We start from the raw sequence: 115,343 nt of genomic DNA on the forward strand, positions 1-115,343 counted from the left end.
ACTGACGGATTACGAAAAATATAAAGAATTTGTGCCAAAAGCATTTCTTCCACATTGGTATGCCACGGTCCACAACTATCATATTACCCTTGAAGCCAAACGGGAACTGACAAAAACCAATCCGGACATCCATAGATTGGGTAGTTTGATGAATGACCATCAAATAATTCTCCAAGAACAAATCCAGAACACGCCCACGGCCATGATCCGCATGATGGATGCCGCCAGAAAAGCAGGAGCTATCGGTGCAAAAACCATTGGTTCTGGAGGAGGAGGATGCATGGTGGCCATGATACATGGAGGGGATAAGCAAAAAGTTGTGAAAGCTTTTCTTCAAAATGGCGCAAAAGCAGTTTATGAAGTAAAACTAACCGATTAGGAAGTATGGAGAACAAGAGCTTGGTGATTATGGCCGGAGGTGCTTCCTCCCGAATGAAAAAAAGTCTTGAAGAATTATCCGACCACAAAAAAGTACCTGGCGATATTTACCACAAAAGCCTGATTCCCGTTGGTAAAAACGGAACGCCCTTTTTATATTACTTGGTCAAAAATGCCTGGGATGCCGGATACACGCATCTATATTTGATAACAGGTCCAGAAAACCAACCCTTTCGCAATTTTGTAAGGGACAATATGCCCTTTGGGTTCAAAACGTTTTTTGCAATCCAACATATTCCTGCTGGAAGAAAGAAACCTTTGGGTACGGCCGATGCATTGCAACAGTGTATGGACCAGTTTCCTGAGTTGAACGAGACCCTTTTTACCGTTTGCAACGGCGATAACCTATATTCAGTGAGAGCATTGCATGATTTAAGGAAGGATCGAAAAACGCCAAATGCCTTGATAAGCTATGCCAGTTCTGGGTTCGACTACAAGGATGAACGTATCTCCAAATTTGCAGTAATGGAGGTTACAGATGACGGGTTCTTAAAAAGAATAATTGAAAAACCTGAAAAAGAACAGCTTTCCAACTACAAGGATTCTTTGGGGGAAATTAGGGTGAGCATGAATATATTCAGCTTCTATGGAAAGGATATCTATCCTTTTATTAGGGACTGCCCCCTAGACCCTGTCAGGGATGAAAAGGAATTGCCAAAAGCCGTGGCCAATATGGTTCACGAGCTACCGGACAGTGTGTTGTGCATTCCCCGTTCGGAACCTATCCCCGATTTAACAAGTGCCGCCGATATACCCATATTAAAAAAAATGGAGTAAATTAAAGCCAGCTTTGCCCCATATCACTTTTAATGTTTTTAAATTTTAGGAATGGAAACCTATGCGACCGCTTTATTGTATGCAATACCCTTTTTTGTGGCACTGGTGCTTTTTGAAGTAATTTATGGCCATTTTGTTAAGAACCAAAAGCACAATGTAATGGATACCGTGAGCAGTCTTAGCTCCGGTTTGACCAATGTGGTGAAGGATTCGTTGGGATTGGCTTTGGTTTTGGTCACGTATCCCTTTTTGGTCGAAAATTTGGCAATTGTCCAATTAGAGGCTACCTGGGCAGTCTGGTTGGTTGCCTTCATCGCTATTGATTTTGCCGGGTACTGGAACCATAGATTGAGCCATCACATCAACATTTTTTGGAACCAACATGTGATTCATCACAGCAGTGAGGAATTTAATCTGGCCTGTGCGCTGAGGCAGTCCATATCCAATGTGATCGGTTATTTTCCGATACTGTTGCTTCCAGCAGCTTTTCTTGGGATTCCCAATGAGGTAGTCGCCATTTTGGCACCGATTCACCTGTTTGCCCAATTTTGGTACCATACCCAGCATATTGGCAAAATGGGTTGGTTGGAATACATTATTGTTACGCCTAGCCAGCATCGGGTGCACCACGCTATCAATCCGGAGTATATCGACAAAAACTTGGGACAGATACTTTGTATCTGGGACCGCTGGTTTGGTACATTTCAAGAAGAAATGGATGAAGTTCCGCCCCAATACGGTGTATTGAAGCCTGCTGCGACCTGGAATCCCATTTTGATAAATTTCCAGCACTTTTGGCGATTGTGCCAAGATGCTTGGCGTACAAAAAGTTATTGGGACAAACTCCGTATTTGGTTCATGCCCACAGGTTGGCGCCCTGCTGACGTTATTGAAAAATATCCCATTTGCAAAATCGAGGACGTCTATCATTTTTCAAAATACGGCCCCGAAGCAACTTTAAACCTAAAGGTTTATGCTGTTTTCCAACTTCTTTGTAATACAGCCTTATTGCTTTTTATGTTCTACAACTATTCCGAGATTGGTTTCAACAAATTGCTGTTTTTTGGCGGCTTTGTTTTTTTGGGCATTTACGGCTACACAAGTTTGATGGATAGAAAGCGATATGCGGTATGGATTGAGATGTTGAGAGGAATTGGCGGCCTTGTGTTGATTTATTGGACTGGGGATTGGTTCGGTCTCAATGCTTATTTGGCGGCAGGCAGCTATTTGGTGTCCCTGTATTTTCTTGCCACTATTTTGGGAGGAATTTACTTCACATGGTTTGAAAAAAACTATGTTGCTCCCAATTTGGCTTCCTAGCTTCCCTTTATCTCCTTATTGACCAGTTCCACATAGCTTTTCATGGCTTCTTCCATACTGATGTTCTGTGCCTGGATAAGAGCATTGGCCTTAAATGCATTTATCAAAGGAGTCTTACTGCCCGGATTGTTGTAGTTTTTGTTCGCAATTTTATAGTAGGCATAAAGTTTGAGCAAAAGATCGGCGGGCAAAGGTTTGGTGTAGGAACTTATATAGTCCACCGCTTCCCTGAATTTTTTATGTAGCCCTTCGTCAATCATCCTTTCCACGTATTGAGGCGATACATGTTTTTGCTCCCACCACTTTTTGGTTAAGTTTCACGGTAACGTTGCAGTCCAAGGGCAACAATAAATCCACCCTGGAACCAAATTTGATGAAGCCGGCGTCCTGTCCCTGGGTCACCTGTTCGCCCTCTTCGGCATAGTTTACAATACGCCTAGCCATGGCACCTGCAATTTGCCGATAACCAATCTCCCCAAATTTTGGGGTATGTATCACCACCGTGGTCCGTTCGTTTTCCGTACTGGATTTTGGGTGCCAGGCCACCAGATATTTTCCTGGATGGTATTTTGAATAGGTTATCGTACCACTGGCCGCATAGCGGGTAACATGCACATTGATTGGAGACATGAAAATGGATACCTGTCTGCGGCGGTCCTTGAAGTATTCCGGTTCGTCCACTTCCTCTATGGCAACGACCCTGCCATCCACAGGAGCCAAAATATCGTTGAAGTTGGGGGTTACCAACCTTCTTGGATTCCTGAAGAATTGAAGTATCAATATCAATATCAAAAGGGCGACAAGCTGTAGGGACAAGCGTACCCAATCCACCCCAACATAATATTGTGTGGCTATAATGGCCGCTATCACGGCAAAAAAGGTAAATATTATAATTTTTTGGCCCTCTCTATGGAACATAGGAAAATATATTTAATACCAAATATGCAAACGGTGCGGCAAATACCAAACTGTCCAATCGGTCCCAAATCCCTCCGTGACCTGGTAAAATGGCACCACTATCCTTTACACCGGCCACACGCTTGAATTTTGATTCGAGCAAATCTCCAAAATTGCCTGCAATTACAATGACCAGGGCAAGTATCAGCCATTGGGTGACGGTTAACCGAGGTTCATAATTTGACAGTATATAGGCGGCCAGCAATGCAAAAATAAGACCTCCGAAAGAACCTTCAATGGTTTTTTTTGGAGAAACTGCGGGATAAAGTTTGGTGCGACCCAAAGTTCTTCCTACCAAGTAGGCAAATGTGTCGTTTACCCATATCAGAATAAAGATGCCCATGATCAGGAATTTGGCAAAGCTATCTTGATCATAAGGTATCATGGTAAGGAAAATACATCCTCCACCAATGTAGAGCAGGGCAATTATAAATTTTTGTACGTCGTTGAATTTTATGGTCCTTTTTGAGAAAAGGAACGCGAGCAAGGCAAAATTCACACTTAGGGTGAACAACATGAGCAGGGTAATGGGCAAATCGTCTTCCAACAAATAAATATAGGCCCACCACAGCATCAAATAGGCTATGAAAATGTAATATCCCTTTAGACGGACAATTCTTTTAAATTCGTAGAGGCAGGCGAGACCAAAGGCCATGAACAGAAAATCAAATGCGTCGGAACTTAGAAAAACTGTTCCCAACAGGAGCACCACATAGATGACGCCTGTCAGTGAACGCCTAAAAATTTCTTTCATGGGGTCAGTAATCTTCTAGGAGCAAAAGATATACATTTTTTGAGGCACTGCCATAGGAAAGAAAGTCATTTTTATTTTCAGGGCTGGGCTGAAAATGCTTCAAGGTAGTGATGTTGTTCGGTATGTTCTTCTGGTATTTCTCCTTGATCACCTTCAATGCTTCGCTAATGGAATCCACCAATTGGCTGGTGGTGGCAAATACAATGAGATTGGAAGGGAGCTCGTCCAACTTTTTTTCCCTTATCTGGTTAGAACAGACCAGAATTGAGCCGTTGTGCGCAATTAGGTGTTCGCAGGTGGTAAAAAAAATGTTGCTGTCCTGTATTTTGTCGGTGAAAGAAATGTTCTCCGAGGCAAATCTATGCTCCAACCTGGGATCCAGCGAGTAAAAAACATGATTTTGCCAGTCGTTCTCCGAAATAATGTTCTTTAAAGCTTCGGAAACTTCTGAAAAATCCTCGCAGTAGATGAACTTACCGCCATTTTTTTTGAAATAAATCGTGAATTTTTCATCCACGGGAATCTTCAGGTCGGGCATGTGCTCCCCACGGGTCTCCACAGTTTCCTTGGAAACCTTTTTGCCACCTCCGAAAAGCTTACCAAAAATTCCCATTTAAGTGTTTAAGAACATTTTTTTATTAAAGTACGGATTGTTGTTCTATATGATGTGGATTACTCCGCGGTTTCCAATTCTTCTTTTTCAAACGGCCTTTTGCCAAATATTTTTTCAAGGTCATCCTTAAAGATAACTTCTTTTTCCAACAATCTTTCCCCTAATGCGGTAAGCTTGTCTTTATTTTCTTGTAGCAATTTGATGGCTCGCTGGTATTGCTCCTCGATCATCTTTGAAATCTCGGTGTCAATCCTTTGGGCAGTTTCCTCACTGTAGGGTTTGGTGAACCCATATTCGTTCTGTCCGGAGGAGTCATAATAGGTAATATTTCCCAATTCCTCGTTCAATCCATAAATGGTGACCATGGCGCGTGCCTGTTTGGTCACTTTTTCAAGATCGCTCAAGGCACCTGTGGATATTTTGTTGAAAATGACCTTTTCGGCAGCCCTGCCCCCCATGGTGGCACACATTTCGTCCAACATTTGCTCGGGCCGTACAATGAGGCGTTCCTCGGGTAGGTACCAGGCAGCTCCCAGGGATTGTCCACGGGGCACAATGGTTACCTTTACCAATGGTGCAGCATGTTCCAGCATCCAGCTCACGGTGGCGTGCCCAGCTTCGTGATAGGCGATGGTCTTTTTTTCTTCTGGGGTGATGATCTTGTTTTTCTTTTCAAGGCCACCCACAATTCGGTCCACGGCATCCAAAAAGTCTTGTTTGCCAACTGCTTTTTTCTCCTTTCTTGCCGCAATAAGCGCAGCTTCGTTACATACGTTGGCTATATCGGCCCCAGAGAAACCGGGGGTTTGCTTTGCAAGAAAATCCAAATCGAGGGTTTCTGCAGTTTTAATGGGCCTAAGGTGCACTTCAAAAATCTCCTTACGCTCATTTAGATCTGGTAAATCCACATAGATTTGGCGGTCAAAACGACCGGCACGCATCAAGGCCTTGTCCAGTACATCGGCCCGGTTGGTGGCTGCCAAAACAATTACATTGGTATTGGTACCAAAACCATCCATCTCGGTCAACAGCTGGTTCAGGGTATTCTCACGTTCGTCATTTGAGCCAGTGAAGTTGTTTTTTCCCCTGGCGCGTCCAATGGCGTCAATCTCATCAATAAAAATGATGGCCGGGGATTTGTCCTTGGCCTGCTTGAACAGATCTCGCACCCTTGATGCACCTACGCCCACGAACATTTCCACAAAGTCGGATCCCGAAAGGGAAAAGAATGGGACCTTGGCCTCACCGGCCACTGCTTTGGCCAAAAGGGTCTTACCTGTTCCGGGAGGGCCAACAAGTAGGGCACCCTTCGGTATTTTACCTCCCAATGAGGTGTACTTATCTGGATTTTTAAGGAATTCCACGATTTCCTGGACTTCCTCCTTAGCTCCTTCCAGTCCCGCCACATCCTTAAAGGAAGTGCGTGTATCGGTCTTTTCATCAAAAAGCTTTGCCTTTGATTTTCCAATGTTGAAAATTTGGCCTCCGGCGCCACCTCCACCACCTCCTGACATTCTCCGCATCAGGTATATCCAGATCCCGATGATTAGGGCAAACGGCAGTAAGGAAAGCAAAAGTTCTCCCAAAACGTTGGATTCCGTATCGAAATCAACAATGGTATCCAAATTGTTCTCCTTCTTGATGGTATTTATTTCATCCTCAAAATTTTGCAGATCACCATAATCCAGGATATACTGGGGAATTTTTCCGGCTGAAAAATTGAAGGGTTTGTCCGCAACATCCTTATGAACGTCCTTTTGTAAGGCTTCCTCGGTCAAGAATACCTTTGCCTGTCTGGTGTTGGTGATGATCAGTATTTCCGAGATATCCCCATTCCTAAGGAACTCCTGTAGTTCTGAAGTTGTGGTTTTTTCGGTGCTGGACAAACTGCTTCCACCAAAGAATTGGAACCCAATGATCAGGGCAATCACCACACCATAGACCCACCAAGAACTGAAACGGGGTTTTTTTGGGGTATTCGTATTGTTTTCTTTTGCCATTTTTGTTTAAGAATTATAGCTGCTCTCCACCATGGTGACCTTGGCATCTCCCCAAAGTCCTTCAATGTCGTAGAATTCCCTGATATGTTTTTGAAATACATGTACCACCACGTTGACATAATCCATCAAGACCCATTCTGCATTTTCTGAACCTTCAACGTGCCAAGGTTTGTCGTGAATGGCCTTGCTGACCGTTTTTTGGATGGATGATACGATTGCGTTTACATGCGTGTTGGAAGTACCAGTGCAGATTATGAAGTAGTCACAGACCGTGTTTTCAATTTCCCTAAGATCAAGAAGATTTACATCTACTCCTTTAACTTCATCTATCCCGTCTAAAATTAGGGCAATAAGCTCATCTGCGCTAGCTTTCGTTTTCTGCATTCAAAAATTTTAGTTTGTACAAAGTTATATTTTTTTTGTTTTCTTAGCCTTAGATTTTAACATATCAATAAAGCCTACCGCATTGGGAGAACACGTTCAAATAATCAAACTTGATGCCACGGACTCCACAAACCAATATTTAAAGGACTTGGCCCAGATGAAGCCGTTGGAGGATTACACCACGGTGGTTACACGGGAACAACGAAAAGGGCGGGGGCAAATGGGCTCCAATTGGCAGTCCGAATCGGGTAAAAATTTGACATTCAGCTTTTTAAAAAACTTTGATTCCTTGCGGGTTGAGCAACAGTTCAATTTGAACATCTGCATATCCTTGGCTATTTGTGCCGTCTTGGACCAAGCAGGGATACCCGATCTCAGTGTAAAATGGCCTAACGACATTATGTCAGGTTCTTCCAAAATATGCGGCATATTGATTGAAAATATACTTCGTGGCCAGCAATTGGCCCATTCCATAATTGGTATTGGACTCAATGTGAACCAGATTTCGTTCCAGAATCTAGAGAAAGCGTCCTCATTAGAGATGATAACCGGAAGATCTTTTGACCTTGATGCACTCTTGCAGGATATCATGAGCCAATTGAAAGTTCATTTCTTTGGAATTGAGGCAAAAACGGTGAACCAAATGTTGCCTGCTTATGAAAGCCTTTTGTTCAGAAAAGATAAACCGTCTGCATTTAGGGATGGGGAGGGAAGCGCGTTTATGGCACTAATAAAAGGCGTAGCCCCAAATGGTAAATTGGTACTGGAACTTGAAGGTGGGGAAAAGAGACAATTTGACCTCAAAGAGGTCACCCTGCTGTACTGATCTATATTTTATCCATATTGGATGCCAAGGTCTCCATGAAGTTGGTAATAGGCGATTTTATCATCATGGCCATCATGGCGTTGAACTCACCTTCAAAGCTTAGTGCAACCTCACTCTCGTTATCCCCCAGGGCCTTTATGTCGCCTGTCAGTGTAAAGGGCAGCTTATCACTTGCCGCGCCCAACACCACTTTGTCATTTGGGTATTGTTCCTTTAACCGCAATACAATTTCGGGCATTCCCTTTAAGGCAAATTTGAACGTTTTTTCGTCCAACACTTCAAATTTGTCAATATTCTCCGGCATGAGCATCTTAAAATTTTTGATATCGCTCAAAAATTCGAATACTTCTTTGTTACTTTTCGCTACTTTCTTTTTAGAGGCTTCAATGTGCATTGTATTGTTTATTTCCACTCCTGTGGACTCGATTTCCACTGTAAGAGGGTTTGTAATTGTGATTCCTTGATGTAATGGGTTTCGGATGCCTGCTCGATCAAATGGTCATAATCCGAAAGGGTATGGAGTTCTACCTCCTCCTGTTCAAAATTGGCCGTTGCAACTGGAAATCCGTAGGTGAAAATGGCGACCATGCCCTTTACTTTGGCACCTTGGGCTTTTAGCGCCCTAACGGCATTCAAACTGCTCTTGCCCGTACTGATAAGGTCTTCTATGACCACAACACTTTGACCAGGGGGCAAAGACCCTTCAATCTGGTTTTGCCTTCCATGGGATTTTGGCTCGGGCCGCACATAGATAAAAGGTAAACCAAGCGCCTCTGCAACCAGAATGCCTATACCGATTGCCCCAGTGGCCACACCCGCTATAATATCGGGTTTCCCATAGAGTTTTTCTACCTGTTTTGCCATTTCCTCCCTTACAAAATTTCGTATTTCTGGGTAGGAAAGCATTATCCGGTTATCGCAATAAATTGGGGATTTCCATCCAGAGGCCCAAGTAAACGGATTTTCGGGTTCCAACTTAATTGCATTAATTTGCAGCAATAGTGCAGCAGTTTTTTTTGCAGTTTCCTTATCTAAAACCATTGCGCAAATGTATGAAGTTTTTGTTAATGAATCTCCACTGATCTTAACGAACAAGCGGCCTGAAAAATCCAATGGCCACCTTTTTTCGCTGGATGGCGATTCCATTATGAAAGCCATAAATTCCTTGGCAAAGGGAAAGCTGGAGAAAGCCTATATGTACCATCCCGATGAGGAGAAAATGCTGGATATATTCATGCACAAGATACCGTTGGTGGTTGCCGGAGGTGGTTTTGTGACCAACAAAAAGGGAAAGGTACTCTTCATATTCAGAAATGGGAAATGGGACCTGCCCAAGGGCAAGGTGGATAAGGGAGAGTCCATTGAAGAAGCCGCACTGAGGGAAGTCGAGGAAGAAACAGGAGTTAATGGACTTAAGATCGATAAGTTTTTAAGGACCACCTATCACATTTTCAAGAGGAACGGGGAATTTTGGCTCAAACAGACGCATTGGTTTGCCATGTCGACAAAATTTGAGGGAAAATTGGTGGCCGAAAAAGCTGAAGGTATAAAGAGGGTGAAATGGAAAGGCCCCAAAAAAGCAAAAAAAGCCTTGGAAAACTCCTATGCCAACATCAGGATTTTGTTTGAGGATTGGCCCACTTCGTGAAGAAAAATTATTCTCCCGAGCTCTTTTTTGCAATGCGATAAACAGGATAGCTGCGATAGGCATCCTCCAGATATTTGGATTGCTCATAGATCCAATCCAACTGGGCGTACCAATTTTCTGAAAACGCAAAATCTTTTTCTTTTTTTCTCAAAAAGGTGTTTCTCAATACAGAATCACTCTGAAGCATTTTCAAGGCTATATCTTCAAAAACATAAGGGGAAAAACTTTCCTTTCTTTGAAGCACAGTATCAAAAAAGTTCCAATTGAAGAACGAATCCGCTCCCTGCGGTTCCAAAGTTTCCAATAGGTATCGTATGCCGGGCTGTTGTGTTGGAATAATAAGGTCACCGGCCCTGAAGGAAACATTTTTGACTTCCTTTTCAACCTGCGCATCATAATGAAGGTAATGTCCTTCGTAGGGCATCTTTCTGGTTTCAAAATCCAGAATGGTGTAGGCCTCTACGGTGAGCATCGAATCCTTGTCCAAAACCACATAATCAATCTGGTTGGCATCCAGGCGTTCCACAATTTTGTGCCATTCCTTTCCCACAACATAGGCCTCAGGCACCGAAATGGTATCCATGGGAACAAAAATGTTGTAATAATCCGTCTCTTTGGTGAAAGGTTTGGATTGGTCGTACCTCAATCTGGGCCAACCGGTGATGGGACTTTCCAATTGTTCCGCTTCATAGCCCTTGAACGTGAGCGTCGTAGTGCGTGTGGAGTCAACTTGCCAGTTGAAATGGTATTGGGACATGCCAAGAGATTCTTCGAGGGCCTCCTGCCGCAACTTTCTGATATTTTCGTGGTCCTGCTCCACTATATCGATAAGGCCCAACATAAGCTGATAGGTGCCTTCAACCCTTTGTTTATAAGGTTTTAGCATATGTGTTTCCACCATAAGGCCCAGGGTGTTCCAAAGTGTTGTATATCCCGTGGAGTATCTCGGATGGTCCAAAAACTGGCTAAAGCCATATTCCGGTGGCCGGTTGAATACGTTTACATAGGGGGTTATGTCCCAACCCCTGTCCATAAGCGATTTTTCTAGATTGGGCCTAAACTGTTGGTTCAGGTAATGGCCCAATTTTCCGCCCATCTTGTTGTGCTGGGTGAATAAATGGGTGAGGGTGTACTGGTAATCGGCACCATTGCTGACATGGTTTTCCACGAAAACATCCGGCTTTGCACTATGAAAAATTTGGGTGAAGGTCTTCGCATTTTTGGAATCGAGTTTGATGAAATCGCGATTCAGGTCGTAGTTCTGCGCATTTCCCCGAAAACCATATTCCAAAGGACCATTTTGATTTACCCGTGTGGTGGAATTTCGGTTGAGAGCCCCTCCCACATTGTATACCGGTATGGTGACCAACACTGTATTTTTTGGATGTTTCAATATCCGTGTGGCCAGATCTCGGTACAGCATCATGGTGGCATCAATCCCATCACTTTCGCCGGGGTGGATGCCATTATTGATCAAAATGATGGCTTTTGCCTTACGGACATGGTCCAAATTGAAATCACCATCGGGATTGAAGGTGACCAGATGCAGGGGGAGGCCACTATCGGTTTCTCCGATGGTCTGGATATTTACTTCCGGAAAATCGTGCGCCAACTTTTTGTAAAAGGCAATTACATCCTGGTACGTCGCCGTTTCCTTTTTGTTGGAAGCTTCATAATACGTTTGGTACGATGTGGTTTCATCCTGGGTGGTCGTCTCACAGGACAGCATCAACAGTAACACGAGTAAAGGGACAATGTGCTTCAAGATAGTAGGTTGATAACAGGGCAATACTTCAAAATTGACTTGTTCTTCTATAGTAAAAATAGGGAATATTACCGTTCTTGGGACACATTCTTCAATTCTAGATCGGAATCATCGATTTTGCAAATGGGTTTGTTTTTGAAGTTGAGGTGATGCGGAAAGATGGATTTTAGGTCGGACCACCTCTGATAATCCGAAGGATCTATGGATGAAGTGATGATATTGATGATGGCTTTTTCCTTAAATTCGAGCATTCCAAATTCTTCCAAAAAATCCCATCCATCCATAATGGGCATGTTAATGTCCAAAAAAATAATGTTGGGAACGGGCCGCCCCTGGCCGTTTCGTGTTTTGATGGCTTCTATGGCCGTTTTTCCATTCTCAAACACCTGAATATCATCGCAATCCACAACAGGCTTCAACATTTTCCTGATCCCGAACACGGTGATTGGATCATCATCGACAATGTACAGGCTATCTATTTTCTTCATTGAAATATATGTTAAAGGTAGTGCCCACTCCTTCCTCGCTCTGAACGGTTATGGCGCCCCCCATGCCCTCTATTTGGTTTTTGATGATGTAAAGACCAAGGCCCTTGGCATCTTTTTTATCATGAAAGGTTTTGTACATGCCAAAAACTTTACGGCCGTGTTTTTTTAGATCTATTCCCAACCCATTGTCCGATATCTGCACAAGGGTCTTGTCCTTTTCCTTGGCGGCACGAATTTTTATAATGGGGTTTCTTTCGGGGTCTCTGTATTTTATGGCATTGGTGATCAAATTCAATAGAATGCTTTCCAAATATGAGGGTACACTGAGCACCTTTTTGTTTTTCGGAACGGTATTGATGATTTCCACTCGGTTTTTCTTCAACATGGTGGAGAGGTCCTGCAGCACTTTGTCTACCACTTCGTTCAGGTTGAGCAGTTTCTTTTGGAGATTCACATTTGTGTTTATGGTCACCACCTCGTTCAGATCTTCCAGGGTTAGCATTAGATTATCGGAAGCTTGGGCAAGCATTTTCAATAGGTGTTTCTTTTCTGACTCATTGTCTTCTTGCTCAAGGAAATTCAATAACATGGAAAAATTGGCGGAATGGGAGCGTAGGTTATGTGAGACTATATGGGCAAAGTTGATCAACTTCTTATTTTGAACGGCGGTCACATTAATTAGGTTTCGCAATTGATCCTCCTTTTTCTTTAGAGAGGTAATGTCCATGCTTATACCAATGAGGCCGTTCACATTGCCCTCCAAATCCAGGAGTGGAATTTTTGAAGTCAAAAAATTGGTAGTTCTTCCGTCTTTTTTTATGCTGATGGTCTCTTTGCCGATAAGCGGTTTCAATGTGCGCATGACCTCAAGATCTTCCTCCCTGGAAATTTGGGCCGCCTTTGCGTCATAAAGGTCAAAATCGTCTTTGCCGATCAGATCTTCCTGTGATTTTTCCAAATAGTCGCATTCGGACTTGTTCACCAATGTTTTTCTGGAGTCCTTGTCTTTTACGAATACATTTAGGGGAATATTGTTTATGAGCGTTGTTAGCAAGCGTTCGTTTTCCTCGCGCTTGATCTCCAACATAACCTGTTCATGGATATCCTGAAAAGTTCCAAAGAGCTTTACAACGGAGCCGTCTTGGACTATCGGTTTGCCAGAGGCCTTTACCCATTTTTCATTTCCCTTGCTTGTCAGTATCTCCAATCGCTCGCTAAAAGCCTTGCCTTCTTCGAGGGCTTTGTGGAACAGCATGGAAATTTTGTTCCTGCTGTATCCTTTTTTGTAATAGTTGATGCCCTCGTTGACATTTGGAATATAGCCGGGGGACACTTCATGTATCTTCTTGGTCTCCTCGCACCAAAAAAGTTCTTCCGTGGCAATGTCGTACTCCCAACAGCCCACCCTGGCCACTTCCGATTTTTCTTTGAAGAGTGTTTTTATCCGATCAAGTTCGTGCCGTGTTTCAACATGTTCTGTTATATCATCGGTTTGGATAATGGTCCCAAGCACATTCTCCTTGTCGTCGAACCATGGGGAAAATGTGCTTTGAAACCAGCGGGTTGTATTATCCATTGTTGTTTTGTGCCGCAAAAAGCCGGATTCGCCATTGCACAGTAAGTTGTCCAAAGCATTCAAATCTATTTGCTCATGGGAGGCGAACAAGGTTTTCACATCCTGTCCGATCATACTCTTTTTACCTTTGCCGAAAAGGTTCAACCATGAATCCGAAGCACCGGCCAATAGTTGTTTTCTATTGACCAACGCCGTAGCTTTTGGCAGTTGCTTTAGCAGATAATCCGGGGTTATGGTTTGGGCTGCTTTCAATGTTGGGGGTTACTTTTATTTTTGATGCTATAAGAATTTTCATACCAAAATAGAAGTATTGACCTTGCACAAGGATTTAATGTTGTGAATATCCCAAAATATGTTGTTTTTGCTCCGTCCTATGGGGTTTGCCACGTGACTGGAGTCGATTTTTGTGGGTGGTCAGCGCTTTATTACCACGGTATCGGGCACCAAAACAGTGTAGTCGCCCCCATTACGGATAACATCTCTCACGATGGAGGAACTGATATAGGATTTGCCTGAGGATGTCAATAAAAATACCGTTTCGATTTCGGAAAGTTTCCTGTTCGTGTGGGCAATGGCCTTTTCAAACTCAAAATCTCCTGGATTGCGCAATCCCCTCAGGATAAAATCAGCGCCCACCTGTTTGCAAAAATCCACGGTAAGCCCTTCATAGGTGACAACCTTTATTTTGGGTTCATCCTTAAAAGCATCCTCTATAAATTTTTTGCGCTCTTCTAGGGAGAACATGTATTTTTTGTCCGCATTTATCCCGATGGCAATCAATAATTCATCAAACAGGGTGATTCCCCGTGTAATGATATCGTAGTGTCCCAAGGTGAGTGGGTCAAATGAACCGGGAAAAATGGCACGTCTCATTACTTGGCTAGTTTGTCCAAAAATACAGATTTTCTACTGCAATGCCTGCTCAATGGCACTGGAAAACAATTCTTTCAGGGAGATTCCGGCTGCCTTTGCCTGTTTTGGCAGAATACTTTCCTCCGTGAGCCCGGGTACGGTATTGACCTCCAAAAGATAGGGTTCATCCCCAATAAAGATAAACTCGCTGCGGGTATATCCCTCAAACCCAAGAATGGTATAGATAAATTCCGCAAGTTTGCGGACATTGGCTTCTTTGGTCTCCGATATTCTAGCCGGTGTTATTTCCTGGGATTTTCCTAGGTATTTGGCCTCAAAATCAAAAAAATCGTTCTCGGAAACAATCTCCGTGATTGGGAGCACCAATACTTGGCCTTTGTGCGTAATGACTCCGACGGAAACCTCCACCCCATCCAAAAAAGATTCTATCAAGACTTGGTTGTCCTCGGTAAAAGCCTTGTCAATGGCCGCTTTCAATTCCTCTTTTTTATACACTTTGGATATCCCATAACTGCTTCCGGCGCGGTTGGCCTTCACAAAACAGGGTAGGCCCACCTTATTAACAATACTGTCCTCGTCAATCGACTGTCCTTTATCCAAATAATAGGAAGTGGCGCAGGGAACCCCGTGGGGTTTCAGTACACTCAACAAATCCCTTTTATTGAAAGCGAGGGCCGCTTGGTAATGGTCGCACGAAGTCTGCGGAAGGTTCAAAAGTTCAAAATAAGCCTGAAGCAGCCCATCCTCGCCGGGTGTTCCGTGGATGGCATTGAATACGCAGTCAAAATGGATTTTTCCGGAAGAATGGGGTATGCTAAAGTCTGACCTATCAACCGGAAATTCTTGATCGGAATCATCCAGGCACACCCATTTTTCTCTGGAAATGATGATCCGATACGGATTATAAAGGTGTCTGTCCAAATGCTGGTAGACCACATTTCCACTCTTTATTGAAATGTCATACTCACTGGAATAGCCGCCCATTACTATGGCAATGTTCTTTTTCATCCGGTTGTCGAATATCGCTTTGCCAAAGTAAAGAAAAAAGGACTGTCTTTCCTATATTTGTTCCGATAAGGCATTGTGCATGAAACATTTCTTAGGTTTTTTAAAGAGCAAGACTTTTTTGATCCAATTGGGACTGGCCCTGTTGGCATTGGTCGTATTGATTTTTTTGGCCTTGAAATGGCTCAAAAGCTCAACCAATCATGGTGAGTTTGTGGAAGTTCCCGACTTTTCCAAAATGTCCGTAATGGAAATGCGGGATGCAGTGGAGGAAGCTGGCCTGCGGTATCAGATATTGGATTCTTCGAACTACAATCCCGATTATCCCAGGTTTTCCATTTTGGAACAGAACCCTCCAGCAGGCAACAAGGTCAAGTCCAACCGAAAGATTTATTTTACCGTAAACCCTTCGGGCTATAAAAAGGTTACGGTCCCCGATATCATACAGGTGACCCAGCGAAATGCCACTTCCATGCTCAGGGCCGTTGGATTGGATGTTCAGCGCGTTACCTACATTGATGAGTTGGGCAAGGACATGGTATACAATATGAAACATAAGGGCAAATATGTCAAACCCGGGGATAAATTGCCCAAAACTTCCAAAATTGAGCTTATTTGTGGCAACGGCACCATACCCGGGAGCGCCCGGGTTCAGGCAGATTCCAATTGACAATGGATGCATCCGATAGCCAAGAATTAGCACAGGATGAGCTTTTCGAGCACCATAGATTTGTTGCAGCAAAAGGTCAGGAGCCATTGCGTGTCGACAAGTTTTTGATGAACTTCATTGAAAATGCCACCCGAAACAAAATCCAACAGGCTGCGAAACAGGGCCATATTTGGGTGAACGGGACCATTGTGAAGCAAAATTACAGAGTAAAGGCAGGGGATGAGGTAAAGGTGCTATTTGAACACCCACCTTATGAATTTTTGTTGACCCCGGAAGACATACCCCTGGATATTGTTTTTGAGGATGAAATTCTTTTGGTGGTGAACAAACCGCCGGGAATGGTGGTGCATCCCGGACACGGAAATTATTCAGGCACTTTGATCAATGCCTTGGTGTATCATTTTGAAAACCTGCCCAAAAACAGTTCAGAACGGCCAGGCTTGGTTCACCGCATTGATAAGGATACCTCGGGATTGTTGGTCATTGCCAAAACCGAAGCTGCTATGAGCCATTTGGCCCAGCAATTTTTTGAAAAGAGCAGCGAAAGGGAATACATCGCCCTGGTTTGGGGAAACGTGGAAGAGGAGCAGGGAACAGTGGAGGGCCATATCGGCAGAAATCCAAAAAACAGGCTGCAAATGATGGTTTTTCCAGAGGGGAATGAAGGTAAGGAAGCCGTCACCCACTATAGGGTTTTGGAGCGATTTGGCTATGTGACGCTGGTGTCCTGCAAGTTGGAAACGGGGAGAACCCATCAGATTCGGGTGCACATGAAGCATATTGGCCATACCCTGTTCAATGATGAACGATACGGGGGCGACAGGATTTTGAAAGGCACCACTTTTACTAAATACAAACAGTTTGTGCAAAACGCCTTTAAAATACTACCCAGACAGGCTCTGCATGCCAAAACCTTGGGGTTTGAACACCCTTTGACCGGCAAGTTCATGCGGTTCGATTCGGAATTGCCGGAGGATATGGTAAACTGTATCCAGAAATGGCGGGAATATGCCAAGCATCATACGGAATAAGTGTATTCGATTGTAAGATCGAAAAGACCTTTTGCACTTCCTTCCCCAAAAGCAAATTCCTCCTTATTTTTACTTGAAAATAGAGCACATGAAAATTGTTATATCGCCTGCCAAATCACTTGATTTTGAGACGAAGTTGCCCACTTCCCAATACAGTCAGCCCCAGTTTTTGGAGCAATCGACCAAGCTGAATGCGATTCTTGCCAAAAAGAAACCCAGGGCACTGTCCAAACTGATGTCCATTTCGGATAACTTGGCAGAGCTTAACTGGCAACGAAACCAACAATTTTCACCACCATTTACCCCAGAAAATGCCAGGCCTGCCGTGTTCGCTTTCAATGGTGATGTGTATCAAGGACTTGATGCCTATACCATTCCAAAGGAAAAGTTGGACAAGCTTCAGCAACTACTGCGTATTCTTTCTGGCCTGTATGGCATTTTGAGGCCGTTGGACTTGATTCAACCCTACCGTTTGGAGATGGGCACGCAACTAAAAGTTGGTCGGAAAAAGAATCTTTACGATTTCTGGCAAAAAGAACTGACAGATCATTTGAACAGGGAATTGGAAGATGGCGAACTTTTTGTAAATCTTGCGAGCAACGAATATTTTGGGGCCATTGACGAGAGGAAACTCAAAGTTCCGGTGATCACCCCAATTTTTAAGGATTGGAAAAATGATAAGTTAAAGGTCATTAGTTTCTTTGCCAAAAAGGCCAGGGGGTCCATGGTCCGGTATATCCTGGATACGGATGTCAATTCCTTGGAAGATCTACAAGGATTCGATTATGATGGCTATCTTTTTAGTAAGGAGCACACCGTAAAGGAAAATCAACCGGTTTTTGTTCGATGACATTGATTAGGGGCACTTTTGAGCCATTTTCAAAATAGTGTGCCCTTTTGTTACGATTATGGGGTCCATACCCTAAATTGTGATACGCATAAATTTAATCAAGGGTTTTTGCTTTAATCACGACCTTTGGGTAGAAAATAAATAGAACCAAACAGCATTTAGTCCATGCACGAGTCCAAACGTTTAGAAGAGTTTAAGAAATCCGTCACCAACAAGTTCAACATATACAACAGCCTTTTTTTGAGCTTGCCCTACAGGAATGTGGAAAACTTGGGGATGTTGATTCCGTTGCTTCTCCATCAGTGCGAAAAGGGTCTTGAGGCCGGTAAAAACCCCCAGGAGATTCTGGAAGCTTTTTTTACCAACGTGGTGGAGATCAAGGATGAGCGGTCGAGGTTGGACTTTATGTTCCGATTTATCCAATACGTGGAGCGGCAAGTGGTCCTATATGACAGTGTGGAGGATGCAGCCTTTCCCAAACTGCAAAAATATTCAGGATCGTTGTCCATAAAAGATTACTTCGGGTTGGTGAACAGGACAAAGAATTGGGACAAGGTATCCAAAAAATTATCCAGTTTCAGCGCCCGGATCGTATTGACCGCTCACCCGACCCAGTTCTATACCCCGGCAATTTTGGACATTATAGCTGAATTGAGGGCACTGATCGATGAAAACCGAATCCACGAGATCGATCTTACCTTGCAACAGCTTGGACTTACTTCCCTGGTCAATTCCAAAAAACCAACACCGTTGGATGAAGCCAAGAACATCATTTATATTCTTCGGAATACCTATTATGATGCCGTTGGGGAACTGTTTCAATATGTGAAGCGGAACATCCGTAACAAGGATTTTGACAATTACAGGTTGATCAAGTTGGGATTTTGGCCGGGCGGCGATAGGGACGGCAATCCGTTCGTTACGGCCGACATTACCCAAAAAGTGGCGGAAGAACTTCGTCTGACCCTGATGAAGTGCTATTACAATGAATTAAAGGAACTGCGCAAACGGTTGACTTTTAAAGGTTTGCAGGAAGAACTATCGGAACTGAGCAACAAACTCTATGTGGCCATGTTCGACCCCAACGTACCCATTGGTTATGAGGAGATTGTGGAAAGACTTGGCATCATAAGGGAGAAATTGGAGGCCAATTATCATGAACTCTACTTGGATCGTTTGGACAGTTTTATTGACAAAGTCCACATTTTCAAGACCCATTTTGCCACCTTGGATATCCGTCAGGACCACCGAAAACATAAATTGGCCGTGGAGACTATTTTGAAGCAAAAGAATATTATAAAAGAATCACTTGATGAGCTTTCAGAAAAAGAGCTGCAAAAGTGGTTACTGAAAGAACGACTGGAGCTTCAAGCCTCGGATTTTGAGGAAGAAATTGTAAAGGATACCATTGCGAACATAAAACAGCTGAAAGAAATTCAGTCTAAAAATGGGGAGGAAGGCTGCAATAGGTACATTATCAGTAATTCCGAGGATATTTATTCGGTGCTGTTTGTTTTTGGACTTTTCCGATGGTGCGGTTGGAAAGAAGAGGAAATCACATTTGATATCATCCCTCTTTTTGAGACCATGAAAGGTATGGAAGCGGCCGAAGAGGTAATGCAGACCTTGTTCGATACCCCGGTTTACAAAAAGCATTTGGAACGTAGGGACGATACCCACACAATCATGTTGGGTTTCTCCGATGGCACCAAGGACGGTGGCTATCTCAAAGCCAATTGGTCCATTCTCAAAACCAAGGAAACCCTCAGCAGGGTCTGTAAAAAGAATGGTATCAAGGCCATTTTCTTTGATGGCAGGGGTGGCCCACCAGCAAGGGGGGGAGGCAAGACACATCGGTTTTATGCTGCCCAGACCAAGGATGTGGCCAATCACGAAATACAGCTCACCATTCAGGGACAGACCATTACCAGCACCTATGGTACCAAGGAACAGTTTATGCACAATTCCGAACAATTGCTAACAGCAGGGCTTAGCAATAATCTCTTTGGAAAAGAGCATGTAATTTCAGTACCTCACCGAAAACTCATTGAAGAACTCTCCGAGTTGAGTTTCAACAAGTACGATGCGCTGAAACAGCACGAAAAATTTATGCCGTACTTGGAGCATCGGAGCACGTTGAAATACTATACCAGGACCAATATAGGCAGTAGGCCGGGAAAAAGGGGCGATCAAAGCCAATTGACACTTTCGGATCTACGGGCCATCTCGTTCGTTGGCTCTTGGAGTCAGCTCAAACAAAATGTGCCGGGTTACTTTGGATTGGGAACGGCCATAAACGAACTAAAGGAGCAAGGGAGGTTGCAGGAAGTAAAAAAATTGTACAGGCAAGTGCCTTTCTTTAGGGCACTAATGCACAACAGCATGATGTCCTTGGCGAAGACCAACTTCGACCTGACCAGCTACATGAAAGATGACCCGGAGTTTGGAGCTTTTTGGAACATTCTTCATGATGAATACCAATTATCCAAAAAAATGCTTTTACAGATTTCAAAACAAAAAGTGTTGATGGAAGATGAAGAAGTTTCTAGGGAATCCGTGAAGATAAGGGAGAAAATAGTGCTCCCGCTTTTGGTGATCCAACAGAATGCACTGTACCATATCACCCAAAATTCGGAGTACAAAGATTTGTATGAAAAAATAGTGACGCGTTCTCTGTACGGTAACATTAATGCCAGTAGAAATTCGGCATAAAGCAATGGAATCCTATTTTTGGGGTTTTGATCCAAGATTTTGATCCAAAGACCTTTTTTACATACCCATCCCTATGAGCCTTTTTTGTTTCCAGAGGCTACAAAACTGATTGTAGGGACTTTGCCCCCTCCAAGGTTTACCACTGGAGAATTAAAGGAAGCAGATGTCGATTTTTGCTATGGGAGTTGCAATGGTATGCTGTGGCCCATTTTGGATCGGATCTTCGACCTAAACCTTACTTACGAAACTACCGTTGAAGCCGCTGAACAACGTAAAAGGTTTTTATTGAAACAGCGGATTGGTGTCTGCGATATTGTTCAAAGTGCAGAACGGGAAAAGATTGATGCCTCCGATTTGGGTATGCAGCATGTGGTGCTTCGGGATTTGATAGGATACCTTCATGAGTACACCAATGTGGATACGCTCCTGTTCACGGGGGGAAACAGCAAGAATGGCCCAGAATATTTTTTTAGAAGACAATTGAAGAAACATGGGCTACGGTTGGAAGTAATCTCGGATGAGGTGCCCAGGATCCATCAGTTTGAATTACCTGTCACTTCGAGTGCTCCCGGTGGCTATCAGGACGAGAAGCCAAGAACCATCAAAACCGTTTCCTTGACCGCTCCTTCAGGTACCGCAAACCGCGCTGTGGGTAGTTTGCCATTGTACAAGGAGCTTAAAAACAAAAACCCTGAATTCAATACATTTGATTTCAGGGTGATGCAGTATCGGGAGTTTTTTTAATTCATTTCTGAAGACAAAATCCCATAAAATGCCTTGATTCCATAGGCCAACTGGCCGATCTTAAGGTTTTCGTTGGGGCTGTGTTGGTTGTTGTCGGCGTTGACCATAGGAACAATGAAGGCCGGGATTTTCAATTCGTTGATAAAAGCGGCAATGGGAACGGTCCCTCCAGTGGTCCGGATTTGGACGACATCTTTTTCAAAAGTGTTTTTTAGAGTTTCCGTCAAGAATTTTCCATAAGGGTTGTTCAAGTCGGTCCGGAATGCATCCGTTACGGTTCCTTCGGTTACCGTAATTATCTTTTCATGGGCCATGCGCTCCTCTTTGGTGGGAACATGGTCCACAATATGGAATCCTTGCTTTGCAATATGGTCCTTTACCAATTTTTTCAAACGGTTGCCATCACTTTCCACCACCAACCGGAGGTCCAGTTCGGCCGTGGCACTCTCGGGCACGATGGTACGGGCTTTTTCACCTATCCAACCAGAACCTAACCCACGAATGTTCAATGATGGATATTGCAGTGCTTCTTGATAGGACTTCCCAACTTTTTCGGCACTTTTAAATTGAAGTTTGTCTGCAATTTCCGCATCACTGTCTGGAACACTTTTCAACACTTCTTGGACCGAATCATCCAATGTAATGCCATCATAATACCCGGGAATGGCGACCCTGCCATCCGAATCCTTCATACCGGCTAATAATTGGGCCAATTGAAACCCGGGATTTGGGGCATAGTTGCCATAGTGACCACTGTGCTGGGGTTTTATAGGGCCATAGGTGGTTAGTGTGAGTGTGGTAATTCCACGGCATCCATAGAGGATAGTAGGATGTCCTGAAGGATGCACTGGCCCATCAGCAATCACCAAAAAATCAGCTTCCAAAAGTTCCCGGTACTGTTTAACGGCCTTGGGCAATGGTTTGCTGCTTTTCTCTTCCTCCCCATCCAAAATCACCTTGATGTTAAATGGGATTTCCTTATCCTCTTTTTTTAAGATGTCAATAGTGTTCAGCAGCATAATTATGGGTGACTTATCATCAGAAGTTGAGCGACCAAAAAGGCGCCAATCGTAGTTGATGTCATCATCAAGTTCATCGAAAGAAATTGTCTTGTAACCATCCCCATCGGGAGCTTTGAGCACCACTTGATATGGATTTGGCTGGTCCCATTTTGAAGGGTCTACGGATTGGCCATCAAAATGCATATAAATGAGCATGGTCGGTTTGTCGTCCTCAATGGGAAGTGCAGCAAAAAAAAGTGGAAGGTTTTCAGTTTCCAAAACTGCGGTATTGAACCCACGTTCCCCAAATTTCTTTTTGAGCCAAAAGATGTTGTCGTCAATATCGTCGGCATTCAAGGCATCGTTGGGGATTGCGATGAACTCCCGCAACTCGGTAATGGCATGGGCCACTTGGCTCTTGAGGGCCATGTCGTCCTGGGCAGAGACGGAAAACACAAGCAGGTACAATAAGATGGCAGCTTTTTTCATAGTTCTTGGGCTTGATTTTTGAATGTGAAAATTAACGAATTCCCTTTACAAACTCCTCGATTTTTTCAACTCCTTTTTGGGTCAGGTACTTGATAAAGGCCGAACCGATAATCGCCCCCTTTGCATTTTCCGTAGCCTGCGCAAAGGTGGCCGCATTGCTGATGCCGAACCCAACAATTTGGGGATTTTTCAGTTTCATTTGGGCAATTCGCTCAAAATAAGAGGCTTGCTCATTACCAAAACCTGCCTTTGCTCCCGTGGTACTGGCCGAGCTTACCATATAAATGAATCCTTCGGAAGCATCATCAATGGCCTTGATCCGTGCATCACTGGTTTGGGGGGTAATCAAAAAAACATTGATCAATCCATGTTTTTTGAATATGGATTCGTACTCTTCTTGATAAACGTCTAGCGGTAAGTCGGGAAGAATAAGCCCGTCAATCCCAATTTCCTGACATTTTTGACAAAATTCCTCCACGCCGTACTGGAGTACAGGATTAAAATAGCCCATCAAAATGAGCGGAATGGAAACTGTTTTTCGAATATCCTTGAGCTGTTCAAAGAGCAGTTCGGTGTGCATTCCGTTCTTTAGGGCGGCGGTGGAACTTTCTTGAATCGTGGGACCATCCGCCAAAGGATCGCTGAAGGGCAGCCCGATCTCAATGAAGTCTACACCGCTTTTTTCCAAGTCTTGGATGATTTTTACCGTATCGTTAAGCTTTGGATACCCTGCTGTGAAGTATATGGAGAGGAGTTTTTTGTCTTCCTGTAGTTTTTGTTTGATTCTGTTCATATAAAAGATGTGAGATATGAGTATTGAGGTTAGCTTCTGATGTCTAGTATCTGGTATCTATAATTTAAAATAATCAATATAGTTCCTTAGATCCTTGTCGCCTCGACCGGATAGGTTGACCACCACAATGTCGTTTTCCTTAAACTTTCTATCTTCAAAAATGGCCAAGGCATGGGATGATTCAATGGCTGGAATAATGCCCTCCAATTGGCAAAGCCCAAGTCCGGCTGTCATGGCGTCATCATCTGTGATCGAAATAAACTCGCCACGGCCCGAAGTGTACAAATGAGCATGCAAAGGCCCTACCCCGGGGTAATCCAATCCGGCGGAGATGGAATAGGGTTCGGTAATCTGTCCGTCAGGGGTCTGCATCAACAAGGTTTTGCTACCGTGGATGATTCCAACTTTGCCCAAAACAGAAGTAGCCGCGCTTTCTCCAGAATGGATGCCCTTACCGGCTGCTTCCACGGCGATGATTCCAACATTCGGATTGTCCAAAAAGTGATAATAGGCCCCAGCGGCATTACTTCCTCCACCCACACAGGCTACTACGTAGTCGGGGTTTTCCCGACCTTCTTTTTCCAGAAGTTGGGCCTTGATTTCTTCGGAAATGACGGATTGAAACCGTGCAACCATGTCCGGGTAGGGATGGGGACCCACAACCGACCCAATAATGTAATGGGTATCGACCGGATTGTTGATCCAATCGCGGATAGCCTCATTGGTGGCATCTTTTAAAGTTCTACTGCCTGATTTGGCAGGTCTAACTTCGGCACCCAACATTTTCATCCGCGATACATTGGGCGCCTGACGGGCAATATCAATTTCGCCCATGTACACAACACAATCGATGCCCATGAGTGCACAGACGGTGGCGGTGGCCACACCATGTTGACCCGCACCGGTTTCGGCAATGATTCTATTTTTGCCCAATTTTTTAGCCATCAAGATCTGTCCGATGGTGTTATTTACCTTGTGGGCACCCGTATGGCACAAATCTTCCCGTTTCAGGTAGATTTTGGTATTGTACTTTTCGGAAAGCCGTTTGGCAAAATAGAGTGGGGTGGGTCGGCCTACATAATCCTTCAACAATTGATGGAACTCTGCCTTAAAGGAAGGTTCTGCCATGATTTGGAGGTAATTTTGCCGAAGCTCCTCGCAGTTGGGATAGAGCATTTCAGGTATGAACGCCCCTCCAAACCCACCATAATATCCTTTTTCATCAGCATGATATGTCATAATCAGTTCTGTAAGGTGTTTTTGAATTTTTTTAACTGTTCTATGTTTTTAAGGCCAGGCTTGGTCTCAAATCTACTGTTGACATCGATGGCATAACAGTATTTTGATACCGGACTTTTTAGGAATTCTTTTAATTTATCGACAGATTCCAGCCCAATGCCACCACTCAAAAAGAAGGGTTTGGTGGATGGGTATTTTTCCAAAATGGTCCAATCAAAAGTGTAGCCATTGCCCCCCGGAAGTTTTCCTTTGGTGTCGAAAAGGTAATAATTGCAGACATTCTCATAATCTTTCAAAACTGAAAAATCAAAAACATCCTTGATGGGGAAGACTTTGATGATTTCCAATGTTGTCAGGTTGAGCGGAGTCGAGACCTCATTACTTGCGGTAACTTTCTTTTTTCTCGACTGCGCTCGAAATGACAGAAACTTTTCCTTTAATTCACGACAATATTCAGGGGTTTCTGAACCGTGTAATTGTACGGCATCCAAATGGTAGTTTTCCACTTTTTCCAAAACTTCCTCCACGGTGGCATCCACAAAAACTCCCACTTTTTTGATGGATTTTGGCAATTGGGGGATATCTCCCTCAAAATACCGTGAGGAAGGTTCCCAAAAGATAAAACCCAAATAGCCGGGTTGCAGTTGTGCAACCTCCGATGGGTTTTGGTTCATGCCACAAATCTTCAATTTCATTTTTTTGATTTTGTCATTTCGAATGGATGTGAGAAATCTAAACGGAGATTTCCCAATCACTGCGTCTATTTCGAAATGGCATTAGTTTTTTAGTTCATCTATAAATTCTTTTGCACTTAGACCAGGATTATCCGTCTTCATAAAATTCTCACCGATCAAAAAGCCTTGGTAGCCATATTCCCTTAGTTCTTTAATGGCCGCTGTGGAACTGATACCGCTTTCCGAGACTTTTACAAAATCATCTGGAATCCGTTCAGAAAGGGATTTGCTGGTCTCCAGGCTCACCTCAAAGGTCTTTAGGTTGCGGTTGTTCACGCCCAACATATCCAAACTTGGCATGATGGACTTTTGTAATTCTTCTTCATTGTGTACTTCCAAAAGCACGTCCAGTCCCAAACTTTTTGCGGTTTCTGAAAGGGTTTTGATTTCTTCTCGCGACAAAATGGCGGCAATCAACAGAATCACATCGGAACCGTGGGCCTTTGCCTCTACGATTTGGTATTGGTCAATAATAAATTCTTTGCGAAGCAAGGGAATGTCCACAGAAGCCCTTGCCAACACCAAGTCATCCAAAGAGCCACCAAAATATTTGCCATCCGTAAGGACGGATATTCCGCAAACTCCAGCATCTTCATAGCCTTTGGCAACATCCTGTACATTCAAGTTTTGGTTGATGACAGATTTGGATGGGGAACGCCTTTTGTGCTCAGCGATAATGCCGGTTTTGCTATTTCTAAGTGCGGTGGCCAACGAATTGGGAGCCCATTCCATCAACATGGATTGCTCCAATTGCGAAACGGGAATCAGTGATTTTTTCAAATCGACCTCTTTGCGTTTATCGGCCACTATTTTATCTAGTATGTTCATTTGTATTGTTAATTCATTTTAGTGTCATTCCGCACCTGATGCGGAATCCATCAACTGTACCAATCATGGGACAAATCATTCCAGTAAGGGTTTTCTTTTTCAACCAGATCAATTTTCCATTGTCTTTTCCATTTTTTGATTTGTTTTTCCCTTTTAATTGCATCACTAATATTTTGATGGGTTTCAAAATAAACCAATAATTTGAGTCCATACTTTTTGGTGAATCCTTCAATATTTCCGGTTTTATGTTCTAAAATCCTGCGTTCCAAATTATTCGTCACACCAATATATAAAGTCCCGTTACGCGTATTGGCCAAGATGTATACATAATATTGGTGTACGTTTTTATGCATTCTTTTTGGATTCCTGCTTTCGCAGGAATGACAAATTGATAAACTTAGTTCTTACTCAGTTCCTGCAATTTTTTCAATGCCCCCAATCCCTTTCCGGCCAACAAAGATTCCTTGGCTTTTTCAAAACCTGCTTTTGGGGCTATCCCTTGCGCGGTTGCGATGGCCACGCCGGCATTGGCACAGACCACATTGTTCTGGGCTTCGGTTCCCTTTCCCTGGAGAATGCTCATGAAAATCTGGGCGGACTCCGCAACATCGTCTCCGCCGGTAATTTGGACCTGGGAAATGCGCTCCACTCCAAAATCTTGTGGCGTCAATATTCCTTCCGAATTGTTGGAAATGGTCTTGGTATCCCCGGTCAATGAAATTTCATCATAACCATCCAAGGCATGCAGTACGGTAAATTTTTTATCCGTATTCTGATAGAGGTAACCGTACATTCGGGCCAACTCCAAGTTGAACACGCCCACCATCTGGTTTTTTGGGAAGGCAGGGTTCACCATCGGCCCCAACATATTAAAGAAGGTCTTTACGGCCAGTTCTTTTCTGATTGGTCCCACATTTTTCATGGCGGGGTGGAACAGGGGGGCATGCAGCACACAGATTCCCGCTTCATCAATGGATTTTTTCAAAAAATCGGCCTCGTTACTGAATCTTATGCCCAAAAATTCCATTACGTTGCTGCTACCGCATTTGGAGGAAACCCCATAATTACCATGCTTGGTCACCTTTATTCCCGCTCCGGCCGTTACAAAGGATGCCAAAGTGGAAATATTAAAAGTGTCCTTGCCATCTCCACCCGTTCCACAGAGGTCGATGGGGTCGTAATCGGATAAATCCACGGCCATGCAGAGTTCCAACAGCGCGTCACGGAATCCTTCCAGTTCTTCAATGGTGATGCTACGCATCATGTACACCGTAAGAAATGCCGCAATTTGGGAGGTGTTGTAATCACCTTTGGCAATGTTCACCAAAATCTGTTTGGCCTCTTCTTTTGGTAGAATTTCGTGATTGATCAGTTTATTTAATGTCTCTTTCATTTTTTCTTTGTCATTCCGCAGTTGATGCGGAATCTATTTTTGTTGATTATGGATTCCTATTTTCACAGGAATGACACGCGATTCATTTTTCCAACCAATTTTTTAGCATTTGTTTTCCATCTGGTGTGAGTACGGATTCTGGGTGAAACTGAACGGCGGTCACGTCATAGGTTTTGTGCCTAAGCGACATGATCTGGCCATTTTCGTCCAAAGCCGTGGCTTCCAAAACTTCAGGGAGATCTTGGTGCACCACCCAAGAATGGTATCTTCCCACTTGAAGTTTCTTGGGCAGTCCTTTATAAATAGTATCATCCTGGGTAATGGTAATGGTTGTTGCCACACCGTGATAGACTTGGTCCAGGTTGACCAGGCTTCCGCCAAAGACCTCCCCAATGGCCTGTTGCCCCAAGCAGACCCCAAGTATCCGTTTGGTGGGAGCATATTTCTTGATGATTTCCTTGAGCAGTCCCGCTTCATCTGGAATGCCGGGCCCAGGTGATAGTACTATCTCGTTAAAAGGTTCCACATCGTCCAGAGTCAATTGGTCGTTTCGTTTTACCGTGACCTCGCAATCCAAATCTTCCAGATAGTGCACCAAATTGTAGGTGAAGCTATCATAATTGTCGATCATTAATATCCTTCTTCCCATGGCTATATTGTTTCGGCAATTTCCAAGGCTTTGTTCAATGCGCCCAATTTGTTGTAGGTTTCCTGTAATTCATCCTCCGGGCTCGAAGCGGCGACCAATCCCGCACCAGCTTGATAATGGAGTTCATGGTTTTTGCTCAAAAAGGTCCTGATCATGATGGCATGGTTGAAATTTCCCTTGAAATCCATAAAGCCAATCGCTCCGCCATAATAGGAACGGCTTGTTTTCTCGTACTTTTCGATAAGCTGCATGGCCATGTGTTTAGGGGCACCGCTCAATGTTCCCGCAGGGAAGGTGTCCGCCACAATTTTCATGGTGGTGCTGTCCTTTTTCTTTTGTCCGGTTACTTTGGAAACCAAATGGATGACATGGGAGAAATACTGTACCTCCCTATAAGTTTCCACATTCACCGCATTCCCATTGCGGCTGAGGTCGTTTCGGGCCAAATCCACCAACATCACATGCTCGCTGTTTTCCTTATCGTCCTCAGCAAGTTTTTTGGCCAATTCGGCATCTTTTTCATCGTTTCCGGTTCGCTTGTAGGTTCCGGCTATGGGATGGATCTCGGCTTTGCCATCCTTTACGATCAATTGGGCTTCAGGTGAGCTGCCGAATATTTTAAAGTTCCCATAATCAAAATAGAAAAGGTATGGGGAAGGATTAATGGAGCGCAATGCCCTGTATACGTTGAACTCATCACCCTTGAAGCCTTGTGAAAACCTTCGGGAGAGGACCAGTTGGAACACGTCGCCCCTTTGGCAATGTTTTTTGGCCAAGGCCACATGCTCCATATATTCTTCATCTTTCAAATTGGATTTCGGTTCCCCTTCTTTTGAAAAATTATAGGACGCAAAGTTCCGGATGTTGAAAAGCTGTTCCAGTTCCTCCACATTGCTTTCAGAATTGTAACAATGTGCAAAGAGATAGGCCTCGTTCTTAAAGTGGTTGATGGCGATGATGTTTTGATATACCGCATAATAAATGTCCGGAATGTTGATGGAATCCTCTTTTTTGGAAATCTCCACATCTTCAAAATAGCGAACGGCATCGTAGGCCATATAACCAAAAAGCCCATTGTAAATAAACTTGAAGCCGTTTTTTGTGACGGAAAACTTCTGTCCAAAACCATGGATAATTTCGGTAACATCGGTTTTTGGAGTTATGGCCATGACTTCTTTGGCCCCATCTGGAAATTTTTGGGTAATGGTGTCGTTTTCAATCTTGATGTACGCAATTGGATTGCAGCAGATATACGAAAAGCTGTTGTCGTTGGCATGGTAATCGCTACTTTCCAAAAGAATGCTATTCGGGAATTTATCCCGAATTTTCAAATAGACACTTACCGGGGTGATGGTGTCCGCCAGTATTTTTTTAAAGTGCGTCTCTAAGGTATAACTCATCTCAAATTGTATAAATTAAAAAAGGCCTGTCGTGATGACAAGCCTCTTATATGGTTATAATGGGGACTTAGCTCACGACGTTCGACGTAAGTTGGTCCACCACCAAGTATTTACTGTTCTGTTCTTCATTGCTCCAAATATAGAAAGGAATATTTAACCGGCAAACAAAGTTTTGTGCTAAAATTAAAAATCCCGCCCAAAATGTTGAGGGCGGGATTTTCAAACACTAAACTCGGGCCGATTACATCTGCAAGTCAACAACTAGGTCGAACTCATCATAAATGGTCTTGTCCCCAAGATTGTCAAAGAAACTTCCTGAGCCGTATCGCACATCATATTCGGAACGGTCCACTTTCAATGTAGCGGTGGCCTTGCTTCCATACACGGATACGTCAAAAGTCACAGGTTTGGTTATCCCTTTAATGGTAAGGTCTCCGGTTACCTTGTAAGAGTTCTTTCCAGAAGCTTCAACATTGGTGAAAACCAATTTGGAAGTAGGATGGGATGCCGTTGAAAAGAAATCATCAGAATTAAGGTGCCCATCCAGCTTATTTTTGTAATCTCCTTCCAGGTCAGTGGTGTTGATGGAGGCCATGTCCACTACAAATTCTCCACCTACCAATTGGTCACCGTCAAATTCCAAGGCCCCTGACTTTAGGCTTACGGTACCGGTGTGCGAGCCGGTTACCTTATAGGCTTTCCAGGTTACGGTGCTCTCTTCGGTCTTTACTTCTTTGGTTTCCCTGTCAATAGGGTTTGCCATGGCAGAAATTCCAAATACAAGGGAAAGTGCTAAACTTAAATTTCTCTTTTTCATGATTTTGTGATTTTGTTTTAAAAGGTTTATGATTTATATAATGGTAAATAGTTCTTCTTTTGATTTTCTTACTTTGGGCAGATGCTGTGTCTCATCCTCAGCGGATCGGTAACCCACAGCCAGCACAACGGCGGCATTTAGGTTTTTTTCGTTCAATCCCAAAATATCGTTGTATGCCTCAGCCTGGAAACCTTCCATGGGACAGGTGTCTATCTTAAGCTCAGCCGCCGCTTGCATGGTGTTGCTAAAGGCGATGTAAGCTTGTTTTGAGGTCCAATTTTGCTTGGTTTCCGAAGGGAGTTCCAAAAGCTTGGATTTCATGAAATCGGAATAACCTTTCAGTTTATCAACCGAAACTTTTCTCGTCGTTCCCACATTGTCCAGATAGTCATCCACCAGTTCTTCCCCAAAATCGGTGAAGTTGGCAAATACCAGAACATGTGAAGCGTCGGTGACCTGATTTTGTCCCCAAGATGCAGGTTTCAATTTCTCTTTGATTTCCTGATCTGATACGACTATCACATGATAAGGCTGCAATCCGTAGGAAGAAGCGCTCAACCGTGTGGCTTCCAATAGGGTTTTTAAATCTTCATCCGACACTTTTTTGTTGCTGTCGAATTTTTTTGTGGCGTAGCGCCAGTTTCTATGTTCTAAAACACTGTTCATTACAATTCAAAATTTATCTAATAGTTGATTCAATTGTTCCAGTTCCTTATCGGTCAAGTTTTGGACGATATCCTTTTCGGCCTGCGTTACGGCTTTGTCCATCTCAATCAGGGCCTTTTTTCCCTGATCTGTGATTATGATCTCCACCTTCCTGCGATTGGAAGGACAGATTGTCCGGTGCACATAGCCCTTGGCCAAAAGTTTGTCCACCAAGCGCGTGGTATTGCTCATCTTGGTCACCATCCGTTCGTTGAGTGTGGAGAGGTTGGCCGGATTTCCCTTTTGGCCCCTGAGAATCCGCAGCACATTGAACTGTTGCAGGGAAACCTCAAAGGGTTTAAGGGCATTGCCGACAATTTCGTAGATTTTGTTGTGCACAAGACTAACATGAATCAGCGTCCTTGATTCCATGGGCATCTTTTTTGAAGTCTTGATTATTTCCTCTACATTCATGTATAAACAATAATTGTATATACAAATATATAATTGCTTTTTTAATATGCGACATAGGGAAGCCATAAACTTTTGTTAAAAAGAAAGTGAGGGGGAGCACATTATTTAATTTTAATCCAATAACTGGAACAAGATGAGAGACTTTTCGGGATTCGTGCTGCTATCGCTTCTTTTCCTATTCGGATGTAACAGCAAGACCGCAGACAAAAAGGAATCCGACATCACCGAACAAAGCACCCATTTGGAAGCACCAATCCTTCTGAATGACGGCACCTCCAAATTTCCGGTATATGATTTTACCAGTTTTGAACCGCTCTTGAACCGTGAGGATGACAAGACATACATCATCAACTTTTGGGCCACCTGGTGCAAACCCTGTATTGAGGAAATGCCCCATTTTGAACGTATAAATGCCGAGCAACAGGAAAATAACGTTGAGGTCATCCTGGTCAGTCTGGATATGCCAAGCATGTGGAAGACCCGCTTGGAACCCTATGTGGAAAGCAAGGGGATACAATCCAGGGTGGTCATATTGGACGACCCAAAGCAAAACGATTGGATTCCAAAAATATCGGAAGAATGGGGTGGGGGAATTCCCGCTACCTTAATATATAACAAAAACAAAAAGAGCTTCTACGAGCGTAGCTTCACCTACGACGAACTAAATGCGGAACTGCAAAAATTTATAAATTGAAGAAGGCATGAAAACAATCAAAAACATAGGACTACTAGTTTTGTTGGTTGCCCTTGTGGCATTCTCGTCCGAAAAATTCAACTTGGATACAGGGTATGGTATCGGGGATGTGGCTGCGGATTTCTCCCTAAAGAATGTGGATGGGAACACAGTTTCGCTGGCTGATTATGAAGAAGCCAAAGGTTTTTTGGTGATTTTTACCTGCAATACCTGCCCCTATGCCGTGGCGTATGAGGATAGGATCATAGCGCTCGATGCCAAATACAAATCTTTGGGAGTTCCCGTGATTGCCGTCAATCCCAATAACCCTGCCGCCAAACCAGGCGACAGTTTTGAAAAAATGAAGGAAAGGGCAACCGAAAAAGGGTTTACTTTTCCCTATCTACTTGATGAGGGCCAGAAGGTCTATCCACAGTATGGAGCAACCAAGACGCCCCATGTATACCTGTTGGAAAAGACAGATGAGGGCAATATTGTTAGGTATATCGGGGCCATTGACGATAACTATCAAGATGCCTCCCAAGTGGATGAAAGATTTGTTGAAAATGCCGTGGATGCCATGTTGGTCGGTCGGGAAATTGAAGTGAAGACCACGCGGGCCATAGGGTGTGGAATAAAATAGGAACATCAAAAAATAAATGGGAACAATCCGGAGGTAATGCTCCGGATTTTTATTTTTGTGGAATCAAAATTCAAGAAAATGTCAGATTTGTCACAAGAAGAATGGGCGGAACAATTGGAAAACGACAACAACTCCTTCATTTTGGATGTCAGAACCCTAGAAGAGGTGGAGGAAGGTTATATCCCAGGTGCCACCAACATCGATATATATTTGGGACAGGAGTTTTTGGACGCCTTGGAAAAGCTAGACAAGACCAAGAACTACTACGTCTATTGCAGATCTGGCAATCGCAGTGGGCAGGCCTGCGCCATTATGAACAGCATAGGTTTTGAAAACACCTACAATTTGGAGGGAGGCTTCATGAACTGGGAAGGTGAAATAGCGGAATAGAGTTCCAAATTGGCCCGTAACCGTTGAAGTTGATTATCAATTTTTTATATTGGTCCCATGAAGGAAGACTTGCTCCAATTTATTTGGGGGCAAAACAAGCTTCATGGAAGACAACTTACCTCAACTGCCAAGGAAGCCCTATTTGTTAAGGCCCCGGGGACTCCAAACCCCTATGCCGGTCCCGATTTTTTCAATGCACAGGTTGAGATTGGGGGCCAGTTGTGGGCGGGCAACATTGAAATCCATTTAAGATCATCGGATTGGTATGCCCATAACCATGAAAAGGACCCGCATTATGACAATGTCATCCTGCACGTAGTTTGGGAAGATGACGTTTCCGTATTCAGAAAGGATGGCTCGCCAATCCCTACATTGGAGTTGAAGCAGCATGTTCCCGAATCTACGTTGACAAAATATCAGCAACTCCTCCAAAATCCAAGGACCACATTTATAAACTGTGAGAAGAATTTTTCTCAAATAGACGCCTTTTTGGTAAATCAGTGGTTTCATCGTCTGTATGTGGAACGATTGGAAAAGAAATCCCTCGTAATTCAAGACCATTTGAAAAGGACCAATAAGGATTGGGAGGCCGTCTTGTTTGCCATGCTGCTCAAGAATTTTGGATCTACCATAAATGGGGAATTTTTCATGTCCAGGGCCATGCAGCTTGATTTCTCCATTATCAGAAAGACCCGAAATGACCTTAACATGTTGGAAAGCCTCTTATTTGGCTATTTTGGACTATTGCCGGATTTAGACTGCACAGATTCCTATTATTTAATGTTGAAAAAAGAATATAAATATCTATCACAAAAGTTTGATTTGTCCACTGCCATGGAGGTTCCCAAATTCTATGGCCTGCGCCCCTCGGGCTTTCCAACCATTCGCATGTCGCAATTGGCGAATCTTTATCATAAACAAGACGGGCTATTTGCAGCGCTGATGGAACTAAAGGATCTTGATGCCCTTGATGCTTTGTTGGATCAATCGACCACAAACTATTGGCAAAACCATTACACCTTTGGTAAAACCTCTCGCAGGAGCGTGAAAAAAGTTTCGAAAGCGTTTAAAGATCTATTGATCATAAATACTTTGATCCCACTGCGGTTTTGTTACAACAACCATTTGGGAAGACCCCAGAGCGATCAGCTTATCGATTGGATTGAGGAACTGGAGGCAGAACGGAACTCCATTGTGAATGGATTTAAAAATTTGGGAGCCACGGCAAAGAACGCACTCGAGAGTCAGTCCCAAGTGCAACTGTACAATAACTACTGTTCAAAAAATAAATGTTTGCAATGTACTTTGGGCGCACATTTATTGAATAGAAATATATAATTTTAGCCATGGCTTTATTTTACGAAACGCTGTACTACTTTCAAAAAAGGGGCTTTGAGGTCTGCCGGCGCATAGCCGAACGTTTGGGTATTCGGGCAAGGGTGGTGCGCACTACCTTTATCTATTTGACCTTCGTTACCCTGGGCTTTGGTTTTGCCCTATATCTGTTCATCGCCTTTTGGCTGCGTATCAAGGATTTGGTATACACAAAGAGAACTTCAGTTTTTGACCTGTAACTATGATTAGACTTTTACGTTCCAAAATACTGTTGGCCCTATCATTGATGGTCTTGGTGCTCACGTTCGGGGTCCTGGGATACAAATTTATCTCCGGTTTTACCTGGATAGAGGCCATTTACATGACAATCATCACGGTGACCACTGTGGGCTTTGCCGAGGTGAGGCCATTGGATGCGGATGCAAAGATTTTTACCGTATTTTTAATCGTAACCAGTGTTTTTATCTTTGGTTTTGCCATCTCCGTGATCACCGAATATATTTTGGGAAGAAATTCGTTGGAACTTTTAAAAAAGAAAAAAGTGAAAAAGCAGATAGACAGTCTTTCAAACCACGTAGTGGTTTGTGGTTTTGGCAGAAATGGCATGCAGGCCGCCGAAAAATTGATGGCCTACAAGAAACCGTTCGTAGTCGTTGAAAAGGATAGGGAAATTGTGGACCGCTACGGGGAGGATATCTTGTTCGTTGAAGGCGATGCCAATGAAGATGAGACCTTGCTTCAGGCCGGTATTGAACGGGCGCAGTACCTGATTACCGCCGTACCCGACGATGCTGCCAACCTTTTCATAGTCCTGTCCGCCCGTCAGCTCAACAAAGATCTCTTTATTATCAGTAGGGCTTCCCAGATTACCTCCCTCAAGAAATTAGAATTTGCCGGTGCAAACAAGGTCATTATGCCCGATAAAATTGGTGGCGACCACATGGCCTCTTTGGTGGTCATGCCCGATCTGATAACTTTTATGGATAAATTGTCCATGGAGGGGGAGCATACCACCAATTTGGAAGAAGTGGAAATAGAGGATTTTACCGATCAAATAGATTGCAGTTCACTGAGAGATCTGGATCTAAGAAGAAAAACAGGATGTACCATAATTGGATATATTGATCCCAACGGGAAGTATATAATCAATCCCGAAGCTGACCTTAAGCTGGAACCCAAAGGAAAGGTAATTGTCCTTGGAAGGCCGGAACAGATACAAAAACTGAACGATATGTTCCACATTGGATAGGTGGCACCATCGGCTCATCAAGAAAAGGTAATACATAAATTGTATCCATTTATACATCCTCAGTGACCATTTGTGCAAAGACAGTTTTGGAAAAAAATCATAGTCCTAGTTTTGCGCCCTCATATCAAAAAACGGACAGTTTCATTTAAACTATTGCCACGTCTATTTTAAGGTACAATTTGATTGGGTTAATAATTTTTAGGATATTGTCGGGATTATAAAAAAATAATATAACAAAACAACCATTATGAAGCAGCGACTTCTTTTAATTTTCACCTTGTTTTTACCACTGATTGGTTTTACCCAAGAAGCAGCCGAAAAAGGGCTTGATGAACGGGTAAATGATGCATTTATGCCGATAGCGGTATGGTGGGAAGGATTCATTTTGACAGCCATACCCATTGGAGGGTTCAACATACCCATTGTACTTATCCTATTGGTATTCGGCGCAACGTTCTTCACATTTTATTTTAAGTTTCCAAACATTTTAAAGTTTCCATTGGCCATTAGCGTTGTACGCGGAAAATATGAGGAAGTTGAAAAGTATGGTCTGGAAAAAGTAGAGCTCCACATGACAGATGATGGTGACATCCCGGATACCATACGGGATGAGAGTGAGGAAGGAGAGGTAAGCCATTTTCAAGCTTTGGCCACCGCCGTTTCTGGTACCGTGGGTCTTGGAAACATAGCAGGTGTGGCCGTTGCAATTGCCTTGGGCGGACCTGGAGCCACTTTTTGGATGATTGTGTGCGGGTTGATAGGAATGTCCACCAAGTTTGTGGAATGTACCCTGGGTGTGAAATACCGTGATGTTGACAAAAATGGGGTGGTGCATGGTGGTCCCATGTATTATCTCTCAAAAGGACTGGAAACCAAAGGATTAAAAGGCTTAGGGAAGGTGCTGGCCGTATTATTTGCGGTGCTCTGTGTAGGGGCCTCTTTTGGAGGTGGAAATGCATTTCAGTCCAATCAGGCAGCGGTACAGTTGTCCACAATGTTCAATCTTGAAGGTGGTGCCGTAGGTGTCATCATAGGTATTGTTCTTTCCATTTTGGTTGGTATAGTCATTATTGGTGGTATCAAGAAAATAGCAAGTGTTACCGAAAAGATTGTTCCTTTTATGGCGGTAATCTATGTAATAGCCTCGTTGGTGATCATTTTTGCCAATATCAAGTATTTGGGTGATGCCGTTTCAATGATTTTTGCCGGAGCATTCACTCCAGAGGCAGGTTTGGGCGGTATATTGGGTGTTATAATTGTAGGTTTCCAAAGGGCAGCGTTTTCCAATGAGGCCGGAGCTGGTTCCGCATCCATTGCCCACTCTGCGGTTAAGACCAAATATGCAGCTTCAGAAGGACTGGTTGCGCTCATGGAGCCGTTTATAGATACTGTGGTAATCTGCACGATGACTGCATTGGTCATTATTTTCTTCAATATGGATGCTGGTGCCTTTGATTATGGAAATGCCGTTGGAAGCACTGTATTGATAAACGAATCGGGAGCTTATGTAGGCGGTGTTGATTTGACATCGATGGCCTATGACTCGGTTATACCCGGATTCAGATATGTGCTTACCATTGCGATTGTTCTCTTCGCATTTTCCACCATGATTTCTTGGTCTTATTATGGACTCCAGTCATGGAAGTATCTTTTTGGAAGGGGAAAAACAGCGGATATGCTTTACAAAATATTGTTCCTTGTTTTTGTGGTTGTTGGTGCTGCTGCCACTTTGGACGCCGTGATCAAATTTTCCGACGCTATGATTTTGGCCCTCGTGTTTCCTAATATGGTGGGATTATTGATTCTTTTCCCGAAGGTTAAAGAGGAGCTTAAAAGATATACCAAAGCCATTAATAAGGTATACAACTAATCCTTAAAAAGTTCAACAGATTGAAATCCCACTTCAAATTCAATAAACAGGAACGAAGTGGGATTTTCTTTTTATTGTTTATCATCGTCGTTCTGCAAGGGGTATACTATTATGTAAAGACCCAACCCAATCAAAAGGAATCCAATCTGGTGTTGAACACCTTCGAGCAGGCCAAATTGGATAGCCTAAAGAATAATGTTCAAAAGGATACGACAAAGATTTTTCCTTTCAATGCAAATTACCTTACCGATTACCGGGGATATGTATTGGGAATGTCCACAGAACAAATTGACAGGCTTCTTGCCTATAGAAAACAGAACAATTATGTCAACTCTGTGGAAGAGTTTCAGCGCATAACCCAGGTACCCGATTCCACGCTTTCCAAATTGCGTCCCTATCTTAAGTTTCCTCAATGGACTGACCCCCAGCGTTCATGGCAAAAAGGGAAATCATCGTTATCTAAAGCTATTGTGGTGGATAAAAAAGATCTCAATAAGGTTTCGGCCGAGGAACTGACCACAATAAATGGTATCGGAGAGGTACTGTCCCAAAGAATTGTAAAATTTAGGGATAGGTTAGGTGGTTTCATTGTCAACGAGCAATTGTATGATGTTTATGGATTGGAACCAGAGGTGGTACAGCGTGTCCTGCATCATTTTGATGTGATGGAAACCCCGACCGTTGAAAAGATAAACATCAACAAAGCCTCCGAGGGACAACTATCCCGTTTGGTTTACATAAACAAAGAATTGGCACGGCAGATAATCGTCACCAGAGACAGTAAGGGCGGCTTTATTTCGTTGGATGAATTGGGCCAGGTCCCAAATTTTCCAACTGATAGGATTGAGAGAATTAAGTTATATTTGCAGTTGTAAAAAAATTGCGTTGATGATTACCGATACCTTGTCCAAAATGAATTTTGATTATTCGGAAACCCAAAAAATGGTTGCCGAATCCGCGCGTGAGTTTGCCAGGCAATATATTCTTCCCCATGTCATGGAATGGGACGAGTCCCAGACTTTTCCCGTTGAGGTTTTTAAAAAAGCCGGTGAACTTGGTTTTATGGGTGTTTTGGTCCCTGAGGAACTTGGAGGCTCGGGCTTGGGATATCACGAGTACATCGCCATCTTGGAAGAAATCTCCAAGGTGGACCCTGCCATAGGTCTCTCCGTAGCGGCACACAATTCCCTTTGCACCAATCATATTCTTTCATTTGGGAATGAGGATCAAAAACAAAGGTGGATACCAAAATTGGCCTCTGCCGAGTGGTTGGGAGCTTGGGGGCTTACCGAACACAATACCGGTTCCGATGCGGGTGGAATGAATACAACGGCCGTAAAGGATGGGGACTTTTGGATTTTGAACGGCGCAAAAAACTTCATAACACACGGAAAAAGTGGAGATATAGCCGTAGTGATAGCCCGGACTGGTGAGAAAGGCGACAGCCATGGGATGACGGCCTTTGCTGTTGAAAAGGGCACGCCCGGATTCACTAGTGGAAAAAAGGAGGACAAACTGGGCATGCGCGCCAGTGAAACGGCAGAGTTGATATTTTCGGATTGCAGGATTCCCGATGAAAACCGATTGGGTGAAATTGGTGATGGATTTGTCCAATCGATGAAAATATTGGATGGCGGACGGATTTCAATAGGTGCACTATCGCTTGGGGTGGCCAAGGGGGCGTATGAAGCTGCACTAAAGTATTCCAAGGAAAGGGTGCAGTTTGGGAAACCAATAAGCGAGTTCCAGGGCATATCCTTTAAACTGGCGGACATGGCCACAGAGATAGAAGCGTCCGAACTGTTGTTGCACAAGGCCGCCTTCCTAAAAAACGAGGGCAGGCCCATGACCAAATTGAGTGCCATGTGCAAAATGTTCGCTTCCGAAGTGTGCGTGAAAATTGCCAATGATGCCGTCCAGATTCATGGTGGCTATGGATATACCAAGGACTTTCCAGTGGAGAAATTCTACCGGGATGCCAAACTCTGTACTATAGGTGAGGGGACCACAGAGATTCAAAAAGTGGTAATCTCAAGAAAAATTTTAAAGTAATTTGCACCGTAAATATTATTAAATGTATATTTGCGCTCCAAAAATCTAAAAGAAAGGAGGTTGTTGCCCATGTTAATAATACCTGTAAAAGAAGGAGAAAACATCGATAGAGCTTTAAAACGTTTCAAGCGCAAGTTTGACAGAACAGGCACCATGCGTCGATTGAGAAGCAAACAGCAGTTTACCAAACCTTCTGTGGAACGAAGAGCTGAAATTCAAAAAGCTCAGTACATACAAAGTTTGAGGGACAAGGAAGAAATCTAAAAGCTTGTACCTTATGCCATATTTGATCCCATTGTGATTTTCATGATGGGATTTTTCTTTTTATGATCTTGGGACCATCAAATTTGGCTAATTTTGAATTGTGTCCCTGTCCGCTTTCATATCGTACCTGAAGTTCGAGAAAAATTACTCCAAGCATACCATTGCTGCTTACGAAAGGGACATCAATGAGTTTTCAAGCTTTTGCAAAGCCCGGTTTGAAATGGAGTCCATTGAGCAAATGGAGTATGGCATCATTCGAAGTTGGATAGTGGCCCTTGTGGATTCCAAGGTTACCAACAGAACCGTGAACAGAAAAATATCCTCATTGCGGTCATACTATCGTTTTTTGCAGAAGATTGGCCAGATCAAGGCATCACCTTTGGTAAAGCACAGGGCCTTGAAGACCAAAAAAAGGGTTGAGGTACCATTTTCTGAAATGGAGATGGAGCAAGTGTTGTCCGAAATACCCTTTGCAGATGATTTTGAAGGGAAGCGCGATCAGCTGATGATAGAACTGCTATATACCACTGGCATGCGCAGGACGGAATTGGTGAATCTTAAGCTGACTGATTTTGATAGAGCGAACAACACCCTTAAGGTTCTGGGAAAAAGAAACAAGGAAAGAATACTGCCCCTGTTGCCAACCACGATCATAAAACTCAATAACTACCTGGAGCATCGCCGCCAGACAGTGATAGATTCAGATCATGGATTTTTGTTCCTGACCAAGGAAGGATCTAAAATTTATGAAACACTTGTTTATCGCACCATAAATAAGTATTTTAGTTTAGTATCGCCAAAGGTAAAAAGGAGTCCCCATGTGTTAAGGCATACCTTTGCAACGCATTTATTGAACAGGGGTGCGGATTTGAATTCGGTCAAGGAATTACTGGGTCATTCCAGCTTGGCTTCAACCCAGGTGTACACACACAGCAGTATTGCCGAATTGAAAAAAGTGCACTTGAAGGCCCATCCTAGGAACAAGGAATAAAGACTCCTTCTATGTTTAACCAAGCTGTCACTTGGGGGCAGCGCAAAAAAAAACGGTATTTTATGAAAGTAAACGCACAATCGGTCAATTTTGTAGCTGATGGAAAACTTATTGACTTTATCCAAAAAAAGATGGATAAATTGGAACTGTTCTATGACAAGATCATAGGTGCTGACGTTTATTTGAAGGTGGACAACACCAATGCAAAGGAAAATAAGATTGTAGAGATCATGGTTTTGGTGCCCCGTGATAAATTTATGGTGAAGAAACAGTGCAAATCCTTTGAGGAAGCAGTGGATTCAGCATGCAGTTCCTTGGAGCGCCAATTGGTTAAAAAGAAAGAAAAACAAAGGGAGAGTGCTTGATCAAAATTTTTGAAAATTTATTTTGATTCAAAAAATAAATATATACATTTGCAGTCCGTTAGAAATAACGGGCTTTTTTTATGGTCAAAAGGCGGTAAAATGCCGATATAGCTCAGTTGGCTAGAGCAGCTGATTTGTAATCAGCAGGTCGTGGGTTCGAGTCCCTCTATCGGCTCGTAAGTTACTGAAAATTAAGGCTGGGGAGATACTCAAGCGGCCAACGAGGACAGACTGTAAATCTGTTGGTTTTCACCTTCGCAGGTTCGAATCCTGCTCTCCCCACACAATTAGTTGCACACGCAACGGGGATTATGTTTTTTTTGAAATATTGAGAACTTTGGGCTTAGCCCAAAAAAATGCGGGAGTAGCTCAGTTGGTAGAGCGTCAGCCTTCCAAGCTGAATGTCGCCGGTTCGAACCCGGTCTCCCGCTCTAAGACAATGCCATTCCTGCGAAGGCAGGAGTCGCGACCGTTTCAGGTTGTAGATTCAACACTTTACGCCGGTGTAGCTCAGGGGTAGAGCGTTTCCTTGGTAAGGAAGAGGTCACGGGTTCAAATCCCGTCATTGGCTCAAAACGATTTGTACACTAATATAAACTAAGATTAAAATTATTTTAAAATGGCAAAGGAAACTTTCAATCGTTCCAAACCGCACTTAAATATTGGTACCATTGGACACGTGGATCACGGTAAAACTACATTGACTGCCGCTATTACAACTGTATTGGCGAATGCAGGTCTATCTGAGGTAAGAAGCTTTGATTCTATTGACAATGCACCAGAGGAAAAGGAAAGAGGAATTACAATCAATACTTCACACGTTGAGTATCAAACAGCTGCTCGTCACTATGCACACGTTGACTGTCCAGGTCACGCGGATTATGTGAAAAACATGGTTACCGGTGCCGCACAGATGGACGGTGCCATTTTGGTGGTTGCTGCTACAGATGGTCCAATGCCACAGACTCGTGAGCACATCCTATTGGGACGTCAGGTTGGTATTCCAAGAATCGTTGTTTTCTTGAACAAAGTTGACATGGTTGACGATGAGGAGCTTTTGGAACTTGTTGAAATGGAAGTAAGGGAATTGCTTTCTTTCTATGAGTACGATGGCGACAATGGACCTGTTATTGCCGGATCAGCGCTTGGTGCATTGAACGGAGAGCAAAAGTGGGTTGACACCGTAATGGAGTTGATGAATGCCGTTGATGAATGGATTGAGCTTCCGCAAAGGGATGTTGACAAGCCTTTCTTGATGCCTGTTGAAGATGTATTCACCATTACTGGTCGTGGTACCGTTGCCACTGGCCGTATCGAAACTGGAGTTGCCAACACTGGTGATCCTGTTGAGATCATTGGTATGGGAGCTGAGAAATTGACTTCTACCATTACTGGTGTTGAGATGTTCCGTAAAATTTTGGACAGGGGTGAAGCAGGTGATAACGTAGGTATCCTTTTGAGAGGTATTGAAAAATCCGATATCAAAAGAGGTATGGTAATCTGTAAGCCAGGTTCCGTTAAGCCACATGCCAAGTTCAAGGCGGAGGTCTATATCCTTAAGAAAGAAGAAGGTGGCCGTCACACGCCATTCCATAACAACTACCGTCCACAGTTCTACGTTCGTACAACTGACGTAACAGGAAATATCGTACTTCCTGACGGTGTTGAAATGGTGATGCCAGGTGACAACTTGACCATCACTGTTGATTTGATCCAGCCAATCGCGTTGAACGTGGGTCTACGTTTCGCCATCCGTGAAGGTGGTAGAACAGTAGGTGCTGGTCAGGTCACTGAGATTTTGGATTAAATCATTTTACAATAAATATTGAACCAAGGTGTCCCGTCCCGATAGCTATCGGGACGGAATACCTTTCAGTGTAAATATAAACGGGTGTAGCTCAGTTGGTAGAGCACTGGTCTCCAAAACCAGGTGTCGGGAGTTCGAGTCTCTCCTCCCGTGCGAAGAAAATACGAAACGTTATGATCACTTACATAAAGGAATCATTTGAGGAACTGAGAAACAATGTCACATGGCTGGATCGTGAACGTGCATCCAACCTAATGGTCGTGGTTGCTGTATTTTCCATATTGTTCGCATTGGCCACATGGGGCGTGGACAGTCTTTTCAGTAAGTTGATCAGTCTGTATTTTGAAAAAATAATAGGGTAGATGGGTATGTCTGAGGTTCTGGAGAAAAAATGGTATGTGGTACGGGCAGTCAGTGGCCAAGAGAATAAGATCAAGGGCTACATTGAGAGTGAGGTGGAACGAAATGGATTTGGAGACTACCTAGAGGAAGTATTGGTCCCCACGGAAAAGGTGGTGCAGATCAGAAATGGAAAAAAGATAAGCAAGGAACGGGTGTATTTCCCGGGTTATATAATGATCAAGGCTAACTTGGGAGGGGAAATGGTGCACATCATCAAATCCATCACTAATGTTATCGGCTTTTTGGGAGAGACCAAGGGAGGTGATCCAGTACCCTTGAGAAAATCCGAGGTAAACCGAATGTTAGGTAAAGTGGATGAGCTTGCGGTCAATACAGACAATGTGGCCATTCCATTTGTGTTGGGTGAAACTGTAAAGGTTATTGATGGACCTTTCAACGGATTCAACGGGACCGTGGAGAAAATCAATGAAGAAAAGCGTAAGCTTGAGGTAATGGTAAAGATTTTCGGAAGAAAAACGCCATTGGAACTCAGCTATATGCAGGTAGAGAAAGTGTAAGAATCAGAAATCAGAGGTCTGAATTCTGACATCTGTAAAAATAATAGAGCTGTTACATATATAAAGTTGTGTTGCTTCCAATTGACACACTTTCATTTTAACTAAAAACAATGGCAAAAGAAGTAGATAAGGTAGTTAAATTACAAGTTAGGGGAGGTGCTGCGAATCCATCGCCACCGGTTGGACCCGCCTTAGGTGCTGCCGGTGTCAACATCATGGAGTTCTGCAAGCAGTTCAATGCACGTACGCAGGACAAACCAGGCAAGGTATTGCCCGTTGTGATCACCGTTTACAAAGACAAATCTTTCGAGTTTGTCGTAAAAACACCACCAGCGGCAGTTCAATTGATGGAAGCAGCTAAGATTAAAAAAGGATCTGGCGAACCTAACAGGGTAAAAAACGGTTCAGTGAGCTGGGATCAGGTAAAGACCATAGCGGAGGACAAAATGGTGGACTTAAATGCGTTCACTGTTGAATCTGCAATGAGTATGGTTGCCGGTACCGCGCGCTCCATGGGTCTCAAAGTATCCGGTAAAAGACCTTTTTAAAATCTTAAAGCAATTTATAAATGGCAAGATTGACGAAAAAGCAGAAAGAAGCCCAAGCCAAGATAGATAGGAACAAACTCTATTCGCTGCAAGAGGCATCAGCTTTGATAAAAGAAATTACCAATGTAAAGTTTGACGCTTCCGTTGACATTGCAGTTCGTTTGGGCGTAGATCCACGAAAAGCAAATCAAATGGTGCGTGGCGTTGTTACCCTTCCTCACGGAACAGGTAAGGACGTAAAGGTTTTGGCATTGGTGACCCCGGACAAGGAAGCAGAAGCCAAAGAGGCTGGTGCAGACTTTGTAGGGTTGGATGAATATTTGGATAAGATAAAAGGCGGTTGGACCGATGTTGATGTAATCATCACCATGCCAAGCGTTATGGGTAAATTAGGACCATTGGGCCGTATTCTTGGACCAAGGGGATTGATGCCCAATCCAAAGACGGGAACCGTTACCATGGACGTGGCCAAGGCCGTGTCCGATGTAAAGGCCGGTAAAATAGATTTTAAAGTGGACAAAACGGGAATCGTTCATGCTGCCATAGGCAAGGCATCCTTTTCCGCAGATAAAATTGCAGGCAATGCCAAGGAATTGATAGATACCTTGGTAAAACTGAAGCCTACAGCTGCCAAAGGGGTGTATATGAAGAGCATCTACATGTCCAGCACCATGAGTCCCAGTGTTCAACTAGATCCAAAAGCAGTTTAATAACTGGTAGTTCAATATTTTAGTTATGACAAGAGAAGAAAAAGCAATCGTAATAGAAGATTTGACTGCACAGTTGGCCGATAACGCTAATATTTATTTGGCGGACATATCAGGTTTGGATGCCGTTGCCACTTCTAACTTAAGAAGGGCATGCTTCAAGGCAAACATTAAGCTTGCAGTTGTAAAGAACACCTTGCTTGCAAAAGCAATGGAAGCTTCAGATAAGGAATTCGGCGAACTTCCCACCGTGTTGAAGGGCAATACTTCATTGATGTTGTCCGAAACAGGGAACGCACCCGCTAAACTTATCAAAACCTTTAGAAAAAAATCAGATAAGCCATTACTCAAGGGAGCTTTTATAGCAGAAGCTATCTACTTGGGGGATGAGAACCTCGACGCACTTGTTAACATCAAGTCCAAAGAGGAAGTCATCGGGGACATCATTGGATTGTTGCAGTCCCCTGCTAAGAACGTTATTTCTGGACTTAAGTCCGGAGGTGGAAAATTGGCGGGTATCCTTAAGACCTTATCTGAGAAATAATTCGCGCACAATAAACTAAGTATATTTTAAAATTTTTATTAAACGATAGAAAAATGGCAGATTTAAAAGATTTTGCAGAACAGTTGGTTAACCTTACCGTAAAGGAAGTAAATGAATTGGCCAACATATTGAAAGAAGAGTACGGTATTGAGCCTGCAGCCGCCGCAGTAGCTGTTGCCGCTGGCGGTGCCGCTGGTGGTGGAGAGGCTGAGGCCGCTGAGGAAAAATCAGAATTTGATGTAATCCTTAAGGCCGCTGGTGCTTCCAAATTGGCAGTTGTAAAACTGGTTAAGGAATTGACCGGTCTAGGATTGAAAGATGCTAAGGACATCGTTGACAGCGCTCCTAAAGCTGTTAAAGAAGGTGTTTCCAAAGATGAGGCAGAGGGCATCAAAAAATCATTGGAAGAAGCAGGAGCAGAAGTTGAGCTTAAATAATAGCTTTTACCATACAAATTTGGTTAAGGTCTTTCCATAAAAATGGTTAGGCCTTAGCCTATTTAATAAGGAGTGTATGAAGCCATGCACCGACCCATAGAATATTCACGATCAAAATTTGTCCATTGATGTTCACAAACACTACTGAAAGAGTAAATTTCGCATCCGCTAAGAACATACCGGAATACCCGGATTTCTTGGACATTCAGATAAAGTCCTTTCAAGACTTTTTTCAGCTTGAAACCAAATCTGACGAAAGAGGAAACGAAGGTCTCTACAACACCTTCATGGAAAATTTTCCAATCACCGATACCAGAAACCAGTTTGTACTGGAGTTTTTGGATTATTTCGTAGATCCACCCAGATATTCCATCCAAGAATGTATAGAACGTGGACTTACCTACAGCGTGCCACTCAAGGCTCGTTTAAAACTTTATTGTACCGATCCAGAGCACGAGGATTTTGAGACCATCGTCCAAGACGTGTATTTGGGTACCATCCCATACATGACACCCAGCGGCACATTTGTGATCAACGGTGCGGAACGTGTTGTGGTTTCGCAATTGCACAGATCCCCAGGGGTGTTCTTTGGACAGTCCTTCCATGCCAATGGAACAAAACTATATTCTGCAAGGGTAATCCCCTTCAAAGGTTCCTGGATCGAATTTGCTACCGATATCAACAGCGTTATGTACGCCTATATCGATAGAAAGAAAAAATTACCTGTAACCACCCTTTTCCGTGCCATTGGATTTGAGCGCGACAAAGATATTTTGGAAATTTTTGACCTCTCGGAGGAAGTAAAAGTTTCCAAAGCGGGACTTAAAAAGGTATTGGGCCGCAAGCTGGCCGCTAGGGTGTTGAACACATGGCACGAAGATTTCGTGGATGAGGATACAGGAGAGGTAGTTTCCATTGAACGAAACGAGATTATCCTAGATCGTGACACCGTGTTGGAAAAGGAGCATTTGGACCAGATCATTGAGGCCGATGTAAAGACCATCCTTCTTCACAAGGAGAACAATGCGCAGTCTGACTATGCCATTATCCACAATACCTTGCAAAAAGACCCTACCAACTCCGAAAAGGAAGCGGTAGAGCACATCTACAGACAGCTACGTAACGCCGAACCGCCAGATGAGGAAACCGCACGTGGAATCATCGATAAGTTGTTCTTCTCCGAACAGCGATATAGCCTTGGAGAAGTTGGCCGTTACCGAATGAACAAGAAATTGGGCTTGGATATCGGTATGGACAAAGAAGTCCTTACCAAAGAAGATATCATCACCATTATCAAATACTTGATCGAGTTGATCAACTCCAAAGCGGAGATTGATGACATCGACCACTTGTCCAACCGACGGGTAAGAACCGTAGGCGAGCAGTTGTCCCAACAGTTCGGTGTAGGTTTGGCGCGTATGGCCCGTACCATTCGTGAGCGAATGAACGTTCGGGACAACGAAGTCTTTACCCCGATTGATTTGATCAATGCCAAGACTTTGTCTTCCGTGATCAACTCATTCTTCGGAACCAACCAGTTGTCCCAGTTCATGGACCAGACCAACCCGTTGGCCGAGATTACTCATAAAAGAAGATTGTCCGCACTTGGACCAGGAGGTCTTTCCCGTGAAAGAGCCGGATTCGAGGTACGTGACGTTCACTATACACACTATGGAAGACTGTGTCCCATTGAAACACCGGAAGGACCGAATATCGGTTTGATTTCTTCACTTTCGGTATTTGCCAAGGTGAACAACATGGGCTTCCTGGAAACACCCTACCGAAAGGTGGAAAGTGGAAAAGTGGATGTAAAGAACCATATTTATCTAAGTGCCGAGGAAGAAGAAGGCATGAAGATTGCCCAGGCCAACATCCCATTAAAGGATGATGGGACCATAGATCGTGAAAAGGTTATTGCACGTGATGAGGGGGATTTCCCGGTGGTTGATCCATCCGAGGTAAATTATACCGATGTGGCACCCAACCAGATTGCATCGATTTCCGCATCATTGATTCCCTTCTTGGAGCATGATGATGCGAACCGTGCGTTGATGGGATCAAACATGATGCGCCAGGCAGTTCCTTTGTTGCGACCAGAATCGCCTATTGTTGGTACTGGTCTTGAAAGACAAGTGGCTACCGATTCGCGTGTATTGATCAATGCTGAGGGAGATGGTGTCGTTGAATATGTGGATGCACACAAGATTACCATCAAATATAGCAGAACCGAGGAGGAACGTCTGGTAAGTTTTGAAGAAGACTCCAAAACATACGAACTCGTAAAATTCAGAAAGACCAACCAAGGGACCAGCATCAACCTAAAACCAATCGTTAGAAAAGGCGACAAGGTGAAAAAAGGTCAGGTACTTTGCGAAGGCTATGCCACCGAAAAAGGCGAATTGGCCTTGGGTAGAAATATGAAGGTAGCCTTCATGCCTTGGAAAGGATATAACTTTGAGGATGCCATCGTAATCTCTGAAAAAGCGGTTCGGGAGGACATCTTTACTTCCATCCACATTGATGAGTATGCCCTTGAGGTAAGGGATACCAAGCTGGGTGCGGAGGAGTTGACGAATGATATTCCAAACGTATCCGAAGAGGCAACCAAAGACCTTGACGAGTATGGTATGATCCGTATCGGGGCCGAGGTTAAGCCTGGGGATATTCTGATTGGTAAGATTACTCCAAAAGGAGAATCAGACCCAACACCGGAAGAAAAACTGTTGCGTGCCATCTTTGGTGACAAGGCCGGTGACGTGAAAGATGCCTCTTTGAAAGCTTCACCTTCATTGCGCGGGGTGGTCATCGATAAGAAATTATTCTCACGCTCCATCAAGGACAAGAGAAAACGTTCCGAGGACAAGGAAGCCATCGCAAGATTGGAAATGGATTATGAGGTGAAGTTCCAACAGCTGAAAGACGTTTTGATCGATAAACTGTTCGGTCTTGTTAATGGAAAGACATCACAAGGCGTCATGAACGATTTGGGCGAGGAAGTGTTGCCAAAAGGAAAGAAGTACACCATCAAAATGCTGAATGCGGTCGATGATTTCGCCCATTTGGTAGGTGGAAGCTGGACCACGGATGATGCAACCAATACGCTGGTGGCCGATTTGTTGCACAACTATAAGATTAAGTTGAACGATATTCAAGGTAACCTTAGAAGGGACAAGTTCACCATCTCCGTAGGGGATGAACTCCCAGCGGGTATCATGAAACTGGCCAAAGTATACATCGCCAAAAAGCGCAAGCTGAAAGTGGGTGATAAAATGGCCGGTCGCCACGGTAACAAAGGTATTGTTGCACGGATCGTTCGTCAGGAAGACATGCCGTTCTTGGAGGACGGAACCCCTGTTGATATCGTTTTGAACCCATTGGGTGTGCCTTCGAGGATGAACATTGGTCAGATTTACGAAACCGTTTTGGGTTGGGCCGGACTTAAATTGGGCGAGAAATATGGAACCCCAATTTTTGATGGTGCTACATTGGATCAAATCAACGAACTCACCGACAAGGCCGGAGTTCCACGATTTGGACATACCTATCTATATGATGGTGGAACGGGACAACGTTTTGATCAAGCTGCGACCGTAGGGGTTATCTACATGCTGAAATTAGGACACATGGTAGATGATAAGATGCACGCAAGATCCATTGGACCATACTCCCTGATTACACAACAACCTTTGGGTGGTAAGGCCCAGTTCGGTGGTCAGCGATTTGGAGAGATGGAAGTTTGGGCTCTCGAGGCTTATGGCGCTTCATCAACCCTTAGGGAAATATTGACTGTTAAGTCCGATGATGTTATCGGTAGGGCCAAGACCTATGAATCCATTGTGAAGGGCGAGACCATGCCGGAACCTGGATTACCAGAATCTTTCAACGTATTGATGCACGAGCTCAAAGGCTTGGGCTTGGATATCAGATTGGAGGAGTAGAATACTATACTTATTAATTATATCATCACCATATTGTTATGGCTAGAATAAAAGACAATAACGCACCAAAAAGGTTCAATAAAATTTCAATAGGATTGGCATCTCCGGAGGCCATCTTGGCGGAATCCCGAGGAGAGGTATTGAAACCGGAAACCATTAACTACAGAACGCACAAGCCCGAGCGCGATGGATTGTTCTGCGAGCGTATTTTTGGTCCTGTCAAGGATTATGAGTGTGCCTGTGGTAAGTACAAGCGTATCCGGTACCGAGGTATTGTTTGTGACCGTTGTGGTGTTGAGGTAACCGAGAAGAAGGTTCGTAGGGATCGGGTCGGGCACATCAACCTTGTTGTGCCAGTGGCACACATTTGGTATTTCCGCTCGTTGCCGAACAAGATAGGTTACCTTTTGGGACTGCCTTCCAAAAAACTGGATATGATCATCTATTATGAAAGATATGTGGTCATCCAACCAGGTATTGCAAAAGGCCCGGAAGGCGAGGAGATCCAGAAAATGGATTTCCTAACCGAAGAGGAATACCTGAACATCTTGGAATCCCTTCCATCGGAAAACCAATATTTGGAGGATAGTGATCCCAATAAGTTCATTGCTAAAATGGGAGCGGAATGTTTGATTGACCTATTGTCCAGAATCGATTTGGAACAATTGTCGTACGAACTGCGCCACAAAGCCAATACCGAGACTTCCAAGCAGCGAAAAACAGAAGCGCTCAAGCGACTTCAAGTGGTGGAGGCACTTCGTGAGTCCCAAGATAATAGGGAAAACAAAGCAGAGTGGATGATCATGAAGGTAATCCCTGTGATCCCACCAGAGTTGCGACCATTGGTTCCCTTGGATGGAGGCCGTTTTGCCACTTCGGATTTGAACGATCTATACCGCAGGGTAATCATCCGTAACAACCGTTTGAAACGATTGATGGAGATCAAGGCCCCAGAGGTAATCTTGAGGAACGAGAAACGTATGCTCCAAGAAGCTGTGGATTCCCTTTTCGACAATACAAGAAAAGCTTCCGCGGTTAAAACAGAATCCAATAGGCCGTTGAAGTCCCTTTCCGATTCGTTGAAAGGAAAACAAGGTCGTTTCCGTCAAAACTTGCTCGGTAAGCGTGTGGATTATTCTGCCCGTTCCGTGATTGTTGTTGGACCGGAAATGAAATTGTACGAATGCGGTCTTCCAAAAGACATGGCAGCGGAGCTTTACAAACCTTTTGTAATCCGTAAGTTGATTGAAAGAGGTATCGTAAAGACCGTAAAATCGGCCAAAAAGATAATTGATAAAAAAGAGCCTGTTGTTTGGGATATTTTGGACAACGTGATCAAAGGGCACCCAGTACTATTGAACCGGGCCCCCACATTGCACCGTTTGGGTATCCAGGCATTTCAGCCCAAATTGATAGAGGGTAAAGCCATTCGTTTGCACCCATTGGCCTGTACCGCATTCAATGCGGATTTTGATGGGGACCAAATGGCGGTGCACCTTCCATTGGGTCCAGAGGCCATTTTGGAAGCACAGCTTTTGATGTTGGCCTCCCAGAATATATTGAACCCAGCAAACGGTTCTCCGATTACTGTACCCTCCCAGGATATGGTATTGGGACTGTACTACATGACCAAGGAGAGAAAATCGACCCCAGAAGTGCCTGTGAAAGGGGAAGGCCTTACTTTCTACTCAGATGAGGAAGTTGTAATTGCCTTCAACGAAGGAAAGGTTGAGTTAAATGCCGGAATCAAGGTTAGGGTAAAGGACTTTAACAAAGAAGGTGAACTGGTCAACCAGATCATCGAGACTACCGTAGGTAGAGTATTGTTCAACAGCGTGGTCCCTGAAAAGGCTGGATATATCAACACCGTATTGAACAAAAAAGCCTTGAGAAATATCATCGGCGATATTTTGGCGGTGACCGATGTTCCCACCACTGCGGAGTTTTTGGACAAGATCAAGACCATGGGATATGAGTTCGCTTTTAAAGGCGGTCTGTCCTTCAGTTTGGGAGATATTATTATCCCGGAGGAGAAAAATGAAATGATTGCCGACGCCAACGAGCAGGTTGATGGCATCATGATGAACTATAACATGGGATTGATAACCAACAACGAGCGATACAACCAGGTAATCGACGTTTGGACATCAACCAATGCCATGTTGACCGAGCTGGCCATGAAGCGAATTCGGGAAGATCAGCAAGGATTCAACTCTGTGTACATGATGTTGGATTCCGGTGCGAGGGGTTCCAAGGAGCAGATTCGCCAGTTGACCGGTATGCGTGGACTGATGGCCAAGCCCAAAAAATCGACAGCCGGAGGCGGAGAGATCATTGAAAACCCGATTCTTTCCAACTTTAAGGAAGGACTTTCCATTTTGGAATACTTTATCTCTACCCACGGTGCACGTAAAGGACTTGCGGATACCGCATTGAAAACAGCGGATGCCGGATACCTTACCCGTCGTTTGGTGGATGTTTCTCAAGATGTGATCATCAACATAGAGGATTGTGGCACACTCAGGGGAATAGAGGTAGAAGCCTTGAAGAAGAATGAAGAAGTGGTGGAGACACTGGGAGAAAGAATCCTGGGACGTGTTTCATTGCATGATGTATACAACCCGCTAACGGAAGAATTGGTGTTGAGGGCCGGACAGGAAATTTCCGAGGCCGATGTGAAGAAAATTGAGGACACACCCATTGAAAAAGTAGAGGTTCGTTCAGCATTGACCTGCGAAGCAGCAAAAGGAATCTGTTCCAAGTGCTATGGACGTAACCTGGCCACCAATAAGATGGTTCAGCGAGGTGAGGCCGTTGGTGTAATAGCTGCACAATCCATTGGGGAACCAGGAACGCAGTTGACCTTGCGTACGTTCCACGTGGGAGGTATCGCAGGTAACATTTCCGAGGAAAGCAAATTGGAATCCAAGTTTGGTGGAATCGCGGAAATAGAAGACTTGAGGGTAGTGGAAGGAGAGAACAGTGAAGGCAAAAAAGCGGACATTGTGATTTCCAGAACCTCTGAAATCAAGATCATTGATGCCAAAACAGGCATAACCCTGAGCACCAACAACATTCCTTACGGATCTCAGTTGTTCGTAAAAAATGGCGCAACGGTGAAAAAGGGCGAGGTAATTTGCCAATGGGATCCCTATAATGGTGTTATTGTTTCCGAGTTCACGGGTGAGATTGCCTATGAAAATATTGAGCAGGGTGTTACCTACCAAGTGGAAATCGATGAGCAAACAGGTTTCCAGGAGAAGGTTATTTCTGAATCCAGAAACAAGAAGCTTATCCCAACGCTATTGATCAAAGATGGTAAGGGAGAAACATTGCGTTCATACAACTTGCCGGTAGGTTCCCACTTGATGGTGGACAACGGCGAGAAAATCAAGGAAGGAAAGATTTTGGTCAAGATACCACGTAAATCCGCCAAAGCTGGTGACATTACAGGTGGTCTTCCACGGGTTACGGAGTTGTTCGAAGCTCGAAACCCTTCCAATCCAGCAGTGGTTTCAGAAATCGATGGTGTGGTTTCCTTCGGAAAAATCAAGCGAGGTAACCGGGAAATCGTCATCGAGTCCAAAACAGGTGAGATCAAAAAGTATCTGGTAAAACTCTCCAATCAAATTTTGGTACAGGAGAACGATTATGTACGGGCAGGAATGGCGCTTTCAGATGGTTCCATCACTCCTGAGGATATTTTGGCCATCAAAGGACCATCCGCGGTTCAACAGTACCTGGTGAACGAGGTTCAGGAAGTGTACCGTTTGCAAGGGGTGAAAATCAACGACAAGCACTTTGAAGTTGTTGTGAGACAGATGATGAGAAAGGTACGGATTGAAGATTCCGGGGACACTACGTTCTTGGAGAACCAATTGGTGCACAAAGACGATTTCATCCAAGAGAATGACGAGATTTTCGGAATGAAAGTGGTAGAGGATGCAGGCGATTCCGAAAGATTGAAGCCAGGCCAGATCATCTCGGCCAGGGAGCTTCGTGATGAAAACTCCATTTTGAAAAGAGAGGACAAGACCTTGGTTACGGCCAGGGATGCTGTTGCGGCCACCGCAACCCCGATCTTGCAGGGTATCACACGGGCTTCATTGCAAACCAAGTCATTTATCTCTGCGGCATCGTTCCAGGAGACCACCAAGGTGTTGAACGAAGCTGCCGTAAGCGGTAAGATCGATGACCTAGAAGGGTTGAAGGAAAATGTAATCGTAGGACATAAAATTCCAGCCGGTACCGGTATGCGGGATTATGACAGCATCATCGTAGGATCTAAGGAGGAATACGATGAGATCATGGCCCGAAAAGAGGAATTCAAATTTTAAAATGCAAACCCTGGCCTTGGTCAGGGTTTTCTTTTTTAATTTATAAAATGAAATTATGGCAGAAAAAAAACAGCACCAAAAACAACTCAATATTGAACTGGATGAAAAAACGGCAGAGGGAATCTATTCCAATTTGGCCATTATCAATCATTCGGCCTCCGAATTTGTTGTTGATTTCATAAGCATGATGCCCGGTGCACCAAAGGCAAAAGTGAAGAGCCGTATAGTTCTAACACCACAACATGCCAAAAAATTCTTGAAGGCCTTGAATGACAATGTTGCCCGATTTGAAAAAGCACATGGTCCCATTCAGGACTATGAGCAACCCCACATCCCATTGAATTTTGGGCCCACTGGGGAAGCATAGCATAAAAAAACCTGACTTCTTGGTCAGGTTTTTTTTATGTTTTTTTAAAAATGCATCAGCTTAGCCATCCCTTTTGAATGCCCTTTTTGGACAAAAGGACCAACAAAACACCAACCACGACCACAACAATGGGCATAAAAATTGCCTGGTTTCCATAAACTTCAATCGCATTGCTTAGGAAAAGGTTGTAGATGAACTGGCCAACAATACCCAATAGGGAAATGATAAACACAGTTTTGGCCCATTTTTTTCTTAGCAAAAGGGCTATGCATCCCAAGGTGCCCCCGAAAACCGCAATGGCAAATGCAGCGGTAACCCAAGCCGGTTGTCCTTCAAAAAGTTCACGTTGGGCCTGTGTCATCTTTTCAAGGTCCTCAATGCTCATATAGGCCTGGCCCAAATAGGCCATCACACCCATAATGTTCCATACTAGGGCAAGAACGCCCACCACCCAGAACCAAACGGGCGGTTTATTGGTAGAATCAGTACTCATAATAATGGTTATTTAGTGATTAACGAGGTAGAAAGTACAAAAAAAGTTGACACACAGGTACTTTTCCTCAAAAGTGGAGGGCTTTGATTGCCATTAATAACTTTTCTTTTATACTGTGGTTTCAGAAGTAAACCGAAGCTTTACCGAAGGATATTTTTGTTGCGTCATTTGCAAGGAAAAGGCAGAATCCGCCAAAAAAACAAGCTGCCCCCGTTTGTCCGTCGCCAAGAATTTTTGTTTAACCCGTTTGAACTCCTTGAATTCCTCATTTTGCTCATTTTCTGGATCTACCCAACAGGCTTTATGTACCGGGAAGTTCTCATAAGTGCATTTTGCCCCATATTCGTGCTCCAAACGGTATTGGATAACCTCATATTGCAATGCCCCAACCGTTCCAATGACCTTCCTGCCATTCATTTCCAAGGTGAAAAGCTGTGCCACCCCCTCATCCATGAGCTGGTCAATGCCCTTGTTCAATTGCTTGGCCTTCATGGGGTCGGCATTGTTTATATACCTAAAGTGCTCTGGGGAAAAGCTAGGGATTCCTTTATAATGCAGGTGCTCGCCACTGGTCAAGGTGTCGCCGATCTTGAAGTTGCCAGTATCGTGCAAGCCTACAATGTCCCCGGGATAGGATACATCCACAATCTCTTTTTTCTCAGCAAAGAAGGCATTGGGACTTGAAAATTTCAGTTTTTTGTCATGCCGTACATGCAAATAGGGCGTGTTTCTTTCAAAAGTACCGGAAACCACCTTGATAAAGGCAAGCCGGTCACGATGCTTGGGATCCATGTTGGCATGGATCTTAAAAACAAAACCGGAAAAATCCTTCTCATTGGCCTTAACCAATCGCTCTTCTGCCATCTTGGGTCTAGGTGGGGGAGCAATGTCCACAAAACAATCAAGAAGCTCACGCACGCCAAAATTATTGAGCGCTGAACCAAAAAACACCGGTTGCAATTCACCCTTCAAATAGGCCTCCTTGTCAAATTCGGGATAAACACCGTCTACCAACTCTAGGTTATCCCTCAGGCTTTCAGCAGCCGAAGTTCCAATGATTTTTTCCAATTCCCGACTATCAATGTCGTCAAAAGCGATGGTTTCCTCAATGTTCTTTTTACTATTACCACTGAACAGATTGATGTTTTTTTCATAAATGTTGTAAATGCCTTTAAAGTCATAGCCCATGCCAATGGGAAAACTCAAGGGAGTTACGGTAAGGCCCAACTTTTGTTCCACTTCGTCCAAGAGGTCAAAAGCGTCCTTGCCCTCGCGGTCCAGCTTGTTGATGAAAACGATCATGGGGATGTTCCGCATGCGACAGACCTCCACCAATTTTTCGGTCTGTTCTTCCACACCTTTGGCCACATCGATCACCACGATCACACTATCCACAGCGGTTAGCGTTCTAAAGGTATCCTCTGCAAAATCTTTGTGCCCAGGGGTGTCCAAAATATTGATTTTCTTGTTTTTGTAGTTAAACGCCAATACCGAGGTGGCAACGGAGATACCTCTTTGCCGTTCAATTTCCATAAAATCACTTGTGGCGGACTTCTTTATCTTATTGCTTTTTACGGCACCAGCCTCCTGAATGGCCCCCCCGAAGAGAAGCAACTTTTCGGTCAAGGTGGTTTTTCCGGCATCCGGGTGCGAAATAATGCCAAAAGTGCGACGTCTCGCTATTTCCTTTTCAAAATCCATCAACAAAAATTTCGGCAAAAATAGCGTAATTAAAACTTTTACAAGGCTTGGACATAAATGATTGATGACTGTTGATAGTTAAGAGAAAAAAAGAAGCGGCCACAATCATAAAAACACAAAAAAGAGATGTATTTTCATTGCTTGTTTTGGTTGACAGCATGGGAGGGCAAACGAAGCTTTCCCAATGGAGTCCATCCAAGGAAATTTTTGGCAGCTAATGATGATGAATAAGCTTTTTGTCGATAATAATAGGCGATTAAGTATAAATGCATTAATTATGTAGCCATTTTGGACTTGGTGTGCACGTATTGCTCAAATCAAGACAAAATATTACTGAGAACCCCAATTTTCTTACACTTACGAGAACTACAGGCCATGGTGATTAGTTGACCAAAACTTATCATTTATGGAGAACATTACTTTCACGGATTTTGGGAAAAGAAGCCTGAATATAATTTTCCTTGTCCTTGTACTCACCTTATACCCAACCATTGTTTCTTTCAATGGCTCATCTAACAACGCTTTGGTGCCTCCTTCAAACTATGTGGATACCGATGGCGATGGAATATCTGATGACAAAGATTTGGATGACGATGGCGATGGCATCATTGACACTGTGGAGGATTCCAATAAAGATGGGGACGGCAGTTGCACGACCCAACCTTCAGATCAGGACAATGATGGTATTCCCGATTATTTGGATATCGACTCGGACAATGATGGGATAATAGACAATGTGGAGGCACAGACCACAGAAGGATACATCCCGCCATCTTGCGAGGATAAAAACCACAATGGCCTGGATGATGCTTATGAAGTTCCCTACGGGAATTGTGAAGGATTGACCCCTGTGGACACCGATGGGGATGGAGTGCCAGATTATAAAGATGTCGATTCCGACAATGACGGCATCATTGACAATGTGGAGGCGCAGTCATCAGCAGACTTTATCGCCCTCTCTGGTAAGGACTATAACCAAAATGGCTTGGATGACGCCTATGAACCCCAAGGTGATGGCACCTGTGACTTCAACGGCAAGAATTCAAATTACAAAGGAGCCGACAAAGTGGAACTTTGTCATAAAGAAGATAAGAGTTATAAAAATCCACGACAAGGATACCATACCATAAGTGTTGCTCCAGCGGCGGTCCAGGCACACCTGAATCATGGAGATACGTTGGGCGCCTGCGAGGAATCCTGTCCTTTTATAGGAGGCCTTCAACCTGTGGACACCGATTCGGATGGCATAGCCGACTACAGGGATATCGATTCTGACGATGATGGAATAGTGGACAATATAGAGGCCCAACATGTGGATAACTATATTCCACCCAGCGGCATGGATACGGATGGAAATGGGCTGGATGATCAATACGAAGAGTACCCTGGTTCTTGTGGGGGAATTGTACCCATCAATTCAGATCAGGACCCGCTTCCTAATTTTAGGGATATTGATAGCGATGATGATGGTATTCCAGACAATGTGGAAGGCCAAACAACCGCGGGATATATTCCACCCTCTGGAAATGACACCGATCAAGATGGCTTGGATGATGCTTATGAAAATGATGGTATAATTCCGGTCGATACAGACGGGGATGGTACACCTGACTACTTGGATGATGACACCGATAATGACCTTGTCGCTGATAACAATGAAGGGAATGACTTCAATTTTGATGGTATTCCGGATCAGACCTACACAGGAACCGATACGGATAACGACGGTCTGGATGATGGTTATGAGGGTAGTGATATAAATGACGGCTATGATGTTAATGATGAAATTGATGACCCAGCGAACGATTTACCCGACACCGATGGTACAGAAGACGTAAACTATCGTGATATTGACGACGACGGTGATGGAATAGACACCCCAGATGAGGATGCTGACGGTGACGGTGACCCCACCAACGATGATACGGACGAAGATGGCACACCCGATTATCTTGATCCTGACATGGGCAACGTGATCGATGCGGTGGACGACACCTTTGTCACGGATGGTTCCGGCGGCACGGTACCGGATGCCAACATGCTGGACAACGACACCCTGGACGGTGGTCCCGTGACCTTGGAGGATGTCATCCTGACCTCGACCCCCACGGACGAGCTGACCATCAATGAAGATGGCAGTGTTACCGTTGCCGAGGGCACCCCGGAGGGCACCTATACCATAGAATATACCATCTGCGAGATCGCGGACCCCGACAACTGCGACACGGCCACGGTGACCGTGACGGTGGACCCCGGCATGGGCAACGTGATCGATGCGGTGGACGACACCTTTGCCACGGATGGTTCCGGTGGCACGGTACCGGATGCCAACGTGCTGGACAACGACACCCTGGACGGCGGCCCCGTGACCCTGGAGGACGTCATCCTGACCTCGACCCCCACGGACGAGCTGACCATCAACCCCGACGGCAGTGTTACCGTTGCCGAGGGCACCCCTGAGGGCACCTATACCATAGAATATACCATCTGCGAGATCGCGGACCCCGACAACTGTGACACGGGCACGGTGACCGTGACGGTTGACCCCGGCATGGGCAATGTGATCGATGCTGTGGACGACACCTTTGTCACGGACGGTTCCGGTGGCACGGTACCGGATGCCAACGTGCTGGACAACGACACCCTGGACGGCGGCCCCGTGACCCTGGAGGACGTCATCCTGACCTCGACCCCGACGGACGAGCTGACCATCAACCCCGACGGCAGTGTTACAGTTGCCGAGGGCACCCCTGAGGGCACCTACACCATAGAGTACACCATCTGCGAGATCGCGGACCCCGACAACTGCGACACGGCCACGGTGACCGTGACGGTTGACCCCGGCATGGGCAATGTGATCGATGCTGTGGACGACACCTTTGTCACGGATGGTTCCGGCGGCACGGTACCGGATGCCAACGTGCTGGACAACGACACCCTGGACGGCGGCCCCGTGACCCTGGAGGACGTCATCCTGACCTCGACCCCGACGGACGAGCTGACCATCAACCCCGACGGCAGTGTTACCGTTGCCGAGGGCACCCCTGAGGGCACCTACACCATAGAGTACACCATCTGCGAGATAGCGGACCCCGACAACTGCGACACGGGCACGGTGACCGTGATGGTGGACCCCGGCATGGGCAATGTGATCGATGCGGTGGACGACACCTTTGCCACGGATGGTTCCGGTGGCACGGTACCGGATGCCAACGTGCTGGACAACGACACCCTGGACGGCGGCCCCGTGACCCTGGAGGACGTCATCCTGACCTCGACCCCCACGGACGAGCTGACCATCAACCCCGACGGCAGTGTTACCGTTGCCGAGGGCACCCCCGAGGGCACCTACACCATAGAATACACCATCTGCGAGATAGCGGACCCCGACAACTGTGACACGGGCACGGTGACCGTGACGGTTGACCCCGGCATGGGCAACGTGATCGATGCGGTGGACGACACCTTTGTGACGGACGGTACCGGCGGCACGGTACCGGATGCCAACGTGCTGGACAACGACACCCTGGACGGCGGCCCCGTGACCCTGGAGGACGTCATCCTGACCTCGACCCCCACGGACGAGCTGACCATCAACCCCGACGGCAGTGTTACCGTTGCCGAGGGTACCCCCGAGGGCACCTATACCATAGAATATACCATCTGCGAGATAGCGGACCCCGACAACTGCGACACGGGCACGGTGACCGTGACGGTGGACCCCGGCATGGGCAATGTTATCGATGCGGTGGACGACACCTTTGTGACGGATGGTTCCGGCGGCACGGTACCGGATGCCAACGTGCTGGACAACGACACCCTGGACGGCGGCCCCGTGACCCTGGAGGACGTCATCCTGACCTCGACCCCCACGGACGAGCTGACCATCAACGCGGACGGCAGCGTGAGCGTTGCCGAGGGCACCCCCGAGGGCACCTACACCATAGAGTACACCATCTGCGAGATCGCGGACCCCGACAACTGCGACACGGGCACGGTGACGGTTCTTGTCGAGGAAGTTCCAGAGGACGAAGAAATAGAGGTAAATCAGATGTTGACCCCAAACGGGGATTTAAAGAACGACTTTTTATTCATAAGGGGAGTCAGTAAAATTAAATCAAGCACACTTCGGATTTTCAATCGTTGGGGCGTAGCCGTTTATGAGGGTGAAGACTATGACAATGTAAGAAACGTTTTTGACGGACGTTCCCGTGGCAGGTCTTCCTTGAGTGTAAACGACTACCTTCCTGCAGGGGTATATTTTTATATATTTGACTACGAAACGGATAAGGGAAGTTTCACGGACTCCGAATACATTTATATCAGCAGGTAACACATAGCATCATAATGATTAAAAGACATTTTTTAATTTCATTTTTATTTTTAGGAGCTGTTTTCCAAAGTCTTTTGGCCCAACAGGATGCACAATATACCCAGTATATGTTCAATACCTTGAGTGTAAACCCTGCCTATGCGGGTTCCAGGGGGCAGTTGAGCTTTGCCGGTCTATATAGATCCCAATGGGTGGGCTTGGACGGCGCACCGGAAACGTTTACCATAAACCTGCACTCGCCAATTCGGAACAGCAGGTTGGGGTATGGTGTTTCAATAGTGAATGATAATATTGGGGATGGTGTTGTCCAAGAAACGTATTTGGATGCGGTGATTTCGTATACCTTGGAGTTTGCGGGGGATGCCAAGCTCTCTTTTGGATTGAAGGCGGGCGGAAATATGATCAGTTTGGATTTCAACGGCCTTCGGAATTTTGACCAGGAAGTAGTGCAGCAGGACAACATCGACAACCAGTTCAACCCCAATTTTGGTTTGGGACTGTATTATCATACGGACAGGTTTTATGCTGGGATTTCAGCGCCGAATATCTTGGAAACGGAATATTTTGACAATGACAATTCCGATGAGTCCGTCAACTTTTTGTCGGCCGAGCGAATCAACTTTTATTTTATAACAGGGTACGTCTTTGATTTTGGAGCCGATCTTAAATTTAAACCAGCACTTTTGACCAAAGCCGTTGGTGGAGCACCATTACAGGTTGATGTATCGGCCAATTTCCTCTTTGCGGACAAGTTCAATTTTGGGGCTGCCTACAGATGGGATGCCGCAGTGAGCGCATTGGCAGGATTCCAGATCACGGACCAGATTATGATTGGATTGGCCTATGACCGGGAAACTACTGATTTGGGAGGGACGCAGTTCAATGATGGTTCATTTGAGATTTTTCTGAGGCTGGAGCTGTTGAAATCATTTCAAAGGACCGTTTCACCTAGATTCTTTTAATACGGGTACAGCATGCTAAAAAGAATACACTTCGTCTTTATTTTGCTTTTGGGCGGTGTCCTCGTTGCCAAGGCACAGGACAGCATTCCAGACCGGCAGCAGGCCAAAGTAAAGGAAAAGGCGGACGAGCGATACAAAGAATACTCCTTTAGCCCCGCCATCGATATCTACAAGAAAGTGTTGGACAAGGGATTTGTATCTTCAGATCTGTTGAAGCGCTTGGGCAATTCATACTATTTCACGGGCAACTATGAAGAAGCGGCCGCGATTTACAAAAAATTGATTGAGACCTACCCCGGAGAAATGGAACCCGAATACCTGTTCCGGTATGCCCAAAGTTTAAAGACATTGGAACAGTACGAAGAATCAACTAGGATAATGGCCAGGTTTAAGGAAGTGACCTCATCATTGGAAGGTTTTGATGAGGATTATCTTTCCAAGATTGAAGAGAACTCAGGAAGGTACGATGTGAAGCTGTTTAAGTACAATAGCAAATATTCAGACTTTGCCGCTTCCTTTTATAAGGAGGGACTTATTTTTTCTTCAGATCGCGATACAGGGAATCTGGCGCGGTATAGGCATACTTGGAATTCAAAGGATTTTCTCGATTTGTACAAGGTTGACGCGGATGCGATTTCAGATAGTACTGTGGTCAAATTGGAGGGCGATGTGAACACGAGGCTGCATGAATCGACTTCTGCTGTAACCAAAGATGGAACGACCATCTACTTCACCCGGAACAACTTTCTGGATGGTAAAAAATATAAGGATCAAGAAGGCGTGATTCGCCTGAAGATTTATAGTGCGGAGCTGATTGATGGCGAGTGGACGAACGTCTTGGAACTTCCGTTCAACAATGATTCGTATTCAGTCGCGCACCCAGTGCTGAGCCCAGATGAAAAAAGACTTTATTTTGTTTCCGATATGCCGGGAAGCCTTGGGGAATCGGATATTTTCATGACGAACATCATTGGTGATGGCACCTATGGCCCCATAATCAATTTGGGGAAAAATATAAATACAACGGCGAGGGAGACCTTTCCTTTCATCAGTTCGTCCGGGGTGCTTTATTTTTCTTCTGATGGACATCAAGGTCTGGGGGGATTGGATGTTTTTGCCACAAAAATTGCCTTTGACGACTTTGATCAACCCATAGTGAACGTGGGAAGGCCCATAAACGGCCCAAAAGATGATTTTGCATACATCATTGACGACGAAACCAATACAGGCTACTTCTCATCCAATAGGGAAGGGGGCATGGGAGAGGATGATATCTACACCTTTGCGCAAACGGAGCCTTTGGTACTGGATTGTATCCAGGATGTGACAGGAACCGTCCGTGACCGCATATCGAATGAAGTACTGGCGGGCGCTACGGTAATGGTCATTGATGAGGAGAACAACGAGGTTTCATCCACTATCACAGATGCTGAAGGGAACTATGTCCTGCAATTGGATTGTTCCAAGGGAAATTTTGTTAGGGCTTCACGTGATGGCTATGTCCCAGCGGAGGAGTATTTGAACAAATCCTACGGAAAACCCCGAATTATTGATTTCTATTTGGAACGCGATGTAGTGACTGGTGGTTTTGGTGATGACCTTGCAAAATTACTACAGCTTAGCACCATTTACTTTGATTTGAACAAGTTCAATATCCGCCCTGATGCCGAGATCGAGATACAGAAAGTGATTGTGGCGATGGAAAAATATCCAAGCCTAAAAATAAAGGTGAATTCCCATACCGATAGCCGTGGCAACGACGCCTATAACAAATGGTTGTCGCAGAAAAGAGCGGAATCCACGGTGAATTATATGGTCTCCAAAGGAATTTCACCAGACAGGTTGCGTGGGGAAGGATTCGGTGAAACCAGATTGGTGAATGACTGCGCAAACGGTATACCATGCTCCAAAGAAAAACATCAGCTCAATCGTAGGTCTGAATTTATCATCTTTGAATAGCATTTGAGCTATCATCAGTAAAAAGCGGCCCATCTGGCCGCTTTTTTTATTGGTTCCATAGTAGATATTGATTTGGCTAACAGCACAAATATGGATATACACTTTATCGATAACCCCTTTCACAACAAATATTTAGCAGTGATGACAGGCCATATTACATTTGAAAAATTAGCAATTTGCCAGATCCATGTGGAAATCAAAACCAGTCTTAAAAACACGAAACTTTTTTGTATTGATGGTCCTGAGTACAATCCTAGCCATACCCATGAAGGCTCAGGAGACGTTTCGTGACCAATTTGCATCAGCCTCTTATGGCAATAATAACGGAACTCAAAACTTTTCCGGCAACTGGGTTGAAAGTGGTGACGATAACAGTGCGACATCAGGCCGGATAGAAATCGTTGGAGGAGAATTGGAATTTAACAATTTGGATGGTAGGACCATTAGTCGAGATTTGAACCTTTCTACCGCAATCAGTGCAACGCTTACTCTGGATTATGATGCTACCTCAAGAGGAAATGAGTCACTATTGGTAGAATTGTATAACAGCACAACTGCGTCGTACCAGACCATTGCGACAATCAATAGCTCCATCTCCAGTTCCATAACCCACAACTTATCGGCAGATCAGATGTCCTCTTCATCTTCCATACGGTTTGTTGGGGGAGACTCTAGTTGGGGCGGGGGTGAGACCGTTTATGTGGACAATGTTTTGTTTACAGTCACCTTTAGCCCAGCGGTCAATGTAGGGGATCTTGCCTTTGATGAAGGAACGGGGAATGCCATTTTTACCGTTACCCATACAGGCCCCAGCACCGCAGGAGCCTTTACGGTAAGTTTCCAAACGGTAGATGGTACAGCAAATGCAGGTAGTGATTATACATTTACCTCGGGGACTTTGAATTTCAATGGAACAAGTGGAGATACGGACACCATTTCAATACCTATTATAGATGATGGGACCTTGGAAAATTCAGAAACTTTTACAATTGAATTTACCGCAACTTCCAATGGATCAGTCAATATTACAGATACCGGCACAGGTACCATCAATGATAATGATGCGTTGGTAATAACGGATGGCGCCACGGTGAATACGTGTAGCGGCGTTTTTTTGGATTCAGGAGGAGCATCATCAACCTATACCAACAACGAGGATATTACCTATACAATTTGCCCAGATACCCCGGGCAGTTTTACCAGGGTAAATTTTACCAGTTTTGATGTTGAGAGTGGTTTTGATTTTTTGTTTGTGTACGAAGGAACCACCACGGGAGGTACTTTGATAGGACAATTTCATAATGGAAACTTGCCGGGGATAATAACATCAACAGATATTTCAGGATGTTTGACCTTTAGGTTTACCTCAGATTTTAGCATCACAGACAATGGATGGGAGGGAACGGTTTCATGTTTTACCCCAGGGCCAACCCTTAGCATTGCAGATGTTTCCGTTGACGAAACAGCCGGAACAGCAGTTTTTACGGTTACACATACCGGTGCAAGCGCTTCAGGTCCGTTTACGGCAAATTTTCAAACAGTGGATGGAACTGCCTTGGCAGGAAGCGATTATACGAGTACAACAGGAACATTGAATTTTAACGGTTCACTTGGTGACACCCAAATAATAGCGGTGCCGATAACCAGTGATGCCATTTTGGAATCAGATGAAACTTTTACGATACAGTTTACCAGTGCTTCAGATGGAACTGTAGATATTACGGATACGGCAATCGGAACAATAAATACCCAAATCTCGTCGGATGCCCCTTTGACGCTATATGAAGAGATTTATGGAAACGTAGATTATGTGGTTACCGGAAACACCCTTCGTACCGCAGATAATGGAACAGATCCCTGTGCAGTGGCAAACTCCAGTTCAGCTACATTGATAGCACCAATTCCGGGAACAGCCACTATCAGAAAGGCATATCTATATTGGGCACATTCAAGTTCGACGATGGATACCGATGTAACTTTTGAAGGACAGGCGGTTACTGCCGACATTGCCTATAATGCCTTTTCAGCAACTTATTGGAGTTATTTGAGCGATGTAACCTCCATTGTAACGGGAGTTGTTGATCCTTCCACCAATTCCTATGATTTCGCCGATTTGACCATAGATAACGTCACTACCTGCGGTAGTCAGGGAGTATTGGGCGGTTGGGCGTTGATTGTTTTTTATGACGACCCCACACTTCCAGCGGCGAGTATCAATTTATATCAAGGATTCCAGCGTCTTAGAAATGACAGTGATTCATTTACCTTGGATTCCTTCTACGCCATAGCAGGCTCGGGTGCTAAGGCGACATTCCTATCCTGGGAAGGTGATAGCACATTGTCTGGGGCAGCGGAGTCTCTTTCGATCACAAATCAATCCGGAACAAACTTTGTGCTTAGCGGCGATGGAGGTCAAACGGGGAACAATGCATACAATTCCACTATCTATGATGACACTCAAAGCCCGGCATATGATGACTCCACACCCTATGGCTTGGATTTGGATACCTACAATATATCTACATTTATTACCCCGGGAGATTCCCAAGTAACGGCCAATGTTTCTGTAGCCAATGATGCGGTTTTTTTCAATGCGGTTTTGATTCGGGTACAATCCAACTTGATTACCGGTACTGTTTTTGAGGATACAAATTATCCGGGAGGTGCAGGTAGGGATATGGCCACAGCTTCAGGCATTGGGGTGAACAATGCCACTTTGGAACTATACAATTCAACCAATACGCTGGTTCAAACTACAACCACAGATAACAATGGGGATTATATATTTGGGGGAATGGTGGATGGAAACTACAACATAAGGGTTGTAAACGCTACTGTAAGATCAAATAGGGGAGGCGGAATAGGTTGCACTACCTGCCTACCCGTTCAAACGTATAGAAACTATAATACTTCAGGATCATTTGTTGACGTAACCGATGAAGTTGGTGGAGCATCACCGGCTTCGGAAGATGTGGCAGCGGGCACGTTGGCTGGGGCGCAGACTACCTCTGCAGTTGCCATTTCAGGAAATGGGGTAGTGGGCTTGGATTTTGGTTTCAACTTCAATACCATTGTAAACACAAATGAGGATGGACAGGGCTCCTTGGAACAGTTCATTGTAAACTCCAACAACCTTGATGAAACAGGCCTGGATATCGAAGGCAACAGTATTTTTGACCCAGCAGCAGGAGAGGACACATCCATCTTTATGATACCCAATTCCACAGATCCCCTGGGAAGGACCGCAGATGCCAATTTTTCGGGCAATTTTGCAGATATTTCAATCTCCAATGGCAACCCGCTGTCCAGCATTACTTCGGCTAATACCATCATAGATGGAAGGACCCAAACGGCATATTCCGGCGATACGAATGCGGGAACTGTTGGTTCAGGTGCAACGGCGGTTGGAATTTCCGGAACTTTACTCCCAATATATAATTTGCCAGAAATACAAGTACATAGAAATTCTGGGGATGTTTTTGTAGTGGAAGGAAGCAATACGACAATACGAAATCTGGCCGTATATGCGAGCAACAATTCGGGAATCCGAATTGACAACGGTTCCGCAAACCTAATTGGCAACCTGTTGGGCGTTAATGCCTCTGGCACCAATGCCGGTAACATAGACTATGGCGTAGAAAACCTAGCAGGAAATATGCTTGTTGATGGCAATTATATTGCAACTAACACCAGCTCGGGAATTTTAGTTGCGGGAGGGACATCCAACATCATACAGAACAATCACATTTTCAATAATGGGAATGCAGCCTGCGATGACAACATAACTATAAGTGCGGGAAGCGGAATAGTCATCCAACAAAATCTTATTGAAAGTGCGGCTTCCTTGGGTATTGATGCAGCTGCGAGCTCGGGAAGCATTACAATTAATGAAAATACCATTACCTCCTCCGGTCAGGATGGGGGAAACTGTTCTGGAACCGTAAAGAATATGGGTTTGGAACTTGGGGGAAGCAACTCGCAGATTACCAATAATATAATCCACTCGAATGGAGGAGCAGGCCTCATCGTAACGGGTTCAGGAGCTGGTAATTTGATTAGCCAAAACTCCTTTTATGCGAATGGTACATCTGCACCAGCCTTGGGAATAGACTTAAATGGTGATGGGGTAACCGTGAATGACAATGGAGACATTGACTCAGGACCAAATAATCTCAGCAATTTCCCTATAATCAACTTTGTTACCATATCAGGAACCAATTTGGTGGTAAAAGGCTGGGCTAGACCCGGTACAACAATCGAGTTCTTTTTCACAGACATTAACGAAGGAACGGCCACAGAAGGAGATAATACCTTGGGCCAATCAACCGATTATGGAGAGGGTCAGATTTATCTAGCCACGGCAACTGAAGGAAGCATTGCGGATTTGGATGCAACCACCGGACCATACTCGGATGTGGATGGAAACACAGATACTACCAACAGATTTGAATTTTTACTGGTACTTCCAGGCGGAACCACTATTGGAAACAAAATAACGGCAACCGGAACACTTTCAAACTCAACCTCAGAGTTTTCACCTTTTAGTACGATTAAAGTGGCCTCAGTAATTACCAATCGAAGGATTACGTACCGAGTCAATAAAAATTAGAATTCCCAATTCCCTATTTATTGCCTTTTTTTGATGCGAATCGCTGTCAAATAATGTCAAAATCATAGTGTTTTGGTTAAGGAAATACGGCTGGGAAAACTAATCCAAAGTTACCTCTCAATAGAGAACAAAAAACATTCATCAAGTTCCAAACACCTTGAAAACGTTGCTTTTATCGATGAATTACAATTGGAAAATCTACATTATGGAATATGGTAACCTCAAAATTCAACCCCTATACAGTGGGTTTTTGGAGGTACACAACAAATATTTTCCTTCCCTGTAGGTAAAAGTAATTTTGTAAGGTGTAGATTTTATTTGGTGTTGAATCCAAACTTGCAAAACACAAATTGAATAAAGAAAGAAGACCCTCAACTAATAATGACCTCATGAAAAAGAGCATAATTGCTATTGCCTTACTTTTCATTTCGGGAATAGCCTATTCTCAAACCACAGTTACCCTCCAAGACCAATGCAACTGTGAAGTTTTAAAAGGAACAGCAGTTTCAAGCCCGGGAGCCACCACACCAAGTGGGGCAGATGCTGGTGATATTTATGTCAACACCAGTACAGGGACCATTTATTTCTGGAATGGTATTTCATGGGAACTAACCTCCTCGGATGACCAGCAGTTGACGGGATTTACCTTGGATGGAATCTCAAACATTTTAACACTCACACTGGAAAATGGAGGAAGTGTGAATGTTGATTTAAGTGGTCTTAGCGATACACTTACGGATACCAATACTACAATTACATCATTTGGGATAGATGGCACCAATACCAACTTGGTGATTACCGATTCGGATACCAATACCTTCTCCGTAGCGTTGGCAGATTTAGCCGCTGTTATTAACACGGATAGTCAAACATTAAGCACGGATAGTAGTCCAGGAAACATAAGTATTTCAGGCGGTAATGCTATCACGTTGAATATTAATGACGCGGATCCCGACCCGACCAACGAGCTCTCGGACGTACAGCTCACGGGCACCACTTTGGAACTGACCAACGCCGCCGCTGGTGCCACCGGGGTTGACCTTGACGCCACCTTCGCCACGGATGCCGAACTGGCCGCCGCCGCTGACGACGACATCAGTGCCGCGAGCTTCGACTCCCCGACGAACACCCTGAGGATCGACGAGGGCACGAGCTTCGTGACGGCCGACCTGAGCGACCTTGACGACAGTGCCGGTGTTGCCGCGAACGCCGCGGACATTGCCACCAACACGGCCGACATCGCGACGAACACGGCGGACATTGCAACAAATACTGCCGATATAGCGACCAACACGGCCAACATCGCCACCAACACGGCGGACATTGCAACGAATACCGCCGATATAGCGACCAACACTGCGGACATTGCGACCAACGCTGCCGACATTGCGAACCATATCGCCAACGACCTTGACACGGACGCGACCAACGAGCTCTCCGACGTGCAATTGACGGGGACCACTTTGGAACTGACCAACGCCGCCGCCGGTGCCACCGGGGTTGACCTTGACGCCACCTTCGCCACGGACGCCGAACTGGCCGCCGCCGCTGACGACGACATCAGCGCTGCGAGCTTCGACTCCCCGACGAACACCCTGAGGATCGACGAGGGCACGAGCTTCGTGACGGCCGACCTTAGCGACCTTGACGACAGTGCGGGCGTTGCCGCGAATGCCGCTGCCATTGCCACCAACACGGCGGACATCGCGACGAATACCTCGGGCATTGCGACGAATACCGCCGATATAGCGACCAACGCTTCGAACATTGCGACCAACACTGCTGATATTGCGACGAACACAGCGGACATCGCCACCAACACAGCGGACATCGCCACCAACACGGCCGACATCTCGACCAACGCTGCCGGCATCGCGAACCATATCGCCAACGATCTCGACACGGACGCGACCAACGAGCTCTCGGACGTGCAATTGACGGGGACCACCTTGGAGCTGACCAACGCCGCCGCCGGTGCAACGGGCGTGGACCTTGACGCCACCTTCGCCACGGACGCCGAACTGGCCGCCGCCGCTGACGACGACATCAGTGCTGCGAGCTTCGACTCCCCGACGAACACCCTGAGGATCGACGAGGGCACGAGCTTCGTGACCGCTGACCTGAGCGACCTGGACGACAGTGCGGGCGTTGCCGCGAACGCCGCGGACATCGCCACCAACACTGCGGACATCGCGACGAACACAGCGGACATCGCCACCAACACGGCCGACATCGCCACCAACACGGCGGACATTGCAACGAACACAGCGGACATCGCAACGAATACCGCCAACATCGCAACGAACACTACCGATATCGGGACCAACGCGACTGACATTGCGAACCACATTGCCAACGACCTTGACACGGACGCGACCAACGAGCTCTCGGACGTGCAATTAACGGGGACCACTTTGGAACTGACCAACGCCGCTGCCGGCGCCACCGGGGTGGACCTTGACGCCACCTTTGCCACGGATGCCGAACTGGCCGCCGCGGCCGATGACGACATCAGTGCAGCGAGCTTCGACTCCCCGACGAACACCCTGAGGATTGACGAGGGCACGAGCTTTGTGACGGCAGACCTGAGCGCCCTTGACGACAGTGCGGGCGTTGCCGCGAACGCCGCGGACATCGCCACCAACACTGCCGACATCGCAACGAATACGACGGACATTGCAACGAACACAGCGGACATCGCAACGAACACTACCGATATAGCGACCAACGCGACCGACATTGCGAACCACATCGCCAACGACCTTGACACGGACGCGACCAACGAGCTCTCGGACGTACAGCTCACGGGCACCACTTTGGAACTGACCAATGCCGCCGCTGGTGCCACCGGGGTTGACCTTGACGCCACCTTTGCCACGGACGCCGAACTGGCCGCCGCCGCTGACGACGACGTATCGGTAACTAATACCGTGGCCGGTAATCGAATTGCAACAATCTCTGAGGCGGGAATAGCCTCAGTGGATATTAATGAAACCGTAACATCATTGTCCCAAAACACAACAACAGGTGTTATAAGCTATGCGGATGAAGATGGTGGGCCTGCACAAACCGCCAATGTAGTGAGTACTGATGCAAGTAACGAACTTACTGTGGGAGCAGATGGGGGAGCTTCTTTTGCAATGGCAGATATAGATGTTGATGGGGATGGAGCTTCAGAAACCACGGTAGATGAGGCTATGACTGACATTACCAAAATAACGGCAACAGCTGGACGAATCTTCTACCCTCCTTCCATTGCTATTGATGCTTCGACCAATGGAACTGGCTTCACCGTGAATCTTTATACGCAATATACCGCACAATATGGTTCTCCGACAGTTGCAAGTTCCGGTGCACCAGCTACGGTACCTATTTATGCTGCTTCTGATTTATATTATTACGTAACCTATGCAGATCCTACAGTTTTTGACAATATGAGCATCAGTGCTACTGGTGTGTTGACTTATGACATCATCGGTCAACCAGCGGATTATAATGCATTGATCAACGTAGTATTTGTAGTAAAATAAGAAAATAAAGACTGGAAAGAATTGAAATCAACCATCTCATATAAGTCTTTATTTTTCGGACTGGCAATCTTCTTTTTTGGATTGAACTTGACCAGCGCCCAATTCCTGCTTCAAGCTCCCAATAGCGGGGACGAAACCAACTATCAATGGTATGAGGCAACTGATTTGGGAACTGTGCTTGGAACAAATTCATTTTATGAGGCCACCCAACCCGGTGTTTATTTTGCGACTTACGATGGCACATTATGTGGGTCCAATGCAACAGGATATTTTATTTTAACAGATTGTACCGCTCCAAATAATCAGGTCACTTTGGATATTTCTGCCAGTATTCCGTCAGGGGCAACTGTTAGTTGGAATCCTGCGGTAAGTGGAGATCAAACCCGGCCTATGGTAACAAGTACTACCACGGTGGAGCGCTATACGGCAACTATCACAAAAGCTGGTAACAGCAGTGACCTTCCTCGTTTTACCGTAGTTTGTATGGGCATGGCAGGCAATTTGGTTGACGATCTTATCACAGTTAACGAAGATGAATCTGTTGTGGTTCCCGTATTCGTCAACGATTCCAATTTACCCACGGATGGTACATTGATCACCACCGACCCAGCAAATGGTTCTGTGTCCATTAATGGTAATGGAACCCCAAATGACCCATCCGACGATATTGTGACCTATATACCTGATCCGGATTTCAATGGAGCGGACACCTTTGATTATACGGTATGCGACACCTTCGGCGCTTGTAGTACTGCTACAGTTACGGTGGATGTACTGCCAATTGTCGACACATTTGATGATTCGGCTTCGACCGAAGAAAACATTCAAGTGATTGTGGCTTGGAGAGGAAATGACAATGACATTCCTTTCTCGGGTACCATAACCACCACTAGCCCCTCAAATGGTACGGTTGTATTAAATGAAAATGGTACTCCGAACAATCCTTCCGATGACGATATCACCTACATACCGAATCCTGGTTTCTTGGGCACGGATATGTTTGACTATACGGTTTGTGATTCCAACGGAAACTGTGACACAGCGACCATAACCATTTTGGTAAATCCACCTGGGGTAAATCTTGATACGGACAACGATGGTATTGTTGATGCCTTTGAGGATTTGAATTCCGATGGTGACGATGACCCGGATACAAACCCAACCGATACGGATGGCGATGGAATCCCGGATTATTTGGACATAGATAGTGACAATGATGGGCTTCCAGACAATATTGAGGCGCAAGATGCGCTGTCCTATATTCCACCAAGTGGCGTAGATGCCAATGACAACGGTTTGGATGATGCCTATGAAAATGGGGGTAATGTTGGGTTGATTCCTTTGGATACAGATGGTGACGGAATACCTGATTACGTGGATGAAGACAGTGACGATGATAACGTACCTGATGCCATCGAAGGAAATGATTTTGACCAAGACGGAATTCCAGATGTGGTATTCATTGGTTCCGACAAGGACAATGATGGTTTGGATGATGCTTTTGAAGGTTCAACGGTAATTGACCTGGATGTAAACGACGAGTTGGACAATCCTGCTACAGATTTGTTGGATACCGATTCAGATGGTATTCCTGATTTCAGGGATTCCGATGATGATGACGATGGCATTGAGACAATTGATGAAGACCTTGATCTAGATGGCAATTACGCCAACGACGATTCGGATGGAGATGGCAGGCCCAATTATTTAGATTCCGATCTGGGTGAATCGCAGGTGGATCCTGTGGATGTCATTAATGTGATAACACCAAACGGAGATGGGGTGCACGATGTACTGACCATCAATGGCCTGGAGAATTACCCGAACAACACGGTTAAAATTTATAACCGATGGGGTGTAATGGTCTATGTGACCAAGGCATACAACACTAACGGCAATGTGTTTGACGGCACCTCCGAAGGAAGGGTTACTGTGGACAAGGACAACAAACTGCCCGTTGGCACGTATTTCTATATCATAGACTACGAAGACCTAAACGGAAACATGAAACAACTTTCGGGCTACCTATACATTAATAGATAAAGAATCGGCACTGCTGTAATGAACAACCTAGTTAAAAAGAAATATCAACCCCTTGTTTTTGTATTTGTCCTGTTCTGGGGCACTACTCTGTTTGGTCAGCAAGATGCCCAGTACACACAATATATGTACAATACGGTAAGCGTCAATCCGGCCTACGCTGGTTCCAGGGGACACTTGAGCATTGCCGCCCTATATCGTAACCAATGGTTGGGGTTGGATGGAGCACCCGAAACCCAAACGCTCAACTTGCACACCCCAATGGGATACCGTGGTGTAGGTTTGGGTATTTCCATCGTCAATGACAAGATTGGACCCACCTCGGAGACCTATTTTGATGTGGACTTTTCATATACGATCCAGACCTCTTTTGAAGGAAAACTGAGTTTTGGCCTAAAGGCCAGTGCCCATATGCTGGATATCCGTTATTCCGAATTGGATGAATTCAATATAGACCCACAACTGCAAGCACAGCAGGATATTCAAAACAAATTCTCACCCAATATTGGCGCAGGGGTTTATTACCATACAGAGCGCTTCTATGCCGGACTTTCAGCACCACGGATCTTGGAAACCACCCATTTTGATGAATCCTCAATATCCACCGCAAAGGAGCAAATCAACTTTTATGCAATTACGGGCTACGTCTGGGATTTGAATCCATTCTTAAAGTTCAAGCCCACCTTATTGACCAAAATGGTCCAAGGGGCTCCCTTACAAGTGGATCTGTCCGCAAACTTCATGCTCAACGAAAAATTCGTTGGGGGACTTGCCTATCGCTGGGACGCCGCTTTCAGTGGTCTGTTTGGTTTTCATATCTCAGATTCCATGTTTATAGGGCTTGCCTATGATCGTGAGATTACCGAGTTGGGTGCTGCAACCTTCAACGATGGCTCTTTTGAGGTCATCTTTAGGTACGATTTCATTAGAAATGTTGGTAATTTAAAGTCTCCCCGGTTCTTTTAAGGCAATTTAGAAACCTCCTTTCCCATTAATTCGGGCAAACATCATATTTTTACTTCATGAAAGAAGAAAATGTGATATTGGTCAATGAGACTGATGAGCCCATTGGACTGATGCCCAAAATGGAAGCCCATGAAAAAGCCGTTTTGCATCGCGCTTTTTCCGTGTTTATAATGAACGACAAAGGCGAGACCATGCTACAGCAACGCGCTAGCGAAAAATATCACTCCCCCCTTTTATGGACCAATACCTGTTGCAGCCACCAAAGGGAGGGTGAGGACAATATAACCGCTGGCAAACGTAGGTTACAGGAGGAAATGGGCTTTACGGCCGAACTTCGGGAACTTTTTTCCTTTATCTATAAAGCTCCTTTTGACAATGGCCTTACGGAACACGAACTGGACCATGTGATGATGGGTGTTTACAACGGAGTCCCAGATATCAATCCCAGTGAGGTAGCCGATTGGAAATGGATGGCCTTGGAGGACATCAAGGCCGATATCTCGAACAATCCTGACCAGTACACCGCATGGTTCAAGATCATTTTTGAAAAATTCTATGAGCACCTCACCCTAAAATCCGATAGCAAATGAAGGTCAAAGTAAGCCGGAAGGCCAACTTCAATGCGGCGCACCGATTGTATAGACCGGATTGGAGCGATGAAAAGAACGACCATGTATTTGGAAAATGTAACAATCCCAGATTTCATGGACATAATTACGATTTAATTGTGAGCGTCACGGGTGAAATAGATCAAGAGACTGGATTTGTGATGGATCTGAAGGTGTTGAAAGATTTGATAAAAGAGCACGTTGAAGATGCGCTGGATCACAAAAACCTTAATTTGGATGTGCCCGATTTCAAAGATTTGAACCCAACGGCGGAGAACATTGCAGTGGTCATTTGGAACAAATTGAGGCCCCATATTGCAGATACCAAGGAATTGGAGGTAACACTGTACGAGACCCCGCGAAATTATGTCACTTATTCAGGATAATATGGACCTGTATCCCATAAAGTTTAAACCCATCCTCAAGGAACGCCTGTGGGGGGGCACGAAGCTCAAAAAAGTATTGGGCAAACCCATTGTAAGTGAAATAACCGGTGAAAGTTGGGAGATTTCCGGAGTGGAAGGCGACATTTCCGAAGTTTCCAACGGACCGTTAGAAGGAAAAACATTGCAAGAATTGATTGCCATCGAGGGCGAAAGACTTCTCGGGCAAAGTGTTGTTGAACGCTTTGGCCATGATTTCCCCATCCTTATAAAGTTCATTGATGCCAAACAAGACCTCTCAATTCAGTTGCATCCCAATGACGCATTGGCCAAAAAAAGACACAATTCCTTCGGAAAGACTGAAATGTGGTACATCATGGATGCGGATCCAGGGGCCAAGCTCATTGTGGGTTTCAATAGGGACGTGGATAAAAAGGAATATATTCAAAGCTTGGAGGACAATACCCTTACCGACCTGCTGCATTATGAAACGGTGGCGGAGGGCGATACATTTTTCATTAATACCGGAAAAATCCATGCCATTGGTGCGGGGGTGTTATTGGCCGAGATACAGCAAACTTCGGACATAACCTATAGGGTGTTCGATTTCCATAGAAAGGACAAGGACGGCAACTATCGGGAGTTGCACACCGAACTGGCCCTAGATGCCATTGATTATGCCAAGAAGGATGATTTTAAGGTTGAATATGAACGCGAGCAGGACAAAGTAAACACCATGGTTGATTGTCCGTATTTCAGGACCAAATTTCTGAAGTTGACCCGAAACCTGCATCAAGATGTCGTGGACAGGGATTCTTTTACCATTTACATGTGCGTGGATGGAAGCGCTGAAATAACCAACGATTTTGGGACTGTAAAGGTCAAAAAGGGAGAAACCGTTTTGGTGGCGGCATCAAGCAAAACAATTGATATTGTCACTGCCAATGCCAAGCTTTTGGAAGTGACCATTTAATAGTACATTTGAAAAAATTCTGAGATGGCAAGTATACGAGATTTAAAAAAGGACATCAACTTTGCACTTGGCGACATTATTGAGGCCGTTTACATTTGGGAAGCCGGTTCAGGGAACAAGAATTCCAAAGAAGGATCATTGATCATTGACGAGGCCATTGCTGTTTTTGATGACCTTATGGGGATGATCCACAATAAAGAAGTGAAAAACGCCAAGGAACACTTCAAAGAAATCCGGACAAAACTGGAGCAAAAGACTTCGAACCTTTTGGAACAGTTCAACAAGATGGCAGGCTAAGGCCGTGCTTCCAGATACGCTTTAAGGGCCTTGCCGTATTTTGATGCGGCGACATTGGGATCCAAAGAATTGTACACGGAATCCAGATAATTTGGATTGGCCTCAAGCGCCGAGGTCATTATTGCATAGGGCGTTACATAGGAATCCCCATTGTTTATTCCAAAGTTTATTACGTAGCGATACCGGTTAATGATGTTTTGGTCGATTTTCTTTTGGATGGAATCCAAGGCCAAAGAATCTTCCCGCAGTTCCGAAGCCAGGGTCAATTGGGCAAGCTCCAAATCCCTAAGGTTGAATTTAGACAACATTTCATTGAACTCCACGAACTTGTCATGTTCACTTGAACCAAATATTTCTGGATTTTTATCAAAGGTGTTCCAAGTGGTGTTGATTATTATTTCACCAGGCTCACCAAAAAATATGATACGATCGTTGATATCGTTGTTGTCCTCTTTTTCAAGATATAGATAGAATACATCGGGTTCCTCGATTTCATGCGAAAAACTGAACTGCCCGGTTCCTTTGATGACCAAAGAATCCACATTGACAAGGGAGGAATCCCTAAATTGTTGCAGGAACAGGGTTCCTTTTTTCAATCCCTTGATATTCCCAGAAACAGTCATGGTCTGCTCCGTATTCTTTTCGCAGGAAAGTATGGCCACCCCCACTAGTACTACAAATAAAATCCGCTTCATCATTTAAAATTTGCAGGGCAAATATGCACAATCTTGGGGAATATTTAAACTTTGGAAGCGACTTCCATCAATAAAGCACAAATATAGGCGCCCGCCGTGCCCACCACGTAGCCAAAAACTGCCAACAAAATGCCAACAGAGGTCAAAGACGGATGAAATTCGGCAGCGACAACAGGGGCCGAGGCAGCACCGCCGACATTGGCCTGACTTCCAACAGCCAAGAAAAAGTAGGGAGCCTTGATCAGTTTGGCGACCAAGATCAACAAGCCGGCGTGGATACAGATCCAAATTAAACCAATTAGGATAAGACCGGGATTTTCCAGAACCCGTCCTAAATCCATCTTCATGCCAATAGTGGCAACCAGAATGTAAATGAAAACACCTCCAATTTTACTGGCACCCGCGCCTTCGTAATTTTTGGCCTTGGTAAACGAAAGCCCTATACCGATTGCCGTTGCGAAAACTACCATCCACAGAAATTCAGAGCCCAAGGAAGAGAGTATCTTTTCCTTGTTTCGGATCACTTCAAAGTTATTTTCTAGAAATCCGGCAAAATGGTGCCCTAAAATATGTGCAATGCCAACACCGACAAATGCGTAGGAGAGCATCATAATGAAATCCTTCAATGAAGTGACCCTGGCTATTTTTTCGGTGTACGCGGATACTTTCTGTTTGAGGTTTTCTATGGATGAGGTATCCGCCTTTAGCCAAGTATCGATTTTCTTGGATTTTCCGATGCCGAACAGCAGTACGGCCATCCATACGTTAGCTATGACGATGTCCACAAGCACCATTTTGGAAAATTCCTTCGGATTGTATTGGAAGACCTCCAGCATGGCGGCTTGATTGGCACCGCCCCCGATCCAACTTCCAGCTATGGTCGCCAAACCCCTCCAGACCGCATCAAAACCATTGCCGCCCACGGTTTCTGGAGAAAATATGGAAACGATCAAGATGGCTATCGGTCCACCGATTATGATTCCAAAAGTACCGGTAAGAAACATGATCAAAGCCTTGGAACCCAAATTGGCAATTGCTTTTAGGTCAATGCTCAAGGTCATGAGGATAAGGGCCGCCGGTAAAAGATACCTGCTGGCCATATAATAGGTTTGGGAAGAAGACTCATCAACAATGCCCACACTGGCCAAAATAGCGGGCAGCAGATAGCACATGAGCACCGTGGGTACCACGGAATAGAATTTCTTCCAAAACTTGGTCTCCGATGAAGAGGTGTAGAAAACAAAACCCAAACAAAGGCATAGCAGTGCAAATATGATTTTGTCGTCAGTAAAAGGTATTTGGTCCATAGGTATAGATCGGCTTTGGAACCAAATATAGGAAAATAGGTTCGGCAGGATTTAAAAAGTTGCCACTATGCAAACTAAATATTGAGCCAATAGGAAAGTTTCAGGTTTATGGACCGGGTTCTTGGCATAAAGGTATTGACAAAATAATTGTCATTATAAACAATGAACAGGTCCGAAAGGGGGGCAAAACGCCATTGCAGTCTGGAATTAAAACCAAGATTGTCCCTTTGGTTACTGTACTGTACCAACGTGGACCAAAAAATGGATTTGCTGAAGGTAACGTTGATCCGTGGGCTTATGAGCAAAATATCCTCACTTTCAAAGGGTTCTGGGAGTTTGATGCTATCGTAATTCAATCCTACGGAAAGAAAAACCTTAGGTTGCAAGCGCAGGCTCACATCCCCCTCAAAACCAAAACGTGTACCGTTATAAAAATCTCCATAACCCGGTTCCAGGGAATAGGAGAATATTTTGCGGCGATCACTTTGGAACTCTACCTCAAAACTGGTGAAATAATAACCTTCGCCTTCTGGAAGTTCCGTACCGCCATCTGTTCCCGTAGGGTCGAAAGGGTCTGTTAAAAAAACAAATTGATTGAACATTCTTGCAGAAAGCTCTTCTTGCGTCTTGAACTGGGCACTCCAGCCGGTAAAAATGAAATAATCCGTGTTTTGATAATCCAAGGTGGGCCGCCAAATGACATTGGGACTGAACCGGAATCCATGAAAGTTCAACTTTCCCTTGCTCGGCCAAAAGTTGATTTCGGCAAAAGGTCTGGCCGCCACGATATCATTTCTCAAAACAAAGCCAAGGTCTGAGCGGAAATCATTTCCCACAAAGTTTCCGCGGATCCCATAATTAAAATATCGGGAGTTATACTGTAGGTCGACCCCTCCTGCATCGTTCCTGTTGCCAATTTGATTGGCAAAAGATCTGTGGTAGAAGAATTTCCCTGTCCAACTATTGTCTTTGGAGGCCAAATTGTAATCCAGACCCACTACGCGATTGTAGCGGTCGGTATCTTCAACAAAATCATAATCTTCAAAGGTTTGTCGGTTCACAAAAATGAAACTCAGGTTGGACCTTGAGAACATTTTCTTTTGGAGCGCAAAGACCGTATTGTTATTGCTAGGAATTTCGTTTTCCTCATCTGCTTCGGTCTGAATGTTCAGCAAGCCAAGACGCCAGTCGTCGTTGAGCTTTCCGCTGAGCCTAACACCACCCACAATACCATTTTCGATGGTTTCGTCCTCCAGATTTTCCGCGATACCTATCCTTCGGGAAAAGAAGGGGTTGGAGTCCCTTTCGTTTCCAAAGGAACCAAAAAGGTCACTGTTGTCAATAAAAAACTGACGTCTTTCAGGCAGTGTTACCTCAAAACGCGTGAGGTTGGTAAAAAAATTGTCCACTTCCACATTGGAAAAATCTGGATTGATGGTCACATCCAGGTTCATTCCATTGCCAATCGATATCTTCGCATCGCCCCCAAAACTGAAATTGCTAAGATCTTCGTTGTTCTCGTAGTCCTTTCCCACAATACCGTTTATATAGGGTATCAGTGCCATAGGGGTTCTTGATTTGCCCAGTGGTTTTTCAAAGATCATATCACCCATAAAAGCAAGGCCAAAAATGAACTGGTTCTGGGGAATCTTCATCCAAGTGGTCTGCTCATTGGTTTGCATATCAAATCGATAGCTATTAAAACGCCATTTGGTGGTGCCTTCGGAAAATTTAAAGGACGTTAGGGGAATGGCCATTTCGCAGACGTAATAGCCATCATATATTTTGGCTTCCCCCTGCCATTTTACATCCCAAGAGGTGGTGAAACCACTAAGGCCGATACCCCCGTTTGAAATAAGGGCCTCCCTCCTCACGCCATACGGATTCATACCAAAGAGAAATGCATTGGTGCCATCGTTGAAGGTGTCGAACAGTAAGCTAATGTTGTCGTTTCCCCCGGCCCTGTAATCACGTTCCAGCGAGGGTATGATGTAGTCACTGCCTTCTGTGTCCAACTTTATCCCGATATAGAGGGTAGTGGCATCATAAAGCATCTTGATATCGGTCTGCTTGAGGGCCAAAATGGAATCGGATGGGAAATACTGTTGAAAATCGTGGGCACTCTCGGCAATTTCCCAGACGGATTCGTCCAAAATACCATCAACCACAATGGGCTGCTCTATGTATTTTACCGTAAACTGTTTGGGAGTGGATTGGGCAAGGGAAAAAAGGGGAAGTAGTGCCGTTACGAGCACAAATCGTACTATGAGCATTGGTCCATTTGAATTAGTCGTTCAAATTTAAGGCTAAGGCCCGTTAAAAAAATCCCAAAAGTTGCATATGGTCCACAATTGAATGCCAATACATCAAAAACTTTAGGTGAACTTCCCTGTTTTTAATTGCAGTTTTCTACTTTTGGGCAAATCATCAATCATGAAAAAAACCATCTTGGTCATTTTGTTATTGCCCCTGCTGTCCTATGCAAATTACTGGGGAAAAACCGGCCATCGTGTCACGGGCGACATTGCCGAGCAGCATTTAACGGGGAAGGCCAAAAGGGCTCTCAAGGATTTGCTGGATGGACATAGTCTTGCTTTTGTTTCCACATATGCCGATGAGATAAAGGCCGATCATTCTTTTTCCAAATATTCCGCTTGGCACTATGTTAACTATCCCTTGGGGATGCGCTATGAAGATGCTGAAAAAAGCGAACACGGGGACATTGTAATGGGCATTGAACAATGTAAGCAGATAATAAAGGATGTGAACAGAAGCAGGGAAGACCGGATATTTTACCTAAAGATGCTCATACATTTGATTGGCGACCTTCACCAACCCATGCACACCAGCAGGGCAGAGGACAAGGGAGGCAACGATATACAAGTACAATGGTTCGGGGAAGGTACAAACCTGCACCAGGTTTGGGACAAAAATTTGATTGAATCTTACGGGATGACCTACACGGAACTGGCCGCCGAGCTCAATCGGGTTTCCCGAAAGGAAAAGAAGAGTATCCAAGAGGGAACTCTATATGATTGGGTGGATGAATCGCATCGTATTTGTGCGAAACTTTATGAATCCGCAGAAGTTGGGGAAAAGTTAGGATATCAATACACATATCAATATAATGACTTGCTATTTGCCCAACTACAAAAGGGTGGCCTAAGATTGGCCAAGGTACTGAATGACCTTTTTGGTTGATGTCAACGCTTGGAAATCTTATTGTTGGAGATATTTCTTGGCCGGGAAGATTTAAAAGGGTCAATTTTCTTACCTCTTAGCTTTTCATGTTTGGTTTTTCTGCCGTTGACCCTTTTTCGCTATATTTTAAAACTACGGAGCTTCATTTCTGCACGCATCAACCCTATCACTTCTTGTTCGGAAATCCCAAATTGATATGCTATGGCTTCAAAGGGAGTCCTGTCCTCCCAGGCCATTTCTATACTACGGTCCAATTCCCTTTCTGAAAATTGCTGCGTCATGGCTTTCAAGGATAATGTTATACAATTACTCGAAAGGTAAGATTTATGCGTTCCCCAATTTTTTTTGAGGTTTTTGGTATCTGATGTTGCCAAAAATGCTGTGTTTTTCCGGACATCACCAGAAGGCTTCCATGCTCTAGGCGCATCTTGTATTTCAGTGACCTATCGTGCTTATGCCGTAAGTGAAAGAAACGTGGGGCACCAAGGCTTACCGATGCGATAATTGGGTTTTGTCCCAATTCCTTTTCATCATCGGCGTGCCAGCCGTTGCTATCCCTGCCATCGCGATATAAATTCAAAAGACATGTGGTAAAGTTTGCCTGAGTCTCTTTCTCAATGGCGGTCTTTATATGGAGCAGATCTGGGGTAAACCCATGTGGATTCATGGTAATGTTGGAGTAGGAATAACTTTTTCCGTTATTTCCGAAAAGAGCCGTTAACCGAGGTTGTGGATGTGTTTTACCGAAAAGGGTTATGTGGTCCTGTTGCCATGGAACCTCTTTTCTCAATTTTTCAAAAAGGATAAGGGCCTTTTTCGCCTGAAAGAAATTGGGATAGTACACAATATCACAATCAGGTAGGTCAAGAACCGTCCTTTTCAAATCCAAGTCCGTCATTAAGTCAACACGGCTTTTAGTTGATTTCGATATTCCGAAGGATTTTGACCCGTAAAGGCCTTGAAGGATTTATTAAAATGTGAAAAGTTGTTGAAACCGCTGTCATAACAAACCTGCGTGATGCTAATGGGCTGCTCGGCCAGAAGTTTGGAAGCATGAACTAAGCGGTACTCGTTCACAAATTGGGTAAAGGTCTTGTTCGTTATTTTTTTAAAGTACCTGCAAAACGAAGGTACGGTCATGCTCACCATATCGGCAATTTCACCCAAGGTGATTTCTTCCTTGAAATTGGCCTTTACATGATTGAACACAATATTGATGCGGTCGTTGTCTTTCACTTCCGTTTCCATCGAGAAGCCCTCGGCATTCAGCACCTTCATTTCATTGGAATTAGCGAGAATGTTAAGGATGTTGAGAATGGATAGCAGGCGTTGAAAATCGGTCTGGTATTCCAGAACTTCCATTTTTTCTCCCACTTTGGTCTTGGTCTTTCCAAAAAAGGCGATTCCTCCCTTGGCCACCTCAAACAACTTCTGGATGTTCTTCATTTCGGGAATGTTGAAAAAATCACTGCCCAAAAAGTCGGCTTTCATTTGCACGAGGGTCTCACTTTTATTTCCGGTAAGCTTATCTGTGAACCCGCAGTGGGGAAGATTGGAGCCGATGAGGATGAGGTCACCATCCCTAAAATAGGAAACATGGCTGCCTATTTGGCGTTTGCCCGATCCTCCGTTCACGTAGACCAGTTCCAACTCAGGATGATAATGCCAGCCAATGTTGTTGTTTCCATTACGCTCATTGAATTTTTGATAGGTAAAGGAATGACCAAAATTGGGGGCAATTGATTCAAAAGCAGGTTTTTGGGTCATGAATGTACGTATTAACTCTATTACACAAAGTTAGGCAGGCCGTGGCCGTCCAATCTGTGCAAAATTAACAAAAAAATATGGTATATTAACCTTAACACCTTCTTAACAAGAACAACAGGTTAAAATTCCATATAAACTGGAAAAAATGGTAGTGTCCTACGAGGCGTTGCGGTGCTACATTTGTAGTGTAATCTTAAAAAACGAAAAGTTATGAAATCAGTTTTGAAACACATTACAGTAGCAGCTTTCCTAATGATGACTGCATTGGGAATTGCCAACGGACCCGCCAAAAGCGAGGTGGAAAAAAGGTTGATCAAGGTGGAATTGGATCCCGTGTTTGTAAAGAAAGGCAACACCTTGTTGATGAACCTCTTGAATCTTTCACAAGAGAAGGTGACCCTAAAGGTATACGATAGTGAGAACAGACTTATATTTATTGAATCTGTTGAAGGAAAACTGGTAGTGGAAAAGGCTTTCAATTTTGAAAAAGCCTACGAGGACAAGTATAAAGTTGTCGTTTCCGACAAATCGGGCACCTATTCAGAAACCGTATTGGTAAAGTAGTTGTTTAGTTAATTTTGATTCCAGGGGGCCATTTGGCCCCTTTTTTATTGATACTTTCTGAGTTTTTCCCTTTTTCCAACCGGAATGGATTCGTTTTTTATGGCAAGTTTCAAAACCTCGGGGTCTTTTTTCTTATCAAAAAGTAACCGATAGAACCGTTGTATGGTCAAAGGATTTTCTGATTCCTCAACCAGTTCCATACTATCACCGGCAGAGACCTCGCCTTCCTTTAAAACTTTAACATAGGTCCCAGGAAACCCATGGTCGATAAATTCTCTCAATATTTTTTGGTCCCCAAAACGTATCCCAAGCTTATAGCAGGGTTCCCTTGGTTGCGTGATCTGTACCAATGCATCGCCCAATTTATAAATGTTCCCAATCCGAATTTGGGATTCATCCAGCCCGGTAATGGTCAAGTTTTCCCCAAACATGCCCCAATTCCAATCCAGATTCGGATATTTTTCCTTCCAATAGGGGTAGTGTTCCGAAGCAAAAAGATAACATGCCTTGAAAATGCCCCCATGTACCCTGCGGTCGGCGATGGTGTCATGGGCAACTGCCTCCAGTTTCAAATGTATGGCAGTATCCACGGGGTATTTGTAAATACCGGTGTATTGTTCCTCACCGTTCCACATAATTTTTGTGGGTTTTGCCAGATTGGCCGAAATGACTTTCATGGATGTAAGATAGAAAGAGTTGAATTATGAACCTTATTTTTGAGCCATTTTCTGGCATATGTTTCGAATTTCAATCCAAATACCAAAAGGCCCAATACATCAATCCAAATTGAAGCGGAATTCTAAGCACTAAAACCCATTTGGGAATACCCGCTGAGGCCTTTTCCCCAGAAAACATATAAAAGTGCACCATCAGAAAAACCAACAACATTAAAATAATGCCATAAATGCTAATGTTCTTAGTAAAGGGAAAACACAACCCTATTCCCAACAAAATTTCTGCCATCCCACTTAGGAAGACAAGAAGTTTATGCGCCGGAAGGTATCGGGGCATGATGCGCATATAGGCCTTTGGAAAAACAAAGTGGGCCAATCCCGCCACGATGTACATTCCTGCCATAAGGTAAAGGTGCCAAGGAGTTTCCATGGTATAAAAATAAGAAAGGCAGGCCAATTGGCCTGCCTTTCCCATATTTTGGAACAGTTTATTTTATCATCTCATAACTGCGGGCAATGAACTTGGTCAGTTCCTCACCTTTTAGCAATCCTTTGGACAAGCGTGCCAAATCCAAGGACTGATTTATGAGCCTGGTGCGTTTTTTGGCAGTTTTAGTGTTCAAGATCTCACCGACGAGTTCGTGATTGGTATTCACGATCAAATTGAACATGTCCGGCATATTGCCCATACCGAACATACCGCCTCCACCAGTTTGCTGCATTTCCTTCATACGACGTATAAATTCGGGTTCGGTAATTATAAATGGGGAAGCCGAACTATCCATTGCTTCCAGTTGAATGGTATATCCTTTATCCTGGACAACGGCCTCAATTTCTGATTTCAGTTGCTCTTTTTCCTCATCCGATAATTTGGATATGGTGGTGTCCTCTTTTTTGATGAGATTATCGATGTGGTCCGCATCAACCCTGGTGAAGGAGAGTTTTTCCTTGGAAGTCTCCAACTTTTGCATCAAATGGGCCACGATGGGGGAATCCATCAACAATACCTCGTATCCTTTGGCCTTCGTAGCTTCTATATAACTGTGCTGTGCTTCCTTGTCCGAAGCATATAGCACCACCAACTTGCCATCCTTGTCCGTTTGATTGTCCTTTATTTTGGCTTCCAGTTCCTCAAAAGTGAAGTAGGAGCCATCCACAGTGGGATAAAGGGCAAATTTGTCTGCTTTCTCAAAGAATTTTTCTTCGGAAAGCATACCATATTCAATTACGACCTTGATGTCGTTCCATTTCTTCTCAAAATCTTCCCTGTTGCTTTTGAAGAGCGAGCTCAGTTTGTCCGCCACTTTTCTGGTGATGTAGGAAGAAATCTTCTTCACGGCCCCATCTGCCTGCAGATACGACCTGGAGACGTTCAATGGAATGTCCGGCGAATCGATGACCCCGCGGAGCATGGTCAAAAATTCGGGAACAATTCCTTCCACATTGTCCGTTACAAATACCTGGTTTTGATACAATTGGATCCTATCCTTTTGAATGTTGAGGTCATTGGTCAGTTTTGGAAAATAGAGAATCCCGGTGAGGTTGAATGGATAATCCACGTTCAGATGAATGTGGAACAAGGGCTCCTCAAACTGCATGGGGTATAGTTCCCTGTAAAAACTCTTATAATCTTCATCTTTAAGGTCTGTAGGTTGTTTGGTCCAGGCAGGATTGGGGTTGTTGATGATGTCATCGACCTCCTTTGTTGGTGCAGGCTCATCTTCCTTGGCCCCTTCAGGTTTGGGCAGGGTCTCGGTCCTCGTCCCAAATTTGATGGGAATAGGCATGAACTTGTTGTATTTTTTCAGGAGTTCACGAATCCTGAAATCTTCCAAAAACTCGGTGGAGTCCTCTGCGATATGCAAGATAATTTCCGTACCCCTTTCCTTTTTCTTTGCTTCCTTGATGGTGAATTTCGGTGAACCGTCACAGGTCCAATGCACCGCTGGAGCGTCGGTAAAGCTTTTGGAGATGATCTCTACCTTGCTAGCCACCATAAAGGCCGAGTAGAAACCAAGCCCAAAGTGACCGATAATACCGGCATCCTTGCCCGCATCCTTATATTTATCCAAGAATTCCTCGGCCCCGGAAAAGGCAACCTCGTTGATATACTTCTTCACTTCCTCTTCCGTCATCCCAATGCCTTGGTCCATTATGTGGATTTTTTTCTTTTCCTTGTCCACTTTCACCTCTATAATGGGATTGCCATACTCCACCTTCGCCTCACCGATGGAAGTCAGGTGTTTTAGTTTTAGGGTTGCGTCCGTAGCGTTGGAGATCAACTCTCTCAGAAAAATCTCGTGATCGCTGTATAAAAATTTCTTGATTAAGGGAAAAATGTTTTCTACCGAAACATTGATTTTACCTGTAGCCATGATTATAGTTTTTCATTTCTCCATTGATGTGGCAAAAAAAATACCATACGTCGTGAATATGACAAACTGACATTAAATGCGTGCAATACAGAAGAATTAAATTTTTAACATAATTTTGTTTATATATTTTGTATTTGTATTAGACAAAAAGTTTATATTTGTATTGTTATGGAGAAGTTGCTATGAAATAGTTTTGTTCTATAACAAATTTGTTTATTTATTGGTTAGGTTGTCGAAAACGCACTTTTGCCAGAAAGTGCGTTTTCTTTTTATTGATATTTTATGATTTTATACACATAAATATTGTTTAATTAAGAGTATTTTTGTTTAAACAAATTATGTAATGGCAAAAACTACCAATCGTGACAAAATGCAAAATGACATCATTGAATTTTACATGGAACATGTTCTTGAAAACGAAACGGAACCAAAGTCAATTTTCAAATTCTGCAAGGAGGGAAACTTCAAGGAAGAGGATTTCTACAATAACTTTGGTTCTTTTGAAGCTTTACAACAAACTATATGGGAAAAATTCTTTGATAATAGCCTTTCGCTAGTCAAAAAGAATAAGGATTACACTTCAATGACGAATGAGGAGAAGATGCTTTCGTTTTTCTTCACATTCTTTGAAAACCTGAACTTGAACAGAAGTTATGTGCTCTTTGTTTTGGAGGGTAAGCAGGGCATGATGGATAAAATCAATCAATTGAAGGGGTTGCGAAAAAAGGTCAAATCCTTTGCTTCAGAGCTTATCCAAGAAGGCAATCAAGAGAAACAGCTTAAGCTGTTGCAGCACAATGAAAAGCTGTTTTCCGAAGGTGCCTGGCTGCAACTGATGTTTCTACTTAAATTTTGGATGAAGGACAGTTCGCCCGGTTTTGAAAAAACAGACATCGCCATAGAAAAATCCGTGACCACCATTTTCCAGGTATTTGAGAACGCCCCTTTGGAAAAACTCCTGGATTTCGGGAAGTTCCTTTACAAAGAAAGTTTTGCATAGCCATTTATGAAGACATTGGACAGTATACCCACCGGAAAGCTGGAACGGGCAGGAAAATTGGTGAGAACAGGGGTGAAGATTGGGGGAAACTATGTAAAATATTACGGCAAAAAGTTGGTCAATCCCGATATTTCCAAGGAAGAATTGGACCAAGACAATGCCGAGGATATTTATGATGGCCTTAAAACCCTCAAGGGTAGTGCCCTAAAGGTGGCCCAGATGCTCAGTATGGAAAAAAACCTACTGCCCAGAGCCTATGTGGACAAATTTTCGCTCTCCCAGTTCTCCGTTCCTCCATTGTCGGCCCCGCTGGTCCGGAAAACCTTCAAGAAATATTTGGGACAGTATCCGGAGGATATTTTTGACAGTTTTGACAAAGATTCCATAAATGCTGCCAGTATTGGGCAAGTGCACAAGGCAACAAAAAATGGAAAACAATTGGCCGTCAAAATACAGTATCCGGGGGTCGCGGAGAGCATTAGCAGCGATTTGGCCCTGGTGAGGCCCATTGCGATGAAAATGTTCAATCTTAACAGTAAGGATTCAGATAAATATTTCAAGGAAGTTGAACATAAACTTGTTGAGGAGACCAATTATATACTGGAACTGGAGCAGAGCAAGAACATCACCGAAGCTTGCTCCGTGATACCCAACATGCAATTTCCCGATTACTATCCCGGACTGTCCAGCGAACGTATTTTGACCATGGACTGGATGAAAGGGCAACACTTGGGCGATTTTACCAAAACTGATTTTAAACCTGAGGTTGGGAATATGCTCGGACAGGCACTTTGGGATTTTTATATGTTCCAGATACACCATCTTAGAAAAGTGCATGCCGACCCGCATCCGGGTAATTTTTTGGTGAGCGAAAGGAGTACGTTGATAGCCATTGATTTTGGATGCATCAAGGAAATTCCGAAGGAGTTCTATGTTCCATACTTTGAATTGGCCAAGGAGGAAAACATCAACAACGATTTGGTGTTTATGGAAAAATTGTACCAATTGGAAATTTTGACCCCAACGGATTCTTTGGAAGAGATAACATTTTTCAAAGCACTTTTTAAGGAAATGCTCCAGATTTTTACCGCTCCTTTCAATCAAGAGGAGTTTGATTTTGGTTCTGATGATTTCTGGGCACGCATCGCCGATTTGAGTGAGCGTTATTCCAAGGATGGGCAAATAAGAAAGATGAACGGGAATCGCGGGTCAAAGCACTTCCTATATATCAACCGTACATTTTTTGGTCTTTATAACCTCCTTCACGACCTAAAGGCCAAGGTAAAAGTGAACAACTTCAAAAACTATATCGATTAATTTTGCCCATAAATTGGCAGTTCATTGAATATATTTTTTACTTTTCCACTAATTAGCCCCTTGTTTTTTTGATTAATTCATAATTAAAACCGACAACAATGTACAACTCCAAAATATCGGGACTCGGGTTTTTTGTACCCGAAAATGTGGTCACCAATGATGATTTGTCCAAAATGATGGATACTTCCGACGAGTGGATTCAGGAACGAACGGGGATCAAGGAACGTAGACATGTGATCAAGGGTGAGGATACCACCACCTCCATGGGGGTGAAGGCGGCCAAAAAGGCCATCGAGCGTGCAGGAATCGACAAAGATGAGATTGATTTTATTGTTTTTGCCACATTGAGTCCGGATTACTATTTTCCAGGGCCGGGGGTGTTGGTCCAGCGCGATTTGGATATCAAAACCGTGGGCGCACTGGATATCCGAAATCAATGTTCGGGTTTTGTGTATGGCATTTCCGTAGCGGACCAGTACGTAAAGAGCGGGATGTACAAAAATGTCCTGGTGATAGGTTCCGAGCTGCATTCCCACGGTTTGGACATGACCACTAGGGGAAGGGGAGTTTCCGTAATTTTTGGTGATGGTGCCGGCGCCGCTGTGGTCAGTAGGGAAGAAGACACTTCCAAAGGCATCCTTTCCACGCACCTACATTCTGAGGGACAGCATGCTGAAGAACTTTCGCTGATAGCCCCTGGAATGGGAAAACGGTGGGTAACGGATATTTTGGATGAAAACGACCCTGAGGACACCTCATACTTTCCATATATGAATGGGCAATTTGTGTTCAAAAATGCAGTGGTACGCTTCAGCGAAGTAATTATGGAAGGTTTGAAGGCCAATGGATTGGGTCCACAGGATATTGATATGTTGATTCCACATCAAGCGAATCTTCGGATCTCGCAATTTGTTCAAAAGAAGTTCGGCCTATCCGATGACCAGGTTTTCAACAACATAATGCAGTATGGCAATACCACGGCGGCTTCCATTCCCATTGCATTGACCGAAGCATGGGAATCAGGAAAGGTCAAAGAAGGCGATTTGGTGGTGTTGGCCGCATTTGGAAGTGGATTTACCTGGGGCAGTGCCATAATAAAATGGTAGTTCATCCATACTAGCGGGAACGGCCTTCAAGGTGAGCAAATAGGTATTTTAACAAAGTTAAAACCCCAACTTCAAATGAAATTGGGGTTTTTTATTGATAAACCCTGAAAGATTAACCAACCAACACTCTGGCAAGGAATATCAATAGCTTTTATAATATGCCACCACCAGTTTGCTTGGTGTTGTCGTCCCTTCGCTTACGCTGCTTTGCACGGTATTTTCCGCTACCAAAATTATAGGAAAGTCCAATATAGACATTATTGCTCTCCCAGTTGAACCCACCCTCTTGCTCGTAAGGTCGGTCCCCATCAAAGCCGAAACGCATCGTATTGAACATATCGTTGTAGTTTACGCTGATGGTACCCTTGCCCTCCGCAAAATTGTATCGGGCACCCAGATTTACAAAATACATGGGCTCTGCCAAAAACTGGATTGTTCTGTTTTGGCCCCGGTAAAATGCAAATGCCTGAAGCGTCAGTTTTTTGGTCACCGTAAAGCTATTGTTCAACCGGAGGTTCCAAGCCGTATTGTCCACCTCTACATCTTCAATCACAATGTCATTTTCAGTAGGGTTTGGACTGTCACCGCTTAAGCTCTCCGTGATTCCCCGCTGTGTTTGGGAAAAGAAGTCAAAACTACCATTGATGCTCCACCACTTTGTGGGCCTGTAGTTGGATGAAAGTTCAAAACCATAAGCCGAAGTATTGTCGAAATTATCGAACGTGAGTATCAACCGGTTAAAATCCAAGCGGTCCACATAAACGGCCCTGTTGATCTCGTCGGATATTGCCCTGTAAAATACGCCCGTGGTTATGCTTCCTCCCTTAAATCTCCTTGTGTAGTTCGCTTCATAGGAATCCGTAAACTGAGGTTCCAAACTTGGATTACCGAAGGAAGATATCAATGGCGTGGCCCATTCCCTAATGGGGTTTACCTGCTGAAGCCCCGGTCTGTCCACCCTGCGACTGTAGCTTACCTGATATTGATTCTTTTCGCTAGGGCTGTACGTCAAAAAGGCGGAGGGATAAATCTGTGTATATTCATCCGTAAAGGCACGGACCCTATTGGTATCGGCCTGAACTTCCACATCCTCAATCCGCACTCCCACCTGATAGGACCATTTTTCCCATCGTTGCGAAAAAGTGGCATAGGCCGAATAAATATCCATATCATAAACAAAGTCAGTATTTGGTGTAGGAATAAGTTCCCCACTGGAATTGAATGAAAGTCCTGTGGATGAGTAATCCACTTCCGTCTTGAAACCTCTGGATTCCAAACCAAGTTCCAATTTGGAGATGCTGTCTAAAGGATTTACATAATCCAAATTGATAAAAGTTTGGTCCCGCTCCGTATCCACGAAGTCCATATAGTCTGGAAACGGCGTGTTGCCCACTGACCTGAACGTTGCATCCTGACCGCTCTCGAATGCGTTATGGTCCACTTCGAGCTCAATGTTGTGACCTTCCTTGGCAAAATTCAGTTTGTAGTCAAAATTGTACTGTTGGCTCGTATTGTCGCTCACGTCGTTGAAAAATTGGGCCACGTTTCGTGAGGTATCATCAAAATAGGTCACATCGGTAATTCCGTTCCCTTTTCCATCAAAAATGTTCTGATTGGTGAAAACCGAGATCGTGTTTTTGTCATTTAGGTAAAAATCCACCCCAACTTTATATAAATGGGATTTGTTATTGTTGAAAAAGTCAAAATCCTGCAAGGAATTCTCATCCAACCGCAATATGGTCCCATCGTTCACATACTTGCCGATGTTGTTACCATAATTTCCATAAATATTGAATTTTCCATTTCTATAGTTCAAATCGATGGAACTATTGAACTTGGCCTCAATCGCTTGGGTAAGACCAATATTGAAACTCCCATTGAAACCAACATTGGCATTTTTGTGCAGTACAATATTGATGATTCCACTCATCCCCTCGGGATTGTATTTGGCCGAAGGATTGGTGATCAATTCAATCGATTTAATTGATGTGGAAGGTATTTGCCGAAGCAGCTGGGCAACCGGAACGTTGGATAACTTGCCATCCACCATTACCCTTACATTGGAATTGCCCCGTAGGGTTATATCGCCTGTTTGGGCATCCACGTTCACGGATGGTATATTGTTCATGATATCCGAGGCTGTGGCCCCTGCCGTGGTCAAATCCTTGCCCACATTGATCACCTTTCGGTCCACCCGCTGTTCTATTGTGGTCCGTTCGGCAACAACCTCCACCTCTTCCAAGTTTCGGGCAGCTTCGCTCAAGGTGATTGTTCCGAGATTCAAATTCCTGTTGGATTTGTTGATTTCCAATTTTTGGGAATGGGTTTCATATCCTATAAATTGAACCTCAAAAATATAAGTCCCGTCTTCCAGTTTTTTAATTTCAAAATTACCATTCTCCTCGGTGATGCTTCCCGTAATGGTCTTGGTGCCGTCTGCAGATTTAATGACCACGGCGGCATACGCTATGGGTTGCTTTAGCGTATTGTCCACCACGGTTCCAGAGATGGACCCAAGCGCTGTATCGGGATTGTTGGCAAAAATGTTGTTTGGATACACACTACAGAACAGCAGTGTGAATAGTGCTAGTACACTTCTCATGATTTTGTTCGTTTTTTGATTAGCTTGATGTTGCTTACTAGACTAAACTGGTACCAATATGTTACAAGAAATATTGGTTTTAACATTTTTTTCTGGAATCGAAATGGGATCAGCTTGGAAAAAATAAAGGTGTAGGCGGTACATTTTAAAAGAAGAAGCCCTGGCAATAAGCAGATTGCAATACCAGGGCCTTGCATTGATAAGCTATACTAAACACTAACCATTAACTATAAAAATACAGCCTTATCAATGATAATTCTTTGAACAATAGACGAGTTTTTTTCGAAATAGTTACAATCTTTGAACCAGTTTAACAGTTAAATTAACATATGGTCAAGACACTTGTTTTTGGAGCATCATTAAAACCCAATCGATACAGCAATTTGGCGATTCAACGTCTGGTTGAAAGCGGAATTGCCGTTGAAGCATTTGGTATACATGAAGGGGAGGCCCATGGAGTTCCAATAAAAAGCAATCTGGATGAATTTGGGCATATTGATACCATCACCCTGTATCTCAATCCACAGCGACAACAGGATTACTATGAAGCGATAATGGATTTATCCCCCAGAAGAGTCATTTTTAATCCGGGAACAGAAAATCCTGAGTTCCAACATAAGTTAAAAGAAGCCGGAATATCCGTAGAGGTCGCCTGCACCTTGGTTTTGCTGGCCACGGGACAGTATTAGTCCAGTTTCACCTTTCGCTCTTTGATCAACCACAGACCGATAAAGGTCAATAACCCGTTCAGGGGCAGCAATTCGTATCCCATCACGTAGCCACCTAAATATTCCGTTGGAATGTTGGCAATCAATGCGATCAGTACCACGGCCATAAGAGATACCAGCCAAACATACTTGTCCATAATCTGGTGCTTGGTAAAAATACCGAAGGCAAAAAGTCCCAAAAGGGGACCGTAGGTATATCCAGCTACAGTCAATAAGCTATCGATCACATTACTGCTCAAAATATATTTAAAGGCGATGATCACCATGACCAGCATAACACTCATCCCAATATGAGTTTGTTTGCGTACCTTTTTTTGTTCCTCTTCCTTCTTCTTGCCAATATTTAAAAAATCCACACAAAATGAAGTGGTCAACGAAGTCAATGCACTGTCCGCACTACTGTAGGCGGCAGCAATCAATCCTAGCATAAAGGTGATGGCAAGCGTAATGCCCAGACCACTGTTAAGGGCAATCTCTGGAAAAAGAAGGTCTGTCTTTGGCTGACCGTCCATCAAGGGTATGGCCACACCATTTCTTTTGGCAAAAATAAACAGCAGCGCACCCAAAAGCATGAACAAAAAGGTGACCCCTACCAAAACAAAACTGAAGGATACCATATTTTTCTGGGCATCTTTCAAGGATTTACAAGTGAGGTTCTTCTGCATCATGTCTTGATCCAATCCGGTCATGCAAATGGTGACAAACATGCCACCCACGAAAGATTTGAGAAAATGATTTCGGTCCAACAGACTATCCGTGAACAGAAATTTGTTGTACTCACTCAATTCGTCGGAGGCCAAAAACTCCCCAAAACTCCAATCGAGCTCCCTATTTATGAAAATGATCGATAACACTACGGCCAAGATCATGAAGAACGTTTGCAGGGTATCGGTCCAAACAATGGTTTTTATCCCCCCTTTATTGGTATAAACCCAGATCAGGAGAATGGAAATTATAACGGTGAACTCAAACCGAATACCTAGATCATCAAAAACAAATTGTTGCAACACAATAGCTACCAAGTACAATCGAAAAGCAGCCCCCAACACCCGGGAGATAAAAAAGAAAAAGGCCCCGGTTTTATGACTGACCGTACCAAAGCGTTCGAGCAGGTACTCGTAAATTGAGGTAAGATTGAGCCGATAGTAAAGGGGCAACAATACAAAAGCAACCACAAGATAACCCAAAAGATACCCCAGGACCACCTGCATATAACTGAATTGGGAATCCGCCACCCATCCCGGAACCGAGATAAAGGTAACCCCTGACAGGGAAGCACCCACCATGCCAAAAGCCACCAAATACCATGGGGACGTTTTGCCTGCCTTAAAAAAATCGTCATTGGAATCGTTTTTTCCAGTAAAGTGGGAAATGATTATCAGCATCAAGAAATAGGCACCGATCAATAATAGAATCTGGGTAGAGGACATAGTTGGAATTTGAATTGCAAAATACAAAAGTAAATTGGTAACCGTAAAATTGTAATTTTGGCAAATATTCAATGGTATGGAGTTTTCATCAAAGCTTTTGGAAAATGCGGTCTATGAAATGTCCCAATTGCCCGGGATTGGCAAGCGCACCGCATTGCGTTTGGTGCTCCATCTATTGAAACAGCCCGAGGAAAGAACCAATCTGTTGTCCACAGCATTGACGAAACTCAAAAGCCAGGTCAATTTCTGTAAATGCTGCAACAATATCTCGGACACTGAGCTGTGTGAGATATGTGCCAATACAAAGCGGGATGGGACCCTGGTCTGCGTGGTGGAGGACATCCGCGACGTTATGGCCATTGAGAATACTTCGCAGTATAATGGTCTTTACCATGTTTTGGGCGGAAAAATATCCCCGATGGAAGGAGTGGGTCCACAGGACCTAACCATCCAATCCCTGATTGAAAGGGTAAAAAAAGGAACCATCAAGGAGCTGATCTTTGCTTTGAGTTCCACCATGGAGGGTGACACGACCAATTTTTACATATACCGGCAATTGGAAGGATTGGAAATCACCACGTCCACAATAGCCCGGGGCATCTCCGTAGGAGATGAGCTGGAATATACCGATGAGGTGACCTTGGGCAGGAGCATCCTGCACAGGGTCCCGTTCGAGAGTTCCATTAAAGCAGGGTAGGAAGATATTATTTTTACGGTAAATTTAATAACAAGCAAATTTCTTTATTATTTTTGCAAAACCTAAGTCAATATTAGTACGCTAAATAAGAATATGTCAAAATTTGAGCTCAAATTACCGCAGATGGGAGAAAGTGTTGCCGAGGCAACATTGACCAATTGGCTAAAAGAAGTTGGCGACACCATAGAAATGGACGAAGCCGTATTTGAGATTGCCACGGATAAGGTGGATTCCGAAGTGCCGAGTGAGGTGGAAGGCGTATTGCTTGAAAAGCGGTTTGGTATTGATGATGTCATCAAAGTAGGTGAAGTGGTTGCAGTTATCCAAATGGGGGGAGAGATATCTGAAAGTGTTGTTCAGCAGCAAGAAGAACCTGTGTTTGAAAGTACTGCAGAGGAACCCGTAGCGGTCCTAGAAAGTCAAATGGCCCACGCCAAGGAAACAGTTACAATGTCGTCCCCTGATTATTCCAAATCGGAGCGGTTTTATTCACCGTTGGTTAAAAATATCGCCAAGGAAGAAGGTGTTTCCATGGACGAACTGGAGGCCATCGTGGGAACGGGAAAGGAAGGCAGGGTGACCAAAAATGATATAAAGGCCTATCTTGAAAGTCGTTCTGCCAATGGAAATAAACCCGTTACCGCCCCTGTCGAGACTGAAAAGATACAGCCGAAACAGGAGCCCGTTGAAACCCCTAAGCCCATAGCCAAAACGCAACCCGTACCTATTTCGGTTGCCGAGGGCGATGAAATAATCCCATTGACCCGAATGGGCAAGCTAATTGCTCAGCATATGGTGGATAGTGTGTCCACTTCGGCCCATGTGCAGAGTTTTGTGGAGGTCGATGTCACCAATGTGGTCAACTGGAGGAACAAGGTCAAAAAAGCTTTTGAGGAAAGAGAAGGGGAGAAGCTGACGTTTACACCCATTTTTATGGAAGCAGTGGCCATGGCCCTTAAAAAATACCCCATGATGAACATTTCCTTGGATGGCGATAAGGTCATCAAAAAGAAAAACATCAATTTGGGTATGGCGGCCGCCCTGCCGGATGGCAATCTAATTGTTCCTGTCATCAAAAAGGCGGATCAGCTTAATTTGGTCGGCATGGCCAAAACGATCAATGACTTGGCCCATAGGGCCAGAACCAATCAATTGAAACCTGACGAAATCAAAGATGGGACCTATACCGTCACAAACGTAGGTTCCTTCGGAAGTGTATTTGGCACCCCCATCATCAATCAGCCCCAAGTAGGTATTTTGGCCCTGGGAGCCATTAGAAAAATGCCCTCAGTGATAGAGACCGATCAGGGAGAATATATCGGGATCCGGAGCAAAATGTTCCTTTCCCACAGCTATGACCACCGGGTGGTAAACGGTGCCCTGGGCGGTATGTTCGTGAAGACCGTTGCGGATTACCTGGAAGCGTGGGATATTAACAGGGAAATCTAAGGTGTAATAGCGGTTTTTCCCTAGACTATTGTTAATTTGGGGTTTCTAACGAATTTTTCTGTTGTGAAGTCCATTATTACCCTCTTTCTTTCGCTCTTGCTTTTGTACGGGAACATGATTATGGCCCAGGATTTATCAAAATACGAGCAAAAGGAATTCAAGGTGGATGGAAAAACGCTTCCATACAGGATCTTGCTGCCAGACAATTTGGAAAAAGGAGTAAAATATCCATTGATAATCTTTCTTCACGGTTCTGGGGAAAGGGGTAACGACAATGAGGTGCAGTTGACCCACGGAGCCAGTTTGTTTTTACAGGATGAAGTCAGAAAAAAATATCCTGCCATTGTGGTATTTCCCCAGTGCTCGGCCAATAGTAGCTGGGCCAAATTGGATATCAAAGGTGAATTTCCCAATAGGGAGTTTATTTTTCATGAAGATGCAGCGCCCACTTCAGACATGGTTTTGCTCGAGGGACTTTTAAAACAAATTCGAAAAACCTATCAGGTTGATAAAAGAAGAATGTATGTTGGGGGTCTTTCCATGGGTGGTTTTGGCACTTTTGAATTGGTCCGGAGGAATCCGAAACTGTTCGCAGCGGCCTTTCCCATTTGTGGAGGAGCAAATCCCAAAATAAGCGATCAACTCAAAAAGTTGGATTGGTGGGTGTTTCATGGCGAGGCGGACCAAGTGGTTTCCGAAAAATATTCCGCCCAAATGGTACATGCCATGAAAGAACAGGGCATCAATGTAAAATATACAGTTTACCCAGGTGTGGGACACAATAGTTGGGACAATGCCTTTGCAGAGCCCGATTTACTCCCATGGCTTTTTTCCAAATCTAGATAAATCTATGCTATGCAGTTAAAATTGACCAAGCCCATTTGCTTCTTTGACTTGGAGACCACTGGAACCAACGTGGCCAAGGATCGGATTGTTGAGATTTCGATACTGAAAATACATCCCAATGGAAACAAGGAAAGCAAAACATGGCTGGTGAACCCTGAAATGCCCATTCCACCCGAAGTTGTTGCCGTACATGGCATTTCCAACGAAAAAGTTGCCAACGAACCCACTTTTAAGGATCTCTCCCGGGAAATCTATACCATGATCAAGGACAGTGATCTGGCAGGATACAATTCAGATCGGTTTGATATTCCCCTTTTGGTTGAGGAAATGCTACGGGTGGGCGTCGATTTCGACATGAAAAATATGGTGTCGGTGGATGTGCAGACCATTTTCCATAAAATGGAGCAACGTACCCTCCAAGCAGCCTACAAATTTTATTGTGATAAAGACTTGGACAATGCCCACAGTGCCGAGGCAGACACAGTGGCAACCTATGAGGTGTTGCTTTCCCAGTTGGAACGTTACCCAGAATTGGAGAACAACATAAAAAAACTATCCGAGTTCACCACCCGGAAGCAATCGCTGGACTTTGCTGGTTTTATTGGATTGAATGAGGAGGAAGAGCCCATATTCGCCTTTGGAAAACATAAGGGCAAGACCGTGGACGAAGTAATGGAGCAGGAACCCGGGTATTTTGGCTGGATTTTGAACGCCGATTTTCCCTTGTATACCAAAAAAGTGCTCACCCAGATAAAGTTGAGCAAGCTCAATAACAAATTGTCCTAAAAAAATCCATTGTCACCCATGAAACTGATTTGCATCGGCAGGAACTATGCCGCACATATTGATGAGCTTAAGAACGAAAGGCCAACCGAGCCTGTGGTTTTTATCAAGCCCGATTCCGCCATCTTGCCGAAGGAACAGGATTTCTACATTCCGGAGTTTTCAAAAGACGTGCACTACGAAGTGGAAGTGTTGGTAAAAATAAAAAAGGTGGGAAAACATATCGCCAAGGAGTTTGCCCATAAATATTATGACGAGATTGGCCTTGGGATAGATTTCACGGCCCGGGACCTTCAATCCCAATTAAAGGCGAAGGGATTGCCCTGGGAAAAAGCCAAGGGATTTGATGGTGCGGCGGTAGTGGGTAAGTGGAAGCCCAAATCAATGTACGAAAGTGTTGACAACCTCAATTTTTCTTTGAAAAAAAATGGGGAAACTGTGCAGGAGGGCAATACCTCCTTGATGTTGTGGAAGATAGATGAACTCATTGCCCACGTATCTACCTATTTTATGCTCAAAAAAGGGGATATTTTGTTCACGGGCACACCTGCGGGTGTTGGTAAAGTTGACCCAAATGACTACCTTTCTGGTATGCTTGAGGGGGAGCAGTTTTTTGAAATAATGGTAAAATAATGATTTACAACCTCGACAAAATCAATGAAATGGCAGAAGGAGACCAAGACTTTGTGATTTCCGTCATTTCTGTTTTTTTGGATGAAGTCCCTGCCGACTTGGCCAGTCTTGAAAACGCCATAGAGGCGGAAGACTACGAAAACATATACAAGATGGCGCACAAAATAAAACCCAATGTGGATTTATTGGGCATGGAACAGACCAGGGCCACCGCCTTGGAAATTGAGACCATGGGCAAAACAGAGGCCAGTATGGACGAGATCAAGGGTCATTTTCCCTTGTTGAAAACCGATGTGCACCAGGTTATTTCAGAGCTCAGAAAAGATTTCGATTTATAGATGCAGGCAGAGATCATAACCATTGGGGATGAAATTCTCATTGGTCAAATCGTGGATTCCAACTCTGCATTCATAGCCAAGGAATTGAACAAAATTGGTGTTTCGGTCTACCAGATAACCTCCATTCAAGATGACCGAGAACATATTTTGGATGCCTTGGAGACGGCAAAGAACAGGTCTTCCCTGGTCATCATCACCGGTGGGCTCGGACCAACAAAGGACGATGTCACCAAACCCACACTCTGTGAATACTTTGATGATGAACTGATCCAGAACGGGACCATTCTTGCCCATATCGAGGAACTTTTTCAAAAATATATCTCCACGCCAATTTCCGATTTGAACAGAAAACAGGCCCTCGTACCTTCAAAAGCACAGCTACTGCACAACGGATTTGGAACGGCCCCGGGGCTTTGGATGGAGAAAGAGCAGACAGCCTTTGTCTTTCTTCCCGGAGTACCCTACGAGATGAAACATCTGTTGACCGGTCACGTGCTTCCCAAGATCATCAAGGAATATGAACGTCCCTATATTTTGCACAAAACGATCATGACCTACGGGTTGGGAGAAAGTGCCATTGCCAATAAGATAGCGGAATGGGAGGACAACTTACCCTCCTATATAAAATTGGCCTATTTGCCCAATCTGGGGCGGGTACGGTTGCGATTGACGGCACGAGGGACCGATAAAGACCTTTTGTTGAAGGGTTTGGCAAGCGAGACCAAAAAATTGCATCCGTTGATTGGGGATATCATCTATGGAGAAGAAGAGGACGAATCCTTGGAGCACCAGATTGGAAAACTATTGACCCAAAAACAGATGACCTTGGCCACCGCGGAGAGTTTCACTGGGGGAAGAATTGCAGAGCAGCTGACTTCAATCCCCGGTGCTTCAAAATACTTCAAGGGCAGCGTGGTAAGCTATGCAACGGAGACCAAGATTAAACTGCTGGGGGTTCCTGAAGAATTGATCTCGAAACATTCGGTTGTGAGCAGCGAAGTGGCCGTGGCCATGGCGAAAAATGCCAGGCAAATCCTGGAAACGGACTTTGCTATTGCCACGACGGGCAATGCAGGGCCCACAAAAGGGGATTCGGACGAGGAAATTGGCACTGTTTTTCTTGCCATTAGTACGCCGGAACGCACTTTTGCCCAACATTTTACCATGGGAAACCACAGGGAACGCATTGTACAAAAATCCGTGAACAAAGCGTTGGAACTATTGTTCAGGGAAATTTTAAATTTCTGAAAAAGAATTTTGTCCATCCAGCCAAAAAGGTATAAATTTGCAGCCTCAATAAAATCACTCAAAAGTTAGGGAGATGTCTAAAGTTTGTGAAGTAACAGGAAAAAAGGTGATGTTCGGCAACAACGTTTCCTTCTCCATCAACAAAACCAGGAGAAGATTCGATGCCAATATCTCCAAAAAACGATTCTTCGTGCCCGAAGAAGACCGATGGGTAACCTTGAACGTTTCCGCTAGGGGGTTGAAGATCATCAATAAAAAAGGAATCTCTGCTGTATTGAAGGAAATCAGTTCCAAAAAATAAGTAGTTTAAGCACGATACAATGGCAAAGAAAGGAAATAGAATTCAGGTCATTTTGGAATGTACGGAGCACAAGGAATCCGGTATGCCCGGAACTTCAAGGTACATCACCACAAAGAACAAGAAAAACACGCCAGATAGGATGGAGATCAAAAAATTCAACCCGATCCTAAAGCGTATGACCATTCACAAAGAAATCAAGTAATAGGGATTTCACCTCTGGTAGCATCCCAACAAAAATATAAGCCATGGCAAAGAAAACGGTAGCAACACTTCAGTCATCATCAAAAAGATTGACCAAGGCCATTAAAATGGTCAAGTCTCCCAAAACAGGCGCATACACTTTTGTAGAGTCCGTAATGGCGCCAGAAATGGTCAACGATTGGCTGAACAAGCAATAAGGATCTAGTCCCCAGTACGAAATTGAAAGTCGCTGTTTAGCGGCTTTTTTTATTCCCAAAGGTCATTTCGAGGGAGTGCCGATGGGTATCTGGACGACTGGTTAATCTCTGGTTGGATTTTATGCTCCGCTCGAAATGACCGGGTAACTTTAACAAAACTCCCCTTACTTTCCTATCTTTGGATTTCGTTTCAAGCAGACCCAATGAGTTTATTCAAGAATATATTTTCAAAGGACAAAAAAGAGACCTTGGACAAGGGATTGGAAAAATCCAAGACCAGTTTTTTTGGCAAGTTGAGCAAGGCCGTTGCAGGAAAATCCAAGGTGGATGATGAGGTGCTGGACAACCTGGAAGAGGTATTGGTCACTTCCGATGTTGGCGTGAACACCACACTCAAGATCATTGAACGCATCGAAGAGCGTGTTTCTAGGGACAAATACATGGGCACCGAGGAGCTGAATACGATCCTACGGGAGGAAATAGCAGGACTTTTGTCGGAAACCCATACTGGTGAAGCAGACGAATTCTCAGTGCCCACGGATAAAAAACCGTATGTGATCATGGTAGTGGGGGTCAATGGCGTAGGCAAGACCACAACCATTGGCAAGTTGGCCTACCAATTTAAAAAACAGGGGCTAAAGGTGGTCCTGGGTGCAGCGGATACCTTCCGTGCTGCGGCCATAGACCAGTTGCAGGTGTGGGCGGGACGTGTAGGCGTGCCCATCATCAAACAAAAAATGGGCAGTGATCCTGCCTCCGTGGCTTTCGATACACTAAATGCTGCCGTGGCAGAAAATGCCGATGTGGTTTTGGTGGATACCGCTGGGCGCTTGCACAATAAGGTCAATCTGATGAACGAACTGGCCAAGGTAAAGCGTGTGATGCAAAAAGTGGTGCCCGATGCCCCGCACGATGTATTGCTGGTATTGGATGGCTCCACAGGACAAAATGCCTTTGAACAGGCCAAGCAGTTTACCAAAGCCACCGAGGTGACCAGTTTGGCCGTTACCAAATTGGACGGAACTGCCAAAGGCGGGGTGGTCATCGGTATTTCGGACCAATTTCAAATCCCTGTAAAATATATTGGGGTAGGCGAGGGCCTGGAAGACCTTCAGGTTTTTAATAAATACGAGTTTGTGGATTCGTTTTTTAAGCTTAATTAGAAAATAGGCTTTCAGTTTAACTTGGAGAAAAACCTAGACTATGTGTAGTTGTGTGCCGATAGCTGTCGGGATAGCACTAAACTTTGCAAGTCCGCATGCCGTCAGGTGGGTACACACCATACCAAAAATCCGTTAGGATTTTCGTGATTAGGCGAGCACTAGGAGCGAATTATACACTTTGTTAGCAATCGGCTCTTCCTTGAGATTACATTCGGATTGAACAAATATAAGTCCAAAAGATAAAAAGAATTTGTAAAGGAATTCTAAACCACAAATAGGCAAGGCCATTTCCGTCAAATGTTCCTTTTTGATAATTCACATTGTGTATTGAAGCATAAATATTAGCTGGTAACATTAGCAGAAGAAAAATAATCAGTGCCCACCCAGCTGGATATTTAAATCTAGGAATTAGAAGTCCTAGTGCAATTAAGATTTCAAGTAATCCCGTTAGGAGGACAAAACTTTCTTTGAAGGGAATAAATTTGGGTATCATCATTGACATTCCTTTTGTAAACACAAAATGCCCAATAGCCGTAAACACGAGCATTGTTGACATAGCAATTCTAGCAGATAAGGCAAAATCATATTCTTTTTTGATGATTTTAATGGTAATAATGGAGATCGTAAAACTTAATAACAGTACTAGTAGCGGTTTCATTTTTTTCGGAATTGTTGAGGTGTAAAGGTCAGAAAACACCAAAGTAAAAACAATGAACCCAAGTTAAGTAATACGTCTTCTTATTCGGCTTAATGCTTGTGGAGTTACACCAATGTAAGATGCAAGATATTTCAATGGAATTTGTTGTAACAATTTAGGTCTGTCAGAGAACAAGTCCAAATATCGTTCCTCAGCAGTTTTACTCAATAAGGAAAGTTCCCTCTTTGATTTTATTAAGAACATATTTTCAGCCATCTTTCGTCCGATAATGTTTCCGCTGACCGTTCTTTCATAAACTTCTTCTAAATCTTTGTGTGAAATTTTCCATAAAATGGTATCTGTCAACGTTTCAATTTGGTATTCGGAAGGGGTTTGAGTTAAAAATGAATCATATCCCGTGACAAACTCATTTTCAAATAAAAAACCAAAAGTTACATCGGCTTCTTCCCTTGGAACATAAAATCTTACGATTCCCTTTGTTATAAAAGACAAATGGTTCTCAATCGTTCCAAATTTTAATAAAGGAGTATTTTTTTTGAGCGTTACCTCTTGCAATTTTGAAGAGAAAAACAGCCAATCAGAATCGGTCATTGGAGAGATATTTTCAATAAACTTTCTGATTTCCTTCATGTAAGGATTTTTTAGATTGTGGCTAAGGGTCTCGGCTATTTATAGTTGAGTAGTTTAGCAGTTAGTTTTACAAGTATACAACAAACTGAAAATCGGGAGGATTCTCGTGAGTTAGCGATTTCTAGGAACGAATTATTCACCTTGTTAGCCACTGGCCTTTTTTCTTATGGTTTTGGTATTGCTTCAACAGTCAATTTATATCCCTTTTTGTCTAGATAAGTTACTGTCATTTCAATCATATGGGTTGTCCATTTTTCAACACCAGCTTCTGCAGCTTGTTTGCAGAATGTTGGATAATCTGTTTGTCCTTGTTGGTGAATTAAGATAGCGTGTTTCAGTTTGTCAGCTAAACTTATGCTATTTACTTCCATTTTCGGATATTTTGATTCTCCGTCAAGAGTAAAGTCATTTATTCCATAATATTTTGTTCGTCCGTCTGATACAAAATTGTCATAATGTGTTACTCCAATTTCTTTTAAGTCTTGAACAAATTGAGGGAAATCCGCTCCGCTTTTAACTTTTCCAAATGCTTGGTGTATTTGTTCTATTGTGAACATATTTATTAATCCTTCTTTTATTTCAAGTTCCAGTTTTGTTACTTTCAGGTAACTTATTTATAGAATTTTAGAATACATCGCTATACACCTAAAATATAATATAATCCATGTTAAAGATATTCATTTATTGAAATCCTTACATAAAGAATTATGTCCATTCGAAAGAACAAAGTGACTTAGAAACCTTAAATTTAACAAGAAGTGTTCACGTGCAAGGTAGGATTGGACCATATCATATTTGAGTTAAAAGCATGCTTCAGAATTTTCTAAAATACTGCATCCACTTTGTTTTTTGTGGAACCTTTCTGGTGTCACAAGCCCAAATCACCCATCCCAAGGCCAGCCCTTATTCGGAGGTGAAGCAAGAAGTGGGCCTGTCCAAAATAACGGTACACTATTCCCGTCCCGCTACGCAGGGTAGGGATATTTTTGGCCATTTGGTGCCCTATGGCCGTATTTGGCGGGTTGGGGCCAATGAATCCACTAAAATCACGGTCAGTTCGGAGATGGAAGTCGATAGCAATACACTGCCGGCAGGCACCTATGCACTCTATGCTTTTCCCGAGGCTGATACCTGGCAAATTGTATTCCATACCAATACCACCCATTGGGGCGATGGCCGAAAAAACTATGACCCCAAAGAAGATTTGTTCAGGATAACCGTGGTACCGGAAAAAATTGCCCATCACCAAGAAAACTTTTTGATTGCCTTCGATTCCATTACCCACAACAGTGCCAATATGCAATTGGTTTGGGCCAATACCCAAGTGATCATTCCTTTTATCGTAGACACGCACGCCCAAATGGAAGCCGAGATTGCCAAACAATTGACCGAAAACCCCACTGCACAGACCTATTACGAAGCGGCCCGTTACCTACAGGAACAAGGAAAGGACTTTGAAAGGGCGTTGGTCTATCTCAACAAAGCTCTGGAGTTGGGTGGCGACACCTATTATTTCCATAGAGTGAAATCGTTGGTGGAAGCAGAACTTGGGGATTATGTAGCGGCCATTGCATCTGCCCAAAAATCCAAGAAGATAGCCACGGAGCAGGAAAAGGATGAGTTTGTGCGGATGAATGAGGCCAATATCGAAAAGTGGAAGCGCATCACGGACAAACACTAGTCCAAAATTTAAGTCTGGCAGATAAAATTCCCTTCGGGAACCAACTTTCTCGTACTTTTGCATTCCATTTTCAAAACCATGCGCACAAAATCGCTGAAGAAGAATAAAATCAATGTGGTAACCCTGGGTTGTAGCAAAAATGTCTACGATTCCGAAGTGCTGATGGGACAACTGCGTGCCAACAACAAGGAGGTGGCCCATGAAGAGGAAGGCAATGTGGTGGTCATAAACACTTGCGGGTTCATCGCCAATGCCAAGGAAGAAAGCGTGAACACCATTCTGGAGTATGTGCAAAAGAAAGAAATGGGCGCTGTGGACAAGGTTTTTGTGACCGGATGTCTCAGCGAACGCTACAAACCCGACTTGGAAAAGGAAATACCCAATGTGGATGCCTATTTTGGCACCAGCGACCTGCCCAACCTGCTAAAGGCATTGGGTGCGGACTACAAGCACGAACTGATTGGGGAGCGACTTACCACCACACCGAAAAACTATGCGTATTTGAAGATTGCCGAAGGTTGCGACCGACCTTGCTCGTTTTGTGCCATTCCCTTGATGCGGGGCAAGCATAAAAGCAAGCCCATTGAAGAATTGGTTGCAGAGTCGGAAAAATTGGCCACGAAAGGCGTGAAGGAGTTGATATTGATTGCGCAAGACCTCACGTATTACGGATTGGATCTGTACAAAAAGCGGAATTTGGCCGAATTGCTCCAGGCGTTGGTAAAGGTTGAGGGCATTGAGTGGATTCGTTTGCATTATGCCTTCCCGACCGGATTTCCCATGGATGTCTTGGAAGTGATGCGCAACGAGCCCAAAGTCTGCAATTACATCGACATTCCCTTACAGCATATTTCCGATGCCATTCTAAAAAGTATGCGACGCGGCACCACCCAGGCCAAAACCACAAAATTGCTTCAGGATTTTAGGGCCGCTGTACCCGAAATGGCCATCCGTACCACCTTGATCGTGGGCTATCCGGGAGAAACCGAAGCGGATTTTCAAACACTAAAGAACTGGGTAAGGGAGATGCGGTTTGAGCGTTTGGGCTGTTTTACCTATAGCCATGAGGAAAATACCCATGCCTATTCCTTGGAGGATGATGTTCCCGAAGAGATAAAACAGCAAAGGGCCAACGAGATCATGGAAATCCAATCACAGATTTCCTGGGAACTCAACCAAGAAAAAATTGGAAAAACGTTCCGTTGCATCATCGATAGGAAAGAGGGCAACTACTTTGTGGGCAGGACTGAATTTGATTCCCCCGACGTGGACAATGAGGTGTTGATTGATGCATCAAAATACTATGTCAAGGTAGGGGACTTTACCCAAATCGAGATTACAGAGGCTTCCGATTTTGACCTGTATGGCATACCACTTGCCTCTCAAAAACAATGATTTGGGAAAATCATCCTGATATATATCATAGCACATTTCTTTGGTTGGATATACATTTGATTTGTAAATTGTAAATCAAACCAATTAATTCAATCATGACCGACACAATCGATAATAGGAAGGTAAGTATCAGCATTACCCTCCTTCGAATTCTTGTGGGGTGGCATTTTTTGTATGAGGGAATCATCAAAATGTACAATCCCGAATGGACCTCTTTTGGCTATCTGGCTTCTGCCCAGGGACCCTTAAAGCCCATATTTACGGCACTCACTGATGCTTCAATCATCGGTTGGGTAGACACTTTGAACATTACTGCCCTTATTGTGGTGGGCATTACGTTGATTTTGGGCTTTTTTGAAAGAAAAGGGGCATTGGTGGGCATAGGACTGCTCACATTATATTATCTGGCGCACCCTGCACTTCCATGGGTCACACAACTCAACACAGAGGGGAGCTACTGGATCGTGAACAAAAACCTGATAGAATTGGTTGTTTGCATTTTACTTTACAACTACCCCACAGGGCATTTTTTTGGGCTTTCCTATTTCAAACAAACAAAAACAACTGACCAAAATTTAGCAAGATGAAATGGACTAGAAGGGATTTATTAAAAGGATTGGGCGGTCTTCCCATTTTGGGAGCCGTTTGGTGGGCCGGTGCGGGCAGCACTGTGCACAATCGCAGGGAACGAAATGAAATTTTGGAACAGTTGAACATAAGACCTTCCCTACCACCTACGGTACCAGAAATTGGGGGCGAAGCTGTACGCGTGGGGATTATCGGTTTTGGAATTCGGGGAGAACAACTTTGTAGGGCGTTGGGTTATGCCACGGAAGAATGGAAGGAAGAAACACGGCTTGAAAAAGAAGAGGACCCCAACAACACGGCTATGGAGGATTTTATGAAGCAGGATAAGCTCAATGTAAAAATTGTGGGCGTTTGCGATGTTTTCGACGTCAGGGCCGAAAGGGCCATCAATTCCTTTTCAACACCGGAAAACAAAGTCAAGAGATATACCACATATAAGGAAATGATCCATAGCGGTGATGTGGATGCCGTGGTCATTGCCACTCCGGACCACTGGCACGCTCCCATGTCCATTGAGGCTTTGAACAACAACGTTCATGTGTACGTGGAAAAACCAATGACCCATACCGTGGAGGAAACCTATGCCCTTCGTGAAGCGGCCAATCAATCCAAAGCTGTTTTTCAGGTAGGGCACCAGCATAGGCAAACGTTAAGTTTTAGCACTGCCCGTGACATTGTTGAAAAAGGGACTTTGGGCCATGTTTCATTAATACAGACGAATACCAACCGGAATGATGACAACGGAGCCTGGAACTACGACATCCACGAAAAAGCGAGCCCCCAGACGATTGATTGGGACCAATTTTTGGGCAATGCCCCAAAAGTACCGTTCAATAAGAACCATTTTTTCAGATGGCGCAAATGGTGGGCCTACGGCTCTGGACTTTCCGGTGACCTATTGACCCATGACTATGACCGCCTGAACTGTGTTTTGAATATGGGCATACCGGCTTCGGTGAGTGCCTCAGGGGGCATCTATACGCATAACGATGGTCGTAATGTGCCCGACGTGATTCAGGTGAACATGGAATTTCCCAATTATTCCACAGGAAGCAGCCAAGTAAAGGGTAAGGAGAAGGGCATGACCTTCTGCTACAGTGCCACCTTGGGCAATGGATTCAATCGACCAACCATATTGATGGGCCATGACGCCACCATGGAGCTGGGCAATAATTTGACCATTTGGCCCGATTCGGCATCCACCCGCTATGCGGAAATGTTGGAAAATGAAAAAATGAAGCCACATATACCCATTTATCAATACAACCCTGCGGCCAATGTACCGGATGCGATTTCTTCTGCAACATCACAATATTTTGCCGACAAAGGACTCATGTGGACTTACATTGATGGGGTCCGTGTGGATTCAACCTTTCTGCACATGCGTGAGTGGTTGAGTATTATCAAAAATGGAGGTCAGGTAAGCTGTGGAATCAAAGAAGGATTTGAAGAGGCCATTTCGGCACACATGGCAGGGCTTTCCTGGAAATTGGGCAGAAAAATTGAGTGGGATGCGGAAGCGGAAAAATTGGTCCCCATGGAGGGCATCGATTTTGACCAAGTTTTATTGGCCAATGAAAATTGGGAGATGCAAAATGAGATAATATCCACTGGATAGGGAATCGCTATTTGAATACGGTCCGTGATTCTATAAAAAAAGAATTGGTTTTTGGTTTGCCCCGGGCAATCACCAATCTTTTTTCCTTTGGGATGTAATCCATATCACCAAAATAGTAGCTATCCGAAGCCAATTTGGTCGCTTTAAGGGCACTGTTTATATGCCAAAGGGTGCTGTTTTCCACAGTGGTCGCATAGTAGCCTCCTATACCGTCAGCAACAAGTCCATCAAAATCAAACACCTTGGGAGATGTGGACAACGGATCAATATTTTTGGATTGGATGTTGATTTTTATCAGATTTGTTCCTCCCACGACAAGACTTTCCCCATCGAACATGATGCCATTGGCCCATTCTAGGTTTTTGTCGTCTTTTAGAAAAGCTATGAGCTTGCCATCGACCAATTCAAAAATGGAATGGACAAACGATGCAGTAACGAATACCCTGCCAGTTGCGCTAATGGCAACATCATTTAGTCCAGAGTTTTTTATGGGTTCGGGAACACTGTCCAATAGTTTGCCGCTATTCACATCAATGATTACAATACGGTCCACATCGGCTACGTACAACTTTGTATCATACAAGGCCATTCCCGTTGGTCTGTTCAGATTTTTTATCCATTTAGATTCCAAAAGATTGCCCGTAGGGGACATTTTGGCAATGAAACCTTCAGTCCCCACCTTATATTCCTTACCGCATGAGGCATAGAACAAATTGTTCGTGGAATCGTACAGCACACTTTCCACATGCTGTAAGTGATTGCCCAAAGCCCATTGATGAACCTCGGGAATTGTTTCGCTTATTACTTTGGAAGGACTGTGCTTGGGTTCCGTTTTGCAGGAAAGGGCAAAAAAAATACTAAAGGATACCGAAAGGAAGGTCCTCATGACTTAAGGAAATAAGTTTTGATCAGACATTTACAAACTCAAAACCGGATAAAGGGATGTCCCTAAGGTCAAACTCCGTCTCATTCAATAGAATTCCATGTTCCAAATAGGCCTTCAAGTTGGCCAGCCAAAATGTCCAGCCGTTGCTGCAACCATAATGCACATTTAACTTGCTTTCATCGTCGGTGGCAATATTGTATTGGTGCAGAGTTACAAGAACGGCACTTTTATGATCTTCAAGAGTGACGGATACCTCACTACCCTCAAAAGTGATCACCAGATGATCTGTTCCGTTCGCTTCGATCACCTCCCCTGTGGCTTGTCCATCCCAGTTATGCCATTTCCAAACGTAGGAGTCCCCAGGTTGTATTTTTTCATCGGGTTTTCTTTCGCCACCTGAAGTTGAGGTGTATTTGGCCCCGCTCAAAAACCAAGAGCAAATACCTTCTGAGGTGCCCCAACACCAGTAAAGTTTATCCATAGAGGCCTTAATGAATATTTTTTTGGTGAAACTGTCAAAGGAGAGTTTTTTCATTGCTTCCGTTTTAGTTCATATTCGTAAAGTTCCCTTCCCAGCTGAGCCAAAAAGGGGATGCCCACTTCATCATATTCGTAGGCATCATCGTTAAAAACCCCATCACTATTGACCAAAATAGTGGCGGTAATCATGAAATCCACATCGTTCTTTGTGTCCTTGATATAGGCGCAGTCCGTTAAGGTTCCGTAGGCATAGCCTACCTTATTATAGATTTTAATATGGTCCGGCATGGGGTCTGTGCTATCCCCAAACAGGAAAAACTTTACATAGCTATCATAAAACTCCTCCGTATCATAGCCTAAGTCTTTTGGAAGGGTGTACATAGTTTTCAATAGAAAATCACGTTGCACATCATTTATGGCAAATCGTTGGTCTTCCGGAAAGGCTTCGGGAAAAATAATACGCTTGAGCAAAGCATGCTGAGCCGTAATCGGGTAGTAATTTTTTAGGGAGAAATCGAAAGGTTCCTCATGTAGGGAATCATCGGCATAAAAGCCCCTTCCTTTTTTCACTTTTTTGATTTTCAGCGGAGTGAATGGCGTATTGATAATGGGACTGCTCATGGCCGTAGTGGAATCGTTCAGATAAACCACAAGCGGCTTGGTGGTCACATTGTCCGCGTCGGGAACGGACAATCTGTGCACGATGCGAACCGGTTCAACACCCCTGCTATGGATCCTTTTGTTCAGATCATCCTGGCCCAAAAACTCCACTAATCTATTGTTTGCGGCATTGTCAGAAACTGCAAAAATCTCAGAAATGGCCTTGGCAAAGGTGGTTTCCACGGTATCACCTTCAATATAAAAGCGGGTATTAATGTCCAGGGAATCAATTTCATTGAGTTTTTCAAGCGTGGCTACGGCAATTGGAAATTTGACAGTGCTCGCCGGATAAAAATAATGGGAGGGATCTACTTGAAAATCAAAATCGGTAAAAAGAATACTGTCATTCCTGCGATCTATTTGGGTATAGCGTATTTGGACCTCATGTGCCTTTAAATTATCCATGACCCTTTGTATCAAGGGATTGTCAGCACTAAGTGCGGTTTGCAGGGGATTTGGATCAGAATCCTGTGCGCAGGATACTGTTAAAAGCATCATGACAGGCAGGATAAACTTGATTTTCATGTCCATTGTGTTAGGTTCCTGAAAGGAATTCGCCTCTATGGGGTTTCAAAATATCCCGGACTTCCTTCATTTCAAATTCGGCCACGACCAAAAAGGCTATGCTATGCATTTCGGTAATGTGCTGTACGCCAGTATCATCAAACTTTAGTTCTTCTATCTGCGCAAATTCTTCCAAATGCTTTTGGTAGTGTATGGCCATTTGGGATGCTGCGGCGCCCCGAAAATCCCATATCATTTTTACCTTTCGTTCCAAGATTTTTTCCATTGTGTTAGGTGTCTAAAACGGAAGTTCCATTTTCCGCAAATGCCTTGAAATCTTCCAAGTATTTCATGGTCTGTTTTTTAAAGGCTCCTGGCATCAAAACTCCTATAAGTTTCATCATAAAACCTGAAAACTGAAAAATATTGTCGGATTTCCACAAGGTTTTGCCATCCACTTCCTCAAAATAGTTTTTCTGGATGTTTTGGACACCCTTTGTGTCGTAGGAGGAGAACAGTTCATCGGGAAGGTTACGTTTAATGATGGTTTCCACCATATCTATGTTACGGTTGCCCATGGTGTAGCTGAGACTCATTTGCGCCCCCTCCTGCCCAGGATTTCCAGAAATATGTTCATATTTAAGCAATCCCCGTTGCCAATGTTTCATGTTGTCCGGGTTGTCCAATTTTTTGATGAACTCATCTCGGGGAAGATCAACAAGTATTTCGGCGGTGTATTGCATTTGGTCGGGTTTTCCACTAATGTAGCAAATTATCTTTTTGTCCGGCTACTAAAAATCTGTTAATGAGGGGGCCGCCTTGTTGTATGGCTTTAAGTAATTGTTATTTTTGCGAAATGTTTTCGCTCCAAAAAAATAACCTATACCTGCTTTGTGCCATTGTGATTTCCACGTTTGTCTCGTGTAATTCCCTTTTTAGGGAAACCCCGGAAAAAGAACCTTTGGCCCGTGTTGGGGATGCTTACCTGTACAAAGAGGATGTGGTTTCACTGATAGGCGAGGATATGTTGCCCCAGGACAGCAGCCTTTTTGTGACCAATTACATTAACAAATGGGCTTCAAAGCAACTGCTGCTGTCCAAATCAAAAATTAATCTCCCAGAGGAAAAGTTGGCCGAGTTCGATCGCCTGGTGTCAGACTACCGAATGGATCTGTATACCAGGGCCTATATTGAAGCTTTGGTGCTTCAATCCAAGGATACGGCCGTTACCCAAGAGGAGCTTAGGGGGTATTACGAAAAGGAAAAGGAGAACTTCAAGCTCAGTGAAAAATTGGTGCAGTTGAGGTTCGTGGGGTTGCCTTCACAGTTTTTGGATAAAGACGCTGTGGTGGCCAAGTTGAAAAATTGGAAAGAAGAAGACAAAGAATATTTGGATTCCATTGCCGTCCAGTTCAAAAAGATACACTTTAACGATTC

110 protein-coding genes, 5 tRNA genes and 1 pseudogene (2 of these 116 running past the window's edge) are annotated in these 115,343 nt (G+C 44.3%); 70 read left to right on the forward strand and 46 right to left on the reverse strand.

What is annotated here, in order from left to right:
* The 3 genes in view from K7G75_RS07110 to K7G75_RS07120 are tightly spaced (at most 51 nt apart) and all read left to right on the forward strand, a layout consistent with a single transcriptional unit that may run on beyond the window.
* Positions 1-379, forward strand: partial view of a mevalonate kinase family protein gene (locus K7G75_RS07110; protein ID WP_222983562.1) — the final stretch only. Its footprint begins 674 nt before the window's first position; the window shows 379 of its 1,053 coding nt (coding positions 675-1,053); its start codon lies beyond the left edge, outside the window; the stop codon is at positions 377-379.
* A 5-nt stretch (positions 380-384) separates the two neighbouring features.
* Positions 385-1,215 carry a sugar phosphate nucleotidyltransferase gene (locus tag K7G75_RS07115; protein WP_222983563.1) on the forward strand — a complete coding sequence of 277 codons (831 nt, stop codon included), beginning with the start codon at positions 385-387 and terminating at the stop codon, positions 1,213-1,215.
* Between the two features lie 51 nt (positions 1,216-1,266).
* On the forward strand, positions 1,267-2,535 hold the full coding sequence (locus K7G75_RS07120; protein ID WP_222983564.1) for a sterol desaturase family protein: 1,269 nt from the start codon (positions 1,267-1,269) through the stop codon (positions 2,533-2,535).
* Here the strand turns inward: K7G75_RS07120 and K7G75_RS07125 are convergent.
* The 6 genes from K7G75_RS07125 to rsfS are packed head-to-tail and all read right to left on the reverse strand — an operon-like array spanning position 2,532 to position 7,243.
* A complete protein-coding gene (locus tag K7G75_RS07125; RefSeq protein WP_222983565.1) occupies positions 2,532-2,795 on the reverse strand; it encodes an acyl-CoA-binding protein in 264 nt (87 codons plus the stop codon). The two genes, K7G75_RS07120 and K7G75_RS07125, sit on opposite strands and share 4 nt — an antisense overlap.
* The gene (locus tag K7G75_RS07130; protein ID WP_222983566.1) at positions 2,788-3,453 is read right to left on the reverse strand and encodes a phosphatidylserine decarboxylase family protein; all 666 of its coding nucleotides are present in this window, start codon (positions 3,451-3,453) and stop codon (positions 2,788-2,790) included. The genes K7G75_RS07125 and K7G75_RS07130 overlap by 8 nt, the downstream gene beginning before the upstream one ends.
* The gene (locus K7G75_RS07135; RefSeq protein ID WP_222983567.1) at positions 3,443-4,246 is read right to left on the reverse strand and encodes a phosphatidate cytidylyltransferase; all 804 of its coding nucleotides are present in this window, start codon (positions 4,244-4,246) and stop codon (positions 3,443-3,445) included. Before K7G75_RS07135 ends, K7G75_RS07130 begins: the two co-directional genes overlap by 11 nt.
* Before the next feature lie 4 nt (positions 4,247-4,250).
* Positions 4,251-4,859 carry an LUD domain-containing protein gene (locus K7G75_RS07140; protein ID WP_222983568.1) on the reverse strand — a complete coding sequence of 203 codons (609 nt, stop codon included), beginning with the start codon at positions 4,857-4,859 and terminating at the stop codon, positions 4,251-4,253.
* A 59-nt stretch (positions 4,860-4,918) separates the two neighbouring features.
* Positions 4,919-6,859 (reverse strand): ATP-dependent zinc metalloprotease FtsH, encoded by a 1,941-nt coding sequence (gene ftsH / locus K7G75_RS07145; protein ID WP_222983569.1) that lies wholly within the window; start codon positions 6,857-6,859, stop codon positions 4,919-4,921.
* Between the two features lie 6 nt (positions 6,860-6,865).
* Positions 6,866-7,243: a ribosome silencing factor gene (gene rsfS, locus K7G75_RS07150; protein WP_222983570.1), complete on the reverse strand. Its 378-nt coding sequence runs from the start codon at positions 7,241-7,243 to the stop codon at positions 6,866-6,868.
* 82 nt (positions 7,244-7,325) lie between these two features.
* Here rsfS and K7G75_RS07155 point away from each other — a divergent pair, with 82 nt between their 5' ends.
* Positions 7,326-8,069 carry a biotin--[acetyl-CoA-carboxylase] ligase gene (locus K7G75_RS07155; RefSeq protein ID WP_222983571.1) on the forward strand — a complete coding sequence of 248 codons (744 nt, stop codon included), beginning with the start codon at positions 7,326-7,328 and terminating at the stop codon, positions 8,067-8,069.
* 1 nt (position 8,070) lies between these two features.
* On the opposite strand, the gene K7G75_RS07160 is transcribed toward K7G75_RS07155, so the two are convergent.
* Together K7G75_RS07160 and pyrE are read right to left on the reverse strand one after the other, a co-directional pair.
* Positions 8,071-8,463, reverse strand: a complete 393-nt coding sequence (locus K7G75_RS07160) for an SRPBCC family protein (RefSeq protein WP_222983710.1) — start codon at positions 8,461-8,463, stop codon at positions 8,071-8,073.
* Positions 8,464-8,471: 8 nt separating this feature from the next.
* Positions 8,472-9,110, reverse strand: a complete 639-nt coding sequence (gene pyrE / locus K7G75_RS07165; RefSeq protein WP_222983572.1) for an orotate phosphoribosyltransferase — start codon at positions 9,108-9,110, stop codon at positions 8,472-8,474.
* Positions 9,111-9,117: 7 nt separating this feature from the next.
* Between pyrE and K7G75_RS07170 the strand changes: the two genes are divergently transcribed.
* On the forward strand, positions 9,118-9,717 hold the full coding sequence (locus tag K7G75_RS07170; RefSeq protein ID WP_222983573.1) for an NUDIX hydrolase: 600 nt from the start codon (positions 9,118-9,120) through the stop codon (positions 9,715-9,717).
* A gap of 7 nt (positions 9,718-9,724) precedes the next feature.
* On the opposite strand, the gene K7G75_RS07175 is transcribed toward K7G75_RS07170, so the two are convergent.
* The 5 genes from K7G75_RS07175 to K7G75_RS07195 all read right to left on the reverse strand — a co-directional run bounded on the left by K7G75_RS07175 (position 9,725) and on the right by K7G75_RS07195 (position 15,427).
* The gene (locus K7G75_RS07175; protein ID WP_222983574.1) at positions 9,725-11,482 is read right to left on the reverse strand and encodes a M14 family metallopeptidase; all 1,758 of its coding nucleotides are present in this window, start codon (positions 11,480-11,482) and stop codon (positions 9,725-9,727) included.
* 68 nt (positions 11,483-11,550) lie between these two features.
* Positions 11,551-11,970 carry a response regulator gene (locus K7G75_RS07180; protein WP_222983575.1) on the reverse strand — a complete coding sequence of 140 codons (420 nt, stop codon included), beginning with the start codon at positions 11,968-11,970 and terminating at the stop codon, positions 11,551-11,553.
* Positions 11,954-13,798, reverse strand: coding sequence for a PAS domain-containing sensor histidine kinase (locus K7G75_RS07185; protein ID WP_222983576.1), 1,845 nt, complete (start codon positions 13,796-13,798; stop codon positions 11,954-11,956). The genes K7G75_RS07180 and K7G75_RS07185 overlap by 17 nt, the downstream gene beginning before the upstream one ends.
* 162 nt (positions 13,799-13,960) lie before the next feature.
* Entirely contained in the window at positions 13,961-14,419 is a 459-nt protein-coding gene (coaD, locus tag K7G75_RS07190) for a pantetheine-phosphate adenylyltransferase (RefSeq protein WP_222983577.1), read from the reverse strand.
* Positions 14,420-14,452: 33 nt separating this feature from the next.
* Positions 14,453-15,427 (reverse strand): D-alanine--D-alanine ligase, encoded by a 975-nt coding sequence (locus K7G75_RS07195; protein WP_222983578.1) that lies wholly within the window; start codon positions 15,425-15,427, stop codon positions 14,453-14,455.
* 79 nt (positions 15,428-15,506) lie between these two features.
* Between K7G75_RS07195 and K7G75_RS07200 the strand changes: the two genes are divergently transcribed.
* The 5 genes from K7G75_RS07200 to K7G75_RS07220 all read left to right on the forward strand — a co-directional run bounded on the left by K7G75_RS07200 (position 15,507) and on the right by K7G75_RS07220 (position 21,431).
* Positions 15,507-16,094, forward strand: coding sequence for a PASTA domain-containing protein (locus K7G75_RS07200; RefSeq protein WP_222983579.1), 588 nt, complete (start codon positions 15,507-15,509; stop codon positions 16,092-16,094).
* A 2-nt stretch (positions 16,095-16,096) separates the two neighbouring features.
* Positions 16,097-17,125: an RluA family pseudouridine synthase gene (locus K7G75_RS07205; RefSeq protein WP_222983580.1), complete on the forward strand. Its 1,029-nt coding sequence runs from the start codon at positions 16,097-16,099 to the stop codon at positions 17,123-17,125.
* 88 nt (positions 17,126-17,213) lie between these two features.
* The gene (gene yaaA, locus K7G75_RS07210) at positions 17,214-17,975 is read left to right on the forward strand and encodes a peroxide stress protein YaaA (RefSeq protein ID WP_222983581.1); all 762 of its coding nucleotides are present in this window, start codon (positions 17,214-17,216) and stop codon (positions 17,973-17,975) included.
* Positions 17,976-18,140: 165 nt separating this feature from the next.
* Entirely contained in the window at positions 18,141-20,687 is a 2,547-nt protein-coding gene (locus K7G75_RS07215) for a phosphoenolpyruvate carboxylase (protein WP_222983582.1), read from the forward strand.
* Between the two features lie 39 nt (positions 20,688-20,726).
* Entirely contained in the window at positions 20,727-21,431 is a 705-nt protein-coding gene (locus tag K7G75_RS07220) for a uracil-DNA glycosylase family protein (RefSeq protein ID WP_222983583.1), read from the forward strand.
* Here the strand turns inward: K7G75_RS07220 and K7G75_RS07225 are convergent.
* The 12 genes from K7G75_RS07225 to K7G75_RS07280 form a co-directional block, all read right to left on the reverse strand.
* Positions 21,428-22,921, reverse strand: a complete 1,494-nt coding sequence (locus K7G75_RS07225; RefSeq protein ID WP_222983584.1) for a M20/M25/M40 family metallo-hydrolase — start codon at positions 22,919-22,921, stop codon at positions 21,428-21,430. The two genes, K7G75_RS07220 and K7G75_RS07225, sit on opposite strands and share 4 nt — an antisense overlap.
* 31 nt (positions 22,922-22,952) lie before the next feature.
* Positions 22,953-23,714 (reverse strand): tryptophan synthase subunit alpha, encoded by a 762-nt coding sequence (trpA, locus tag K7G75_RS07230; RefSeq protein WP_222983585.1) that lies wholly within the window; start codon positions 23,712-23,714, stop codon positions 22,953-22,955.
* 57 nt (positions 23,715-23,771) lie between these two features.
* Entirely contained in the window at positions 23,772-24,953 is a 1,182-nt protein-coding gene (trpB, locus tag K7G75_RS07235) for a tryptophan synthase subunit beta (protein ID WP_222983586.1), read from the reverse strand.
* A 2-nt stretch (positions 24,954-24,955) separates the two neighbouring features.
* Complete coding sequence (locus tag K7G75_RS07240) at positions 24,956-25,648, reverse strand: phosphoribosylanthranilate isomerase (RefSeq protein ID WP_222983587.1); 693 nt, start codon at positions 25,646-25,648, stop codon at positions 24,956-24,958.
* An 81-nt stretch (positions 25,649-25,729) separates the two neighbouring features.
* Positions 25,730-26,515: an indole-3-glycerol phosphate synthase TrpC gene (gene trpC, locus K7G75_RS07245; protein WP_222983588.1), complete on the reverse strand. Its 786-nt coding sequence runs from the start codon at positions 26,513-26,515 to the stop codon at positions 25,730-25,732.
* A 50-nt stretch (positions 26,516-26,565) separates the two neighbouring features.
* Complete coding sequence (locus K7G75_RS07250) at positions 26,566-26,868, reverse strand: GIY-YIG nuclease family protein (protein WP_222983589.1); 303 nt, start codon at positions 26,866-26,868, stop codon at positions 26,566-26,568.
* A gap of 44 nt (positions 26,869-26,912) precedes the next feature.
* Complete coding sequence (trpD, locus tag K7G75_RS07255; protein ID WP_222983590.1) at positions 26,913-27,908, reverse strand: anthranilate phosphoribosyltransferase; 996 nt, start codon at positions 27,906-27,908, stop codon at positions 26,913-26,915.
* An 82-nt stretch (positions 27,909-27,990) separates the two neighbouring features.
* Positions 27,991-28,557, reverse strand: coding sequence for an anthranilate synthase component II (locus K7G75_RS07260; protein ID WP_222983591.1), 567 nt, complete (start codon positions 28,555-28,557; stop codon positions 27,991-27,993).
* A gap of 2 nt (positions 28,558-28,559) precedes the next feature.
* Positions 28,560-29,957, reverse strand: a complete 1,398-nt coding sequence (locus K7G75_RS07265) for an anthranilate synthase component I family protein (protein WP_222983592.1) — start codon at positions 29,955-29,957, stop codon at positions 28,560-28,562.
* Positions 29,958-30,198: 241 nt separating this feature from the next.
* Positions 30,199-30,774, reverse strand: coding sequence for a YceI family protein (locus K7G75_RS07270; RefSeq protein ID WP_222983593.1), 576 nt, complete (start codon positions 30,772-30,774; stop codon positions 30,199-30,201).
* A 33-nt stretch (positions 30,775-30,807) separates the two neighbouring features.
* Positions 30,808-31,440, reverse strand: a complete 633-nt coding sequence (locus K7G75_RS07275; protein WP_222983594.1) for an NAD(P)H-dependent oxidoreductase — start codon at positions 31,438-31,440, stop codon at positions 30,808-30,810.
* Between the two features lie 6 nt (positions 31,441-31,446).
* Complete coding sequence (locus tag K7G75_RS07280) at positions 31,447-31,893, reverse strand: MarR family winged helix-turn-helix transcriptional regulator (RefSeq protein WP_222983595.1); 447 nt, start codon at positions 31,891-31,893, stop codon at positions 31,447-31,449.
* A 133-nt stretch (positions 31,894-32,026) separates the two neighbouring features.
* Here K7G75_RS07280 and K7G75_RS07285 point away from each other — a divergent pair, with 133 nt between their 5' ends.
* From K7G75_RS07285 to K7G75_RS07415, 27 genes are all read left to right on the forward strand, one after another.
* The gene (locus K7G75_RS07285; RefSeq protein ID WP_222983596.1) at positions 32,027-32,587 is read left to right on the forward strand and encodes a TlpA family protein disulfide reductase; all 561 of its coding nucleotides are present in this window, start codon (positions 32,027-32,029) and stop codon (positions 32,585-32,587) included.
* Positions 32,588-32,594: 7 nt separating this feature from the next.
* Complete coding sequence (locus tag K7G75_RS07290; RefSeq protein ID WP_222983597.1) at positions 32,595-33,209, forward strand: thioredoxin family protein; 615 nt, start codon at positions 32,595-32,597, stop codon at positions 33,207-33,209.
* 78 nt (positions 33,210-33,287) lie between these two features.
* Positions 33,288-33,599 carry a rhodanese-like domain-containing protein gene (locus K7G75_RS07295; RefSeq protein WP_222983598.1) on the forward strand — a complete coding sequence of 104 codons (312 nt, stop codon included), beginning with the start codon at positions 33,288-33,290 and terminating at the stop codon, positions 33,597-33,599.
* Between the two features lie 57 nt (positions 33,600-33,656).
* Positions 33,657-34,937 (forward strand): DUF2851 family protein, encoded by a 1,281-nt coding sequence (locus tag K7G75_RS07300; RefSeq protein WP_222983599.1) that lies wholly within the window; start codon positions 33,657-33,659, stop codon positions 34,935-34,937.
* 8 nt (positions 34,938-34,945) lie between these two features.
* Entirely contained in the window at positions 34,946-35,173 is a 228-nt protein-coding gene (locus K7G75_RS07305; RefSeq protein WP_222983600.1) for a PspC domain-containing protein, read from the forward strand.
* A gap of 2 nt (positions 35,174-35,175) precedes the next feature.
* Positions 35,176-36,183, forward strand: coding sequence for a potassium channel family protein (locus tag K7G75_RS07310; RefSeq protein ID WP_222983601.1), 1,008 nt, complete (start codon positions 35,176-35,178; stop codon positions 36,181-36,183).
* A gap of 247 nt (positions 36,184-36,430) precedes the next feature.
* Positions 36,431-38,053: an alanine/glycine:cation symporter family protein gene (locus K7G75_RS07315; RefSeq protein WP_222983602.1), complete on the forward strand. Its 1,623-nt coding sequence runs from the start codon at positions 36,431-36,433 to the stop codon at positions 38,051-38,053.
* 20 nt (positions 38,054-38,073) lie between these two features.
* Entirely contained in the window at positions 38,074-38,928 is an 855-nt protein-coding gene (locus tag K7G75_RS07320) for a helix-hairpin-helix domain-containing protein (RefSeq protein ID WP_262420281.1), read from the forward strand.
* A 37-nt stretch (positions 38,929-38,965) separates the two neighbouring features.
* Positions 38,966-40,105, forward strand: a complete 1,140-nt coding sequence (locus tag K7G75_RS07325) for an acyl-CoA dehydrogenase family protein (protein ID WP_222983712.1) — start codon at positions 38,966-38,968, stop codon at positions 40,103-40,105.
* Positions 40,106-40,174: 69 nt separating this feature from the next.
* A complete protein-coding gene (rpsU, locus tag K7G75_RS07330) occupies positions 40,175-40,369 on the forward strand; it encodes a 30S ribosomal protein S21 (protein WP_222983603.1) in 195 nt (64 codons plus the stop codon).
* A 100-nt stretch (positions 40,370-40,469) separates the two neighbouring features.
* Positions 40,470-41,360 (forward strand): tyrosine-type recombinase/integrase, encoded by an 891-nt coding sequence (locus tag K7G75_RS07335; protein ID WP_222983604.1) that lies wholly within the window; start codon positions 40,470-40,472, stop codon positions 41,358-41,360.
* Between the two features lie 62 nt (positions 41,361-41,422).
* Complete coding sequence (gene hpf, locus K7G75_RS07340; RefSeq protein WP_222983605.1) at positions 41,423-41,725, forward strand: ribosome hibernation-promoting factor, HPF/YfiA family; 303 nt, start codon at positions 41,423-41,425, stop codon at positions 41,723-41,725.
* A 101-nt stretch (positions 41,726-41,826) separates the two neighbouring features.
* Positions 41,827-41,900, forward strand: a tRNA-Thr gene (locus K7G75_RS07345).
* Positions 41,901-41,924: 24 nt separating this feature from the next.
* A tRNA-Tyr gene (locus K7G75_RS07350) sits at positions 41,925-42,007 on the forward strand.
* Between the two features lie 76 nt (positions 42,008-42,083).
* Positions 42,084-42,156, forward strand: a tRNA-Gly gene (locus K7G75_RS07355).
* Positions 42,157-42,224: 68 nt separating this feature from the next.
* Positions 42,225-42,296 (forward strand) — tRNA-Thr (locus K7G75_RS07360).
* Positions 42,297-42,344: 48 nt separating this feature from the next.
* Entirely contained in the window at positions 42,345-43,532 is a 1,188-nt protein-coding gene (tuf, locus tag K7G75_RS07365; RefSeq protein ID WP_222983606.1) for an elongation factor Tu, read from the forward strand.
* A gap of 80 nt (positions 43,533-43,612) precedes the next feature.
* Positions 43,613-43,685 (forward strand) — tRNA-Trp (locus K7G75_RS07370).
* Positions 43,686-43,705: 20 nt separating this feature from the next.
* Positions 43,706-43,894 carry a preprotein translocase subunit SecE gene (gene secE / locus K7G75_RS07375; RefSeq protein ID WP_222983607.1) on the forward strand — a complete coding sequence of 63 codons (189 nt, stop codon included), beginning with the start codon at positions 43,706-43,708 and terminating at the stop codon, positions 43,892-43,894.
* 6 nt (positions 43,895-43,900) lie between these two features.
* Positions 43,901-44,452: a transcription termination/antitermination protein NusG gene (gene nusG / locus K7G75_RS07380; RefSeq protein ID WP_222983608.1), complete on the forward strand. Its 552-nt coding sequence runs from the start codon at positions 43,901-43,903 to the stop codon at positions 44,450-44,452.
* A gap of 110 nt (positions 44,453-44,562) precedes the next feature.
* The gene (gene rplK / locus K7G75_RS07385; protein ID WP_222983609.1) at positions 44,563-45,000 is read left to right on the forward strand and encodes a 50S ribosomal protein L11; all 438 of its coding nucleotides are present in this window, start codon (positions 44,563-44,565) and stop codon (positions 44,998-45,000) included.
* 20 nt (positions 45,001-45,020) lie between these two features.
* Positions 45,021-45,710, forward strand: a complete 690-nt coding sequence (rplA, locus tag K7G75_RS07390; protein ID WP_222983610.1) for a 50S ribosomal protein L1 — start codon at positions 45,021-45,023, stop codon at positions 45,708-45,710.
* A gap of 25 nt (positions 45,711-45,735) precedes the next feature.
* On the forward strand, positions 45,736-46,251 hold the full coding sequence (rplJ, locus tag K7G75_RS07395) for a 50S ribosomal protein L10 (protein WP_222983611.1): 516 nt from the start codon (positions 45,736-45,738) through the stop codon (positions 46,249-46,251).
* Between the two features lie 53 nt (positions 46,252-46,304).
* Complete coding sequence (gene rplL, locus K7G75_RS07400) at positions 46,305-46,688, forward strand: 50S ribosomal protein L7/L12 (RefSeq protein ID WP_222983612.1); 384 nt, start codon at positions 46,305-46,307, stop codon at positions 46,686-46,688.
* Between the two features lie 128 nt (positions 46,689-46,816).
* On the forward strand, positions 46,817-50,626 hold the full coding sequence (gene rpoB, locus K7G75_RS07405) for a DNA-directed RNA polymerase subunit beta (RefSeq protein ID WP_222983613.1): 3,810 nt from the start codon (positions 46,817-46,819) through the stop codon (positions 50,624-50,626).
* A 38-nt stretch (positions 50,627-50,664) separates the two neighbouring features.
* Complete coding sequence (gene rpoC / locus K7G75_RS07410) at positions 50,665-54,963, forward strand: DNA-directed RNA polymerase subunit beta' (RefSeq protein WP_222983614.1); 4,299 nt, start codon at positions 50,665-50,667, stop codon at positions 54,961-54,963.
* A gap of 55 nt (positions 54,964-55,018) precedes the next feature.
* Positions 55,019-55,330: a DUF3467 domain-containing protein gene (locus K7G75_RS07415; protein WP_222983615.1), complete on the forward strand. Its 312-nt coding sequence runs from the start codon at positions 55,019-55,021 to the stop codon at positions 55,328-55,330.
* 55 nt (positions 55,331-55,385) lie between these two features.
* Here K7G75_RS07415 and K7G75_RS07420 read toward each other — a convergent pair whose 3' ends face one another.
* Positions 55,386-55,823, reverse strand: a complete 438-nt coding sequence (locus tag K7G75_RS07420; protein WP_222983616.1) for a hypothetical protein — start codon at positions 55,821-55,823, stop codon at positions 55,386-55,388.
* 108 nt (positions 55,824-55,931) lie between these two features.
* Positions 55,932-57,524, reverse strand: a complete 1,593-nt coding sequence (locus tag K7G75_RS07425; RefSeq protein ID WP_222983617.1) for a peptide chain release factor 3 — start codon at positions 57,522-57,524, stop codon at positions 55,932-55,934.
* A 406-nt stretch (positions 57,525-57,930) separates the two neighbouring features.
* On the opposite strand from K7G75_RS07425, the gene K7G75_RS07430 reads away from it, so the two are divergent.
* The 11 genes from K7G75_RS07430 to K7G75_RS07480 all read left to right on the forward strand — a co-directional run bounded on the left by K7G75_RS07430 (position 57,931) and on the right by K7G75_RS07480 (position 78,184).
* Positions 57,931-61,857, forward strand: coding sequence for a T9SS type B sorting domain-containing protein (locus tag K7G75_RS07430; protein ID WP_222983618.1), 3,927 nt, complete (start codon positions 57,931-57,933; stop codon positions 61,855-61,857).
* Positions 61,858-61,871: 14 nt separating this feature from the next.
* Entirely contained in the window at positions 61,872-62,819 is a 948-nt protein-coding gene (locus K7G75_RS07435; RefSeq protein ID WP_222983619.1) for a PorP/SprF family type IX secretion system membrane protein, read from the forward strand.
* Between the two features lie 12 nt (positions 62,820-62,831).
* The gene (locus tag K7G75_RS07440) at positions 62,832-64,778 is read left to right on the forward strand and encodes an OmpA family protein (protein ID WP_222983620.1); all 1,947 of its coding nucleotides are present in this window, start codon (positions 62,832-62,834) and stop codon (positions 64,776-64,778) included.
* A 235-nt stretch (positions 64,779-65,013) separates the two neighbouring features.
* Positions 65,014-69,387 (forward strand): beta strand repeat-containing protein, encoded by a 4,374-nt coding sequence (locus K7G75_RS07445; RefSeq protein WP_262420282.1) that lies wholly within the window; start codon positions 65,014-65,016, stop codon positions 69,385-69,387.
* Positions 69,388-69,776: 389 nt separating this feature from the next.
* Complete coding sequence (locus K7G75_RS07450; protein WP_222983622.1) at positions 69,777-72,917, forward strand: beta strand repeat-containing protein; 3,141 nt, start codon at positions 69,777-69,779, stop codon at positions 72,915-72,917.
* 21 nt (positions 72,918-72,938) lie between these two features.
* The gene (locus K7G75_RS07455; RefSeq protein WP_222983623.1) at positions 72,939-74,960 is read left to right on the forward strand and encodes an Ig-like domain-containing protein; all 2,022 of its coding nucleotides are present in this window, start codon (positions 72,939-72,941) and stop codon (positions 74,958-74,960) included.
* Between the two features lie 18 nt (positions 74,961-74,978).
* Positions 74,979-75,923 (forward strand): PorP/SprF family type IX secretion system membrane protein, encoded by a 945-nt coding sequence (locus tag K7G75_RS07460; RefSeq protein ID WP_222983624.1) that lies wholly within the window; start codon positions 74,979-74,981, stop codon positions 75,921-75,923.
* A 56-nt stretch (positions 75,924-75,979) separates the two neighbouring features.
* Positions 75,980-76,513, forward strand: a complete 534-nt coding sequence (idi, locus tag K7G75_RS07465; RefSeq protein ID WP_222983625.1) for an isopentenyl-diphosphate Delta-isomerase — start codon at positions 75,980-75,982, stop codon at positions 76,511-76,513.
* Entirely contained in the window at positions 76,510-76,917 is a 408-nt protein-coding gene (locus tag K7G75_RS07470; RefSeq protein ID WP_222983626.1) for a 6-pyruvoyl trahydropterin synthase family protein, read from the forward strand. The genes idi and K7G75_RS07470 overlap by 4 nt, the downstream gene beginning before the upstream one ends.
* Position 76,918: 1 nt before the next feature.
* Complete coding sequence (locus tag K7G75_RS07475) at positions 76,919-77,887, forward strand: type I phosphomannose isomerase catalytic subunit (RefSeq protein WP_222983713.1); 969 nt, start codon at positions 76,919-76,921, stop codon at positions 77,885-77,887.
* A gap of 24 nt (positions 77,888-77,911) precedes the next feature.
* Positions 77,912-78,184 carry a hypothetical protein gene (locus K7G75_RS07480; protein ID WP_222983627.1) on the forward strand — a complete coding sequence of 91 codons (273 nt, stop codon included), beginning with the start codon at positions 77,912-77,914 and terminating at the stop codon, positions 78,182-78,184.
* Here the strand turns inward: K7G75_RS07480 and K7G75_RS07485 are convergent.
* From K7G75_RS07485 to K7G75_RS07495, 3 genes are all read right to left on the reverse strand, one after another.
* The gene (locus K7G75_RS07485; protein ID WP_262420283.1) at positions 78,181-78,879 is read right to left on the reverse strand and encodes a DUF4369 domain-containing protein; all 699 of its coding nucleotides are present in this window, start codon (positions 78,877-78,879) and stop codon (positions 78,181-78,183) included. The two genes, K7G75_RS07480 and K7G75_RS07485, sit on opposite strands and share 4 nt — an antisense overlap.
* A 44-nt stretch (positions 78,880-78,923) precedes the next feature.
* Positions 78,924-80,186 (reverse strand): DUF819 family protein, encoded by a 1,263-nt coding sequence (locus tag K7G75_RS07490; RefSeq protein ID WP_222983629.1) that lies wholly within the window; start codon positions 80,184-80,186, stop codon positions 78,924-78,926.
* Between the two features lie 74 nt (positions 80,187-80,260).
* Positions 80,261-82,459 carry a DUF5916 domain-containing protein gene (locus tag K7G75_RS07495; RefSeq protein ID WP_222983630.1) on the reverse strand — a complete coding sequence of 733 codons (2,199 nt, stop codon included), beginning with the start codon at positions 82,457-82,459 and terminating at the stop codon, positions 80,261-80,263.
* A 160-nt stretch (positions 82,460-82,619) separates the two neighbouring features.
* Here K7G75_RS07495 and K7G75_RS07500 point away from each other — a divergent pair, with 160 nt between their 5' ends.
* On the forward strand, positions 82,620-83,387 hold the full coding sequence (locus tag K7G75_RS07500) for a S1/P1 nuclease (protein WP_222983631.1): 768 nt from the start codon (positions 82,620-82,622) through the stop codon (positions 83,385-83,387).
* Positions 83,388-83,389: 2 nt separating this feature from the next.
* Here K7G75_RS07500 and K7G75_RS07505 read toward each other — a convergent pair.
* The 3 genes and pseudogenes from K7G75_RS07505 to K7G75_RS07515 form a co-directional block, all read right to left on the reverse strand.
* Positions 83,390-83,668: pseudogene (locus tag K7G75_RS07505) on the reverse strand (TIGR03643 family protein).
* A 17-nt stretch (positions 83,669-83,685) separates the two neighbouring features.
* Positions 83,686-84,285, reverse strand: coding sequence for an alpha-ketoglutarate-dependent dioxygenase AlkB family protein (locus K7G75_RS07510; protein WP_222983632.1), 600 nt, complete (start codon positions 84,283-84,285; stop codon positions 83,686-83,688).
* Positions 84,285-85,154 carry an AraC family transcriptional regulator gene (locus tag K7G75_RS07515; RefSeq protein WP_222983633.1) on the reverse strand — a complete coding sequence of 290 codons (870 nt, stop codon included), beginning with the start codon at positions 85,152-85,154 and terminating at the stop codon, positions 84,285-84,287. The genes K7G75_RS07510 and K7G75_RS07515 overlap by 1 nt, the downstream gene beginning before the upstream one ends.
* A gap of 210 nt (positions 85,155-85,364) precedes the next feature.
* On the opposite strand from K7G75_RS07515, the gene K7G75_RS07520 reads away from it, so the two are divergent.
* Entirely contained in the window at positions 85,365-85,718 is a 354-nt protein-coding gene (locus tag K7G75_RS07520) for a hypothetical protein (RefSeq protein ID WP_222983634.1), read from the forward strand.
* A 44-nt stretch (positions 85,719-85,762) separates the two neighbouring features.
* Here K7G75_RS07520 and K7G75_RS07525 read toward each other — a convergent pair whose 3' ends face one another.
* The 3 genes from K7G75_RS07525 to htpG form a co-directional block, all read right to left on the reverse strand.
* Entirely contained in the window at positions 85,763-86,395 is a 633-nt protein-coding gene (locus tag K7G75_RS07525; protein ID WP_222983635.1) for an MOSC domain-containing protein, read from the reverse strand.
* 70 nt (positions 86,396-86,465) lie between these two features.
* Positions 86,466-86,822, reverse strand: a complete 357-nt coding sequence (locus tag K7G75_RS07530) for a DoxX family protein (protein WP_222983714.1) — start codon at positions 86,820-86,822, stop codon at positions 86,466-86,468.
* A gap of 58 nt (positions 86,823-86,880) precedes the next feature.
* A complete protein-coding gene (gene htpG, locus K7G75_RS07535; RefSeq protein ID WP_222983636.1) occupies positions 86,881-88,767 on the reverse strand; it encodes a molecular chaperone HtpG in 1,887 nt (628 codons plus the stop codon).
* Positions 88,768-89,110: 343 nt separating this feature from the next.
* Here htpG and K7G75_RS07540 point away from each other — a divergent pair, with 343 nt between their 5' ends.
* The 3 genes from K7G75_RS07540 (at position 89,111) to K7G75_RS07550 (ending at position 92,190) form a co-directional block, all read left to right on the forward strand.
* Positions 89,111-89,767: a TetR family transcriptional regulator C-terminal domain-containing protein gene (locus tag K7G75_RS07540; protein ID WP_222983637.1), complete on the forward strand. Its 657-nt coding sequence runs from the start codon at positions 89,111-89,113 to the stop codon at positions 89,765-89,767.
* A 6-nt stretch (positions 89,768-89,773) separates the two neighbouring features.
* Entirely contained in the window at positions 89,774-91,084 is a 1,311-nt protein-coding gene (locus K7G75_RS07545; protein ID WP_222983638.1) for an ABC1 kinase family protein, read from the forward strand.
* Between the two features lie 98 nt (positions 91,085-91,182).
* Positions 91,183-92,190, forward strand: coding sequence for a 3-oxoacyl-ACP synthase III family protein (locus tag K7G75_RS07550; RefSeq protein ID WP_222983639.1), 1,008 nt, complete (start codon positions 91,183-91,185; stop codon positions 92,188-92,190).
* 151 nt (positions 92,191-92,341) lie between these two features.
* Here K7G75_RS07550 and K7G75_RS07555 read toward each other — a convergent pair whose 3' ends face one another.
* On the reverse strand, positions 92,342-94,792 hold the full coding sequence (locus K7G75_RS07555; protein ID WP_222983640.1) for a TonB-dependent receptor: 2,451 nt from the start codon (positions 94,790-94,792) through the stop codon (positions 92,342-92,344).
* A gap of 329 nt (positions 94,793-95,121) precedes the next feature.
* Between K7G75_RS07555 and K7G75_RS07560 the strand changes: the two genes are divergently transcribed.
* Positions 95,122-95,481 carry a CoA-binding protein gene (locus K7G75_RS07560; RefSeq protein ID WP_222983641.1) on the forward strand — a complete coding sequence of 120 codons (360 nt, stop codon included), beginning with the start codon at positions 95,122-95,124 and terminating at the stop codon, positions 95,479-95,481.
* Here K7G75_RS07560 and K7G75_RS07565 read toward each other — a convergent pair.
* Positions 95,478-96,950, reverse strand: a complete 1,473-nt coding sequence (locus K7G75_RS07565) for a sodium:solute symporter (protein WP_222983642.1) — start codon at positions 96,948-96,950, stop codon at positions 95,478-95,480. The two genes, K7G75_RS07560 and K7G75_RS07565, sit on opposite strands and share 4 nt — an antisense overlap.
* Before the next feature lie 76 nt (positions 96,951-97,026).
* On the opposite strand from K7G75_RS07565, the gene recR reads away from it, so the two are divergent.
* The 11 genes from recR (at position 97,027) to ftsY (ending at position 104,806) form a co-directional block, all read left to right on the forward strand.
* Positions 97,027-97,647, forward strand: coding sequence for a recombination mediator RecR (gene recR, locus K7G75_RS07570; protein ID WP_222983643.1), 621 nt, complete (start codon positions 97,027-97,029; stop codon positions 97,645-97,647).
* A 93-nt stretch (positions 97,648-97,740) separates the two neighbouring features.
* On the forward strand, positions 97,741-99,096 hold the full coding sequence (locus tag K7G75_RS07575; RefSeq protein WP_222983644.1) for a dihydrolipoamide acetyltransferase family protein: 1,356 nt from the start codon (positions 97,741-97,743) through the stop codon (positions 99,094-99,096).
* 63 nt (positions 99,097-99,159) lie between these two features.
* Complete coding sequence (locus K7G75_RS07580) at positions 99,160-99,942, forward strand: carboxylesterase family protein (RefSeq protein ID WP_313777822.1); 783 nt, start codon at positions 99,160-99,162, stop codon at positions 99,940-99,942.
* A gap of 9 nt (positions 99,943-99,951) precedes the next feature.
* Entirely contained in the window at positions 99,952-100,728 is a 777-nt protein-coding gene (locus K7G75_RS07585; RefSeq protein WP_222983645.1) for a 3'-5' exonuclease, read from the forward strand.
* 18 nt (positions 100,729-100,746) lie between these two features.
* Positions 100,747-101,358 carry a fumarylacetoacetate hydrolase family protein gene (locus K7G75_RS07590; protein ID WP_222983646.1) on the forward strand — a complete coding sequence of 204 codons (612 nt, stop codon included), beginning with the start codon at positions 100,747-100,749 and terminating at the stop codon, positions 101,356-101,358.
* Positions 101,358-101,696 (forward strand): Hpt domain-containing protein, encoded by a 339-nt coding sequence (locus tag K7G75_RS07595; RefSeq protein WP_222983647.1) that lies wholly within the window; start codon positions 101,358-101,360, stop codon positions 101,694-101,696. The genes K7G75_RS07590 and K7G75_RS07595 overlap by 1 nt, the downstream gene beginning before the upstream one ends.
* Positions 101,697-102,944: a competence/damage-inducible protein A gene (locus tag K7G75_RS07600; RefSeq protein WP_222983648.1), complete on the forward strand. Its 1,248-nt coding sequence runs from the start codon at positions 101,697-101,699 to the stop codon at positions 102,942-102,944.
* Positions 102,945-103,017: 73 nt separating this feature from the next.
* Positions 103,018-103,245, forward strand: a complete 228-nt coding sequence (gene rpmB, locus K7G75_RS07605; RefSeq protein ID WP_222983649.1) for a 50S ribosomal protein L28 — start codon at positions 103,018-103,020, stop codon at positions 103,243-103,245.
* 19 nt (positions 103,246-103,264) lie between these two features.
* Complete coding sequence (gene rpmG / locus K7G75_RS07610) at positions 103,265-103,447, forward strand: 50S ribosomal protein L33 (protein ID WP_053972430.1); 183 nt, start codon at positions 103,265-103,267, stop codon at positions 103,445-103,447.
* A 43-nt stretch (positions 103,448-103,490) separates the two neighbouring features.
* Positions 103,491-103,643, forward strand: coding sequence for a DUF4295 domain-containing protein (locus tag K7G75_RS07615; RefSeq protein WP_072879696.1), 153 nt, complete (start codon positions 103,491-103,493; stop codon positions 103,641-103,643).
* 203 nt (positions 103,644-103,846) lie between these two features.
* On the forward strand, positions 103,847-104,806 hold the full coding sequence (ftsY, locus tag K7G75_RS07620; RefSeq protein WP_222983650.1) for a signal recognition particle-docking protein FtsY: 960 nt from the start codon (positions 103,847-103,849) through the stop codon (positions 104,804-104,806).
* 205 nt (positions 104,807-105,011) lie between these two features.
* On the opposite strand, the gene K7G75_RS07625 is transcribed toward ftsY, so the two are convergent.
* From K7G75_RS07625 to K7G75_RS07635, 3 genes are all read right to left on the reverse strand, one after another.
* Positions 105,012-105,464, reverse strand: a complete 453-nt coding sequence (locus K7G75_RS07625; protein ID WP_222983651.1) for a DoxX family protein — start codon at positions 105,462-105,464, stop codon at positions 105,012-105,014.
* A gap of 63 nt (positions 105,465-105,527) precedes the next feature.
* Entirely contained in the window at positions 105,528-106,094 is a 567-nt protein-coding gene (locus tag K7G75_RS07630) for a Crp/Fnr family transcriptional regulator (protein ID WP_222983652.1), read from the reverse strand.
* Positions 106,095-106,258: 164 nt separating this feature from the next.
* Positions 106,259-106,651 carry a DUF1398 domain-containing protein gene (locus K7G75_RS07635; protein ID WP_222983653.1) on the reverse strand — a complete coding sequence of 131 codons (393 nt, stop codon included), beginning with the start codon at positions 106,649-106,651 and terminating at the stop codon, positions 106,259-106,261.
* A 251-nt stretch (positions 106,652-106,902) separates the two neighbouring features.
* Here K7G75_RS07635 and K7G75_RS07640 point away from each other — a divergent pair, with 251 nt between their 5' ends.
* From K7G75_RS07640 to K7G75_RS07655, 4 genes are all read left to right on the forward strand, one after another.
* Positions 106,903-107,775 carry a DUF2911 domain-containing protein gene (locus K7G75_RS07640; protein WP_222983654.1) on the forward strand — a complete coding sequence of 291 codons (873 nt, stop codon included), beginning with the start codon at positions 106,903-106,905 and terminating at the stop codon, positions 107,773-107,775.
* 78 nt (positions 107,776-107,853) lie between these two features.
* Positions 107,854-109,170, forward strand: a complete 1,317-nt coding sequence (rimO, locus tag K7G75_RS07645) for a 30S ribosomal protein S12 methylthiotransferase RimO (RefSeq protein WP_222983655.1) — start codon at positions 107,854-107,856, stop codon at positions 109,168-109,170.
* A 95-nt stretch (positions 109,171-109,265) separates the two neighbouring features.
* Entirely contained in the window at positions 109,266-109,757 is a 492-nt protein-coding gene (locus tag K7G75_RS07650) for a DoxX family protein (RefSeq protein WP_222983656.1), read from the forward strand.
* The gene (locus K7G75_RS07655) at positions 109,754-111,376 is read left to right on the forward strand and encodes a Gfo/Idh/MocA family protein (protein WP_222983657.1); all 1,623 of its coding nucleotides are present in this window, start codon (positions 109,754-109,756) and stop codon (positions 111,374-111,376) included. Before K7G75_RS07650 ends, K7G75_RS07655 begins: the two co-directional genes overlap by 4 nt.
* Before the next feature lie 7 nt (positions 111,377-111,383).
* Here the strand turns inward: K7G75_RS07655 and K7G75_RS07660 are convergent, their stop codons facing one another.
* Genes K7G75_RS07660 through K7G75_RS07680 form a run of 5 tightly spaced genes read right to left on the reverse strand, consistent with a single transcriptional unit; the run spans position 111,384 to position 114,649 of the window.
* Positions 111,384-112,262 (reverse strand): SMP-30/gluconolactonase/LRE family protein, encoded by an 879-nt coding sequence (locus K7G75_RS07660; RefSeq protein ID WP_222983658.1) that lies wholly within the window; start codon positions 112,260-112,262, stop codon positions 111,384-111,386.
* A gap of 22 nt (positions 112,263-112,284) precedes the next feature.
* Positions 112,285-112,797: an SRPBCC family protein gene (locus K7G75_RS07665; protein WP_222983659.1), complete on the reverse strand. Its 513-nt coding sequence runs from the start codon at positions 112,795-112,797 to the stop codon at positions 112,285-112,287.
* Positions 112,794-113,927, reverse strand: coding sequence for a serine hydrolase (locus tag K7G75_RS07670; RefSeq protein WP_222983660.1), 1,134 nt, complete (start codon positions 113,925-113,927; stop codon positions 112,794-112,796). The genes K7G75_RS07665 and K7G75_RS07670 overlap by 4 nt, the downstream gene beginning before the upstream one ends.
* A 10-nt stretch (positions 113,928-113,937) precedes the next feature.
* Positions 113,938-114,192 carry a hypothetical protein gene (locus tag K7G75_RS07675; protein ID WP_262420284.1) on the reverse strand — a complete coding sequence of 85 codons (255 nt, stop codon included), beginning with the start codon at positions 114,190-114,192 and terminating at the stop codon, positions 113,938-113,940.
* 4 nt (positions 114,193-114,196) lie between these two features.
* The gene (locus K7G75_RS07680; protein ID WP_222983661.1) at positions 114,197-114,649 is read right to left on the reverse strand and encodes an SRPBCC family protein; all 453 of its coding nucleotides are present in this window, start codon (positions 114,647-114,649) and stop codon (positions 114,197-114,199) included.
* Positions 114,650-114,762: 113 nt separating this feature from the next.
* Here K7G75_RS07680 and K7G75_RS07685 point away from each other — a divergent pair, with 113 nt between their 5' ends.
* Positions 114,763-115,343 carry the 5' portion of a peptidyl-prolyl cis-trans isomerase gene (locus K7G75_RS07685; protein ID WP_222983662.1) on the forward strand. Its footprint extends 301 nt past the window's final position, so 581 of the gene's 882 nt are visible here — the first part of the coding sequence; the start codon lies at positions 114,763-114,765; the stop codon falls past the right edge of the window.

The organism is Flagellimonas meishanensis (assembly GCF_019880545.1).
Lineage (GTDB): Bacteria > Bacteroidota > Bacteroidia > Flavobacteriales > Flavobacteriaceae > Flagellimonas > Flagellimonas meishanensis.

Excerpts from the sequence above, each read along its gene's own strand:
- K7G75_RS07115 (WP_222983563.1), top strand. The coding sequence starts at position 385 with ATGGAGAACAAGAGCTTGGTGATTATGGCCGGAGGTGCTTCCTCCCGA.
- K7G75_RS07120 (WP_222983564.1), top strand. The coding sequence starts at position 1,267 with ATGGAAACCTATGCGACCGCTTTATTGTATGCAATACCCTTTTTTGTG.
- K7G75_RS07125 (WP_222983565.1), bottom strand. The coding sequence starts at position 2,795 with ATGATTGACGAAGGGCTACATAAAAAATTCAGGGAAGCGGTGGACTAT.
- K7G75_RS07130 (WP_222983566.1), bottom strand. The coding sequence starts at position 3,453 with ATGTTCCATAGAGAGGGCCAAAAAATTATAATATTTACCTTTTTTGCC.
- K7G75_RS07135 (WP_222983567.1), bottom strand. The coding sequence starts at position 4,246 with ATGAAAGAAATTTTTAGGCGTTCACTGACAGGCGTCATCTATGTGGTG.
- K7G75_RS07140 (WP_222983568.1), bottom strand. The coding sequence starts at position 4,859 with ATGGGAATTTTTGGTAAGCTTTTCGGAGGTGGCAAAAAGGTTTCCAAG.
- ftsH (WP_222983569.1), bottom strand. The coding sequence starts at position 6,859 with ATGGCAAAAGAAAACAATACGAATACCCCAAAAAAACCCCGTTTCAGT.
- rsfS (WP_222983570.1), bottom strand. The coding sequence starts at position 7,243 with ATGCAGAAAACGAAAGCTAGCGCAGATGAGCTTATTGCCCTAATTTTA.
- K7G75_RS07160 (WP_222983710.1), bottom strand. The coding sequence starts at position 8,463 with ATGCACATTGAAGCCTCTAAAAAGAAAGTAGCGAAAAGTAACAAAGAA.
- pyrE (WP_222983572.1), bottom strand. The coding sequence starts at position 9,110 with ATGGTTTTAGATAAGGAAACTGCAAAAAAAACTGCTGCACTATTGCTG.
- K7G75_RS07170 (WP_222983573.1), top strand. The coding sequence starts at position 9,118 with ATGTATGAAGTTTTTGTTAATGAATCTCCACTGATCTTAACGAACAAG.
- K7G75_RS07180 (WP_222983575.1), bottom strand. The coding sequence starts at position 11,970 with ATGAAGAAAATAGATAGCCTGTACATTGTCGATGATGATCCAATCACC.
- coaD (WP_222983577.1), bottom strand. The coding sequence starts at position 14,419 with ATGAGACGTGCCATTTTTCCCGGTTCATTTGACCCACTCACCTTGGGA.
- K7G75_RS07195 (WP_222983578.1), bottom strand. The coding sequence starts at position 15,427 with ATGAAAAAGAACATTGCCATAGTAATGGGCGGCTATTCCAGTGAGTAT.
- K7G75_RS07200 (WP_222983579.1), top strand. The coding sequence starts at position 15,507 with ATGAAACATTTCTTAGGTTTTTTAAAGAGCAAGACTTTTTTGATCCAA.
- K7G75_RS07205 (WP_222983580.1), top strand. The coding sequence starts at position 16,097 with ATGGATGCATCCGATAGCCAAGAATTAGCACAGGATGAGCTTTTCGAG.
- yaaA (WP_222983581.1), top strand. The coding sequence starts at position 17,214 with ATGAAAATTGTTATATCGCCTGCCAAATCACTTGATTTTGAGACGAAG.
- K7G75_RS07215 (WP_222983582.1), top strand. The coding sequence starts at position 18,141 with ATGCACGAGTCCAAACGTTTAGAAGAGTTTAAGAAATCCGTCACCAAC.
- K7G75_RS07225 (WP_222983584.1), bottom strand. The coding sequence starts at position 22,921 with ATGAAAAAAGCTGCCATCTTATTGTACCTGCTTGTGTTTTCCGTCTCT.
- trpA (WP_222983585.1), bottom strand. The coding sequence starts at position 23,714 with ATGAACAGAATCAAACAAAAACTACAGGAAGACAAAAAACTCCTCTCC.
- trpB (WP_222983586.1), bottom strand. The coding sequence starts at position 24,953 with ATGACATATCATGCTGATGAAAAAGGATATTATGGTGGGTTTGGAGGG.
- K7G75_RS07240 (WP_222983587.1), bottom strand. The coding sequence starts at position 25,648 with ATGAAATTGAAGATTTGTGGCATGAACCAAAACCCATCGGAGGTTGCA.
- trpC (WP_222983588.1), bottom strand. The coding sequence starts at position 26,515 with ATGAACATACTAGATAAAATAGTGGCCGATAAACGCAAAGAGGTCGAT.
- K7G75_RS07250 (WP_222983589.1), bottom strand. The coding sequence starts at position 26,868 with ATGCATAAAAACGTACACCAATATTATGTATACATCTTGGCCAATACG.
- trpD (WP_222983590.1), bottom strand. The coding sequence starts at position 27,908 with ATGAAAGAGACATTAAATAAACTGATCAATCACGAAATTCTACCAAAA.
- K7G75_RS07260 (WP_222983591.1), bottom strand. The coding sequence starts at position 28,557 with ATGGGAAGAAGGATATTAATGATCGACAATTATGATAGCTTCACCTAC.
- K7G75_RS07265 (WP_222983592.1), bottom strand. The coding sequence starts at position 29,957 with ATGAGTTATACCTTAGAGACGCACTTTAAAAAAATACTGGCGGACACC.
- K7G75_RS07270 (WP_222983593.1), bottom strand. The coding sequence starts at position 30,774 with ATGAAAAAGAGAAATTTAAGTTTAGCACTTTCCCTTGTATTTGGAATT.
- K7G75_RS07275 (WP_222983594.1), bottom strand. The coding sequence starts at position 31,440 with ATGAACAGTGTTTTAGAACATAGAAACTGGCGCTACGCCACAAAAAAA.
- K7G75_RS07280 (WP_222983595.1), bottom strand. The coding sequence starts at position 31,893 with ATGAATGTAGAGGAAATAATCAAGACTTCAAAAAAGATGCCCATGGAA.
- K7G75_RS07285 (WP_222983596.1), top strand. The coding sequence starts at position 32,027 with ATGAGAGACTTTTCGGGATTCGTGCTGCTATCGCTTCTTTTCCTATTC.
- K7G75_RS07290 (WP_222983597.1), top strand. The coding sequence starts at position 32,595 with ATGAAAACAATCAAAAACATAGGACTACTAGTTTTGTTGGTTGCCCTT.
- K7G75_RS07295 (WP_222983598.1), top strand. The coding sequence starts at position 33,288 with ATGTCAGATTTGTCACAAGAAGAATGGGCGGAACAATTGGAAAACGAC.
- K7G75_RS07300 (WP_222983599.1), top strand. The coding sequence starts at position 33,657 with ATGAAGGAAGACTTGCTCCAATTTATTTGGGGGCAAAACAAGCTTCAT.
- K7G75_RS07305 (WP_222983600.1), top strand. The coding sequence starts at position 34,946 with ATGGCTTTATTTTACGAAACGCTGTACTACTTTCAAAAAAGGGGCTTT.
- K7G75_RS07310 (WP_222983601.1), top strand. The coding sequence starts at position 35,176 with ATGATTAGACTTTTACGTTCCAAAATACTGTTGGCCCTATCATTGATG.
- K7G75_RS07315 (WP_222983602.1), top strand. The coding sequence starts at position 36,431 with ATGAAGCAGCGACTTCTTTTAATTTTCACCTTGTTTTTACCACTGATT.
- K7G75_RS07325 (WP_222983712.1), top strand. The coding sequence starts at position 38,966 with ATGAATTTTGATTATTCGGAAACCCAAAAAATGGTTGCCGAATCCGCG.
- rpsU (WP_222983603.1), top strand. The coding sequence starts at position 40,175 with ATGTTAATAATACCTGTAAAAGAAGGAGAAAACATCGATAGAGCTTTA.
- hpf (WP_222983605.1), top strand. The coding sequence starts at position 41,423 with ATGAAAGTAAACGCACAATCGGTCAATTTTGTAGCTGATGGAAAACTT.
- tuf (WP_222983606.1), top strand. The coding sequence starts at position 42,345 with ATGGCAAAGGAAACTTTCAATCGTTCCAAACCGCACTTAAATATTGGT.
- secE (WP_222983607.1), top strand. The coding sequence starts at position 43,706 with ATGATCACTTACATAAAGGAATCATTTGAGGAACTGAGAAACAATGTC.
- nusG (WP_222983608.1), top strand. The coding sequence starts at position 43,901 with ATGTCTGAGGTTCTGGAGAAAAAATGGTATGTGGTACGGGCAGTCAGT.
- rplK (WP_222983609.1), top strand. The coding sequence starts at position 44,563 with ATGGCAAAAGAAGTAGATAAGGTAGTTAAATTACAAGTTAGGGGAGGT.
- rplA (WP_222983610.1), top strand. The coding sequence starts at position 45,021 with ATGGCAAGATTGACGAAAAAGCAGAAAGAAGCCCAAGCCAAGATAGAT.
- rplJ (WP_222983611.1), top strand. The coding sequence starts at position 45,736 with ATGACAAGAGAAGAAAAAGCAATCGTAATAGAAGATTTGACTGCACAG.
- rplL (WP_222983612.1), top strand. The coding sequence starts at position 46,305 with ATGGCAGATTTAAAAGATTTTGCAGAACAGTTGGTTAACCTTACCGTA.
- rpoB (WP_222983613.1), top strand. The coding sequence starts at position 46,817 with ATGTTCACAAACACTACTGAAAGAGTAAATTTCGCATCCGCTAAGAAC.
- rpoC (WP_222983614.1), top strand. The coding sequence starts at position 50,665 with ATGGCTAGAATAAAAGACAATAACGCACCAAAAAGGTTCAATAAAATT.
- K7G75_RS07415 (WP_222983615.1), top strand. The coding sequence starts at position 55,019 with ATGGCAGAAAAAAAACAGCACCAAAAACAACTCAATATTGAACTGGAT.
- K7G75_RS07420 (WP_222983616.1), bottom strand. The coding sequence starts at position 55,823 with ATGAGTACTGATTCTACCAATAAACCGCCCGTTTGGTTCTGGGTGGTG.
- K7G75_RS07425 (WP_222983617.1), bottom strand. The coding sequence starts at position 57,524 with ATGGATTTTGAAAAGGAAATAGCGAGACGTCGCACTTTTGGCATTATT.
- K7G75_RS07430 (WP_222983618.1), top strand. The coding sequence starts at position 57,931 with ATGGAGAACATTACTTTCACGGATTTTGGGAAAAGAAGCCTGAATATA.
- K7G75_RS07435 (WP_222983619.1), top strand. The coding sequence starts at position 61,872 with ATGATTAAAAGACATTTTTTAATTTCATTTTTATTTTTAGGAGCTGTT.
- K7G75_RS07440 (WP_222983620.1), top strand. The coding sequence starts at position 62,832 with ATGCTAAAAAGAATACACTTCGTCTTTATTTTGCTTTTGGGCGGTGTC.
- K7G75_RS07445 (WP_262420282.1), top strand. The coding sequence starts at position 65,014 with ATGGTCCTGAGTACAATCCTAGCCATACCCATGAAGGCTCAGGAGACG.
- K7G75_RS07450 (WP_222983622.1), top strand. The coding sequence starts at position 69,777 with ATGAAAAAGAGCATAATTGCTATTGCCTTACTTTTCATTTCGGGAATA.
- K7G75_RS07460 (WP_222983624.1), top strand. The coding sequence starts at position 74,979 with ATGAACAACCTAGTTAAAAAGAAATATCAACCCCTTGTTTTTGTATTT.
- idi (WP_222983625.1), top strand. The coding sequence starts at position 75,980 with ATGAAAGAAGAAAATGTGATATTGGTCAATGAGACTGATGAGCCCATT.
- K7G75_RS07470 (WP_222983626.1), top strand. The coding sequence starts at position 76,510 with ATGAAGGTCAAAGTAAGCCGGAAGGCCAACTTCAATGCGGCGCACCGA.
- K7G75_RS07475 (WP_222983713.1), top strand. The coding sequence starts at position 76,919 with ATGGACCTGTATCCCATAAAGTTTAAACCCATCCTCAAGGAACGCCTG.
- K7G75_RS07480 (WP_222983627.1), top strand. The coding sequence starts at position 77,912 with ATGGCAAGTATACGAGATTTAAAAAAGGACATCAACTTTGCACTTGGC.
- K7G75_RS07485 (WP_262420283.1), bottom strand. The coding sequence starts at position 78,879 with ATGAAGCGGATTTTATTTGTAGTACTAGTGGGGGTGGCCATACTTTCC.
- K7G75_RS07490 (WP_222983629.1), bottom strand. The coding sequence starts at position 80,186 with ATGGACCAAATACCTTTTACTGACGACAAAATCATATTTGCACTGCTA.
- K7G75_RS07495 (WP_222983630.1), bottom strand. The coding sequence starts at position 82,459 with ATGCTCATAGTACGATTTGTGCTCGTAACGGCACTACTTCCCCTTTTT.
- K7G75_RS07500 (WP_222983631.1), top strand. The coding sequence starts at position 82,620 with ATGAAAAAAACCATCTTGGTCATTTTGTTATTGCCCCTGCTGTCCTAT.
- K7G75_RS07510 (WP_222983632.1), bottom strand. The coding sequence starts at position 84,285 with ATGACGGACTTGGATTTGAAAAGGACGGTTCTTGACCTACCTGATTGT.
- K7G75_RS07515 (WP_222983633.1), bottom strand. The coding sequence starts at position 85,154 with ATGACCCAAAAACCTGCTTTTGAATCAATTGCCCCCAATTTTGGTCAT.
- K7G75_RS07520 (WP_222983634.1), top strand. The coding sequence starts at position 85,365 with ATGAAATCAGTTTTGAAACACATTACAGTAGCAGCTTTCCTAATGATG.
- K7G75_RS07525 (WP_222983635.1), bottom strand. The coding sequence starts at position 86,395 with ATGAAAGTCATTTCGGCCAATCTGGCAAAACCCACAAAAATTATGTGG.
- K7G75_RS07530 (WP_222983714.1), bottom strand. The coding sequence starts at position 86,822 with ATGGAAACTCCTTGGCACCTTTACCTTATGGCAGGAATGTACATCGTG.
- htpG (WP_222983636.1), bottom strand. The coding sequence starts at position 88,767 with ATGGCTACAGGTAAAATCAATGTTTCGGTAGAAAACATTTTTCCCTTA.
- K7G75_RS07540 (WP_222983637.1), top strand. The coding sequence starts at position 89,111 with ATGGCAAAAACTACCAATCGTGACAAAATGCAAAATGACATCATTGAA.
- K7G75_RS07545 (WP_222983638.1), top strand. The coding sequence starts at position 89,774 with ATGAAGACATTGGACAGTATACCCACCGGAAAGCTGGAACGGGCAGGA.
- K7G75_RS07550 (WP_222983639.1), top strand. The coding sequence starts at position 91,183 with ATGTACAACTCCAAAATATCGGGACTCGGGTTTTTTGTACCCGAAAAT.
- K7G75_RS07555 (WP_222983640.1), bottom strand. The coding sequence starts at position 94,792 with ATGAGAAGTGTACTAGCACTATTCACACTGCTGTTCTGTAGTGTGTAT.
- K7G75_RS07560 (WP_222983641.1), top strand. The coding sequence starts at position 95,122 with ATGGTCAAGACACTTGTTTTTGGAGCATCATTAAAACCCAATCGATAC.
- K7G75_RS07565 (WP_222983642.1), bottom strand. The coding sequence starts at position 96,950 with ATGTCCTCTACCCAGATTCTATTATTGATCGGTGCCTATTTCTTGATG.
- recR (WP_222983643.1), top strand. The coding sequence starts at position 97,027 with ATGGAGTTTTCATCAAAGCTTTTGGAAAATGCGGTCTATGAAATGTCC.
- K7G75_RS07575 (WP_222983644.1), top strand. The coding sequence starts at position 97,741 with ATGTCAAAATTTGAGCTCAAATTACCGCAGATGGGAGAAAGTGTTGCC.
- K7G75_RS07585 (WP_222983645.1), top strand. The coding sequence starts at position 99,952 with ATGCAGTTAAAATTGACCAAGCCCATTTGCTTCTTTGACTTGGAGACC.
- K7G75_RS07590 (WP_222983646.1), top strand. The coding sequence starts at position 100,747 with ATGAAACTGATTTGCATCGGCAGGAACTATGCCGCACATATTGATGAG.
- K7G75_RS07595 (WP_222983647.1), top strand. The coding sequence starts at position 101,358 with ATGATTTACAACCTCGACAAAATCAATGAAATGGCAGAAGGAGACCAA.
- K7G75_RS07600 (WP_222983648.1), top strand. The coding sequence starts at position 101,697 with ATGCAGGCAGAGATCATAACCATTGGGGATGAAATTCTCATTGGTCAA.
- rpmB (WP_222983649.1), top strand. The coding sequence starts at position 103,018 with ATGTCTAAAGTTTGTGAAGTAACAGGAAAAAAGGTGATGTTCGGCAAC.
- rpmG (WP_053972430.1), top strand. The coding sequence starts at position 103,265 with ATGGCAAAGAAAGGAAATAGAATTCAGGTCATTTTGGAATGTACGGAG.
- K7G75_RS07615 (WP_072879696.1), top strand. The coding sequence starts at position 103,491 with ATGGCAAAGAAAACGGTAGCAACACTTCAGTCATCATCAAAAAGATTG.
- ftsY (WP_222983650.1), top strand. The coding sequence starts at position 103,847 with ATGAGTTTATTCAAGAATATATTTTCAAAGGACAAAAAAGAGACCTTG.
- K7G75_RS07625 (WP_222983651.1), bottom strand. The coding sequence starts at position 105,464 with ATGAAACCGCTACTAGTACTGTTATTAAGTTTTACGATCTCCATTATT.
- K7G75_RS07630 (WP_222983652.1), bottom strand. The coding sequence starts at position 106,094 with ATGAAGGAAATCAGAAAGTTTATTGAAAATATCTCTCCAATGACCGAT.
- K7G75_RS07635 (WP_222983653.1), bottom strand. The coding sequence starts at position 106,651 with ATGTTCACAATAGAACAAATACACCAAGCATTTGGAAAAGTTAAAAGC.
- K7G75_RS07640 (WP_222983654.1), top strand. The coding sequence starts at position 106,903 with ATGCTTCAGAATTTTCTAAAATACTGCATCCACTTTGTTTTTTGTGGA.
- rimO (WP_222983655.1), top strand. The coding sequence starts at position 107,854 with ATGCGCACAAAATCGCTGAAGAAGAATAAAATCAATGTGGTAACCCTG.
- K7G75_RS07650 (WP_222983656.1), top strand. The coding sequence starts at position 109,266 with ATGACCGACACAATCGATAATAGGAAGGTAAGTATCAGCATTACCCTC.
- K7G75_RS07655 (WP_222983657.1), top strand. The coding sequence starts at position 109,754 with ATGAAATGGACTAGAAGGGATTTATTAAAAGGATTGGGCGGTCTTCCC.
- K7G75_RS07660 (WP_222983658.1), bottom strand. The coding sequence starts at position 112,262 with ATGAGGACCTTCCTTTCGGTATCCTTTAGTATTTTTTTTGCCCTTTCC.
- K7G75_RS07665 (WP_222983659.1), bottom strand. The coding sequence starts at position 112,797 with ATGAAAAAACTCTCCTTTGACAGTTTCACCAAAAAAATATTCATTAAG.
- K7G75_RS07670 (WP_222983660.1), bottom strand. The coding sequence starts at position 113,927 with ATGAAAATCAAGTTTATCCTGCCTGTCATGATGCTTTTAACAGTATCC.
- K7G75_RS07675 (WP_262420284.1), bottom strand. The coding sequence starts at position 114,192 with ATGGAAAAAATCTTGGAACGAAAGGTAAAAATGATATGGGATTTTCGG.
- K7G75_RS07680 (WP_222983661.1), bottom strand. The coding sequence starts at position 114,649 with ATGCAATACACCGCCGAAATACTTGTTGATCTTCCCCGAGATGAGTTC.